Source organism: Streptomyces sp. NPDC045701 (assembly GCF_056432045.1).
Map to the genome: position 1 here is coordinate 1 of NZ_JBWKJV010000014.1, position 113,555 is coordinate 113,555.

Sequence of the window (113,555 nt, forward strand, 5' to 3'; positions counted from 1 at the left end):
CAGCCAGCAGCCCCATCAGCCCACGAAGACCCGCACCAGCCGCCTGTCCCGGCTCCTCTACCGACTCGCGGCTTGACAGCCAACCCACTCGAATTGGGCAACGGAGTCGCCTGTGTGGCCAAAGTCCGTGCCGCCTGCCGCCCCATGGCATCCAGCAGCACGGACGACGAGCACAGCACGTCCACCGCCTCTGACAACGCCCATGCCGCGTACGGCTCCTTCAGCCCCCGCACCGCCGCCGCGGCCAGGGCCTCACGTTCCGGTCCGGGCAGACCGGCCGCGTCCTGAGCCAAAGCCTGCAGCAGATATGGCAGCTGCGGCCCACAGGCAAGGGTGTCCGCTTCCCGCAGCACCGCAGTAGCGCCGCCGAGGTCGGCGAGAGTGGGGCCGGCGTCCAGCTGAGCCTCATCGGCCTGGGTCGCCCACCGCTGAAGGGCCTGATCGACGTCACTCACCGCCACACCCCTCCGTCTCCCCGTCATCAGCGCCTCTCACCCATCCGCAATGCTAGAACAAATGTTCCCCGCCGCTGGTGATGAGGTGCTCTTGGGGCACCAAACCCTCGACCAGATCCGGCTGTGCCGTCGTCAGGACCACTTGCAATCCAGGCAGCTCCTCCGAGAGAGCCTGCAGCTCGGCGATCAGTGTGCGCGCCGGCACCTCCGTTACCTCCTCGGCCGCCACCGAGTCGATCAACAGCAGACCAGGATGCGTGGCGACGCCCCGCGCGGCACCCACCCGCAGCAGTGCGATGACCGTCGCAATCCGCATCCGCAGCCGGTCACCCCGGCTCAGCCGCTTGAACGCCGTCGCCACACCCGCCTTGACGGCATTAACATGCCCTGCCCGGTTCAACCGGACACTGTCCAGGTTCTGTACACCGAACCGGGCAGCCAGTTCCACGATCTGCGCATCCATCGCCGGGAAAAGCCGCCTTGCCGCAGCCTCGACATACTGGCGCACCACATCGTGCGCCGTCTCCAGCACCGAATTCGGACCGGAACCGCCCGTCTTCCCTGCTCCCGGCCGCAGGCCGGTGGCGGCCAGCTGCCCCTGCAGCACCGCTGCCCGAAGCTCCAGCTCCCGCAGCTTGCGGTGCGACCCTGACACGGCAAGAACGTCCTGAAGACCGGCATGAGCCGTCTTCTGCGCGGCTTTCGCCTGCTCGACCTCCGCCTTGGCGGCGTCCCGCAGATCCCAGGCCTTGCCCTCGGCTGCCTCAGCCGCGGACACCTGCGCCTGCAGCTGCTCCAGCGCCGCCTCCGCCGTCTCCGCATCGACCTCCGGCAGCGTCCTGGTACACACCGCGCACGACGCGCTCTGACGTTCCTGGAGCCGCCGCTCGGCTTCCAGCGGCTCCTCGCACCGAGGGCAGCACACCGGATCCAGCCGCCCCAGCACCCGACGCGCCTGCCACGTCTCCTGCGTATCCATCAACGCCTGCTGCGCCCTGACCCGCCCGGCTGTCAGCTCCGCCAGAGCCTGCTCAAGCCCGTCCAGCTGCTCCACCCGCTCCCGCAGGCGCTCACCGGCCTGATCCGCGGCAGCCAGGAGAGGCGTCACATCGCGATTCTGTTCCGCCCGCAGCGCCGCGATCGCCGTCCCCAGTCCCTCCAGCTCCCGCTGCCAGGCATCCCGGTCCGACTTCCGCGCCGCAGCGTCGTCCTCGGCACGCCGCTCGCGTTGGCGCACGAGCTTCGTCTCCCGCTTGCCGGCCACCGCCAGCTGCGTGAGGGCCGTGCTGTAGGGGACGTCGACGAAAAGCTCCAGCAGCCGGCCAGGCAGCCCGACCGCGCTGACGTCGCCCAGGAGAATCTCCTCGCCGCCGGGATTGAGGTAGCACGCCCCGAAGTACGACGCCCAGCCGTGGACCTGCGCGGCCCCCTCGCCGTCGGCGCCGCCCTTGCCCTGCCACATGGCGATGTGGTCCATGCGCAGCGCGTCCATCAGGTGGCCGGAGATGACCCGGCTGGTGTCCTCCAGACCGGACGCCTCGGCGACCAGGCGCAGATCCTCATCGGCGGATTCCAGCAGCGCGCCCTCGGAATCAGCTGTCCAGATGCGGCACGTGGCTGCCGGACGGGCCGTGGGCGTGAACTCCATGGAGATCCGGGTGGGGCGGCCGGCGACCATCACATCGGCCGACAGCGTCCGCAGCCAGGACCGGACATCGGGCGGAAGATCACGGGGCGCCCCGCGGAGCGGCCACACCAGGCACTCCAGCAGGCTCGTCTTGCCCGCACTGTTGGCGGGGTGGGCGATGACCCACACTCCGGGGCCGAAGGACTGCTCGAAGCCAAACCTCTCGCCCGAGTGCTTCAGACCGCTCATCCGTAGCCGCAGGACAGTCAGACGCCGGTCCGCGGGCACGGGGCCCTTCAAGGCGATAGCCGCCTCGCGCAAGACCTCCTCGACCTGTTCAGGCTTCAGGCCCACCAGGCCGGCCACTTCTTCCAGGAGATGTCCTGGGCCCGGCGCCAGCGGGCCGGAATCGGAACCAGGCACGATCATGAGGTCTCCTCGTCCGGAGCGGGCAGGGCAGCAGGCGAGCCGGCACGCAGGCGGGCCAGCCGCTCCCGTGCCTGATCGGTGATGGGAGCGATGTGCTGGCCGATCACGGTGTCGGCGTAGTCCTTCAGCAGGTACTGCCGGTTCTTCAGCTGGGTTCCACCCAGCCCGTCGACCAACGAGACCAGTTGCTTGGTGCGGGTGACGTACCACTCCAAGGCCGGGGCCTCGCCGGTGAGATCGCCCGCCACGTCACGTCCGAGCTGCAGCAGGAAGTACACGTGCTCCGCGACACGGTTCGTGCCGAGGATCTGGGTCTTGCTGATGAGGCCCTTCTCCACGAGCGGGGCCAACGCCTCGTCCAGTTCCTCGAACGCCCCGAACCGGTGCCTGAGCATGGGGAATCTCCGAAGATCCGGCTCCTCGGACCCGAGGATCTCCTCGGCCAGATCCAGCAGACCGCTGTCGTCTCCATGCGCCTCGTACTCGTTCATGAGCTCGAAGGCGAGGTAGTCAGGATACCGCAGCCAGAAATCGAGCTTCTGCAGACGCACCTGCGTCCGTACCACCCCCACCGCGGTGTCAGGAGCCTGTAGGTCCGCAGGCACCGCCTTGGCCGAAGCATTGATCAGGAGCAGCAGCCGTACCGCATCCTGCCACCGGCTCGCCCGGCGTACACCGTCCGCCAAAGCCATCAGTCCCCTCCGTTACAGCTGTGCCCTTCATCATCCCCGCCCATCGGCAGGGACCGATCGCAAACGGCCACCTGCACGAACCCTGCACCTCCCCAAGTCCCTTCACAGTCGACACTTTTAGCCGCAGCCGTCTGGTAGCCCTCCCGACAATGCCAGCAGAAACCTTCGTCAGGTCCAGGCGGACAGCAGCCCAGAGCCCAGAGATCAGTCCCCGAGGTCGAGATCACGCCGAGGGCTTCGCCAGGAACCTCAGCCGGCTGCCGCCTACGCACCGGACCGCACAAGAGCCTTCGGCTGCAAACCCGCGACGCGGCTACGCTGCGCGACGCGAGCAGTGCTCGGAACCCGCCCTCTGACCAGCAACGATCTATCCCCCACCACCAACTGCCGCTGGGGAGAACCTGGGGAGAACGAAGCCCCGTTGGGGAGCGGCTGGGGAGAGTCGACCGCGTAAAACCGTGTCACTGTGAAAGCTCCCGAACGGAGCAAAGCCGCAGGTCAGGCCAGCTCATGGAGCTATCTGTGCAGGTCACCCCTTTATGGGCGAGGACTTCAAGAAGATCTCCTAACGCCCGGAACATCAGGAACCGGGCCGCCGCGGCTACCTATGGCCCCACCAACGCCCCTGACCCGACACGCTCGGCGAGCAACGCAGCGTCTATGGCCTGCGCGTAAGCCGCTCGATGACCGCCGACGTGCATCCGGGAGCCCTTGTGCCAGCCTCGCTCAGCGCCCCTGCACTCGCGCGGCGCGCTCTTTCCTCTCCGCCGTTCGCAGCAGCTCCTCTTGCTGAGCACGACCCGCTTCAGCGACGGCAGCGAGACGCGGTACGCGGATGGAGAGGTCGGCGAAGTAGTCGATGAGATGTTGGTGTCTGGCCGAATCCTCTCCCCACCATGAGTCGACCCAGGCGACGTCGGCCGCGATGTGTGCCGCAGGTACGCCGTGGTCGAGGAGAAGGGGTCCGAGGCTTTCCAGTGTTTCGTTCCGCTGGCCTACGAGGGCTTCGAGGAGCTTGTCGGGGGTGACCACGTTGTCGCTGATGAGCTGCTCTGCCAGGTCACGATCGGTGCCTATCAGCTGGACAAGTGGGCTGTGGCCGATGCGTGGAAGATCGACGCAGCGGACGGCAAGGCGGTAGCGGTGGCTCTGTGGGAGGCGGTCCAAGTGTAGGTCGCAACCGTAGGGCTCGGGCGCGGCGAAATAGCCCTGCTCAGCCATTTCGTCGAGGCGCTCGGCATACCACGCTTCCAGCAGATCGGGGTCGTGCTCAGCAAGGTGAGCAAGGAGCTGGCCGGCACGCCACTGGTCATGCTGGGACAGATCCTCAGGGCGGATGCGGCGTACGGCGTCACACCAGGTAGCTCGCCATGTGTCCGGAAGTGAGGGGCCATGGGGTTGCCCGATGGCGAAGATCACCGCCGTACTGCCGGCTACGACAGCGTCCGGGTGACGCAGCAAACGGTGTAGCACCTCGTGCGGCTCGTCACGGAGGAAGATCGAGTCGAGCAGCCAGGCGTCTTCGGCGCGCATCTTCGCGACCACGAGTTGGGCAGCCGTGTCGTCTGCACCTCGTCCGAGGACGGTGGAGATGACGCCGGTTCTGAAGCGGGGATCATCCAGCGCAGAGGTGAGGATCTCAGCAGACAACGTGTCGGGGGAAGTCGTGAGCCATCGGCTCAACGCGGCTCGATGAATCGGCTGGCTGCCAGCTGCCGTTGCTGCTGCGTGCCAGGCGGCGGGTTCGGTGAGGTGCGGCACCATGTGGTCGGCGACCCAGGTGCCGCCTCCGTGGTCTCCCGCGAGCTCGGATTGCTCGGCCAAGGCGACGAATCGAGCGACTCCGGCAGTCGGGCCGAGCGCAGCGATTCCTTGGGCGAGAGATTGCACTGTGCGGACGCCGCCTGGGACGTCGTTCTGGTGGCCCATGGCGTCCCGACGACTCCAGCCGATGAAGGACTCCACATCTGGATCGACTTCCCATGCCGGAAGGTTGCGTCCTTCGTCGCCGGCCCGCGCGTATGCGGCGTTGAGCATACGCCGAGCACGGAGAGCGAGACCGGGAAAGGCCTGGAGCAGATGATGCAGGGTAGCCAGCATGCGAGCCCCTCCCTTCGCTCCCTGGTTCTTCTGTTCCTCGCTCGGTTCGCTGTTGTGCGGAACGAACCCTTCACCGAGCCGTACCCATGAGCCGGCCAGGTCCAGCATAGGAACAACCGCGGCTGGGGCGCTGTTCAGGCCATCCTGGCGTTCGGTTTCCCCGATCACGGGCGCCACCTGGTCCCACAAGGAGATGAGACGAGCCAGGTTTTCGGCACTTTCGACACCCCGGGCGAGTGTGACCGTGTTGGGATTACCCGGGTCAGTCCAAGTCCCAGACGTTTCGGCAGAGAAGACGCTTGCGAGCACCTCAGTGGCCACACCCCATTCAGCTGGAGAGCGGTGAGTACGAAGCCACTCCAGGACCGGCTTCAACAGCAGCCCTCGAACCTCGAATACGGTTCCGAAGTCCGGATCGATCGATTTGGCCACGTCATCGAGCACCCGCAGTGGGTGCTGCGGGGTGGAGTGGCGCGGGCGCTCGTCGCCCACGGCAAGGTCGAGCAGAGCGGTTATCGCTTCAGGCAGCAGATACTGGGTCGCCGACTGCGCAAGTTGCCGAGCAGCTGCGTCAGCTTGCCGGTCCGTGATGGTGACGTTCATTCGCTTGTCACGCGGGACGGCGAGGACTGTACGAGCCTGGGCGACCGCGAACTGTGCAGTCTCACGGTCCAGACAGGCGTATTCGGACACCAACGAGAAGGTGCCGATGTCCCACTCGGTCGGTGCGGGCAAGGCTCGCACCCAGTTCTCCACTGCCGTCCGAGCGTCCGAGGAGACCGAGACGCCGGCTGCGGATATGGCGGCGGAGACGAGGTCACGGCTCCTGGCGGGGAAGGCGTCGAAGAGAGTGGACCACGGCCTGCCTGCCGGACGCGTGAAGAACCATCGGGCAATCAGTGGTGCGCGCAGCGCTGGTTGCAGCCGCCAGACGTCGTGAACCGTCTCCACGAGGCCGTGGCGTGCAAGGCGCTCCATCAGGCCGGACATCCTGGCCGGCGGCTCGCCGACGAGCGGCGCGAGCGCGTATAGCGTCTCACTTGAAGCCCCTCCCAGGGCCGCTACACAGGCCAGAACGTCGACGGCTGTCTCGGTCTCCGTGATACGGCGGAGATGACGCTCTACGTTGGCCAGGTGTGCTGCTCCGTTGGCTACCTGTCCTCCCTTCCCCGTCGTGAACAGCTGGCACAAGGTGACCGCCCAGCCCGGCCGTCCAGCCGCCTGGTCGAGAACTGCCGCCCGGGCCCGGTGCCCAGTGACGCCCAGAGAGGTCACCAGTGCGTTCATGTCGGATCGCTCCAACAGGTCGATGTCGAAGCGGACAGCACCAGGCAGGGCCGCTGCCACCTCGTCTGCTCTGTCGGGCCAGGTGGTCGCGACGATGGCGAAAGCATGCTCCGCACCGTGACGCGCCCGCCGCAGCACACGCATCTCGTCGATACGACTGTGGGCATCGTCCACGACAACGGCGGCAGGGCGAGAAGTCAGCAATTCGTCCAGGATGCGGTCTGCTGGCGCCTGCTCCAGGTAGGCGACCCTGCCTATGAGTTCGACGGTGAGCCGGGTTTTCCCCACACCGGGCACGCCGGCCAACACGACATCCCGGCCGCAGGCGACGGCCTCGTCGAGCTTTGCCAGATCAGTCTCTCGGCCAAGGAGATCGGTGTGCTCAGCGCCGTCTTCCGCCAGGTCCAGCGGCCGGTCATGCAGGGCCTCGAGCTCCCCTCTGATGCCGAGGAGATGGAACCTCCATATCGGCTCCTTGGACAAGCGCGCAGCGAACCAGTCCCGGGCATAAATGTGCGGCGCTGGGAGGCCACGATCTGCACATAGCCGATCCAAGGAGGCCCGCCTGGTAGCGTCAACAGGCTGTGAGCAGGCCATCACTATCAGATCGGCTTGCACGCCCTCTTCACGCATGCGACGCAGGCCCGTGCGCAAGTTCGCCACAGGATCACCCGTAGTGACGAGCAGACGCCCACGGGCGTCCGCGTCCTGAGGTCCCCACGGGAAGTAGATGTCGGCGTCGCGACCGAAGTCATGCCCACCCTCGACCGCGGACAGGCCCGGATACTGTGATTGCAGGAGCGAACAGGCGCAACGCTCGAACTCCGTTGGGTGGATGGCTTGTTCATCCATCGCCCGGCGCACGCGTGCAATGAGATCCATGATTATTCATGGTACGCGCACTGGCGTCCGTGCACCCCATCCGCTGATGGCCTCACGGCTGAAGAAAGACCACTCCAGGCATGCACGGACAGCCAGGCAAGAGGAAAGCTCGGCAGTGAGAGCGCTGCCTGACCATGACGGTGTCCACCGCGCGCCGAGGCGAGACCTTTCCACGCGGTTCCACGGCTGCAACGCCGCTTGGAAGCCGCACCTGATCTGCCACGCACGTAGGACGCCTCACGCCGACCCGCCATCGCCAGCTCCTAGACGGGTTCCAAGCGCCGTTTCCACGGACGATGCCGCTTCGGCCGGGCTCCGGAAAACCTGAGTGCTTCGCCCAAGCCGTTTCGCCCCCCCCGCCAGTGACTCACGTATCTGTCGCTCGCAGACGACGAAATCGGCGTAACCGGCCGCGCAGGAGAGATGGGCCATGTCGATCACGTCATTCGGCTTCCATGTGGTGCCTCGATTGAGGTGACGTTCATGGAGTATCTCCCGGAGGAGGCCCAGAGCCGGAAGAGAACTCCTCTTCTGGACGGACTGTGAGCCTGCGTGCCAGTCCTTCAGTTGCTCCGGCGTCATTCCTGCGGCGAAGGATTCCTTGGCCACCTTGTTCCGCAGGTCGCTGAGGAGCCATGCGTCGATCGCCTTGCGCTTCTGCTGAGCATCGCCGCTTTGGGTGTCCAGCCAGTCACTGAATTTCTGGTTTGCCTCCGTCAAGCCAAGCTCAGGACCGCACTCCCCACCTTCCGAGTCCAGCATTTTGTCGATCAAACTCATGGCAGAAACAAGCGCCTCATGCTGGAACGTGGAAAGTCCGCCGGCACCGAGGCAGGAACGAACCCTCTCGCGGCGGAATGAAGCGAATTCGGCTCCGACATTTACTCTGATCCAGATAGGCGACGAGCCGTCCGGCCAACGGATCGGCTCGGTCAAGCCGGGGGAGCTCGAACACGATGCTGTCGCCCTTGAGAGTCTCCACAACCAAGCCTTCGGACGTTCGAACGAGGAGCCAGGTAGCGGCAGGCGCGCCTCTTTGCCGTCGGGCCTGACCAACGCGAGGGCGTCCGAACCGCGATCGGCTGTGATCATCACGATGGGCAACCCGTCTGGGTTCTCCATCCGCTCATGATGCACAAGCAGCAACTCTGAGGACACGGCGGGACCGTGATCAGCACCGCCGCGGGGGGCAGACCGGGCACGCCAGGTCACCTGTACGGCTACCAAGCGACGAAGGCGCTGACCCCGGAGACACACCTGATGACTCGTCAGCGAAGTCAGCAAAAGGTCAGCATTCAGCTGACCAGACCTGCTCGCACACGAGCACACCGTAGAAGCACGCGGCACCGGCTGCGCCACCGGGAGAGGGTGCGAAACCCTCCCTCCCAGCGGCACGCCGAACGTCGGAGACACGGCCAAGCGGACCCGCTTCGGACATCGGCTGCGGGGAGGAAACCCCAGGTCAGCGCGCCCTCCCCCGCGCCTTGAGCGGGGTGTTGGGGAGTTCCGGGGCCGGCAGTGGAGCGCCGGCGTAGCCCTTGACCTCGCCGAAGCGGGTGCCGGTCATCCAGTCCTCGCGGGCCTGGCGGATCTCCTCGTCCGTGCGGGCGACGAAGTTCCACCACATGACGATCTCCTCCTCGAACGGCTCGCCGCCTAGGAGCATCAGGCCCGCGTCGGAGTCGGCGCGCAGGGGGAGGGACGTACGGCCGCAGCCGAGGTAGAGCATGGAGCCGGGCAGGACCGGGACGCCGTCGACGTGGGCCTCGCCGGACATGGACAGGACCGCGTACTCGAAGTCCGGGTCGAGCGGCAGAGTCGTTTCCGCACCGCCGGTCAGCGCCAGGTCGGCGCCCACCAGGGGGCTGTAGGTGGTGCCGGGCGAGAGCGCGCCGTCGAGCTCGCCGAGGATCACGGTGGCCGTCAGGCCGGGGGCCGTCACGTGCGGGAGGCCGGCGTGGTGCTGGAAGTGGGGTTCGACGTGGCGGTGGGCGTCGGGCAGGGCCACCCACAGCTGGGCACCGTGCAGGATGCGGGCGTGCGGGCGGGGGCTCTCCTCGGAGTGGGAGATGGCCCGGCCGGAGGTCATCAGGCCCAGCTCGCGGGGGCGTACCGTCTGCAGGCTGCCCGTGCTGTCGCGGTGCAGGACCTCACCCTCGTGGAGCCAGCTGACGGTCTGCAGGCCCATGTGCGGGTGCGGCGGCACCTGCATGCCGGGTTGGTCGGCGATGTCGTCGGGCCCGTAGTGGTCGACGAAGGCCCAGGCGCCGACCATCCGGCGGCCGAGGTTCGGCAACAGGCGGCGCACCTCGGTGGATTCACCGAGCGGGACGCGGCGGGGGCTGAGGAGCTCCCGCACCGGCTCCGCCACGACGAATCCCCGGCCACCGCACACGGTGGGCGCGGCCTGACGATCAAGGTTGCTCATGCCGCCCAACCTATCCGTGCCGGGGCACGGGGCGTGAAGGTTTGTCAGGGTCGGCCATCACTCCGACACACCACCCGTATGCCGGACCAACAACCACAGCAAAGCGGGCATATGACGTGCCATATGGAAACTCACCTGCCCGAGCTCCGTGCCGCCGCCCGGCGTATGGGACGCCGTCAGTTCCTCACCGTGGCCGGTGCCGCGGCCGCCCTGGCGTTCACCACGCACCTCCCGGCCGCCGGTGCGGCGAGCCCTGCCGCACTGGACGCGCGGAAGATCGCCGCGAACCCGTTCACCCTGGGCGTCGCCTCCGGCGACCCCCTGCCGGACTCCGTCCTGCTGTGGACGCGCCTGGCGCCCAGCCCGTACGAGCCGGACGGCGGGCTGCCCGCGCAGCGGGTGGAGGTGCAGTGGGAGGTGGCGTACGACGAGCGGTTCTTCGCCGTCGTCCGGAGCGGGACCGCCACCGCCCACCCGGAGTACGCCCACAGCGTCCATGTGGAGGTGCCCGGACTCGACCAGGACCGGTCCTACTACTACCGCTTCCGCGCGGGGACCTGGATCAGCCCGGTGGGCCGGGCCCGTACCGCCCCGGCGCGCGACGCCTTCTGGGTGTCCTCCCTCACCTTCGCCGCGGTCGCCTGTGCGGCCTACTTCGACGGCTACTACACGGCGTACCGGCACCTCGCGTCCGAGGACGTGGACATGGTGGTGCACCTGGGCGACTACATCTACGAGTACGGCGTCGACCCGGCCGGCGGCCACCGCGGCTACACCGACCGCCGGCTGCCGGCGCACTTCAACACCGAGACCGTCACGCTCCAGGACTACCGGCTGCGGTACGCGCTCTACAAGAACGACCCCGACCTCCAGGCCGCGCACGCCGCCCACCCGTTCGTCGTGACGTGGGACGACCACGAGACGGAGAACAACTACGCCGGGGCGATCCCGGAGAACGGCGTACCGCCCGAGGAGTTCCTGCTGCGCCGCGCCGCCGCCTACCGGGCGTACTGGGAGAACCTGCCGCTGCGCCCGCCGCAGCAGCCGGTGGGGGCCGACATGCGGCTGTACCGGCGGCTGCACTTCGGGCGGCTGGCGCAGTTCGACGTGCTCGACACCCGCCAGTACCGCTCCAACCAGGCCAACGGGGACGGTTGGCAGGCCCCGAGCCCCGAGTCCGAGGACCCGTCGCGCACCATGACCGGCGCCGCGCAGGAGCGCTGGCTGCTCGACGGCTGGAAGGTGTCGGACGCGGTGTGGAACGTCGTGCCGCAACAGGTCACCTTCGCCGAGCGGCGGAGCACCACCGGCGCGGACTACAAGCTGTCCATGGACGCCTGGGACGGCTACCCCGCCTCCCGCAAGCGCATCCTGGACGGTGCCATCGCCGCCGGGCTGGACAACCTGATGGTCCTCTCGGGCGACGCGCACGTCGGCTACGGGTTCGACCTCAAGGCCGACTTCGGCAACCCCGCCTCCCGGACCGTCGGCACCGAGATCGCCACGACGTCCCTCACCAGCGGCCGCGACGGCGCCCAGAAGCCCGGCAACTGGATCAGCCTCACCCAGGCCAACCCGCACCTGAAGTTCTACGACGGGCGCCGGGGCTACACCGTCGTCCGGCTCGACCAGACGAGCGCGGACATCGCCTTCAAGACCGTCTCCACCGTCCTCGAACCCGGCGGCACGCTGAGTACGGCCGCCTCCTTCACCACCGGTACGGGCGCGCCCGGCCTCCACGCCGTGTGACCGCGGCCGGGCGGCCGGCGGTTCACCCGTTCGGCACCATCCACGGGGCACTCCGGCCCCGCCCGGCATTGCATGGGGTCATGGGCGACCTCACCTCTCCGATACGCAGGCGGCGCCGTCCGCCGCGCGTGGCACTGGTCATCGTCGTGGCGGTGCTTCCGGTCTCCCTGGCCGGATGCGCCGCCGAGGCCCCGTCGCCCCGGGAACGGGCGAGGGCCGCGACGGACGCGCTGTGCGAGGACCTGGGGGCGCTGCGGATGGACACCGGGAAGCTGGCCGGCCTCGGTCCCCGTGCCCGGGGGCGGGACGAGCTGCGGGACCTGCGGGAGGACGTGGCCCACGACCTGGACCTCGTGACGCGCAGCGCGCGGGGCGTGCGCACGGCGCGGACGGGGGCGGTCGCGGACGCGTACGACCAGGTCGTCCGCGCGATCGACGACCTGCCGGGCGGTGCGACGGGCGCCCAGGCCGGCAAGCGGATCAGGCCGCAGCTGGAGGCACTGGACCGGGCCATCGCCGCCTCGCAGGCATCCGTGAAGTGCTGATCCGAGCGCCCCGTACGGAGGACCGGCAGGCAGGGCGGGCCCATCCTCCCCGCCGTGCCGGCCGTCGTGCGCTCGGGCGGGACGGCAGCGAGCGGGTGCCCCTCGTCGCCCCGCTCCGTCGTCGGCCACCTCACCGCCGCGGCGATCTCGCCGGCCCGCTACGTGCGCGACCGCGCCGGTGAGCGCCGCGGACGGCACAGGGACCTGACGGGCGGTCAGCCCCGGTAGCCCTCCAGCAGCCGGAGCCACACCTCGCTGATGGTGGGGTACGCGGGGACCGCGTGCCACAGGCGGGCGAGGGGCACCTCGGCGGTGACGGCGACGGTGGCCGAGTGGAGCAGTTCCCCGACCGCCGGGCCGACGAAGGTCACTCCGAGGAGGATCTCGCGTTCGAGGTCGACGACCATCCGGGCGCGGCCCCGGTAGCCGTCCGCGTACAGCCCGGCGCCGGCCACCGCGGCGAGGTCCTGGTCGACCGCCCGTACCCGGTGGCCGGCCGCCTCCGCCTCGGCGAGGGTGAGGCCGACGGACGCGGCCTCGGGGTCGCTGAAGACGACCTGGGGGACGGCGGCGTGGTCGGCGGTCGCGGCGTGCGCGCCCCAGGCGCCGGTGTCCGGCGGGGCGCCGCCGTCGGCGCGGACGCCGATGGCGGCGCCGGCGATCCGGGCCTGGTACTTGCCCTGGTGGGTGAGGAGGGCACGGTGGTTGACGTCGCCGACCGCGTACAGCCAGTCGCTGCCCTCGACCAGGCACGTGTCGTCGACGGACAGCCAGGAGCCCGGTCGAAGGCCCACGGTCTCCAGACCGAGGTCGTCCGTGCGGGGCGCGCGGCCGGTGGCGAAGAGGACCTCGTCGGCCTCGACGCGCTCGCCGTCGTCCAGGACCACGGTGACCGGCCCGGCGGGGTGCGGGCGCTCGACGGCGGTGACGGAGACGCCGGTGCGGACGTCGGCGCCCGCCTCGGTCAGCGCGTCCGCCACGTGCTCGCCGACGAACGGCTCCATGCGCGGCAGCAGCCCCCGGCCGCGTACGAGCACGGTGACGCGGGAGCCGAGCGCCTGCCAGGCCGTCGCCATCTCGGTGCCGACCACTCCCCCGCCCACCACGACGAGCCGGCCCGGCACCTCCTTGGCGCCGGTCGCCTCGCGGCTGGTCCAGGGCCGGGCGCCGGCCAGGCCCGGCAGGTCGGGCAGGACGGCACGGCTGCCGGTGCACAGGGCGACGGCGTGCCGGGCGGTGAGTACCCGCCGTGCGCCGTCGGGGCCCTCGACCGTGACGCGCCTGTCGCCGTCCAGCCTGCCATGGCCCCGGTGGAGGCGGGCGCCGATCGAGTCCAGCCAGTCGACCTGGCCGTCGTCCTTCCAGTGCGACACGTACGCGTCGCGGTGGGCGAGCACCGCTCCGGCGTCGAGCGGTCCCCGCACGGCCCCGCGCAGGCCGGGGACCTTGCGGGCGTCCGCGCGGGCGATCGCCGGGCGCAGCAGTGCCTTGCTGGGCATGCAGGCCCAGTAGGAGCACTCGCCGCCCACCAGTTCGCTCTCCACCACCGCCACGCTCAGCCCGGCCGCGGCGACCCGGTCGGCCACGTTCTCGCCCACGGGCCCCGCGCCCACCACCACGACGTCGTACTCCACCATCTGGGTCATGGGGTCAGTCTGGTGGTACGTGTGCCTCCTGGCCACACGGGCAGTCGGAATAGCGCGGCGCCGGGCACGGTTGTCCGGGGCGATCCCCCACACACCGGGAAGAGGTAGGCACCATGAGCACCGTAGAGCTCACCAAGGACAACTTCGATCAGGTGGTGACGGAGAACGACTTCGTCCTGATCGACTTCTGGGCTGCCTGGTGCGGACCGTGCCGCCAGTTCGCCCCGGTCTTTGAGGGCGCGTCCGAACGCCATCCCGACCTGGTGTTCGCCAAGGTCGACACGGAGGCGCAGACGGAGCTGGCGGCGGCGTTCGAGATCCGGTCGATCCCCACGCTGATGATCGTCCGGGACAACGTCGCGGTGTTCGCCCAGCCCGGGGCGCTGCCCGAGGCGGCGCTGGAGGACCTCATCGGGCAGGCCCGGAAGCTGGACATGGACGAGGTGCGCGCGTCCATCGAGAAGGGGAAGAAGACCCAGGCCTGACGGGCGCCGTCGCGGGCCCGCGAGGGTCCGTGCGGGTATGCGCGGGCCCGGGGGCGGCCGCCGCGCGGGGCCCGTGCGCGGACTCTCGGAGCCGGCGGGCTGGGCGGGCCCGTGGTCAGCGCTCCAGGACCAGGGCCAGTCCCTGGCCCACGCCGATGCAGAGCGCCGCGAGGCCGGAGCCCGAGCCCGCCGCGGCCAGCTGGTGGGCCACGGAACCGGCGAGGCGGGCGCCCGAGGCGCCCAGCGGGTGGCCGATGGCGATGGCGCCGCCGCGCGGGTTCACCACGGCCGGGTCGAGCTCGGGCCACTCGGCGAGGCAGCCCAGCGACTGCGCGGCGAACGCCTCGTTCAGCTCGAACGTGGTGACGTCGGCGAACGTGCGCCCCGCCTTCGCGAGGGCCCGCTGGACGGCCTCCACCGGCCCGAGGCCGAACAGCTGCGGCTCGATGCCGGTGACGGCCGACGCGCGGACACGGGCGAGGGGCTCACGTCCACAGGCCTTCAGGCCGTCCTCGTCGACCAGCAGCAGCGCGGCGGCGCCGTCGTTGAGCGGCGAGGCGTTGCCGGCCGTCACGGTGCCGGAGCCGTCGGTGCGGAAGGACGGCTTCAGCTTGGCCAGCGCCTCCATGGACGTGTTGTCGCGGACGCACTCGTCCCGGCCCAGTTCCACGCCCTCGTACGGGACGACCTCACCGTCGTAGAGCCCGCGCGCCCAGGCGGAAGCGGCTTTCTGATGGCTCGCCAGCGCGAAGGCGTCCTGCTGCTCACGGGTGAGGGCGTGCTTGTCGGCGATCAGCTCGGCCCCCTCGCCGAGCGGAACGGTCCACTCGGCGGGCATCCTCGGGTTGGTCATGCGCCAGCCGAGCGTGGTCGAGTGGAGCTGCTGGTGGCCGGCCGGGAACGCCCGTTCCGGCTTCTGCAACACCCAGGGCGCCCGCGACATCGACTCCACGCCGCCCGCCAGGACGACCGAGGCGTCCCCGAGGGCGATGGCGCGCGCCGCCTGGATGACGGCTTCGAGGCCGGACCCGCACAGGCGGTTGACGGTGACTCCGGGGACGGTCACGGGCAGGCCGGCGAGCAGGACGGCCATGCGGGCGACGTCGCGGTTGTCCTCGCCGGCTCCGTTGGCGTCGCCGAAGTAGACGTCGTCGAGCCGGGCCGGATCGAGCGCGGGCGTACGGTCCATGAGCGCCTTGACGACGTGGGCGGCCAGGTCGTCCGGCCGCACGGAGGAGAGGGCGCCGCCGAACTTGCCGATCGGCGTGCGGACGGCGTCGACGATGTAGACGTCGCGGATGCTCATCGGGTGCTCTCCCACGTGACCTCGACTGTTCGCCAGGTGAACTTCTGTTCATCCCTGGCCTCGCCCGAGTCTCCGTCCGTGGCCCGCCGCCTGTCAACGGCCGGCGGGTGCGGGGGCGCCGGACCGCGCGGCCCCGCCCGCGGGGCCGTCGGTCCGGGGCCGTGCGGGACGGTCAGCGGACGCGCGCCGAGAGTCCGTAGTCGAGCTCCGCGCCGTCCACGAGCAGGGCCTCCACGGTGCGGGTCTCCGGGTCGATGTCGGCCTCCACCCCCTCACCGGCGTAGCGGGGGTAGCCCGAGACACCCGTCTCACCCGTGGCCTCGACGACGGCCGAGCGGATGGCGTCCTCCGCCAGGTGCGCCGGGTCGCGCCCCTCCACGTGCTCGGGCACCAGCAGGATCTCGAAGCGCTGCGGATGTGTGCTCATGCAGGCGACGCTAGAGACGTTCCGCCCGCCCCGCACGTCAGGTGGACTCGCGGTGGATCGCCCGGGCGGCCATCAGCTCGCGGCTCCCCGGCGCGCGGTCCGGGTCGCCGACCACGCGGTCGACCAGATCGGCGAGGTGCTGACCGGTCTCCATGTCGACCCGCACCGTGCTCAGCCGGGGCCGCATCAGCCTGCCGAGCAGCAGGTCGTCGGCGCCCATCACGGCCGTGTCGCCCGGTACGGACACCCCGGCGTCCAGCAGGGCGCGGAGCAGGAGCACGGCGTACTCGTCGTCGTACGCGAAGACCGCGTCCAGGCCCAGACCGGGCCACCGGGCGGCGAGGGCACCCGCCGCCGCCTCCGTGCACGCCAGCGGCAGGGGCACGACGCCGGCGCCCGTGCCGCGCACCGCGTGGCGCGCGCCCTCCAGGCGGGGGTGGGAGAACAGCTCCAGGCCGGGCTCCCGGGGCATCACCACGCCGATGCGCCGGTAGCCGCGTTCCATCAGGTGGGCACCGGCGCAGCGGCCCACCCGGCGCTGGTCCACGGGCAGGCTGTGGGCCCCCTCGACGGGGTGCGGGCCCAGCGTGATCACGGCCCGGGCGCCGGACCTCTTGAGGACGTCGACGCCGTGCGGCGTGAGCTCCACCCCGCCGAAGGACACGACGGCCACGGGGCGCAGTTCCGCCCAGGCCCGGGCGGCCTCGTCCCCGTCGAGGCCCATGCTCGCGTACTGGACCACCGTGTAGTCGAGGCGGCGCAGCGCCCACTGGAGTTCGTTCAAAAAGTGCCCGTACAGCGGGCCGAGGGGGACGGGGGCGGTGGGCAGGAGCACGATCCGGGTCCGGCCGGCCCGCAGGCTGCGCGCGGCGGCGTGCGGTACGTAACCCAGCTCCTCGGCGGCCTCGCGCACCCGGCGGCGGGTCGGTTCGCTGATCCGCACGGCCGACGCGTTGTTGAGCACGTACGAGACGGTGGCCCGGGAGACGCCGGCCAGCCGCGCCACGTCCGCGCTGGTCGGGACCGGGCGGGGGGCCGGGGACCCGGCGGGGGGCCGGGGAGGTGTCTGGGTCATCGCCCTCGGCATCCTTCCAGACCGGCCTTCGCGGGGCGTGGCGGATGGCCCTGGAGGGGTGCCGCGCAGCCCTCCGGCCTCCGACCGGCACATGTCACCGCACCGCTCCAGGAGGGCGGCGGGGCCACGCGGCGGCCCCTCGGCACCCTCGCGGTACGCCCGCCCGGTCCGTAGGGTGTCCCGACCCGCCCGACATCCGCACAGGAAGGCGACGACGTGCGACTGCACACCACCACATGGGGCGACGGCGACCGGGTCGCCCTGCTCGTCCACGGCATCATGGCCGATCACCGCACCTGGCGGCGGGTCGGGCCGGCCCTCGCGGAGCTCGGCTACCGCGTCCTGGCAGTGGACCTGCGCGGTCACGGCGCCAGCGCGCGGGCGGAGACGTACGCGGCGCGGGACTTCGCCGACGACGTGGTCGAGACCCTGCCCGCGGGCGCCGACCTGGCGATCGGCCACTCGCTCGGCGGCCTGGCGCTGTCGCTCGCCGTCGAGCGCCTCGCGCCGCGCCGCGCGGTCTACTCGGACCCGGCGTGGCACCTGCCCGCGGGCGAGGGCGGCTTCCGTGGGGAGCTGTTCGCCGGTGCCAAGACCGCGACGAGGGAGCAGGTCGCGGCGATGAACCCGCGCTGGGACGAGGCGGACGTCGACATCGAGCTGGCGACGCTGAAGGTGTGGGACGAGGCGACGGCCTACGGGCTGGAGCCCGTCGCCGGTACGGACCTGCTGCCGCCCGCGCCCGTCGTACCGTCGCTGGTGACGCTCGCCGACCCGAGCGCGCTGATATCGCCGGAGCGGGCCGCGCTGCTGCGGGAGCGGGGGTTCGAGGTCCGTACGGTGGCGGGGGCCGGGCACACCATCCACCGGGACGACTTCGGGGCGTTCATGGCGGCGCTCGACGGGTGGGTCTGACCGCCCCGGACGCCGCCGTACCGCCCTGGTCACGGCAGCCGTACCGCCCCCGTCACACGGTCGTGACCGCCGCGAACGTGTCGCGGAACGCGCCCAGGGTCGTGGCCCCGCGGGTCCTGTCCAGGACGGCGAGGACGACCTCGTCGAAGTGCCCGGCGAACCGGCCCCCGCCGGTGAGCGGCGCCCGGAAGGCGCCCGCCACCTGCCGGGGGTCGTTGCGGAACACCCCGCACCCCCAGGCGCCCAGGACGAGCCGCCGGTAGCCGCACGCAGCGGCGGTCTCCAGCACGCGTTCGGCCCGGGAGGCGAGTGCCTCCGGAACGCGTCCGGCGTCCTCGGGCGTACGGCTGGTGATCACCCCGGCGTTGGGTGCGGGAGACGTGAGAAAGCCCACTGTGCGGGGGGAGTCGAGAAGTCCGCCGCGGTCGTCGCGGAAGACCGGTACGCCCGGGGAGTGGATGACGCGGTCGGTGTAGAAGGGGCTGCGACGGGCGCGGTGGTGGGCGTAGAACTCCGGCACGCGCAGCAGTGTCGCGTACAGCGCCGAGGCACGGCACAGGGCCTCCTCCTGCGCCTGGGCACCGTTGAGGTAGCCGCCGCCGGGGTTGCGGGCGGAGGCGAAGTTCAGGACGGCGACGGGGGCGGTCGCGGTGTCGATGAGCCGCCGCGCGGCCTCCAGGCTGGACTCCCCGGTGACCTCGAAGCGGGTGGTGCGGTCGGTGTCCGGGGTCACCGGGACGGGGTCGGGGCCGTACATCGCGGTCCCGGCCAGAGCGGCGGCGACCTCGGCGCCGATGATGACCGGGCGGCCGTCGGGGGCCTCGTACCGACCAGCCGCGACGATCGCCTCGGTCCGCTTCGCGATCTCGCGCAGCCGTGCACTCATACCCGTCATGGTCGATAATCATTCAAGCTCAAGGCAACCGGATTTCCGCCTCTGAGGGCGCTCTTGTGCGATCAGCGACCGGTGGCTTAGGTGGGACGGAAGAACGCCTTCGACAGGAGGAGCCCCATGCCACTGAGCGACATGCCGGACAGCGGCGGTCCGCTCGCCGAGGACGAGGCGGAGGATCTGCTGCGATGCATCTGTTTCAAGACCGGTCCCCCGCGCACGGTCGGGGTCGAACTCGAGTGGTTCGTCCATGACCTGAGCCTGCCGCGACTCGGCGTCACCCCCGACCGGCTCCGTACCGCCTTCGGCGTACTGCGGACCCTGCCGCTGAGGTCGACGCTCACCTTCGAACCCGGCGGGCAGCTGGAGCTCAGCTCGCCGCCCGCCGCGTCCCTCATGGAATGCGTCACCACCGTCTCGGCCGACCTGACGGCCGTACGGACCGCGCTGGGCGCCCGGGGCCTCACCCTCACCGGCGCCGGAACCGATCCCTGGCACCCCCCGCGCGACCGGCTGCTGCGCCAGCCGCGGTACGACGCGATGGAGACCTACCTGGACCGTACCGGACCGGCCGGACGCGCCATGATGCGCGACTCCGCCTCGGTGCAGGTCTGCCTCGACGCCGGTCACGAGGAGCCCGGCCCCCTGGGCTTCGAGCGGCGCTGGCACCTGGCCCACCTGCTGGGCCCGGTCCTGGTCGCCGCGTTCGCCAACTCCCCCACCCTGCACGGCAGGCCTTCCGGTCTGCGGTCCACCCGGCAGGGCCTGTGGGCCGACCTCGACCCGGTACGCGCCACTGCGCCGGACACCCGGCGGGAGCCGCGTGCCGCGTGGGCGGCGCACGTCCTGGACGCCCCGGTGATGTGTGTCCGGGGCGGGGACGGCGCCGGCCCCTGGGCGGTGCCCGAGGCGCTGACGTTACGGGAGTGGCTGCGGTCCGGGCGGCCGAGGCCCGCCACCCGCGGGGACCTCGACTACCACCTCACCACCCTGTTCCCGCCCGTCCGGCCGCGCGGCCACCTCGAACTGCGCATGATCGACGCCCAGCCGGGCGAAAACGGCTGGATCGTCCCGCTCGCGGTCACCGCCGCGCTGTTCGACGATCCGGTGGCGGCCGAGGCCGCGTACCACGCGGTGCGGCCCCTGGCGGGGACGGCGCCGGCCGGTGCCCCGCCGCCGCGGGACGCGCTGTGGCGCGGCGCCGCGCGCGACGGCCTGACGGCACCCGCGCTGCACGAGGCCGCCGTCGCCTGTTTCACGCTCGCACTGGAGGCCCTGCCCCGCAGGGGCGCCTCCCCCGCCGTCCTGGACGCCGTCGCCGCGTTCCACGAGCGCCATGTCCTGCGGGGCCGATGCCCCGCCGACGACCAGTTGACCCCCGTGACCACGGCCGGGGCACCCGGGAAGGACGTCCGCACATGACCGACCCCGAGAGGCTCAGGCGGCGGGCGCTGGACGCGCTGACCACCGCCCGGGCTCGCACCGCCCTGCTCACCGACTGTGTCGACGACGGTGAACTGACCGCCCAGCACTCGCCGTTGATGTCCCCGCTGGTGTGGGATCTGGCGCACATCTCCAACCAGGAGGAGCAGTGGCTCTGGCGCACCGTGGCGGGCCACGAGGCGCTGCGCCCCGAGATCGACTCCGTCTACGACGCGTTCGAGCACCCCAGGGCCACCCGGCCGACGCTGCCGCTGCTGGCACCCGCCGAGGCGCGCGCGTACGCCGCGGACGTACGGGGCCGGGTCCTCGACGTCCTGGAGCGGACCCCGCTGGAGGGTGACCGCCCGCTGGTCGACGCGGCGTTCGCGTTCGGGATGGTGGCCCAGCACGAGCAGCAGCACGACGAGACGATGCTGATCACCCATCAGCTCCGGCGGGGCCCGGCCGCACTGCACGCGCCGGATCCGCCGCCGGGCCCCGGCACGGCGGACCTGCCGGCCGAAGTGCTCGTGCCGGGCGGGCCGTTCACCATGGGCACCTCGGCCGAGCCGTGGGCGCTGGACAACGAACGGCCGGCGCACGCGCGCGTGGTGCCCGCCTTCTTCATCGACACGGTGCCCGTCACCAACGGCGCCTACATGGCGTTCATCGCGGACGGCGGTTACGGCGACGAACGCTGGTGGGCGCCGGAGGGCTGGGCGCAGATCCGCGCGCACGGCACAGTGGCTCCGTTGTTCTGGCGCCGCGAGGGCGGGCAGTGGCTGCGGCGCCGGTTCGGCGTCGTGGAGCCCGTGCCGGAGGACGAGCCGGTGCTGCACGTCAGCTGGTACGAGGCCGACGCGTACGCCCGCTGGGCGGGCCGGCGGCTGCCTACCGAGGAGGAGTGGGAGAAGGCCGCCCGCCACGACCCGGCCTCGGGGCGCTCCCTGCGCTACCCGTGGGGCGACGACGACCCGACGCCCGGGCACGCCAACCTGGGCCAGCGGCACCTGCGGCCCGCGCCGGCCGGGAGCTACCCGGCGGGGCGTTCCCCACTCGGGGTGCGGCAGCTGATCGGTGACGTGTGGGAGTGGACCTCCAGCGACTTCCTCCCGTACCCCGGGTTCGCCGCCTTCCCGTACCGGGAGTACTCGGAGGTGTTCTTCGGCCCGGGACACAAGGTGCTGCGCGGCGGTTCGTTCGCCGTGGACCCGGTGGCGTGCCGGGGCACGTTCCGCAACTGGGACCTGCCGGTGCGGCGCCAGATCTTCTCCGGGTTCCGCACGGCGAGGGACGCGGGGGCCGCCTGATGTGCCGTCACATCGCGTATTTGGGGCCCGGGGTGCCGCTGCGGGACGTGCTGGTGGAGCCGGCGCACGCCCTGTACCGCCAGTCGTGGGAGCCGCGCCGGCAGCGCCACGGGACGGTGAACGCCGACGGCTTCGGTGTCGGCTGGTACGCGGACGGCGACCCCGTGCCGGCCCGTTACCGGCGCGCCGGGCCGATCTGGGCCGACCTGTCGTTCGCCGACCTGGCGCGGGTGGTGCGCAGCGGGGCCCTGCTGGCCGCCGTGCGGGACGCCACGCTGTCCGGGGCGGACGCGGAGGCCGCGGCCGCGCCGTACGCCACCGGGCCGTGGCTGTTCAGCCACAACGGCGCCGTACAGGGGTGGCCCGGATCGCTCGGGCGGCTCGCCGCGCGGCTGCCGGCCGACGAGCTGCTGTCGCTGGAGGCCCGCAACGACTCCGCCCTGGTGTGGGCGCTGGTCCTGCGCCGGCTGCGGGACGGCGACGAGGCCGGGCAGGCGCTGGCCGACACCGTGCTGGACGTCGCCGCGGCGGCCCCCGGCTCCAGGCTGAACCTGCTGCTCACCGACGGCGAGACCGTCTGCGCCACCGCCTGGGGCGACACCCTGTGGTACCTGACCGACCCCGGCCGGCACCGCACGGTCGTCGCCTCCGAGCCGTACGACGACGATCCGGCCTGGCGGGAGGTCCCCGACCGCACCGTGCTCGCCGCGACCCGTACCGATGTTCTTCTGACCCCGCTCAAGGAGCCGTCCGCGTGAGCCCGTTCCTGCTGACCCGCACCCTGCCCGAGGACGCCACGGGCGCCGACCTGAGGGCCGACGTCCTGCACGGCCTGACCCGTACCCCGAAGGACCTGCCGCCCAAGTGGTTCTACGACGCCCGGGGCAGCGAACTGTTCGAGGAGATCACCCGGCTGCCCGAGTACTACCCGACCCGGGCGGAGCGGGAGATCCTGATCACCCGGGCGGCGGAGATCGCCGGGGCCACCCGGGCCCGCACCCTGGTGGAGCTCGGGTCCGGCTCGTCGGAGAAGACCCGCCACCTGATCGAGGCGCTGCTGCCGGGGCTGGAGAGCTACGTCCCCGTGGACGTGAGCGAGAGCGCGTTGCGGGGGGCGGCCGAGGCGCTGACGACCGAGCACCCCGCACTCCAGGTGCACGCGCTGATCGCCGACTTCACCCGCGGTCTGGCCCTGCCGGGCACGCCGGGCCCCCGGCTGGTCGCCTTCCTCGGCGGCACCATCGGCAACCTGCTGCCGGAGCAGCGGGCGCTGTTCCTGCGATCGGTGCGCACGCTGCTGGCGCCTGGCGACGCGCTGCTGGTCGGCACCGACCTGGTGAAGGACGAGCGGACGCTGGTGGCGGCGTACGACGACGCGGCGGGCGTGACGGCGGCGTTTAACAAGAACGTGCTGGCCGTCCTGGCGCGCGAGCTGGGCGCGGACGTCGACCCGGACGACTTCGACCACGTCGCGGTGTGGGACCGGGAGAGGGAGTGGATCGAGATGCGGCTGCGGGCGCGCGAGCACCTGACCGTCAAGATCCGCGATCTGGACCTGGCGGTCACCTTCGAGGCCGGTGAGGAGATGCGTACGGAGGTGTCGGCGAAGTTCCGTCAGGAGGGGGTGCGCGGCGAGCTGGCGGCGGCCGGGATGGAGCTGACGCACTGGTGGACGGACGAGGCGGACCGGTTCGCGCTGTCGCTGGCGACGGCCGTCTGAACGGCCCGCTGGGCCGCGGCGGCGAGTGAGCGGCGGTCGGTGTGGCGGCCGGCGGGGATCGGGGGCAGGACCCGGATCTCCGCGGTCAGCCCGCCGGCCACCGCCACGCGCCACAGCGAGGCGGTGAGCGGATCCTCGCCCACGAAGGCCGCCGGGCCGGCCGGCCGGTAGGTGAGGCGTACGGGGTGGACGGCGGCGCCCGCGTCCAGCGCGGCCTGGAACACGGCGGGCCGGAACCGGCCGTGCGCGCGTCCGCACCAGGTGGAGCCCTCGGGGAAGACGACCACGCGGGAGCCGGCGCGCAGGGCCTCCGCCAGGGCCCGGACCGCGCCGGGCAGGGCGCTCAGCCGGTCGCGTTCCACGAAGAGGGTGCCGCCGCGGGCGGCGACCGGGCCGAGCAGCGGCCAGTGCCGCACCTCGCTCTTGGCGAGCATCCGGCCGGGCAGGACGGCGGCGACGAGCGGTACGTCGAGCCAGGAGACGTGGTTGGCGACGACGAGTCCGCGCCCGCCGCCCGGGCGGCCCACGACCCGGAGCCGTACGCCGAAGGCGCGGAGCACCGCCCGGCACCAGAGCCGGGCGGCCCGCTCACGGCCGGCGCGGCCGAGCGGCGCGGTGAGCGGGGCGAGCAGCACCCCGGCGAGGACGGTGGCCCCGCCGGCCGCCAGCCGGGCGACGGCCCTGCCCCGTGAGGCCGGCGCCCGCCGGGACGCGGAGGCGCAGTGGCGGGGTGTGCAGGGCGCGGTGGGCAGCCACGGCGATCCGGGCACGGGCCGGCTCACCGGGCGGGCGCGAGGGAGAGGAAGTGGCGCAGGTAGCGGGGGTCGGTGTGGCGCAGCGACAGCAGGACGTACAGGTCCGCCACGCCGAAGTCCACGTCGTGCGCGGGCGCCCCGCAGACCCGGGCGCCGAGGCGCAGGTAGCCGCGCAGCAGCGGCGGCAGCTCGGTACGGCCGGCGGGCCGGGCGACGCCGTCGGCGGACCAGAGCCGGTGCGGGGTCACCCAGTACTCCTCGGGCGCCAGGTGCTTGGCCCTGACGGTGTCCCAGGTGGCGGCGGCGAGGGCGCCGCCGTCGGCGAGCGGCAGGGAGCAGCAGCCGGCCAGCCAGGTGCGGCCGGTCCGGATCATGTAGCGGGCTATGCCGGCCCAGATGAGGGAGATGACGGCGCCGTTGCGGTGCGCGGGGTGGACGCAGGAACGGCCGACCTCGACGAGGTCGTGGCGGAGCGGGTCGAGGCGGGTGAGGTCGAACTCGCCCTCCGAGTAGAGCCGGCCGGCGACGCGGGCGCGGTCGGGAGGGAGCAGGCGGTAGGTGCCGACGACCTCGCCGGTGGCCTCCTCCCGTACCAGGAGGTGGTCGCAGTACGCGTCGAACGCGTCGCCGTCCAGGCCCGGTTCCGGCCCGTCGAGGTGCGCCCCGAGCTCCCCGGCGAAGACCTGGTGCCGCAGCCGCTGGGCGGCCCGCACCTCCTCCTGCTCGCGGGCGAGGGTGACGACGTAGCGGGGCTGCGGCGCGGTCGGGCCGGCCGGGGTGTGGGCGAGCGCGGCGGGGGAAGCGGGCATGGTGGGCTCCAATGCCGGAGGAAAGGGCCCGGACCGTGGCTGCGCCGGCCCGGCCCCTTACTTCTTCCGTGACCGGCTGGATTCGACGTGACCGCACGGCGGAGCCCGGATGTGCGAAGGCTGAATGCCCGGTACGCCCGGCGCCCCGCGCCCCCCTACGCGCCCGGCGCCCACCCCGCGCGGCGGCCCGCCGGGTGCGGTACGGCACCGCACCTGGCGGCCGCCCGTACGCACCGCCCCGGGCCCGGCCGCTCGCGCCGCCGGGCCCCGCGCTGCGGTGGCGCGGGGGTCAGGGGCGGCCCCTGAGGAGGGCGGTGATCCGGGCCGAGGCCGCCTTCGCCGCGCGTTCCGGGGACTCGCCCTCCAGGACCGCGGTCATGTACGGCTTGATGGGGTTGGCCTCCTCCACGGCGGCCCACTCCGGCGAGTTGGGGGTCGCCCTGCCGCGCGCGGCGCCGACCGCCATCGCCGCAGTGGCTTCCTGGCCCTCGACGGCGGTGGCCAGCGCCGCCTTGTTGGGGACGTAGTTCATGGTGCGGGCGAGGTCGGTCTGCCACTTCTCGCCGGCCAGCGCCGCGACGACGTCCATGGCGGCGTCCCGGTCGTCGGACCTGCGCGGGATGATCAGGTCGGAGCCGCCGGTGAAGACCGGGCACGGCTTGCCGGCCGTCCGGCCGGGGATCGGGAAGAACCCGAGCTTGTCCCTGAGCGCGGGGTTCCGCTCCTGGATGGCTGCCGCGGCGCTCGGCGGCGCGATGATCTGGGCCACGTCGCCCCGGGCGAAGACCTGGGCCTGCGGCGGGTTCTCCTCGTCGGCGTTTGTGGGGCCGTCGCCGAGCGCCTGGAGCTCCTTGTAGACGGCCATGCCGCGCAGGGCGGCGGGGCTGTCCAGGGCGCCCGTCCACGTCCCGTCCTTCCGCACCGCGAGCTCACCGCCCTCGTCCCAGACGAAGCCGGCGAGGGTGTACCAGTCCTGCCCGGCGAGGTAGATGCCCTGCGTGTTGCCGGAACCCTCGTCGAGCTCGGCGGTGTCCTCCAGCCACTGTTCGCGGGTCGTGGGCGGGGACTCGATCCCGGCCCGGTCGAACAGGTCCTTGTGGTAGATGACGACGCGGTTCGCGGCGTACCAGGGGATGCCGTACTGCGAGCCGTCGACCTTGCCGGGCTCGGCGAGGCCGGGGAGCCAGTCCTCGTACCCGAGGTCCCGCACCGATTCGAGCGTCAGGTCGTGCAGCAGGTCGGTCTCGGCGTACTGGGCGACCTGGGTGTTGCCGACCTCGATGACGTCCGGGGCGTCCTCGCTCTCCAGCGCCGCCGTGACCTTCTTGCCGATGCCGGTCCACTCCTGGAAGGCGATCTCGAGGGCGACGCCGGGGTGGTCCTTCTCGTACGCGGTGGTGAACCGCTCCAGGAAGGCGTCGGACACGCTGCCCTTCATCAGCCACACCGACACCGTGCGGGTGCCCTCCGCCCCGTCACCGCCGGGCAGGACGCCGCAGCCGGTCAGACCGGGCACGGCCACGGAAACGAGCGCGCACGCCCAGACGGGCAAGCGCTTCTTCACGTACGTCACGGCGGTCACCTTTTGCGTGTGCAGAGACAGTGGACCCGGCGTGGGGGGAAGCGAAGCGGGTTCGCCGCGGGCGTGATGGCTGGATTTTGGTATGGACCAAGTGGCGGGTCAAGGGGCGGGCGCCACCACACCCCCGACCCCGCATGCCGCGCGGACCCCGGCGTCCTGGTGCACGGTGGAAGGACGCACCACCGGGCGATGACGACCGGGCGAACGAGGAGACCCCCATGTCGCACCACACCTACCGCGTCACCGAGATCGTCGGCACCTCGCACGAGGGCGTGGACGACGCGATGCGCAACGGCATCGCGCGCGCCTCCGAGACACTGCGCAACCTGGACTGGTTCGAGGTGACGCAGGTCAGGGGCCACATCGAGGACGGGCGGATCGCCCACTACCAGGTCGGGATGAAGGTCGGCTTCCGCCTGGACGAGTCCGCCGAGGGCACCGGCTGACCGGAGGGTCACCACCCGCTCAGGTACGGCCCTCCCGCTCCTGCGCCTCCAGCAGCGCGTCGGAGCCCTGCGCCCAACGGGCCCGCACGACCCGGAACCCCGCCCGCTCGGCGGCGTCGCAGACCAGTTCGTCGTCGTCGACGAGCATGCGGACCTCGCGGTCGGCGGACAGTCGGCGCAGGATCTCCAGCTTGGTGACCCGGGCCGGTCTGCGGTCCTGATTACGGCGCATGTGGAGCGGGCCGTCCGGCAGGCCGTGCTCGGCCAGCCACGCGACCGTGTCCCGGCGGCACCGCTCGGGGCGGCCGGTGAGGTACACCACGTCGCACTCCCCGGCCGCCTCCCGGCACAGTTCCACGCCGCGCGCGAGCGGCGGGTCCTGCGGGGCTGCGGCGAAGAAGGCGTCCCAGTCGCGCGGCCGGCGTTCCAGGAACGGCTGCCGGTGCCGGGCGTCGGACAGGGTGTTGTCCAGGTCGAAGACGGCCAGTGGCCTGCTGTTTCGCGTCACGGTCCCAGCGTAGGGAATCCCCGGGGGCCGCAGGCGTTGCACCAGGGTGTGAGCCCATCGATCGCTGCGACGCGTCTGTCGGTACTGGACCGGTCCCGCACCCGGGAGGGGGAGGACGGCGGGGCGGCCCTGCGTGCCACCGTGACCCTCGCCCGTGAGCTGGAGGGGCTCGGCTACCACCGCTTCTGGGTGTCGGAACACCACGGCGTGCCGGGCGTCGCGGGTTCGGCGCCGACCGTCCTGGCGGCGGCCGTCGCCGCCGCGACGAGCACCATCCGGGTGGGCACGGGCGGGGTGATGCTGCCGAACCATCAGCCGTTGGTGGTGGCCGAGCAGTTCGCGGTGCTGGAGTCGCTGTTCCCCGGCCGGATCGACATGGGGCTGGGCCGGTCGGTGGGCTTCACGGACGGGGTACGGCGGGCGCTGGGCCGTGACAAGCAGGACGCGGACGACTTCGCGGGGCAGCTGGACGAGCTGCTGGGCTGGTTCACGGGCACACAACGGGCGCATCCGGGGGTGCACGCGCGCCCCGCCGAGGGGTTGCGGGTGCCGCCGTACGTCCTGGCCACCGGGGAGGGCGCGGCGATCGCCGCGGCGGCGGGCCTGCCGCTGGTGATCGGCGACCTGAAGGACCGGCCGAGGGTGGTGGCGGCGATCGAGCGGTACCGCGCGGACTTCCGGCCCTCCGCGTGGTCGCGCGAGCCGTACGTCGTCGTGGCGGGCACCGTCGCGGTCGCCGCGACCGAGGAGGAGGCGGCGCGGCTGCTGACGCCCGAGGCGTGGGCGCTGGCGTACTCCCGTACGCGGGGCGAGTTCCCGCCGCTGGCGCCGCCCGGGCGGATCGACGAACCGGCCATGACCGCCAGGCAGCGGGAGTTCTACGCGGCGGCGCTTCGCGGGCACGTCCACGGCACGGAGGAGCAGGTGCGGGAGGCGCTGGAGGAGGCCGTGAAGGAGACGGCGGCCGACGAGCTGCTGGTGACGACGAGCACGTACGATCGCGCGGCGCTGCTGGACTCGTACACCAGGCTCGCCCGTGTCGCGGGGCTGACCGGCGCCGACACCTAGACTGGCGGTCATGCCGGGCCGCCCTCATGACCTCGATCCGTACGTCCGCGTCCGGGGCGCCCGGGAACACAATCTGCGCGCGGTGGACGTGGACGTCCCCCGGGACGCGCTCGTCGTGTTCACCGGGGTCTCCGGCTCGGGCAAGTCGTCGCTCGCCTTCGGGACGATCTACGCGGAGGCGCAGCGCCGCTACTTCGAGTCCGTCGCGCCGTACGCCCGGCGGCTGATCCACCAGGTGGGGGCGCCGAAGGTCGGGGAGGTCAGCGGGCTGCCGCCGGCGGTGTCGCTGGAGCAGCGCCGCTCGTCGCCGGGTTCGCGGTCCTCCGTCGGTACGGTCACCACGCTGTCGAACTCGCTGCGGATGCTGTTCTCACGGGCGGGCGAGTACCCCGAGGGGGCCGAGCGGCTGGACTCGGACGCCTTCTCGCCGAACACCGCCGCCGGGGCGTGCCCCGAGTGCCACGGCCTGGGCCGGGTGCACAGCACCCGCGAGGAACTGCTGGTGCCGGATCCGGACCTGTCGATCCGGGAGGGGGCGATCGCGGCCTGGCCGGGCGCCTGGCAGGGCAAGAACCTGCGGGACGTCCTGGACGCCCTCGGGTACGACGTCGGCCGACCGTGGCGGGAGCTGCCGCCCGAGGACCGGGACTGGATCCTGTTCACGGACGAGCAGCCGGTGGTCACGGTGCACCCGGTGCGCGAGGCGGACCGCGTGCAGCGGCCCTACCAGGGCACGTACACGAGCGCGCGGCGGTACGTCCTGCGCACCTTCTCCGACTCGAGGAGCCCGGCGCTGCGGGCGCGGGCGGAACGGTTCCTGGAGAGCGCCCCGTGCCCGGTGTGCGGCGGCAGCCGGCTGCGCCCGGAGGCGCTGGCGGTGACCTTCGCGGGGCGGACCGTCGCGGAGCTGGCGGCGCTGCCGCTCACCGGGCTGGCGGAGGTCCTGGAGGGGGCGGCCGGGGGCGGGGAGACCGCGCGGGTGCTCACCGCCGACCTGGCGGCCCGGATCGGCACCGTCACGGAGCTGGGCCTGGGTTACCTGAGCCTGGACCGGCCGGCGCCGACCCTCTCCCCCGGCGAGTTGCAGCGGTTGCGGCTGGCCACCCAGTTGCGGTCGGGCCTGTTCGGGGTGGTGTACGTGCTGGACGAGCCGTCCGCGGGGCTGCACCCGGCCGACACGGAGGCGCTGCTGGTCGTCCTGGACCGGCTGAAGGCGGCCGGCAACTCGGTGTTCGTGGTCGAGCACCACCTGGGCGTGGTGCGGAGCGCCGACTGGCTGGTGGACGTCGGGCCCCTGGCCGGCGAGCACGGCGGCCGGGTGCTGCACAGCGGCCCGCCGGAGGGGCTGCGCGAGGTCGGGGAGTCGGTGACGCGCCGGTTCCTGTTCGACCGGGGCCCGGCGCCGGCGCGGAGGGTGCGGGAGCCGTCGGGGTGGCTGAAGGTGGGCCCGGTGACGCGGCACAATCTGCGGGCCCTGGAGGCGGAGCTTCCGCTGGGCGTCCTGACGGCGGTGACGGGGGTGTCGGGTTCGGGCAAGTCGACGCTCGTGGGCGAGCTGTCCGGCGGGCTGCCGGGGGTGGGCCGCCTGGTGACGGTGGACCAGCGTCCGATCGGCCGGACACCGCGCTCGAACCTGGCGACGTACACGGGGCTGTTCGACGTCGTGCGCAAGCTGTTCACGGCGACGGAGGAGGCCAGGGCGCGCGGCTACCGGGCGGGGCGGTTCTCGTTCAACGTGGCGGGCGGGCGGTGCGAGACGTGCCAGGGCGAGGGGTTCGTCACGGTGGAGCTGCTCTTCCTGCCCCGTACGTACACCCCGTGCCCGGACTGCGGCGGCGCCCGCTACAACCCGGAGACGCTCGAAGTGCGGCACCGGGGGCGGAACATCGCCGAGGTGCTGGACCTGACGGTGGAGGCCGCCGCGGGGTTCTTCGCGGACACCCCCGCCGCCGCGCGCAGCCTCGGCGCCCTGCTCGACGTGGGCCTCGGGTACCTGCGGCTGGGGCAGCCGGCCACGGAGCTGTCAGGTGGCGAGGCGCAGCGGATCAAGCTGGCCGCCGAACTGCAGCGGGTGCGCCGCGGGCACACCCTGTACGTGCTGGACGAGCCAACGACGGGTCTCCACCCGGCCGATGTCGAGGTGCTGATGCGGCAGTTGCACGGGCTGGCCGACGCCGGGCACTCGGTGGTGGTCGTCGAGCACGACATGGACGTGGTGGCCGGCGCCGACTGGGTGGTCGACCTGGGACCGGGGGGCGGCGATGAGGGCGGCCGCGTCGTCGCCGCCGGGACACCGGCCGAGGTCGCTGAGGCGGCGGGCAGCCGCACCGCGCTGTACCTGGCGGCGGCCCTGCGGGGTTAGGGCCGCCGTCCTCCCCCGTGGCGGACTCCGGCCGGTACACGTACGCCGGCGTCCGGGAGGCCGGCGCGGGCGATCACGGGTTCCGTACGCGTACGACTCGACGACCCGGCCGGCCTGTTTCCGCTGGTGGCCGCCGCGCCGCTCGAGCCATCAGCGCGGCTCATCCACCATGGGGACCGACTACCCCCAGGGGTTGTTTCGTACCGGTTCGTACGGCTACCCGTGTGATCGGCAAGCGTTTCGGAAGACCCGCACGAAGGAGCGGTGACGATGTCGAACCCGCAACAGCCCGAGCTGCGGCGCAGCGACAAGGGGGCGGGCACCCCGCAGGACAGCCAGGCCCGCAAGGCGGCACAGCCTGGCGGCAAGGGTGGCGGTCGCGCCCATGGCACCGACCGCGGGGCCAAGGGCGGAGGGAAGGGGGGCGGCACTCCTCCCGAGCAGCAGCCCGACCACCCGGCCTGACCGGCCCTTCGCCGCCCACGGAGGCATCGCGCCCCGGGGAGCCACCGGGCGCACGGGCGCCGGGGCGATGGAGACAGCGGCCCGGGCGAGACCGTGGGGGCCGCCGACACGGCCGCTGCGGTTCCTCGGGCGGCTGGACCGGCCGGTCGTCGACGGGCTCCGTCCGGGCGGGCCCGGCGCCGGCACGCCGGGCCCGCCGCGTCATGCCTCGTCGCGCAGCTTGGCCGCCAGGGCGGTCAGCGGCTCGGCCTCCTCGGTGTGGCCCAGGGCGGACAGGCGGGCGATGGCGGCGTCCAGGCGGTTCAGCGCCGGGGCGGGGCGCTCCAGGTAGATGCCCTCCACGGCACCCGCCAGACGTACGCACTCGGCCCATTCGCCGGCGCGGTCCTCCTCCGGGCCCGGCTCGCCGAGCAGGGCGAGGGCCTTCTCCAGGGCGGCCAGCGCGTCCTCGTACGCGCCGGCGTAGGCGTTCACCCGCCCGTACTCGTACGCCAGGGCGGTGTCCAGGGAACGGCCGCGGGCCTCGAACCCGGCGGCTCGTGCCTCGTCGGCGACCTTCCCGGCGTCGGCGAGGAACGCGAGGGCGTCCGGCAGGCCGTCGGGGCCCTGCTGCTGGGACTGGAGGCGGGCCAGTTCGCGCAGGCAGTTGCTGAGCTGCTCGTGGCGCGGGTCCCGGGCGTGGGCGGCGAGCGCCTGGGCGGCGGCCTCGCGGGCGCGGGCGAACTCCCCCGCCTCGCCGAGGAGTACCGCCGTCTCGGCGGCGATCATGGCGTGGCTGCCCGGGTCGTCGTCCCAGCCGGCCGACTCGGCCGCGAGGGCGACGAACTCCGCCGTGGCGGCCTTGAGGTCCTCCCCCGCGTGCAGCGCGCGGGCGCGGGTCAGACGGAGCTGGGCCACGAGCCGGTCGTCCAGCTCACCGGCGGCGACGTCCGGCTCGGCCAGAAGGGAGTCGAGCAGGGCGATGCAGTCCTCGACCCGGCCCAGGTCCAGGCTGAGCTGCGCCGCGTTGCTGTACGCGCAGAACGCGTCGGTCCGGTCGCCGCGGCGGAGTCCCAGCTCGGCGGAGCGCGTCAGGTGCCGCAGCGCCTCGTCCGGGCGGCCCAGGTGCATGCATGCCTCGGCCAGGTCGCCGTGGAGGCGGACGGTGTCGACGGCGTCGGCCGGCCAGTCGGCGGCGAGGCGCAGGCCCTCGGCCAGGTCGGCGTGCGCGGCCGGGGCGTCACGCAGGCCGAGCCGGAGCCGGCCGCGCAGCCCGAGCGTGCGGGGCAGGTGCCAGGCGGGGCCGTGCGCCTTCAGCCGGTCGAGGAGGGCGTCGACCTCGGTGACCGCGGCGGGCAGGTCCCCGGACATGGCGTGGGTGCTGGCTCTCAGCAGCAGGGCGCCGGAGATCTGCCCGGCGATGTCGTGCCGGGTGGCGTGGGCGAGGAGCAGGTCCACCTCCGCGAAGACCGGCGCGATGTGCTCCTCGTTCCTCGACGTCTGGAGACGCAGGCCGAGGGCGGTCGCCCGCAGCCTCAGCAGACGGGCCTCCTGGTGCGGGGCGAGGCCGGGTGTCCCCTCGTGCAGGCGGACCATGGCTTCGTGGGCGGTGGTGAACCCGGCCGCCTTCGCTTCCGGTTCCTCGGCGTCCTCCGCGGCGAGCTCGGCGCCGGCGAGCAGGGCGCAGGCGTGGGCGACCGCCGCGTCGCCCCGCTCCCCGGCGTCCTCGTACAGGCCCGCGGCCTCCTCGTGGAGGGCGGCCGCGGCGGCGTACTCCGCGTCGCCCGTCCGGCTCGCCTCGTCGGCCAGCAGGTCGGCGCGCAGCCGTACGAGCGGGCCGACGGCCGGGTCGTCGGGGTGGACGTAGTCGCGGGCGGTGGCGAGGGTGCGCAGCCGCGCCCAGCAGGCCGGCGCGTCGGGGTGCCCCTGCTGGTCCAGTGCGCGGGCCCGGAGGATGAGGCCGGGCAGCGACTCCGGTGCGGCGTCGGCCGTCCGGGGCGCGGGGGCGGGGGCGGCGGCCGGTGCGGCGGAGGCCACGTCGTCGAGGTCACGGGTGCGCAGGGTCAGTTCCAGCGCGTCCAGGAGCGGGGCGCGGTCGAGGCGGGCCCTGCGGCGGTCCGTGTGGGCCGTGGTGCCGTTGCGGGCGTCGAAGCGGGCGGCGAGGTCGTCGGCGCGGCCCCGCACCTCGGCGCGCAGGCCGGCCACCGTCCAGGTGCGGCCGGCGAACCCGGCGGCCGGCAGGTCGCCGTGGCCGAGGTGCTCGACCCGCTGGAGGAGGACCTCGACGCCGGTGAGGAGGTCCAGCAGGGCCAGCGGCGAGTCGACCTCGTCGAACAGGCTGCGGTTCTCCGCGAGCAGTTCCAGACCGCGCGCCTCATTGCCGGTCAGCGCGCAGAACTCCAGGTGCCGGCCGACCTCACCGGCCATGGAGGGGTTGCGGCGGCAGCCTCGGTAGCCGGCCAGGTGCAGTTCGCGGGCCCGGTCGGGACGGCCGGTGCGCAGCAGGGGAAGCAGCGCGTACGAGACGGAGCGGGCCGGCTCCTCCTGGCAGGACTCCTGGCCGGCCAGGACGGGGTCCCAGGCGTGCAGCGCCCGCTCGTCGTCGCCCGCCGCGAGGTGGTACAGGGCGCGCTCGCAGATCTCGCAGGCCTCGCAGTCGCTGAGCCGGGTACGGCTGCGGCCCGCCCACAGCTCGTAGGCGAGGGTGGTGCCCTCGCCTACGTGGGCGGCGAGCTGGTAGGCCTGCCCGTAGTACGGCTGGAGGCCCAGGCCGGCCCGCTCGTACCGGTCGCGCATCTCCGTCAGCCACTGGCGGAGGCTTGCCAGCGGTACTTCGGGCAGCGCGCGCAGGGCGTTGGCGACCCACTTGAACCTCCAGAACAGCATGTGGCGCAGGCGCTCGTCGAAGACGTCGGGCTGTTCGTCGAAGAGGGTGAGCAGGCGGGCGAAGACGACGGGCGACTTCCGGGGTTCGGAGCCGTAGGTGTACGCCTCCTGGAGTTCGAACAGCGCGTGGACGAGGGGGACGGGCTCGGCGAACTGTTCGGCGGCGTCGACGAGTTCCTCGGCGGTGACGGTGCGGGTGCGGCCGTAGGGGCGCCGGTCGTTGTCCTGGAGCGCCCGGTACAGCTCGTCCGTGTTCCGGGGATGGGGTGCGGTGGGCATCGTCAGCTGTCCTTGCGGAGGGCGTGGGCGAGCAGGTCGAGGAAGGAGCGGTTGATGAGGCTCGACTCGGCGGGCCTGAGCGGCCGCCGCGACAGCAGCGCGGCCTGCCCGTAGAGGGCTTCGGCGCTGGTGCGGGCCAGTTCGGGCTCGTCGATGGCGATGGCGGTGCGGACCAGCGGGTTGAGCTGGTTGAGGATCAGCTGGGCGCGCGGTGCCTCCTGGCGCAGCGCGCCGAGGATGTCGCCCCACAGGCCGCCCTCCTGCTCGCGGGCGAGCTGGGAGCGGGTGCGCTCGTGCCGGGCCTCGCGGCTGTCGACGAGGAGGGCGGGGGCGGAGGCGGGCTGGAAGGTGCGCAGCGCGACGTCGCAGTCGAAGACGGCGAGGGCGTCGCGGGCCAGGGCGAGGTAGCGGGAGGCGGCCAGTTCCGTCTCCCGGTCGACGGGGTCGAGGTGGGCGGTGAGGGTCGCCGGGTCGAGGTCGGCGACGCTGTTCCCGGGCCTGACCTCGGGAAGCCGGTGGACCAGTTCACGGTCGTAGGTGTAGCCGCCGTTGACGACGCCGAGCCCGGCGGCCGAGGCGATCGCCGCGACCTGCCGGAACTCCTCCACGCTGGAGGTGACGAGCACGGTGCGGTGGGTGCGCGCGAACTCGTCGAGGGTGGTGTGTCCGTCGGTGGTCTCGAACGGCAGCCAGGGCAGCAGCATCCGCAGGATCTCGTCGTCGTGCACGGCGAGCGACTTCACGGCCAGGTGGTGGGCCTGGAGGAAGCGGGCGAGCAGGTCCGGGTCGCTGGCGGCGGCCCGGGCGATCCACGCGCGCAGCCGTTCGGCGAGGGCGTCGCGGACGGCGGCGAGGGTGTCGTCCTCGTACAGGGACTCGCGGGAAGCCGTGGGGCGCAGGCTCTCGGCGTCGATGACGCAGCGGACGAAGAACGCCCACTCGGGGAGGATCTCCTCGGCCTGCTCGGACAGCAGCATGCCTTTGACGTGCACGCGGTGGCCGTGGCGGCGTCCGGCGGGGACGGCCTCGGGCAGCACGCACGCGATGCCCTTCAGGCCCACGGCCGGCAGGTCCAGCTCGATGGTGTCCAGCGGCGTGAAGCCGAAGACCTCCTCGCCGTACGCGGCCAGCGCGCGGGACCGGGTCCCCGGCGTGGGGTACGTACGGGCCCAGGGCGCGGGCTCTGGGTTGACGGGCGCGCCGGGGCCGCCCGTGCCGTCGTCGAACGTCACCGGGTGGCGCAGCAGGGAGCCGAAGTGCCGGGCCAGCGCGTGCACCTGGGCGGGGCGGGTCCACTCGCCCGCGTCGCCGCGCGGTGTCAGCGTGACGGTGGTGCCCGGCCGGGGGCGGGCGGAGGCGGGCAGGGTGCGGACGGTGTAGCTGCCGTCGCCGCGTCCGCGCCACTCCACCGCGGGTGCGCCGGGGGTGCGGGCGGAGCGGCTCACGACGTGGATCTCGTCCGCGACCAGGAAGCAGGAGAGGAGGCCGATGCCGAACTGGCCGATGAAGTCGCCGCGTTCCTCGGCGATCCGCTCGGCGCGCTTGCTGCTGCGGCCGATGGTGGCGAGGAAGCGGTGCACGTCGGCCTCGGTGAGGCCGACGCCGTCGTCCTCCACGCGTACGACCGCACCGTCGGCGTACAGGCGGACGCCGAAGGTGTCGGCGGGGGCGGCCGGTTCGAGGGCGTGCCGGGCGGTCAGCGCGTCCACCGCGTTCTGCAGGAGTTCACGCAGGTAGACGCGGGGGCTGGAGTAGAGGTGATGGGAGAGGAGATCGACGAGGCCGCGCAGATCCACCTGGAAGGTGCGGTCGGCGCCGGCCGGGTTCGCGGCGGTGTCGGGCAGGGTCATCGGGCTTTCCGGGGTGGGAGGGTCACAGGGTGACGGGGTGACGGGGTGACGGGGTGACGGGCGGACGGGCGGGGCGGCTCGGCGGCCGCCGGCGGTGTTCGGGTGGCCGGGCGGATGTCCGGCCGGATGGCCGGGCGCGTCGGCGGAGGTCCGGCAGGCCGGGCCGAAGCCGAGGCACGGCGGAAGTCCGGCTGCGCGGATGTCCGGCGTCGGCGGAAGTCCGGCCCGGCGGCGGGCGTTCGGGCTCGGCGCCGGGCGGGTCCGGCGTGGCGGCGGGGGTTCAGGCTCGGCGCCGGGCGCGCGCGAACTCCTTCTCGGGGTCGGCGTAGTAGGTCCAGGGCCAGGTGGTGAAGGCGCCGTCCAGCGCCTGGAAGACGCGCCGGACCGTGTGGCGCTCACCGGCCAGCGACAGGGCCATGGCGAACGTGTTGAAGTCGCCCTGCCAGCCCGGGCGCCGCACATAGGCGGGGTGCAGGATGCTGTGGTCGGCCGCGTCCCGCAACTCGGCCTGGATCGCGGGGCTGACGAGGCAGTCGCCCCGGTCGGCCTCCACCCACTCCTCGATGTGCGCCATGGCGATCACGCAGCCGAGGCGGTGCCCCTGGGGGCTGCGGGCGAGTGCGTCGCGGGCGAACGCCAGGGCCTGGCCGGGCTCGCCGCCCCACCGGGGCTGCAACTGGGACAGCCACTCGAGGTGGGTCTCCACGTCCAGCGGGTCGCGGCGCAGGGCGGCGTCGCGCCGCGTCTCGTTGACGGCCGTGCCCAGAGACATGCCGCGGCCGGAGGTGAGGAGGCGGCGCCAGGGCGTGATCCACTCGGGCCGGGCCTCGGCGGCTTCGAGCAGCTGCTCCTCGGCGACCTGGAGCCGCTCGTGGAAGACGCGCCACTGCTCCCGCGTGACGTCCACGGCACGGGCGGCGGTGCGGGCCTCCCAGCCCCAGATGATGTGGCGCGCGCCGGATATCAACAGGGCGGCCGCCCGGTGCTCCTTGTCCTCCTCGACGGCCCGGCCGATCCAGTCCTCCACCCCGTCCAGGCCGGCCAGCTCGCCGAGGACCTGGTGGTCGCGGCCGAGGTCGAAGGGGGCCAGCGCCGCCTTGACCGCTTCCCAGTCGCCCGCGTCGGCCGCCTCCACCAGGGCGAGGACGCGCGTGTCCCCGAGGGCGCGCAGCTTGTACGTCCCGTTCTTCCCCCGGCGTGGCACGGGAAGGGCGTACGGATCCGCCACCGCTTCCTCCGCTCCCCTGCCGAACAGCTTGCCGAACATTGCCGCGCCCTCCCCTGGTCCCGCCTCTGCGTCCGGTGCAGCATAAGCGGCACCACCGACACCGCTTCCACAGGGTTTCCACCGGTGCTTCACGTGCCCGTCCCCTCACGGGCCGACTGTCAGTGGCTGGTGACAGGCTTGCGGGGACTCGCGGTCGCGGGTCGGGCGTTGTCACGGGGTGAGGGAGAGACATGGAAGACGTCATCGAGCGGATCCGGGCGGGCCACTACCCCGACTGGGACCTGCTGGACCGTCCTGACGAGGAGTTACTCGCGCGGCTGGAGAACGAGCACGGCATCACCCTGCCCGCCGGGCTCAGGGAGTTCCTGCTCCGGGTCAGCGACGTCGTCCGTGACGGCCCGGCACCGGTCACGGTCATGGACGAGTTCGCGGACACCCACCTGCCCGATCTGGCGGGGCTGGCGTGGGAACAGGGCGTCCCGCGCGACCTGGTCGTGCTCTGCCGGGACGGGAGCGACTTCTGGCTCGTCGCTCCGGACAGCACGGTCGTCCACTGGTCGTGCGACACGAAGGGCCTCACCGGGAACCGCTGGGAGTCGGTGTGGCACTGGGCCCGCGACGTCTGGCTGAAGTTCTGATTCCGGCGTCCGCCGGTGGGCCCCGTGAGCACGGCGGCTGACGTCCCGGCAGGTGCCGGACGGACCCCGGGCCCCCGGACGGACCCCGGGCCGGTGCGGACCGGGCCCGGTGGGCGGGCCCGTCCGGGCCGGTCCTAGGCGGCCGTGTCGTACGTGTAGTGGCGGGTGTGGTCGAGCATGTCGGCCGGGGTGACGTCGTTCCACGGACGCATGGTGTCGTTCAGGTCGACGACGTCCGGGGTGCCGGCGGCCGGGAGGTAGGGGGAACGGGGGTGGCGGGCCTGCCAGTCGGCCCACAGCTTGTCGATGAAGGCGTGGTGCAGCCAGAAGACCGGGTCGTTGGGGGACACGCCGGTCGCCATCTGGCCGCCGATCCATACGTGGACGCGGTTGTGGAGGTTGACGCCGCGCCAGCCCTCGAGGTGGTTGCGGAAGCCGTCGGAGGCGCTGTTCCAGGGCGGCATGTCGTAGGTGTCCATGGCGAGGACCGCGTCGGCCTCGGCACGGGTGGGGAGCTGGCGGCCGCCCGCGCCGAGGGCGCGGCGCAGGAAGTCGCGGCCGTCGACGCGTACGGACACGGTCCAGCGGTCCGCGGAGCGGGCGAACGGCCCGTCCATGACCCGGCCGTCACGGGCACGGCCGGTGCCGCCGAGGAAGTCGGGGGCCCACAGGGAGGCGCGGGGCGTGCGGTCCACGGTCCAGTCCCAGTAGGGCAGGGCGACGGACGGGTCGACGGCCTGGAGGGCCTGTTCGAACTCCAGGAGGAAGCGCCGGTGCCAGGGCAGGAAGGACGGCGAACGGTGGCCGACCCGGTCGCCGTTGTCGGTGTCGCTCATGACGAAGGCGTTGTGCGTGGTGACGAACGTGTCGTACCGGCCGGTGCGCTTGAGCTCCAGCACCGCGTCGACGAAGCCGCGCTTCTCGGCGGCGGTCAGCTGGGCCTGGTTCTTGCGTACGGTCATAGTGGTGCGGCTCCGGATCGTGATCAGTTGAGGGTGAGCGGAACGAGCGGGGCGCCCTGCAGTTCGCGGACGGCGGCCCGTGCCACGGCGCGGGGCGTGGCGAGCGGCTCGTAGTGGTTGATCACGCTGATCCAGGTGCCGTCGGCGTTCCGCATGACGTGGAGCTCCTGGCCGTCGACGCGTACGCCCCAGTCGGCGCCGTGCCCCCCGTGATGGCCGCCCCCGTGGTGGCCGCCGCCGGAAGGTCCTCCCTGTATGTGGCGGCCCTGGTAGATCTCGTCGAACGTCTCCGGTACTGCGCCCTGGTGGGCCGTCGCGGCGACGGCCAGGTCGGGCGCCGCGAGGGCGCGCCCGGCGGCGAGGCCGGCGGCGGCCGCCGCGGCGGCGCCGAGGGCGCGGCGGCGCGTGAGGCTGGTGGACATGGGTAACCCCCTGTGTGGTGCGGTGGTGTCGGTACCGCCGGGGGGTGGTCAATTGCCCCCGGCACGACCCATGCGTACCGGGGGCTGGTGGAGTGCGGAATTCCGCGGAGGCCGGTTGGCCCCTATACGGACAACTCGCCATCAAAAGTGCAGACTTGAACGAAGTTGATCTTGCCGTCCGGGCGCCCGGGGGCACCCCGGAGCGAAAGAATTGCGGCGGAATTGGCAATCTCGTGAAGATTCTTTCGCCCCGGGGTGGCGGAAGTGGCCGGGCTCACGCCCGCAGACTGTCCTGAATCAGGCGCGGCGCGCCCCCTTGCGGGTCGCCCTCAGCCACTCCTTGTTCATCGCCGCGATGGACGGCAGCGGGATGCCCTTCGGGCAGGCCGTGGCGCACTCACCGGCCAGCGTGCAGCCGCCGAAGCCCTCCTCGTCCATGACGCGGACCATGTCCAGGACACGGGTCTCCCGCTCCGGCGCGCCCTGCGGCAGCACGTTGAGGTGGTTGACCTTCGCCGAGGTGAAGAGCATCGCCGAACCGTTGGGGCAGGCCGCCACACAGGCACCGCAGCCGATGCACTCGGCGTGCTCGAAGGCGAAGTCCGCGTCCGCCTTGGGGACGGGCGTGGCGTGCGCCTCGGGCGCGGAGCCGGTGGGGGCGCTGACGTAGCCGCCGGCCTGGATGATCCGGTCGAAGGCCGATCGGTCGACCACCAGGTCCTTGACGACCGGGAAGGCGGCGGCGCGCCAAGGTTCGATGTCGATGGTGTCGCCGTCCCGGAACGCCCTCATGTGCAGCTGGCAGCTCGTGGTGCGCTCCGGGCCGTGGGCGTCGCCGTTGATGACCAGCGAGCAGGCCCCGCAGATGCCCTCGCGGCAGTCGTGGTCAAAGGCGACCGGGTCCTCGCCACGGAGGATCAGCTCCTCGTTGAGGGTGTCGAGCATCTCCAGGAAGGACATGTCCTCGGAGATGCCGTCCACGTCGTAGGTGGCCATGGTGCCGGGGGCGTCGGCGTTCTTCTGCCGCCAGACGCGCAGGGTGAGCCTCATGCGTAGCTCCGCTGAGTGGGGTGGACGTACTCGAAGACGAGGTCTTCCTTGTGCAGGACGGGAGCGCCGGCGGCGCCGGGGCCGTGCTCCCCCGAGGGGCGGTCCCCGGGCCCCCGGAACTCCCAGGCGGCGACGTACGCGAACTCCTCGTCCCTGCGGGCCGCCTCGCCGTCCGGGGTCTGGGACTCCTCACGGAAGTGGCCGCCGCAGGACTCGGCGCGGTGCAGGGCGTCGAGGCACATCAGTTCGGCCAGCTCCAGGTAGTCGACGACGCGGTTCGCCTTCTCCAGTGACTGGTTGAACTCCTCACCCGTCCCCGGCACCTTGATCCGGCGCCAGAACTCCTCGCGGATCCGCGGGATCCGGTCCAGCGCCTTGCGCAGCCCGTCCGCCGTGCGCGCCATGCCGCAGAACTCCCACATCAGCTCGCCGACCTCGCGGTGGAAGGAGTCGGGGGTGCGGTCGCCGTCGACCGCGAGGAGCCGGGCGAGCCGGTCCCGGGTCTCGCCGACCGCGTCCCGTACCGCCGGGTGGTCGTCGGTGACCGGCTCGGTGCGCGGGGCCCGGGCGAGGTAGTCGTTGATGGTGGACGGCAGGACGAAGTACCCGTCGGCCAGGCCCTGCATCAGCGCCGACGCGCCGAGCCGGTTGGCGCCGTGGTCGGAGAAGTTGGCCTCGCCGATCGCGAACAGGCCGGGCACGGTGGTCTGGAGGTCGTAGTCCACCCACAGACCGCCCATGGTGTAGTGCACGGCGGGGTAGATCCGCATCGGCACCTCGTACGGGTTCTCCGCGGTGATCCGCTCGTACATGTCGAAGAGGTTGCCGTACTTCTCCTCCACCGCTCCCCGGCCCATGCGCCGGATGGCGTCGGCGAAGTCCAGGTACACGCCCTGGCCGCCGGGGCCGACGCCGCGGCCCTCGTCGCAGACGTTCTTGGCGGCGCGGGAGGCGATGTCCCGGGGTACGAGGTTGCCGAAGGAGGGGTAGATCCGCTCCAGGTAGTAGTCGCGCTCGTCCTCGGGGATCTCGTTCGGCGGCCTGCGGTCGCCGCGCGCCCTGGGCACCCAGATGCGGCCGTCGTTGCGCAGCGACTCGCTCATCAGGGTGAGCTTGGACTGGTGGTCGCCGGTGCGCGGGATGCAGGTGGGGTGGATCTGGGTGAAGCAGGGGTTGGCGAAGTACGCGCCGCGCCGGTGGGCGCGCCAGATCGCGGTGGCGTTGGAGTTCATGGCGTTCGTCGACAGGTAGAAGACGTTGCCGTAGCCGCCGGACGCCAGGACGACCGCGTCCGCGAAGTGCGTGGAGATCTCGCCGGTGATCAGGTCGCGGGCCACGATGCCGCGCGCCCGCCCGTCGACGACGACCAGGTCGAGCATCTCGGTACGCGGGTGCAGCTCCACGTTCCCCGCCGCGATCTGGCGGGACAGCGCCTGGTAGGCGCCCAGCAGCAGTTGCTGGCCCGTCTGGCCGCGGGCGTAGAAGGTACGGGAGACCTGGACGCCGCCGAAGGAGCGGGTGTCGAGAAGGCCGCCGTACTCACGGGCGAAGGGCACGCCCTGCGCCACGCACTGGTCGATGATCTCGACGGAGATCTGCGCGAGCCGGTGGACGTTGGACTCGCGGGCGCGGAAGTCGCCGCCCTTGACGGTGTCGTAGAAGAGGCGGTGGACCGAGTCGCCGTCGTTGCGGTAGTTCTTGGCCGCGTTGATGCCGCCCTGCGCGGCGATGGAGTGGGCGCGGCGGGGTGAGTCCTGGTAGCAGAACTGGACGACGCGGTAGCCCTGTTCGGCCAGGGTCGCGCCGGCGGAACCGCCCGCCAGGCCGGTGCCGACGACGATGACCGTGTGCTTGCGGCGGTTGGCCGGGTTGACCAGCTTGGCCTCGAACCGGCGCCTGTCCCAACGCTCGGCGACGGGGCCGGCGGGCGCCTTGTCGTCCCTGATCGGCGCGCCGATCTCGTAATCCAGGTAGCTCATGTCAGCTCACCACTCCGGTCATGACGGCGACGGGTACGGAGACGAAGCCCGCGGTCAGCGCCAGCGCGAGGACGTCGGCGAGGGTCTTCAGCGCGCGGTCGCGGGTGGCGTTGCCCACGCCGAGGGTCTGGGCGGCGGACCAGAAGCCGTGCCGGATGTGCAGCCCGACGGCGAGCATCGCGACGATGTAGATGACGTTGCCGTACCAGGTGGAGAAGGTGGCGACGACGTTCTCGTAGGGGTGTCCGGGCCGGGCGCTCGGATTCACCGTCAGCGTCGTGAGGTCCAGGATGTGCCAGACGATGAACAGCGCCACGATCACGCCGCCCCAGCGCATGGTGCGCGTCGCGTAGCTCGCGCGGCGGCGCTTGTGGACGTACGCGATGGGGCGGGCCCTGATGTCGCGCCTGCTGAGCTGGTACGCGGAGACACCGTGGGCGATCACGGCGGTGAGCAGCACGACGCGGGCGATCCACAGTCCCCATTCGTGGTGCAGTACGGGTTCGCCCATGGTGCGCAGCCAGTGGCCGTAGGCGTTGAACTCGCCGGGGCCGAAGAAGACCTTGAGGTTGCCCATCACATGCGCGACGAGGTAGGCGATCATGACGAGGCCGCTGACGGCCATGACCGTCTTCTTGCCGACCGTCGAGCGCCAGAACGTGCGCGGGAAGGACGGTTTCCGATCCGTCCGCGTTGCCAGAGCCATGGCATCGACGCTAGGTGCGGCCCGGCCAGAGGTCCAAGACATGGTCCGGCTGATCTCCATAGGCGATGGCTATGCTTGGCGCCTAAGGTGGTGCCATGCAGTTCCAGCAGCTCCTGTACTTCGTGGCCGTGGCCGAGACCCGGCATTTCACCCGGGCCGCCGAGCGCGTGCACGTCTCGCAGCCCTCGCTGTCGCAGCAGATCAGAGCCCTGGAGAAGGAGCTGGGCGCCGAGCTGTTCAACCGGGCGCGCGGCAACATCGCGCTCACCGACGCGGGAGAGGCGCTGCTGCCGCTGGCCCGCCGCATCCTGGCGGACGCCGACACCGCGCGCCACGAGGTGCAGGAGCTGGCCCAGCTGCGGCGCGGGCGGGTGCGGCTGGGGGCGACGCCGAGCCTGTGCACGGGACTGCTGCCCGACGTGCTGCGGGCCTTCCACGACCTGCACCCCGGCATCCAGCTGCTGATCGAGGAGAGCGGCTCCCACGACCTCGTGCGCGAGCTGGCCCGCGGGGCGCTGGACCTCGCCCTGGTGGTGCTGCCCCTGCCGGCCGCGTCACCGGCGCTGACGACGGTCGAGCTGCTCCACGAGGACCTGGTGGTCGTCTCCTCCGCCGCGGCACGGGCCCCGGACCGGCCCGTCCGGATCGCGGATCTGGAGGGCCGGCCGCTGGTGATGTTCCGGCACGGCTACGACCTGCGCGAGCTGACGGTGGCGGCGTGCCGGGCGGAAGGCTTCGAACCGTCGTTCACGGTGGAGGGCGGCGAGATGGACGCGGTGCTGGGATTCGTACGGGCGGGGCTGGGCATGGCGGTGGTGCCCGCGATGGTCGCCGCCCGGTCGGGCCGTGACCTGCGGGTCACCGCCCTGGCCCCGCCCGGGCTGCGCCGGACGATCGGACTGGCGCACCGCAGCGACGTGGCGCCGCCGCGCGCGGCGCGGGAGTTGCAGCGGCTGCTGCTGGCGCGCCGCCCGGACGGCGCCCGGTCCTAGACCGCGTCCGGCCACCTCACCCATGTGCGGGGAACCCGCGCCGGCCGGCCGGCGCGGCGAGCTGTTGCGGCCACCCGCACCACCAAGGCCGGTCGGTGTGGTCACCCAGGCACCGCGGACCGCAGCGCTTGCGGTGAACTTCTCGTCGTCTCCGACGAACTCGCACGGGAACTCGTCGTCGGTCGCCTCGCGGTGGACACCGGACATGGTGGCCGAGAGACTCCGGCAGGGCAGGACCGCCCGAGTCCAGGGCCGGGTACACCCGGCGGCCCGGGCGGGGTGAACCGGGGCACTCATCCGTCCCGGGCGGGGTGACCCGCGATTCTCGTGGCGGTCAGGCCGTCACTCGTTCCTCGGCGATGAACTTCTCCACGAACTCAGCGGCACGCCGGTCGAAATCGGCGTACTGGGCCTCTCGCTCGGCGCCCGCGACCGCCGCGCCGATCGAGAGGTTGCCTTCGGCGTCGACGCGCTGCGGGCGCTCCTCCGCGTCGGTGAGCAGGCCGACGGTGGAGTGGGAGAAGCCGCAGTAGTAGGCGATGCCTTCGCTCAGATTGGTTTCGAGGACTGCTCGCATCCCCTCCACAATCGGATCGTCGCCGGTCGCGCCGGCCAGGCCCAGCCACAGCATCCGCTTGCCGGCGAGGCGGGGCTTGCTGCGGCCGTAGGCGAATCCGTAGTTCCACACCCGGTCGATCCAGCCCTTGAGGAGGGCGGGCACGCTCTGCCAGTACACCGGGAAGACGGCCACGACGACGTCGGCGTCGAGGACGCGCTGCATATGGGCTCGCACTTCGTCCGAGTACGGCTTGTCCCGGTTGCCCCAGTCCGGCTGGTCCGACACGTTCATCCGCGGGTCGAACCCCTCGGCGTGCAGGTCGAGCAGGTCGATGCGGAATCCGGCGGCTCCGAGCCGGGCGGCGGCACGGCGGGCCGTGTGCGCGGTGAGGGAATCGTCGCGGTGGTGTGCGACGACCACGAGTGCTGTCCTGGCCTTGGTGCCCTGTCGCGTCACGGTGTCTCCCGGCTGGTCTCGGTGGGTGCGATGTGTCCAGTACAACTGCCGGGGCGTGGATGATCCATGGGAAAAACGCTCCGGAGCATAGGAGTTCGTCTACGGTGCCTTCCGTGGATCCTTTGAGTTCGCTACTGAGTGGCATCCGGGCAGAGGGCTCGGTCGTCAGCCACGCCGTGCTGACGGCGCCCTGGACCATCCGCTTCGCCGACGACGCACCGCTCACCATGATCAGCGTGCTGCGCGGCGGGGGCACCCTGCTGCTGCCCGACGGCACCGAGCGAGCAATCGGCGCCGGCGACACGGCCATCGTGAACGGCCCCGCGCCGTTCCATCTCGCCGACCGTCCCAGCACCGTCCACGGCTCCCACGCCGCGTACGAGATCGCGTGCTTCACCGCGAACGCCGGGTGTGCCGCCCGGCAACTCGGCGGTATTCACTGGAGCACCGACGACTCGGAGCAGGCGACCGCGCTGATCGTGGGCGCCTACCGTGCCTCGGGCCACCGGCACGAGCGGCTCCTGCGTGCCCTGCCGCCGGTCTTGGTGATCACGGAGGACGTCGAGGTCTGCGGCTGGCTGGAGACCGCCGCCGCCGACGCCGCCCAGCTGTCGGCCGGTTCGCAGGCGCTGATGGACCGGCTCCTCGACTGGGCCCTGGTGTGCACGTTGCGCAGTTGGTTCGACCAGGTCGGCGCCGACGCGCCCAGCTGGTACCGGGGCCTGGCCGACCCCGTCCTCGCCCCTGCCCTGCAGGCCTTCCACGACCGGCCCGCCGAGTCCTGGACAGTGGAGTCGCTGGCCACTCGAGCCGGCGTCTCCCGGGCGCTGTTCGCCAAGCGCTTCACCCAGCTGATGGGTCGCCCGCCCCTCGCCTACGTCACCGAGTACCGCATGGACGAGGCCGAGGCGCTGCTGACCGACACCGATCTCAGCATCGCCCAGATCGGGAGGTCGGTCGGGTATGCCGACGCTTTCGGCTTCAGCGCGGCGTTCAAACGCCTCAAGGGTCGGAGCCCCAGCACATTGCGCGTCAACGGGGCCTGATCGGCGTCCCGTCCGCAGAAGAGAACCTGCCGACCGGCCGCACGGCCCTCCTCGCTCGGGTCGCGGACCGGCCGGGGCGCAGCAGCCGGTCCGCACGGCCATGCGCCGGGAGAGCGGGATGGCGCCGATGTCAGGTCCTCGGCGCCTGCCGGCATCGGTCTAGACCGCGTCGGCCAGTACCAGTGCGTGGATCCGGTCCGGGGCGCCGGGCCGGGCGTAGTACCAGCCCTGGGCGGTGTCGCAGCCCAGCTCGCGCAACTGCTCCGCCTGCGCGCCCGTCTCCACGCCCTCCACCGTCACGGCGAGCTCCAGGCTGTGCGCCAGTGAGACGATCCCTTCCACGATCTTGAGGTCGACCGGGTCGATCGGGTGCTGCTGCATGCTCTGGGTGAAGGAGCGGTCCAGCTTCAGCACGCTGACCGGCAACCGGCGCAGGTTGGCCAGGTTGGAGTAGCCGGTGCCGAAGTCGTCCAGGGCGATGTCCACGCCCATCTCCGCCAGCTGCCGCAGCGGCTTGAGCAGGTCCTCGTCGGCGCCGATCAGCGCGGACTCGGTCACCTCCAGGCACAGCGCGCCCGGGTCCAGCCCCGAGCGCTCCAGTACGTCGACGGTGTCGGCGACCAGGTTCGGGTGGTGCAGCTGCGTCGGCGACAGGTTGACGTTGATGCGCAGGGGGCCGCCGTCCGCGTGGCTCCGGTTCCAGAACCGGGCCTGGCGCACCGCCTCCTGGAGCACCCAGCGGCCGAGCGGCACGATCAGGCCGGTGTGCTCGGCGAGCGGGATGAACCGGTCGGGGCCGAGGACGCCGTGCTGCGGGTGGCACCAGCGCACCAGCGCCTCCGCGCCGTGCACGCTGCCGTCGCCCAGGTGCACCAGCGGCTGGTACTCGATGAAGAACTCGCCCCGGTCCAGCGCCGCGGGCAGCGCGGTGGTCAGGCCGTGCCGGGTGATGGCGCGGGCGTCCGCCTCGGGGTCCGCCCGCTCGAAGCGGTTGCCGCCCGCCGCCTTGGCCCGGTACATGGTGATGTCGGCGCTGCGCAGCACCTCCGCCGGTCCGCGTTCCCCGGCGGGCCCCTCGACGATTCCGACGCTGCCGCGCACGGTCAGCTCACGGCCGTCCAGCCGGACCGGCGTGGCCAGGGCGCCGAGGATGCGGTGGGCGAGCTCGTCGGCCTGCTGCTCGGTGTCCGTGCCGGTGGTGAGCGCCACGAACTCGTCGCCGCCGAGCCGGGCCACCATCTCGCCCGGCCGGGTCGCCACGCTCTGCAGCCGGTCGGCGACCTCGACCAGCAGGCGGTCGCCGGCCGCGTGGCCGAGGCTGTCGTTGATGGCCTTGAAACCGTCGAGGTCGAGGTAGCACAGGCCGAAGCGGGTGCCGTCGCCCGAGGACAGCACCTTGTCCAGCCGTTCGAAGAACAGGGTCCGGTTGGGCAGCCCGGTCAGCGCGTCGTGCGTCGCCTCGTACCGCAGCCGCAGGTTGAGCAGCCGGCGCTCGGTGGTGTCCTCCATCAGCGCCAGCTGGTACTGCGGGTCCCCGTCGGCGTCCCGCAGCAGGGAGACGGTCAGGTTGGTCCACAGGACGGTGCCGTCGCCCCGGTAGAAGGGCTTCTCGACCTGGAAGTGGTCGCGCTCGCCGCGCACCAGCTCCTCGTACAGCCTCCAGACGTGCGGCGCGTCCTCGGGGTGCACCCACTCGCTGACCCTGCGGCCGCGCACATGGTGCTCCAGGCCGCCGAACATACGGGTGAGGGCCCCGTTGACCTCCAGGACGTTGCCGTCGAGGTCGGCGATGCCGATGCCGATGGCGGCATCCTCGAAGACCGCCCGGAAACGGGCCTCGGTGGCGTGCAGGGCCTGCTCGGCGAAGCTGCGGGCCACGAGCGCCGAGCGGGCGATGGCCTCCTGCTCCACGAGGGTGCGTTCGCGCAGTGCCTGGGCGAAGCCGGCCGCCATCGCGTGCTGGAGCCGGGCGCAGCGGGCCCGGAGCTCCTCCGCGGCCGCGCTCTCCCCGTCGCCGCCGCAGTACAGCACCAGGTACGAGTCGACGACACCGAGGCTGCGGCTGAGCGCGTCCGGGTCGGTGCAGTGCGCCGCCACGAGTGCGGCGCCCACGCGGTGCGCGGGCGCCGGGTCGAACGGCCGCGCGTGCAGCGCGTCGCAGAGGTCGCGGGCCAGGGGCAGCAGGTGCCGCTCTATCTCGGGGCGGGTCAGCGACGTGGCCGTGACGGGGAAGACGGCCCGGCTCCAGATGGTCGCGAACCGCTGGAGTCTGTCTTCCAGGCCGTCCGGTTGTATGGCGGAACCGGGGGCCTGCGCCGGCATGTTCACGCCTTGCGCCCCACCCCTGCGAAGCCCGAGAAGGCGTATGGATCCTCCTGGTCGACGGCGTTCTCCGGCCGCCACTCCGGCATCTTGACCAGTCCGGGTTCCACCATCTCGAACCCGTCGAAGAAGCGCGCGATCTCCTCGCGCTTCCGCATCACCAGCGGGTTGCGGATGTCGCGGTAGACGCCCACCGCGCCGCCCACGCGTTCCTGGGGCAGCGGGATGCCCTCGTACGCGGCGTGGCTGATGATCAGCAGACTGCCGGGCGCCAGGGCGTCGCGCAGCTCGGCGACGGCGCGCCGCGGTTCGTCCGCGTCCTCCACGAAGTGCAGGACGGACACCAGCAGCAGGGCCAGCGGCCGGTCGGGGTCGAGGAGCCGGCCGGCCTCGGGGGCGTCCAGGATGTCCTGCGGCTTGCGCAGGTCGGCGGCGACGACGCCGGCGTTCTCGTTGCCCTCCAGCACCGCCCGGCTGTGGGCGACGGCGACCGGGTCGTGGTCGACGTACAGGACACGGGCGCCGGGGTCGGCGGCCTGGGCCACTTCGTGGACGTTGCCGAAGGTGGGGATGCCGGAGCCTATGTCGAGGAACTGGGTGACGCCCTCGCTCACCGCGTACCGCACCGCGCGGCGCATGAAGGCGCGGTTGGCCTGCATGACCTTGGGCAGGCCCGGCACGAATTCCATGGCCTTGCGCGCCGCTTCCCGGTCCACTTCGAAGTTGTGCGAGCCGCCCAGGTAGTAGTCGTAGATGCGGGACACGCTCGGCACCGAAATGTCGATGCCCGGCGGGGCCCAGGCGGGACGCTCCATCGATGTCTCCAACAAGTCGCCACGGGATGCGGCCATGTTCTTGGCCGGTGTTCGAGCCGAGGCTACTGATCGCCCGCCTGGAGAGCGAGGGGAAACGGAAATTAGCGATCCGTTCTTGGTCACACGTCCCGGTCACCGGCCCCCGGCACGTGCGGGTCTCCCGCCGCCGTACGACCGGCCCGCCGCGCACGCGGGGGGCGTGGGACGGCGGGCCGGTGGGGGGCCGGGCCGGCTGGGCCGGGACCCCGGGTCGGGACGTGCGCGGGGACTCTACTGGGACGCCCCGACCATCTTCCCGGCCGGCGAGATGGCGTACCAGGTGCCGCCCACGCCCTGACCGTTGGTGTCACCGGGCTTCTTGTCGCCCGCGAAGGTGTAGAGCGGCCAGCAGTCGATGGTCTGCTGCTTGACGCCGTCGGGCCGGTCGAAGGTGACGAAGCCCTTGAGGGAGACGCCCTCGGTGTCGTTCTTCTCGACGGGCGCGACGACCGGCCACTTCTCCAGGCACGCGCCGGTGCAGGCGGTCTTCATCGGCCACGCCGAGTCCTTCTCGAACCGGTAGACCGTCATGCCGTTCTTGTCCACCACGATCTCGCCGAGCTTGGGGTCCTTGCGGACGGACAGGCCCGCCGGGTCGGCCGGCGCGCCCCCGCCCTCGCCGCCCTGGTCCTCGGCCGCCCCCTCGTCGCCGGCGCCCTCGTCCTCGGCGGCCCCCTCGTCGCCGCCGGACAGGGCCGCCTTCTTGCCGTCTGGGGCGGCCGCGAACCAGGTGCCGCCCACGCCCTGGCCCTTGACGTCGCCCGGCTTGGCGTCCTTGGCGTACCGGTACATCGGCCAGCCGTCGATGGTGAGTTGCTTGGTGCCGTCGGCCCGGGTGACCTCGCCCATCAGGGAGGCGTCCACGCCGGCCGGGGGCTTGGCGCCGTCGGCGGCCACCACGGGCCAGGCCTTCGCGCAGTCGCCCTCGCAGGCGGACTTCGGCGGGTTCGGCGTGTCCTTGTCGAAGCGGTAGAGCGTGAGGCCCTCGCTGTCGGTGACGACCTTGCCGAGTTCCTTGCTGTCCCAGACGGCGAGCTGGCCGGCCGGCTCGGCGGCGGCCGCCTGCCCTCCGGAACCGGCACCGGAGCCGTATCCGGTGCCCGAGCCGTAGCCGGCGCCGTTCTCGGCGGGCGCGCCCGCCGGTGCGGCGGCGCCGACCGATCCGGCGGGGGCCTGGGCACCCGTCTCCTGACCGCACGCCGTCGTCAGCGCGAGCACGGCCGCCGCGGACAGCGCGAGCGAGGCGTTCCGCCAGGTCTTCATGTCAACTCCCGTTAAACCTAGGTAGCTTGGCGACGCCAGGTGCGCCGTTCATGGCCCTATGTACGGGTGGGAGGGCGGCGCGCGTTCAACGCGCCGGGAGAAATTTCCCCGCCGTTGGTAACGGCAGCAGCCCGAAAACCCCTCCTTTTGGGGAATCACACTGCTTCGGGACGTGTGCGGACCGTTGAACGATCAGGCTCATGCGCGTGTACGGAACCCCTACCGCCCGGCTCCTGGCGGCCGCCGCCCTCGGCCTGCTGCTGTCCGCCCCGCTGCCCGCGGCGGCCGACAGCTGCGCCGTCGCCCACGTCGGACCGGGTACCTCAGCGCCGGTGGTCGCCGTCGCGGGCGACGACACCTGCTCACCGAGCCCCGCGCCGCCCCAGCCACCACCCCCGGCGCCCACACCTCCTCCCCCGCCGGGGCCCAACCCGCCGCCCCCGGCCCCGCCGCCCCCGGAGCACGTCCCGCCGCCCGCGCCGCCACCACCGGATCAGGCCGCGCCGCAGCCGCCGCCACCGCCCTCGGCGCCGAGGCCGCCCGCCCCGGCCCCGCCGACCGCCGGACCTCGACCGGGGCCGCAGCCGGAGCCGGAGCCGAGCGTCCCGCCCCCGCCGGCCACCGCCCCGCCCCCGGCGCCCGGTCCGTCGCTGCGCCCCCGCCCGGCCCCGCCGACCCCCGTACCGCTGCCCGCCTACCGCCGGGCGCAGCGTGCCGAACGGGCGGGTGGCCCCACCACCGTGACCGTGATGCTCCTGATCATGGCCCCCGCGGTGTTCGGAGCCGCGGTCCTGCGCCCCCGCTCGTCCCGCTAGCCGTCCCGCCGGACCACCGGCCGACCCACCCGCCAACCGCCCGTCAACCGTCCGCCGGACACCCCGTCGGAACAGCCCGCCCGGAGCTCACCTTGTCGGAATGGCTTGTCCTGTCCATCGCGATGGCCGCCGCCTGCGCGGTCGTCCTGACCATCGTCGTCATCAACAACCGCAGGATCGGCGACGACGACGACCCCTCCGAGACCCCCGACGTCATCGAGTACATGACGATGATGATCGGCGTCGTGTACGCCATCGTGCTCGGCCTGGCGATCGCCGGCGTCTGGGAGGGCCGCAGCGCCGCCCAGGAGAGCGTGCGCCAGGAGGCCCAGGCGCTGCACGAGGTGTCCGCCAGGGCCGAGGTCTGGCCGGCGGACGTGCGCGCCCGTATCCGCGCCGACGTGGACGCGTACGTCTCGCACGTCGTCGACTCCGAATGGCGGGTCATGGCCGACCGGGGCGAGCTGACCGACGAGGGGACCGACCTGCTGGAGCGGGTGCGCCGCACCGTCTCCGACTACCGGCCCGCCGACGCCCACGAGGGCGACGCGTACCAGCCGATGGTGGACCAGGTGGCGATCGCCGACGACGCGCGCAGCGCCCGCGCCGAGAACGCGGGGGCCACCATGCCGGGGGTGGTGTGGTTCGGCCTGATCACCGGAGCCCTGATCACGGTGGGGCTGATCTTCACGCTCCAGATCCGGCGGACGTTCCGGGAACTGCTGCTGGCCGGCCTCTTCAGCGCCCTGATCGCCTTCCTGCTGTTCCTCATCTGGTCGTTCGACGCGCCGTTCGGCCGTGGGACCTCCGCGACCCCGGATCCCTTCCTCACCCTCTTCCCCCACATCAAGGGCCTGGGCGACTGACCGGCGGCGGCGCCCCCCTCCGCCGTCCGGGGGACCTCGGTGCCCCATTCGCCCGTCCGGGCTCGCGGTTGTGGTAGAGCGCTCCTAGCGTTTCCGGCATCGAGGTGCATATCAGACGCTTTGTGGATATCCCTTCCGCAGCTGCCCCTCGGGACCCGGAGGATTGACGATGCGCGCGATAGGTGCCGCCTCCGCCGCTCTCCTCGGAGCGGCCGCTCTCGCCCTGACCGCTCCCGCCCCGGCGGTGGCTTCCGGCAAGTTCGCCCCCGGCGACTTCGCCATCAGCCCCTCGACCGTCCAGCCGGGGGGCCGGGTGGTGCTCACCGCCCCCGGCTGCTCCGGCACCGCCATGGCCTCGTCGGGCGTCTTCGACACGGTCACCATCCCGGCCGGCCGGTCGGCGACGGCCACCGTGGACTGGGACGCCAAGCGGGGCGCGGTCTACACGGTGTCCTTCTCGTGCGCCGGCGGCACGCCGGGCACGGCCGGCCTCACGATCTCCGCCGCCACCAGCACCCCGACCACCAGCTCGACCGCCGTGCCGACGGTGACCACGACACGCACCGTGACGACCACGGCGCCGAGCCAGGGCGTCCGGGGTGGTGTGGGCGGCAGTGTCGGCGGCCTGAACGCCGGCCAGCTCGCGGCCGGAACCGGGCTGGTCGTGGCGGCGGCCACCGCCGTCATCTTCATGCTGCGCCGCCGCGCCGAGGGCCGGCGCCACTGAGAACGCCGTTTCCCGGGAGCGATCCGCCTCCGGGAGCACCCGCCTCCGGGCGGGCACTCCACCCCCCGGGGCGCCGCTCCCCCGCACGCCCGTCGCCCCGAGTCCTGACCGACCAGGACTCGGGGCGGCGGGCGTATTCGGCCGACCGGGAGGTTCGGCCGGTCAGACCTTTCCGCCGCTCAAACGGCGACGGCGGCTGATGAACAGCCCGCCACCGACGGCCGCCGTGGCGACCAGGGCACCGCCGATGGCCATCTCGGTGGAGCTCGGCGCCATCGAACCGCCGAGACCGCCCTGGGAGCCGTGACCGCGGACGACCGTGAAGGTCCTGGTGACCACCATCGAGTGGTCGGTGCACTTGACGGCCAGGTTGTACTGCCCCGGCGTGGCGTGGTCGTAGATCCGGGGCGTGGCGGCGGAGTGCCCGGAGGGGTTGACCGTGAGGGCGGTCTTGGGGAACGCGTTGGACGTGACCGTGCCGCCGTGGCCGCACCCCATGGCGCTGACCGCGAGCTGGCCTCCCTGGTGCACCCGGGTCGGGGAGACCGTGACGTTGGTGGGACCGTTGTTGGCGAGGGCCACGGGGGCGCAGAGCCCGATGGCCGCGCCGGCGGTGGCGGCCACCGCGAGAGCGCGTGAAGCACGCATCGTTGAACCTCCAGTGGAAGACGCCCCGAAGCGGCGCTCCGGGAGGATTCGACGAGTACGCCTTCCACGACGAACCTTCACAAGCCGGTGCGATTACCGCATTTCGGAGTTCGCCCACCCCGGTGAGCCGACAGGCCGGTGCCGGGGCCGCGTATCTGACGGAGTCGCAGGTCACGTACCGTCAGGACGGTCGACGGAGGATTCGCGCGACGATGACACGGATGGGTCATCCCCCCTGGCGCCCGCCACCCGTTCGCCCCTCTCCTGATCGCCGGTGCCGCACGGCGCACTTAGCGTGCTACTACGCCGCGAAGGGAGAACCATGGGCAGGGGCCTGGACCACAGTGGCTTCGAGACGAGGAGCCGCTCACCGTGGGGAGCGCTGGCTCTCGTCATGCTCACCGGCCTCGCGATGATGCGGAACGGCGTCGACACCCAGCCCGGCCCGCCCCAGCCGGCCCCCGCCGCCGTCGCGGAGAACCGCCGCGCGGGCGCGGTGCCGGTCGCGCCCGCGGGGCTCCGGCCGCTCGCGTACGCGCCCGCTTCCCGGATCCGTATCGAGTCGATCGACGTCGACGCACCGATCATGGACGTCGGGATGGACCGGGCCGGCTGGATCGAGGCGCCGCCCGCGCAGGACCCCAACATGGCCGGCTGGTACCAGAACGGCATCTCCCCCGGGCAGCGCGGTACGTCGGTGATCGTCGGCCACGTCGACAACAAGGCCGGCCCGGCGGTGTTCTACGGACTGGGCTCGCTCAAGAGGGGGGCCCGCGTGGAGGTGACGCGGTTCGACGGGCGGGTGGCCGTGTTCGAGGTGTACGGGATCGAGGTCTTCTCCAAGGAGGACTTTCCCGGGGTGCGCGTCTACGGCGACACCGGGCACCCGGAGCTCCGCGTGATCACCTGTGGCGGCGGCTACTCCAAGGCCCACGGCTACGACGGCAACGTGGTCGCCTTCGCACGACTGGTGGCGACCCGCTGAGCCGGCCGAGGGGCGGGCCGGTGGGCGGGCCGGGCGCCCCGAACCGGCTCGGCCCGCCCGGCGGGGGCCGCGCGGCGCCTCACCGGCGCGGCACGGTCAGGTGGTAGCCCGCCGCCAGCAGTTCCGGCAGGTAGGTACGGAGGGCGGCGACGCTCTGGGAGCGGTCGCCGCCCGCGTCGTGGGAGAGGACGACGACGCCCGGCCCGGCGCCGTCCAGGACGCGGCGCACGATCGGGCCGGTGCCGGGCTCCTGCCAGTCGAGGGTGTCCACCGTCCAGGCGAGCGGCTCCATGCCCAGTTCGGCGCCGATCTCGAAGGAGTGCCGGTTCCAGGCGCCGAAGGGGGCGCGGTACCACAGCGGAGGGGCGCCGAGGGTGCGCTCGACGAGATCGCTGGTGCTGCCCAGTTCGTCGCGGATGCGGGAGGGCCTGAGCTTGGGGATCAGCGGGTGCGACCAGGAGTGGTTGCCCACGACGTGCCCGTCGTCGGCCATCTCGCGCAGGAGGTCCTGGTTCGCGGCCGCCATCTCGCCGCAGACGAAGAACATGGCGCGCACGTCGTACCTGCGCAGGGTACGGAGGATGGCGGGCGTGTAGCGGGGGTCGGGCCCGTCGTCGAAGGAGAGGACCATCGACCGGCCGGCACCGGACACCCGCAGGAAGGGCCGCTGCCGTACGGGGGGCAGGGCGCGCCGGTGGCGGGGCGGCGCGTACGCGGTCATCGGCTGGAGCCGGTACGAGGACGGGGCCAGGCGGTGGCCCGCCTGCGGCCCGGCGGCGCCGGGCGGCACGGGGGCGGGGCCGGGGGGCCGGGACGGGCCTGGAGGGCTTCCCGTCCGTTCCAGGGCGAAGAGTCCGAACGTCGTGGTGGCCCCGAGTGCGGCGGCGATGCGCAGTACCATCCGCCGCCCCGTGGGCATTTGATCCGTTTTCATGATTGATAACTCGCATGGCGGATGCCCCGCGCCCCTGACCCACACCGTCCGGGCGGCCGATTGCACCCGATGGGACCAGTGGGACGCCGGACGGCGACCGGTGGCGTCCGGTGGTGTGTGTCGTCTTCCCCCGCGTCCCGGGGTGGGCCATCATGATCCGCCGTCAGCCGCTGCCGTTCGCAAAGAGGTGACGCTCATGGCCCGGATCCGCGCGGGGCAGGGAATTCTGCGCCGCAAACCCATCGCACTGATCGACGAGGGCGTCGAGGAGGAACGGCTGACCCGGACGCTGGGGCTGTGGCAGCTCACGGCCATCGGTGTCGGCGGCATCATCGGCGCGGGCATCTTCACCCTCGCCGGCACGGTCGCCAACGGCACCGCCGGTCCCGCCGTGCTCGTCTCGTTCCTGATCGCCGGCGTCGCCAGCGCCGCCGCCGCGTTCAGCTACGCCGAGTTCGCCGGGCTGATCCCCAAGGCCGGATCGGCCTACACGTACGGGTACGCGGTGCTCGGCGAGCTGGTGGGCTGGCTGATCGGCTGGGACCTGCTGCTGGAGTACACCGCGATCGTCGCGGTCGTCGCCATCGGCATCTCCGGCTACTTCAACTTCCTGCTCGGCGAGTTCGGCGCGGAACTGCCCGCCTGGATGCTGGGGGCGCCGGGGACCGGCGAGGGCCACCGGATCGACCTGTTCGCGGCGGTGCTGTGCCTGCTGATCGCCTACCTGCTCACGCTGGGCATCAAGAACGCCGCGCGCTTCGAGACGGTCGTCGTGGTCCTGAAGGTGCTGGTGGTGCTGCTGGTGATCGTGGTCGGCTTCTTCCACGTCACGTCCGACAACTACACCCCCTTCTTCCCGTACGGGGTGGGCGGCGCGTTCACCGGCGCGGCGACGGTGTTCTTCGCGGTGTTCGGGTACGACGCCATGTCGACGGCGGCCGAGGAGTCCAAGGACGCGCAGCGGCACATGCCGAAGGCGATCCTGTACTCCCTCGCCATCTCGATGGTCCTGTACGTCCTGGCCTGCCTCGTCCTGACCGGTATGCAGAACTACACGGAGGTCGACCCGGAGAGCGGGTTCTCCACCGCGTTCAAGTCGGTGGGCCTGGGCGGGCTCGCGGACGTGATCGCGGTGGGCGCGATCATCGGCATCCTCACGGTGATGTTCACGTTCATGCTGGGCGTCACCCGTGTGTGGTTCTCCATGTCCCGGGACGGGCTGCTGCCCCACTGGTTCGCCAAGACGCACCCGACGCGGCACGTCCCGACCCGGGTGACGTGGATCGTCGGCGTGGCGTCGGCGCTCATCGCGGGCTTCCTGCCGATCGGCGAGGCGGCCGAGCTGACCAACATCGGCATCCTGCTGGCGTTCGTGGTGGTGTGCGTCGCGGTGATCGTGCTGCGCTACCGGCGGCCGGAGCTGCCGCGCACGTTCCGCACGCCGGGGATGCCGTTCGTACCGGCGATCGGCGTGGTCTTCTCCATCTGGCTGATCACGTTCCTGCAGTGGCAGACGTGGTCCCGGTTCGCCGTGTGGTTCCTGCTGGGCCTGGTGGTCTACTTCGGCTACTCGTACCGCAGGTCGAACCTGGCCCGGGCCGAGGCCGCGGACCGCACACGGACGGACGGGCCGCCCGCCCCGTGAGCCGCTACGACGACGAGCGGCCCTTCCGCCCGGGGGACGCCGTGACGGCGCCCCCCGGGGAAGGTACCCGGCCCCCGCGGGTCGGAGTGCCGCCGACCGGCCCACGCGCTCCCGCGCCGCCGTCTGTGACCGCGCGTGGAGTAGCGCCCAAAGACACCCCCTAGCCGCCCATGACCAGGCCGTCCTTGGCGGCGCCGCGGCTGAGGGCGACCTGCTGGATGCGGTCGCGTACGTCGGTGAGGTTCTCGCCCGCCCTGATCGCGGCGTTCAGGTCGACCACCCGGCCCGTTCCGGTGTTGAACCACTGCGGCAGGAACTCCGCCTTCGCCACGTTCCAGCGGGCGCCGGGCGTGGTGGGAGGGGCGAAGGTGAAGCGGCCGATGGTGCCCTGGTTGCCGCGCGGGTCGAAGACGCCGCTGTAGTTGATCATGTCGCCGGCGATCTGGTCGCCCATGCCGTAGACGATCCAGGTGCCGTTGACCTTCTCGTACGCCTGCGGCACATGGGCGTGGGTGCCGATGATCAGGTCGATGTCGGGGCGGCCGCCGGTGGCGGCGGCGGTGAGGCCGCGGCCGAGGTCCAGCTGCCGCTCGTCGGGGGCGGTCTGCCATTCGGTGCCCCAGTGCAGGCTGACCACGACGACGTCGGCGCCGGCGGTGCGGGCCGCCCGCGCGTCCGTGAGGATCCTGTTCTCGTCGATGAGGTTGACCGCCCAGGGGCGGCCCTGGGGCAGCGGGATGTCGTTGGTCCCGTAGGTGTACGCCAGGTGGGCCACCGTGGCGCCGCCGGCCTCGAGCAGGGTGGGGCGGGCCGCCTCCGCGGCCGTGCGGGCGGAGCCGGCGTGACGGACGCCCACCTTGTCGAGGGCGTCCAGGGTGCGGCCGAGCCCGTCGGCGCCGTCGTCGAGGGTGTGGTTGGAGGCGGTGGAGCAGGAGTCGTAGCCGGTGGCCGCCAGCGCGGTGGCCACCTCGGGCGGCGACTTGAAGGACGGGTAGCCGGTGTAGGGCCCGCCCTTCTTGCCGTACACCGTCTCCATGTGGCAGATGGCCAGGTCGGCCCGGGAGATGACGGGCTTGACGCCCGCCAGCATGGGGCGGAAGTCGTAGCCGGTGCCGCCGGCGTCCACCTGGGACTGCCGGATGATCGAGGCGTGCGGCAGGACGTCACCGGTGGCCACGAGGGTGAAACCGCGGTCCGGCGCGGCGGCGGCGCCGCCCGCCGAGGAGGGCGCGGGCGGGGCGGCCCGGTGCGACCGGTCGGCCGGGGCGGGCGGCCCGGCAGGCGTACCGGCACAGCCTGCCGTGGCGGAGAGCAGAACGGCGGCCACCGCCACCGTGGTCCGTCGCATGGGCGTGGTGGTCATCAGCCGTACTCCGTGGGGCTCGGGGGTGCTGGTGAGAGGCGGGGTGCTCCCCTGGATCCCTACGGGAAATAAAGGTCAGACAATCCTTAAATACCTAAAATCATACAAATGCACCGATCGGGGACCTCCCCCTCCGGACGACCGTTCGCCGCACCATTCGCCGCTCGGTGTGACCGCTCGTCGCACACCCCGGTGCGGCGCCTGTCCCCGTGGGCCGGGATGCGTTCGGATACGCGTCGAGGTGCGAGTACGGCGCGGAAGGGTGTGACGATGACGACGGCGACCACCGACGAGCGGGCCCTGGAGGAGCTCCAGCGGGAGCACGGCCCCGCGCTGCTGAGCTTCCTGCTCGGCCTGACGTACGGCGACCGGCAGCGCGCCGAGGACCTGCTCCAGGAGACGCTGGTACGGGCGTGGCAGCACCCCGAGGCGTTCGAGGCCCCCTACGAGTCGATGCGTCCGTGGCTGTTCACCGTCGGCCGGCGGCTGGCGATCGACGCGCGCCGCTCCCGGATGGCCCGCCCCACCGAGATCGGTGACAGCGTGCTCGCCGGGACCCCCGACCCCTCGGACGTCACCGAGTCCGCCGTCGCCGCGCTGGACGTGCGGGCGGCGGTACGGGAGCTGAGCCCCGAGCACCGGGCGGTGCTGGTGCGGATCTACTTCGACGGCCTCTCCGTGAAGGAGGCCGCCGCGGACCTGGGCATACCGGCCGGAACGGTCAAGTCGCGGTCGCACTACGCGCTGCGGGCGCTCGGACGGTGCCTGCCGGGCTACAGCAGGACGCTCTCCGGCTCGCTCCGGGGCTGACCCCTCCCGCCACACCGCCCTCTCCGGGCACCTCGGCGTCCGTGCGTCACGGTCCCCGGCCGGAATGTAGGCGAAACCACAGCGCCGAGTTGAGCAAAGAGCGGCCACGGGCCGTGCCTGACGGTAGAGGCTCGTCGTCGAGGACCACACGCACGCGCAGAACGTCCGGGAGAAGGTGGGAACGTTGCGGCCCGAGAGCACGAACGGCACCGGCGGGGGCGGGCTGGCCGTACCGATGGCCTGGCTGTGTGCCGAGTACATCGCCGACGAATTGCTGAGAGCCGGCGGCCTGGTCGAGCCCGGCTCGCTGGAGTACCAGGCGGGCCGCCGGACGCTCGCGCTCACCGTCTACCTCGGTGACGGCACCGGCGACGCCACCGGCCCGGACGCCCGGGAACGGCTGGACGAGTGGCTGGCCCGCACCGAGTACGGCCACCCCTGGGAGGAGTGGGTGCGCGAGCGGCTGGCCGCCCGGCGCCGGCGCGACGGCGACGAGGACGAGGGTGTGGCCCTCGCCCGGGAGACCTGGCGGCGACTGGAGGACACCCACCTGCTCGCCACCGACCTGGGCGCCCTGTCGGCCGGCCCGGCCGCCGCGCCGGCGGTCGACGAGTCGGAGGCGGTGTGGCTCCCCTCCTGGCGCCTGGGCCTCCCGCTCGGCCATCTGGCGCTCCGGCTGCACTGAGCGCCGCGCCGCCGGGCGGGCGCTTGGGACGACCGGGTCGCGATGGCGGGCCCTGGGACGGGCGGCCCCCTCAGGGGCGGGGCCTCAGTGCGGCTGGACCGGGTGCGCCCGGACCCTGAGCGGCAGGTCCTGGTGACCGCTGCTGGCGAGCATCCGCACCTCGCCCCGGTCGCTTATCTCCGCCAGGACGATGCCGGTGTCGTCGGAGTAGACCGGATGCCCCCCGGCTCCGCTGCGCTCGGTGCGGTGCACCAGCACGACGTCCTCCTGCCCGAAGTCCAGCTCGTAGTGCTCGTGGATACGCATGGCTGCCTCCCGATGAGCGTTCGCCGCCACGCACCCGCGTCCCCATAGCTGGACATTTCATTCCTGAACGGACGCCGGGGGGTCGCGGTGGACACCCGCGCGGTACTTCGGGATACGCACCGTGACCTTCATCCCCGCGCCGACGCCTGTCTCGGCGACCAGGCCGTAGTCGTCCCCGTACACCTGGCGCAGCCGTTCGTCGACGTTGGACAGGCCGATGCCGGACGCCGGGGGCCGCTCCCCCGCGAGGACGGCGCGCAGGACGTCCGGCTCCATGCCGACCCCGTCGTCCTCGACGGTGACGACCGCTTCGGCGCCCGCGTCCTCGGCCGCGATGATCACCCGGCAGGTGGTGCGGGAGTCCTCCAGGCCGTGCTTGACGGCGTTCTCCACCAGTGGCTGGAGGCACAGGAACGGCAGCGTCACCGGCAGCACCTCGGGCGCGATCCGCAACGTCACCTGGAGCCGGTCGCCGAACCGCGCGCCCGCGAGCGCCAGGTACTGCTCGATGGAACGCAACTCGTCGGCGAGTTGCGTGAACTCCCCGTGCCGCCGGAACGAGTACCGGGTGAAGTCGGCGAACTCCAGCAGCAGTTCACGGGCCCGCTCCGGGTCGGTGCGGACGAAGGAGGCGATGGCCGCGAGCGAGTTGAAGATGAAGTGCGGGGAGATCTGGGCCCGCAGGGCCCGGATCTCGGCCTCGATCAGCCGCGTACGGGACCGGTCCAGCTCGGCCAGCTCCAGCTGCACGGACACCCAGCGGGCCACCTCCGTCGCGGCCCGCACCAGCACCGCCGACTCCCGGGAGCCGTACGCGACCAGGGCACCCAGTACGCCCTCCTCGCCGGTCAGCGGTGCGATGACCGCCCACCGCAGCGGGCAGTCCGGCTCGTCGCACGCGGCCCGCACGCTCTGGCCCCGCCCCGAGCCGAGCACCTGGGCGACCCGCTCCATCACCTGGCCCCGGTGGTGGTCGCCACCGGGACCGTCCCAGGCGAGCACGCCGTCGCGGTCGGTGAGGCACAGCGCCTCCGTGCCGAGCAGGGAGCGCAGCCGGCGGGCGGCCTTGCGCGCGGTGTCCCCGGTGAGCCCGGCCCGCAGCGGCGGGGCGGCGAGGGACGCGGTGTGCAGGGTGTGGAAGGTGGCGCGTTCCACGGGGGTGCCGAGGTCCAGGACGTCCTTGCCGGCCCGCCGCCCGGTCAGCCGCCCGAGCGCGAACCCGGCGGCGAGCAGGACGGCCCCGGCGGCGGCCAGGGCCGCGAGGACGACGCCGGCCGTGCCGCTCACCGGCCCGCTCCTTCCGGCTGCCCCGGCCGGGGGCGGCCGGCCAGGTCCTCGGGCAGGTGCAGCCGGGCCAGGATCGCCGGGGTGCCCGCCGGTACACGGCGGGGCGTGGCCAGCGAGACCGCCACCATGGTGAGGAACCCGAGCGGTACGGACCACAGGGCGGGCCACGCCATCAGGGTGTGCGGCCACCCCTCGGGGGCGAGCCCCGCGCGCGTGGCCATCACGGCGGTGAGCGCGGCCCCGCCGCCCGCCACCAGACCGGCCATCGCCCCGGGCGGGGTGAGCCGCCGCCACCATATGCCGAGCACCAGCAGCGGGCAGAACGAGGACGCCGACACGGCGAACGCCAGCCCCACGGCGTCCGCCACCGGAACGTTGCCGGCCACCAGGCTGACCGCCAGCGGCACCGCCACGGCGAGCACGGTCGCCAGCCGGAAGTGCCGCACCCCGCGCGAGGGGAGCACGTCCTGGCCGAGCACTCCCGCGACCGACATGGTCAGCCCCGAGGCCGTCGACAGGAACGCCGCGAACGCCCCGCCGGCCAGCAGCGCGCCCAGCAGCTCACCGGCCGTTCCGCCCACCACCCGGTCGGGCAGGACCAGTACGGCGGCGTCCGCCGCACCGGTCAGGGTCAGCTCGGGCGCGTAGATCCGGCCGAGCGCGCCGTACACCGGTGGCAGCAAATAGAAGGCGCCCACCAGGCCGAGGACGACGAGCGTGGTGCGGCGGGCGGTCCGCCCGTCGGGGCTGGTGTAGAAGCGGACGGCGACGTGCGGCAGCCCCATGGTGCCGAGGAACGTGGCGAGGATCAGCCCGTAGGTGGCGTAGAGCTGGTGGCCGTCGCTGCCGTCCGCCAGCGGCTGCGACCAGCCGAGGGGATCGGCGTCGCCGGCGGCCCGCTCGGGGACGTGCGCCCCCGCCGGGAAGCCGAGGGTGGTGCCGGCCTCGACGCGATGGCCGCCCTCGCCGAGCGTGACGCGTTCCCCCTCGTACCCGGTGGCGTCGACGCGCCCGGTGACGGTCAGGGTCAGCGGCGCGTCGACGTCGACGCGCACGGTGTCGTCCATCGTGACGGTGGTGTGCTCCCTGAAGACGGCCGGCGCGTCGAACCGGGCGCGCGGCGCGTCGTCGCCCCACCACGCGGTGACCAGGAACAGGGCGGGGACCAGCAGCGCGGTGAGCTTCAGCCAGTACTGGAAGGCCTGCACGAAGGTGATGCTCCGCATCCCGCCCGCGGCGACCGCGCCCGTCACGACCACCGCCACGACCAGCCCGCCGACCCACTCGGGGGCGCCGGTGAGGATCTCCAGCGTCAGCCCGGCGCCCTGGAGCTGCGGCAGCAGGTACAGCCAGCCGATGCCGACCACGAAGAGGCTGGCCAGCCTGCGCGCCTCGGGCGATTCGAGCCGGGCCTCGGCGAAGTCGGAGAGGGTGTAGGCACCCGAGCGGCGCAGCGGGGCGGCGACCAGGACCAGCAGGACCAGGTACCCGGCGGTGTAGCCGACCGGGTACCAGAGCATGTCGGGGCCCTGGAGGAGGACGAGGCCGGCGATACCGAGGAAGGAGGCGGCGGAGAGGTACTCGCCGCTGATGGCGGCGGCGTTGAGGCCGGGGCCCACGGTGCGGGAGGCGACCAGGAAGTCCGAGGTGGTGCGGGAGATGCGCAGCCCGAGCGCGCCGATGAGCACGGTCGCGAGGACGACGGCGGTGACGGCGGCGACCGCGTAGGTCTGGTTCACGTCCGGTCCATACGGGCTCAGCGGCCTTCCACCAGGCCGGTGAAATCACACTCGTTGCGCTCGGCCCGGCGGACGTACCAGCGGGCGACGAGCCAGATGAGGGGGTACGCGGCGACGCCGAGGGCGGCCCACACGAACGGCTGGGCGGTGCCGTGGCCGAGGGCCGCGGGGAGCGTGAAGAGCAGCGGCAGCGAACCGACGAGCAGCGCCAGGGTCGCGAGCGCGTAGAGCGCGGCACGCAGCTGGCTGCGCATCAGCGAACGCACGTAGGTGTGGCCGAGGGTGGTCTGCTCGCTGATCTCGGACCGGGCGGGCGCGGGGCCGGGGGGACGGCGGGCGGAGCGTGGCACACCGGTGACCGTCTCGCGGCGGGGGCGGCGCGCGGGCGTGGGCTCTGCGGGCATCGGCGTCCGTGGGGGCTCGCTGGGGCGGGGCGGCTGGTCCGGATGGTGGAGTCTACGCAGAAGCCATTACCGAAGGTAGACCCAGGTTTCCGGCGGCGCCGGACACCGGCCGCCGGGGCGGGGTGCCGGGGTCAGCCGGTCGACGCCCGGATCCCGGGTCGCGGAGGACGCCCCGGCCGGAGGGGCGTCCGGCGGTCGGCGGTCGGAGCGGGGCCGGTGGTGGAGCGGGCCTGCCGGCGCATGAGCCGCCCGGGCCGGCGCGTCACCCACTCCCCGTCGGTCGACGCCGTCCCATCACCCCGCCGCACGGCGACCGCGGTGGAGCGCCCGGCACGTCAGGGGCCCGGAGGGTGGCGGGTGGTGTCGCCGAGCGCGATCTCCAGCTCGACGTACGACTCCTCCGCCCGGCGGAACGCCACTTCCACGGCGGCGGCCGTACGCGGGTCGACGAGCCCGTGGGTGGACTCCTGGACCTCGTACAGCACGTCGGCCCAGCGTCCGGCGGCGCTCCGGACCGCGGCGAGCAGGGTCCGCGCCTCGTGCGGGCCGGCCGGGCGCAGGTCCGGCAGCGCGCGCAGCTCGGCCAGCAGCGCCTCGGTCTCCGCGCTCACGACCCGGCCCCCTCTCCGCTACCCGACCCGCGGTACTCCGGTACCCGTCCGGTGATCAAGGGTAGGCGCCGCGCGCGGGCATCCGCCGCCGGGTGGCGCACCCGTCGCCGAACGGCGGCTGCCGCGCGTCGAGCGGCGGTCAGCCGCGCGCCTGGCGCATCAGCAGGTCGCGCAACTGGCGGGCGTGACGGCGGCTGACGGCGAGTTCGGCGCTGCCGACCCGCACGGTGGTGGCCCCGGCGTCGAGGCGCAGCTCGTCGATACGGCGCAGCGCCACGAGGTGGCTGCGGTGGATGCGGACGAAGCCGCGCGCCGCCCACCGCTCCTCCAGCGTGGACAGCGGGATGCGGACCAGATGGCTGCCGGTGTCGGTGTGCAGCCTGGCGTAGTCGCCCTGCGCCTCGACGTACGCGATGTCGTCGACGGCCACGAACCGTGTCACGCCGCCCAGTTCGACCGGGATCTGCTCCGGCGCCGCCGCGGGGCCGATGGGGGGTTCGGCGAGCTCACGGACCCGGCGCACCGCCTCGGCGAGGCGCTCCCGGCGGACCGGTTTGAGGACGTAGTCCACGGCCTTGAGGTCGAACGCCTGGAGCGCGAACCCCTCGTGGGCGGTGACGAACACGATCAGCGGGGGTCTGGCGAACCCGGCTATCAGCCGCGCGATGTCCAGACCGGTGAGCCCGGCCATGTGGATGTCGAGGAAGACGACGTCGATGGCGCCCTCGCCGTCGGGTCCGGCCTCCAGCGCGTGGCCGATGCGGCGCAGCGCCTCGGTCGCGTCGGTGGCGCCCTCCGCGCTGCGCACCCGCGGGTCGGAGCGCAGGAGGTAGAGCAGCTCCTCGAGAGCGGGTTTCTCGTCGTCGACGGCCAGTACGCGCACCATGGTGCGGAGTGTAGGGGCGGGGCGATTGAGCGAGAAACGGCTCGGACGCGTACTGCTTGACGTAAGGCTTCAGGGAAGCACACGGCATCGGACGCGCACGCGGGAATGAGGCACCCCCATGAGTCTGCGGGAGCGGCATCACGATGTCGCCGCCTATGCGCTGGGCGTGCTGGAACCGGCGGACGCCCTCGCGTGCGAGGAGCACCTGGCGCGCTGCGCGGCCTGTGCGGGCGGGCTCGCGGACTTCGCCTTCGCCGCGTCGGCGCTCGCCCAGCTGGCGGGCCGCGAACCGCCGCGACCCACGGGGCCGGGGCGCGGGCAGCCGGCTGCGGCGGGGCGGCGCAGGGTGCGGCGGGCGCGGCGTCCGCCGGTGCGGCGGTGGCGGGCGGGCGTCGTCGGGGTGGCGGCGGCGCTGGCGGTCGCGGTGCCGGGCACCGTCCTGCTGACCGGTTCCGGCGCGGAGGCGGGTGATCCGGGGGTGCTGCGGGCCGCGGCGACGGACACGGCGACCGGGGCGTCGGCGTCGGTGTCGCTGCGCGAGCGGGAGTGGGGCACGGAGGTGGCGCTGCGGGTGGCCGGGGTACGGGGGCCGCATGTGTGCGAGCTGGTCGTCGTCGGGACGGACGGCAGGTCGTGGCCGGTGATGACGTGGGCGACGGACGCGGGCGACGAGCCGTTCATGGAGGGCGGCACCGCGCTGCGGATCGGGGAGATCGAGCGGCTGGAGGTGCGGGCCGTGGACGGCGAGCGGCTGGTGTCGGTGCGGCCCTGAGGCGGGCGCTACTTCAGCAGGCGGGACAGGCGCCGGTCGGCGAGCGGCTTGCCGCCGGTCTGGCAGGTGGGGCAGTACTGCAGCGACGAGTCGCTGAACGACACCTCCCGGATGGTGTCGCCGCAGACGGGGCACGGTTCCCCGGTCCGGGCGTGGACGCGCAGCCCGCTCTTCTTCTCGGCCTTGAGGCGGCCTGCCGCCAGTCCGTGCGAGCGCTCCACGGCCTCGCCGAGGGTGGTGCGCATCGCTTCGTACAGCGTGGTGATCTCGTCGTCGTCGAGGTTCCGCACGGGTTTGAAGGGCGACATCCGGGCGGCGTGCAGGATCTCGTCGCTGTACGCGTTGCCGATGCCCGCGATCAGGCTCTGGTCGCGCAGGGCGCCCTTGATCCGGCGTCGTTCCCCGGCGAGGAGGGCGGCGAAGGCGTCGCGGTCGAAACCGGGGCCGAGCGGGTCGGGGCCGAGGCGGGCGACGCCCGGGACGCCGGCGGGGTCGTGGACGAGATGCACGGCGAGGCGTTTGGTGGTGCCGGCCTCGGTGAGGTCGAAGCCGTCGCCGCCGGTGAGGGCCACGCGCAGGGCGAGTGGCCCCTTGCCGGGGCGGGGCGGGCCCGAGGGCAGGACGTCGCGCCACTGGAGCCAGCCGGCCCGGGCGAGGTGGATCAGCAGGTGGAGCCCGCCCGCCTCGACGTCGAGGTACTTGCCGTACCGGCCGACGGCGGTGACGGTGGTGCCGTCCAGGGCGGAGAGCGGGGGGTCGTACGTCTTGAGGACACTGATCGCGACGGGCAGGGCGCGGGCGATCTCCTTCCCCACGAGGTTCTCGTCGAGAAACTCACGCAGGGCTTCGACCTCGGGCAGTTCGGGGCATGGCTCCAGCCTGCCGCAGCCCCGCGCGGCGCGCCGCCCGGCCGGCCCTCGGGACCGCCTATCGGGGCTTCTCCGCGTGGCCGCGGGTCCGTCCTCGACCGGCCCGGCCGGTCCGCGCGCCTTCGGGACGCCCTCGGGACGGTGCGGCACGTCCGGCGACCGGTCGTACCGGACGGGGGACCCCCGACCGCGACCGGTCACGGTCGGGGAGCGTCCGCCGGCACCGTGTCGATGGCCGACGTCCAGGGGATCTCCGCCCGCCCGGACAGGGTGAACTCGCACCAGACGCACTTGCCGGTGCCGCGCGACTCCACGCCCCACACGTCGGTGAGCCGGTCCACCAGCAGCAGTCCCCGGCCGGAGACGCCCGACAGCCCGGCCTCCCGGCGGCGGGGCAGGGCGCTGGAGCGGTCCTCGACCTCGACCCTGAGCCGCCGCTCGTGCCCGGCCAGCATGCGCAGGGTGACGATCGCGCCGCCGTCGGTGTGGAGCAGCGCGTTGGTGATCAGCTCGTCGGCGACCAGTTCGATCTCGTCGGCCCGGTCCCCCGCGCCCCAGGCGCGTACCGCCGCCCGGATCATGTGCCGGGCCGAGATCAGTGCCTCCGGGTCGCTCTGGGCGACGTGCTGCTGGAGCCGCCCGCCGGCCTGCGGGGTGTAGCCGCCCTTGCGGCGCAGCAGCAGGATGGCGACGTCGTCGTCCCCGCCGCGCTCGTCGACCACGTCGCACATGTGGTCGGCGAGTTCCTGGAGGTCGTGCGGCCCGTTGTGCACCAGGGCCGTGAGCCACTGGACGCCCTCGTCCAGGTCGGTGCCCGGCTGCTCGACGAGTCCGTCGGTGTAGAGCAGCAGGGCCTGCCCGGGGTCCAGTTCCAGGATGCCGACGGGGTAGTCGAGCCGTCCGAACTCGGCCGACAGGCCGAGCGGCATCCCGCCCTGCACCGGCACCCGGCGGCAGCTTCCGTCGGTGTCCCGCAGCAGCAGGTCGACGTGGCCCGCCCGTACCGCCTGGACCACCCCCGTCGCCAGGTCGGCCTCCAGGTACGTACAGGTGGCGAACCGGTCGGTGTCCAGCTCGTGCAGGAAGGAGGAGGCCCGGGCCATCACGGTGGCGGGCGTGTGCCCCTCCGCCGCGTACGCCCTCAGCACGATGCGCAGCTGGCCCATGACCGCCGCGGCGTGCGTGTCGTGGCCCTGGACGTCTCCGATGACCGCCCCGACCCGTCCGCCGGGCAGCGGGATGATGTCGTACCAGTCGCCGCCGATGTCCCGGCCGAGGCGGGCCGAGCGGTAGCGGACCGCGATCTGGGCGCCGGGCACCTCGGGGATCCGGCGCGGCAGCATGGCCTGCTGGAGCCCCTCCGCGAGGTCGTGCTCCTGCTCGAAGAGCATGGCGCGCTGGAGGCTCTGCGCGATGCTGCTGCCGAGCGCGACGAGGACGTTGCGGTCCTCCGGGGTGAAGCCGTTCTTGTCGCTGTAGAGCAGGCCGAGGGCGCCGATGGGGCGGGCCTGGGCGATCAGCGGCAGATAGGCGGCGGAGGTGATGCCGAGCCCGCTGATGTGCGGCCAGAGGACGGGGTAGGAGCCCGCGAAGTCCTCGGGCGACTCGATGAAGCGGGGGGCGAGGGTACGGACGACCTCGCTCATCGGGTACTGCTCGTCCACCCGGGTGTACCGGGTGCCGGGGACGAAGGACCCCTCGGGCCCGTCGGCGACCAGGTGGATGCGGCCCGCCTCCAGCAGCCCCATCACCACGCTGGTGGCGCCGAGGTGTTCCAGGCCGTGCGAGTCCTTCAGTACGTCGATGACGTCCTGGACAGTCCGGGCGTGGGCGAGGGCCGCCGTGGTGGACTCCACCACGCTGGTCTGGCGCCGCCGCTCGTCGTCCACCTCGCGCCGGGTGGTGGACTCGGCGAGCTCCTGGGTGGCGTCCCGGACGATGCCGATGATGCGGCGCGGGCGGCCGGTCTCGTCCCGCCGGATGAACCCCTGGGTGTGCGTCCAGCGCAGGCTGCCGTCGCGGGCACGGATGCGGAAGTACGTGCCGTAGTGCGTGCCGCCGCTCTTGAGGGCCTGCGCCACCATTCCGTCGAGGCGGATGGATTCGCTGGGCGGCACCCGGGGGGCCAGGCTCTCCGGTCGCCCGTCGTACTCGGTGACGTCCGTCTGGAACACGTCGAGGGCGGCCTCGTCCATGTGCATGAGCCCTGTGTCGAGGTCCCAGTCGAAGCTGCCCATGCGGTTGAGGGCCAGACTCAGATCCGGGTGGGCGGGCCAGTCCTCGGGAAGCGACAGGGCATCCGCTGCCGGATCAACCATGGAGCCACTCTGCCATCATTTGTCGGGTTTTTCGACTGTTCGGGGTGCCATCAGCCCTCGTAGGGATCCGGCTCGAGGAGTGGCATACCCTCCGCTCTGCCTCCCGTATCCGGAACTTCGGAATCAGGCGGAGCACCGGGGCCGTCCGGTACGACGGGGCCCTCGGGTTCGACGGGGCCCTCGGGTTCGACGGGGCCCTCGGGTTCGACGGGGCCCTCGGGTTCCGCGGGTGCGCCCGGGACGTCCGGGGCGTCCGGGACGGTCGGAGCCTCGGGTGCGTCCGGGGCGTCGGGAACCTCCGGTGCGCGGCCCGGGCCGTCCGGGGCGGGGAGGACCGGGGGCGGTGGGGACGGGGGCGGGGTGGGGCAGCCGGGCGGGACCGTCCGGGCACCGCCGATGGAGGTGGGGCACTCGGACGGCGCCACCGGCACGGTGTCGGCGGGCGGCGCCGTGGCCGCCGCGGCCGCCAGGTCACGCTCACCTGGGGCGAAGGGGGGCGGCGCCTCGGGGCGCCTGTCCCGCGCACCGCCGGTACCGGTGAGACGCTCGAGCCAGGTGTTGTCCCGGAGGTTCACCAGGACGAGGCTGTGCACCACCTGCTCCGTGGGCGTGACGATCACGACCCGTCCGGGGTGGTAACCGGCCCAGGGGGCGACCCTGCCGGCAACCGTACCGGCGGCACCGACCGCCGCCCCGTCCGCGCCGTCGCCCGCGCTCCCGCCCCCACTCCCGGCGAGGACCGGCGACCGCAACGGGCCGCCGCAGGCGCACCGCACCCGCGGCGCGCCGTACTGGTCGACCAGGACGGCCGTACCGGCCTGGAGGACCGTCTGGTAGGGCGCGGCCGAGCCGTCGCGGTAGGCGTGGCCGGTGACCCGGGTGTCGGCCCGCAGCACCACGGGGGTGAGGTCGCGCAGCCAGGACGCGATGCCGGCCGGGCCGATCCCGGCGGCCCGTGCGAAGGCCTCCGCCTTGGCGCCGTCGGCGGTCAGCAGGCCGGCCTGCCGCTCGACGTCGCAACTCGGGGTGGAGGGCACGCCGCCGTACAGGCCGGGCGTCGAACCGGGGACGGTGACCGGGCCACGGCCCTCCGCCACCCGCTGTGGGGGCGTGCCGGGCCCGCCCGGAGCGGGGCGGACCGTCGATGCGGTGAACGGGTGAGGCGCGCGCGCACCGGCCGGCTGGAGGCGCACGCCGCGCGCGTCCACCACCGGCGTCCCGGCCGGCTCCGCGGCGGCACCCCGGCCGCCGTCGTCCGTGCCGCCGCAGCCCGTGGCCAGCAGCCCGGCGGCCAGCAGCAGCACGGCCGGCGCGGCGGGGCCGGCGTACCGGCGGCGACGTAGCGGTGAACGCACGCGAACCTCCTTCTGATGCCTCCTGTCTGCCGGACGCCGGGTCGGCCCGCAACCGGGGCGCGGCCGGAACAAGGACTTGAACATGTTCAAAGAGAGCCCTACGCTCGACCGTGGCCCCATCGGGTTGAACATGTTCAAGAAAGGGGGTGACGCGGCGTGTCCGTACTGGTCGGCCTGATCGTGACGCTCGGCATGCTGGTGATCGTCCCGGCGGGACTCCGCCTGATGGACGCCCCGGACCTCGCGCCGCTGCGCCGCCTGTGGCCGTTGTTCGCCGTGCCGGGGGTCCTGTGCCTGTGGCTGCCGCGCGGCGCCCCGGCCACCGCGCTCGCCGCCTGGTACGCGCTGGGCACGGTGCTCCTCGCCCTGCACGCCCCGCGCCGCCTGCTCCGTACGCGGTCGGCGGCGCCCGGCGAGGTCGCCGTGCTGACCGCGCTGGTCAGCCCGTCGGTCGCCGCGCTCGCGCTGGTCGCCGAACGGCTGGGGCACCGGCTGCTCGGCTTCGACCTGGACGTCCTGGCGCTCACCGTCCCGCACTTCCACTTCGCCGGCTTCGCGGCCGCCCTGGTGGCCGGGCTCGTCTGCCGCACGGTGGACCGCCCGGCGGCCCGGTTCGCCGCGCTCAGCGTGCCGCTCGGCACCCTGCTGGTGCTGCTGGGTTACTTCCTGGACGACTGGGCCGAACTGGCCGGGGCGCTCGTCCTCACCGCCGGGATGTGGACCGTCGCACTGCTGACCTGGCGGGACGTCGCCCACGACCGGCACGACCGGCCGACCCGCGCCCTGCTCGCCGTCTCGGCCGCCGTCCTGGTGGCGACCATGCTGCTCGCCCTGAGCTGGGCGCTCGGCGAGGCGACCGGCCTGCCCCACCCCGACCTGACCTGGATGGCCGCCACCCATGGCCTCGGCAACGCGCTCGGCTTCGCCCTCTGCGCGGTACTTGCCTGGCGACGGCTCCAGGAGACCGAGGAGAACCCGGCATGACCCGTCTGATCCGCAGCCTCTCCACCCCGGCCACCCGGTCGGCGCCCGTCCGGGGGTTCACCTACCCGGAGGTCGGCGCCACCCGGACGCTCCCCCTCCCCGCCGGCTACCACCACCTGCGCCACGAGACGCCGGTCGGCCACGGCCGGGACGCCTTCCGGGCCGCCGGCACGGCCGTCACCACCTGGGCCCTGCACCGCCGGTCCGGCGCCCGGGTGCGCGCCGGGTCGGCGCGGGCCGAGCCGGGCACGACGGTGGAGGTCGGGCTCGGCGCGGGGCCGCTGTGGATCGGCGTGCCCTGCGAGGTGGTGTGGACGGTGTACGACGAGGACCGCGTCGGGTTCGCGTACGGGACCCTGGCCGGACACCCGGAGAGCGGGGAGGAGTCGTTCGTGGTGGAGCTGCGGCCGGACGGCTCCGTCCGCTTCACGGTGACGGCCTTCAGCCGGCCCGGCCGGTGGTACACCCGGCTCGCCGGACCCGTCGTACCCGTGCTCCAGCACGCGTACGCGCGGCACCTCGGCCGGACCCTGCGAAAGATCGCCACGGGCTGACAGTCGGCCGATACTGGGACCGATGGAGTGGTTCTGGTTCACCTCGTCCGACTACTGGCTGAGCCGGCTGGTCTTCCAGCGGGCACTCGCCGGGGTCTATCTCGTCGCGTTCCTGTGCGCCGCGCTCCAGTTCCGGGCGCTGATCGGCGAGCGGGGCATGCTGCCGGTACCGGCGCACCTGCGCCGCGTTCCGTTCCGGGTGGCGCCCGGCGTCTTCCATCTGCACTACTCGGACCGGTTCTTCGCGAGCTGCGCGTGGACCGGGGCCGCGTTGTCGCTCGCGCTGGCCGCCGGCGCGGGCGACGCGGTGCCGCTGGCCGTCGCGATGGCGATGTGGGCGCTGCTGTGGGCGCAGTACCTGTCCATCGTCAACGTGGGGCAGACCTGGTACGGCTTCGGCTGGGAGTCGCTTCTGCTGGAGACGGGCTTCCTCGCGATCTTCCTCGGCAACGAGGACACGGCCCCGCCCGTCCTGATCCTGTTCCTGCTGCGCTGGCTGCTGTTCCGCGTCGAGTTCGGGGCGGGCTTGATCAAGCTGCGCGGTGACGCCTGCTGGCGGGACCTGACCTGCCTGTACTACCACCACGAGACTCAGCCGATGCCCGGACCGCTGAGCTGGTTCTTCCACCATCTGCCCAGGCCCCTGCACCGGGTGGAGGCGGCGGCCAACCACGTGACGCAACTCGTCGTGCCCGTGCTGCTCTTCACCCCGCAGCCCGTGGCGGGCGCGGCGGCCGGTGTCGTCGTGCTGACGCAGCTGTGGCTGGTGCTGTCGGGCAACTTCGCCTGGCTGAACTGGATCACCATCGTGCTCGCCCTGTCGGCCCTGGACGGCTCCCTCGTGGCCGACGCGCCCGCGATGCCGCACCCACCGCTGTGGTACGGCGTCCTGGTCCTCGCCGTCACCGCTCTGGTGCTGGTCCTCAGTCGGCGTCCGGCCCGCAACCTGCTCTCGCGGCGGCAGGCCATGAACCGCTCCTTCGACCCGCTGCACCTGGTCAACACCTACGGGGCCTTCGGGACGGTCGGCCGGATCCGGCACGAGATCGTGGTCGAGGGCACCGACGAGCCGACCGACCACCCCGGCACGGTGTGGCGGGAGTACGAGTTCAAGGGCAAGCCCGGCGGCGTGCGGCGGCTGCCGCGCCAGTTCGCCCCGTACCACCTGCGCCTCGACTGGATGATGTGGTTCGCGGCGCTCTCCCCCGCGTACGCGCACGGCTGGTTCGCGCCCTTCGTGGAACGGCTGCTCGAAGGGGACCGCGACACGCTGCGGCTGCTGCGGCACAACCCCTTCCCGGACGCCCCGCCGGTGCGGATCCGCGCCCGGCTGTACCGCTACCGCTTCACGACCCGGCGCGAGCGGCGGGAGACGGGCGACTGGTGGCACCGGACCCACGTCCGGGAGTTCCTGCCGGCCACCCGGCTGTCCTGACCGCCCGCCCCCATCCCTGTTCCCCTTCGCGAGCCGCCGTCCCGTGCGTACACGCGCGTGCCCCCCGCCTGGGCGGCGGGGGGCACGGGGCGCACGGTGCGGACCGGTCGGTGGGCGCGCGGCCCGGGCCGGTCAGTCGATGCCGGGCAGGATGTGCGGCTCGGCGAGGTCGTCCTCGTAACCGGCCAGCCGGATCGGGGCCGAACGGGCCCACACTTCGAGGCTGCCGAGGGTGTCGGGCCGGGCGGACCGTTCGCCGTGTTCCGCCGGCCCCTGATCCTGCTTCATGAGATCTGGTGTCACCGCGCACTCCTTCGTGTCGCGAACCTATGAGGACATGTACTGCCGTTCGGTCGCGGTGGCGCCGGTACCCGGGCGGAAACGCGGCCTTGGTGGCAGGCCTGTCCCCGGACCCGCCTGAGGGGGTTTCGTGGATCCCTGGCGGCGAGCCGTTCGCCTCAGGTTAACCAAATGAGCGTGCTTCCGCTCGATGGAACGCGTCACACAGTCAGGATCCGGACACGTTGCCCGCTTCCGGACAGGGGGCGGCGGTCACCCTGTGACGGGGCTCACCACTTGGAGGGCGCGTAGTCCTTCAGGAAGCAGCCGTACAGGTCCTCGCCCATCTCGCCGCGCACGATCGGGTCGTAGACCCGGGCCGCGCCGTCGACCAGGTCGAGGGGGGCGTGGAAGCCCGCCTCGGCGAGCCGCACCTTGTCGGGGTGCGGGCGCTCGTCGGTGATCCAGCCGGTGTCGACCGCCGTCATCAGGATGCGGTCCGACTCGAACATCTCCTGGGCGCTGGTGCGCGTGAGCATGTTGAGCGCGGCCTTGGCCATGTTGGTGTGCGGGTGCCCGGCGCCCTTGTAGCCGCGACTGAAGACGCCCTCCATGGCGGAGACGTTCACCACGTACGTCCGCCGCGCCGGGGAGGCGGCCATGGCGGCACGGAGCTTGCTGATGAGGATGAACGGCGCGGTGGAGTTGCACAGCTGGACTTCGAGAAGTTCGACCGGATCGACCTCGGAAACGGTCTGGATCCAGCTGTTGGTGTCGTGCAGGTCCGGCACCAGACCGCCCGCGTCGATCGCGGTGCCCGCGGCGATGCGCTCGAGTGACGCCGACCCGCTCACCAGGGCGAGTTCCGTGACGTCCTGCGCGGTCAGGGCGTCCCCGCCGCGCGGGCCCGGCAGCGCGGCCATCGTCTCGACGACACCGCTGCCGAAGGTGCCGATGACCTCGGCGGGCGGCAGCTCGCCCGCCGGCAGCGGGGCGGACTCCGCGGCGACCAGCTCGCTGTACGCCTGCGGGGAGCGGCGGACCGTCTGCGCGGCGTTGTTGATCAGGATGTCCAGCGGGCCCTGGGCGGCGACGGAGTCGGCGAGGGCGACGACCTGTGCCGGGTCGCGCAGGTCGATCCCGACGATCTTCAGGCGGTGGATCCACTCGTCGCTGTCCGGCATCGCCTTGAAGCGGCGGATCGCGTCGTTGGGGAAGCGGGTGGTGATGGTGGTGTGGGCACCGTCACGCAGCAGCCGCAGCGCGATGTACATGCCGATCTTGGCCCGGCCGCCGGTGAGCAGGGCGCGCCGGCCCGTCAGGTCGGTGCGGGCGTCGCGGCGGGCCCGGTTCTCGGCGGCGCACTTCTGGCACAGCTGGTGGTAGAAGGCGTCGACCTCGACGTACCGGGTCTTGCAGATGTAGCAGGAGCGGGGGCGCTGGAGGACGCCCGCGATCTCGCCGGCGACGGAGGACGACGGCAGCACGCCCTGGGTCTCGTCGTCGATCCGCTCGGCCGAGCCGGTCGCGGTGGCCTCGGTGACCGCCTTGTCATGGGCGGTCTTCGCGGCCCGGCGCTCCTGGCGGCGGCGCTGCTTCACGGTCCGGTAGACACCGGCGGTGGCGCGGCGCACGGCGATGGCGTCCGGGTGGTCGACGTCGATCGTGTCGAGCTCCTGGAGGACGCTCAGGCAGACAGCCAGGCGCTCGGGGTCGATTCCCGGGCCGTACGCCTGGTTCTCTTCAGTCACCGTCATGGCCGCTGCCGTTCCTCGATCACTCGTATGCCACGTTTACTTTTCAAAAGCCGCACTTTACGTCAGCGGAGGGCCCCGCCGCCAAACGGTCGCCCGCCCGCCGGCGCCCCGCGTCGGCGCGCTCCCGTTCGGCAGGGGCGGCGGTACGGGTCAAGGCGTGCCCGGGACGTCGGCGGGGCGGCCGGACCCGAGGACCGGGTCAGCGGCGCGGGCGCCGGCGCTGCCACGTGTGGGGCCGGCATACGGCCCGCTGGACCCGTGCGGCCGCTGGGCCCATCGGTGGGCGTCGTCGCCCTGTCCTGCTGATGGCGGGGCTGTGCGCCGGAGCCCGGGGCTGGGCCGTCGCACGGCGCGGCGCGGTGATGGCGGCGGCGGCCGGGCGGCGGGGCGGGCATGGCGGGGCGCTGCTGTCGCGGCGGCGTTCCGGGGCGGGCCGGCGGCGCCGCACACGGTGGTGCGCCTTTCGCGAACCCGGCGGTGGCCCGGCGGTGGCTGACGTCATCGGGGTGGCGCTGCTGGGCGAGACGTCCTGGGCGGCGGGCGCTGCGAGGCGGTGGCGGCGCGGGGCGGGCGTCGGCCGGGGTGCTGCCGTCGGAAGCGGCGGGGGTGGTCCGGGGTGACGGGGCGGTGGACACCACGACGGTGGCGGCGGACCTCTCGGTCGGCGCGCCGCCGGTCCGGTGGCCGGACCGGCTGGTCGTGGTGGTCGCGTTCGAGGCGGCCGGGCCGCTGCCGGCTGCCCCCACCGGGGCGCCGGGCCGGCGGCGACCCTCGTCGACCCGGTGGCGGCCGCCGCCGTGGGCATCACCCTGTTCGGCGGCGTGGTGGCGGCGGGCGGGCCGCTCCTCCTCACCGCCGTGCCGCCGCCGTCAGAGCCGGACGCCGCCCGCCCTCAGGTAGGCGAGGGGGTCGATGTCGGAGCCGTACCCCGGCCCCGTACGCACCTCGAAGTGGAGGTGCGGGCCGGTGCTGTTGCCGGTCGACCCCGAGCGGGCGATCCGCTGGCCGGCGGCGACCCGCTGCCCGTCGCGCACGGTCAGCGCGGAAAGGTGTGCGTACTGGCTGTACTTGCCGTCCTCGTGGCGGATGACGACCTGGTACCCGTACGCCCCGCCCCAGCCGGCGGAGACCACCCGGCCGGAGGCAACGGCCTTCACCGAGGTGCCGGTGGGGACCGGGAAGTCGACCCCGGTGTGGTAGCCGCTGGACCAGGAGGAACCGGCCTTGCGGTAGGCGGTGCTGGGACCGGCGTCGACGGGCGCGCTGAAGCCGGCGGTCCGCGGCTTGGCGGCCGCGGGCTTGGCGGCCGGTTTGACGGGCGCGGGCTTCGCGGTGGCGGGCTTCGCCGGGGCGGGCTTGGGGGCGGCCGGCGTGGCGGCGGGCCGCTTCGGGACCGCCGTGGGGGGTTTGGCGGGGACCGGGCCGGGCGCGGTCGTGCGCAGCGCGAGTCTCTGGCCCGGCATGATGAGGTCGGGGTCGCTGCCGATGATCGTGCGGTTGTCCTCGTACAGGCGCTGCCAGCCGCCTCTGACTCTCTCCGCCCGGGCGATGCCGGAGAGGGAGTCCCCCCGGGCCACCGTGTAGCTCTCGCGCTTGCCGGGGACGGTGGTGGGGGTCGCGGGCGGCGACTGGGTCCGGGACTCGCTCATGGGCCGTGCCTGTGCCTGCGGTCCCGGCCGGGTCTGCGATCTCCCCTGCGGGGAGATGTCGGGCGCGTCACCGCCCCGCGTGAGGCCGGCCTTGACCGAGCAGCTGGGCCAGGCACGCGGTCCCTGGCCCTTGAGCACCTTCTCGGCGATCGCGATCTGCTGGTCCCGGGAGGCGAGGTCGGCGCGCGGCGCGTAGCGCGCACCGCCGTACGCCTCCCAGGTCGACTGGGTGAACTGGAGTCCGCCGTAGTAGCCGTTACCGCTGTTGATCTTCCAGTTGTTGGTGGATTCGCAGGCCGCGACCTTCTCCCAGACGTCCACCGAGGCAGCGTGCGCCGATCCCGCTCCTATCAGCGGCAACGCCATCCCGGCGCCGCTCGCCGTGACGGTGAGCGATGCCCGGTTGATACGGCTGGGCTGATACCGGCGGTGTCGTCCGGCCATGGGTGGGTCCCCCCTTGCACACGTCAGCAGCGGCCCAAGCTAGAGGCACCCGCCGGGCCGTGGCAAGGGGGCGCGGGACGCGTCAATACGCCGCGTGGGGGCGCGCGTTGGGCGCACTCCGGTGAACGTCCTGCTCATGGCCGCGCATGGACGCGTACACGCGCTTGCCGCACGTACGGAACGCACCGCGGGCTTCGCGGCGGAGATCGGCGCGGCCCAGGACGACTGGCGCGCGGTGGTGGCGACCGCCGCCCGGTGGGGCGTACCAGACGCCGGGCTTCGGGGCGGCGCTCGCGTACCACGACGCACTGCGGGCGCCCCGGCTGCCCGCCGCGTTCACGCGGGGGCAGCGGGACTTCTTCGGGGCGCACACCTACCGGCGGACGGACCGGGACGGGGCCTTCCACACGTTCTGGGGCGGTGACCGCCCGGAGGTGGCCGGGCGCCCGTAGGCGGGCGGACGGGGCTCGGAAGCGGGCCGGCCGTTCGGGGCCGGCCCGCCGACGTCAGCTCGCCGGGCCGGGTTCCGGCTCCGGTCCGGGGACCGGTTCGGGGCCGGGCGGCTTGGGCACCGGGTCGGGGGCCGGCCCCGGCGGCGGACCCGGGTGGGGCGGCGCCGGGGTCGGTACGGGCCCGGGGGCGGGGCCCGGCTCGGGGCCGGGCGGGCCCGGCTGCGGCACGGGCGTCGGCGGCACCGGGTCCGGCGGGCCGGGCGTCGGCGTGGGCGTCGGCACAGGGGGCACCGGGTCGGGGGGAAACGGGTTCGGGCTGGTCATGGCGCGCTCCCTCGGCGGTTCGTCCGTCTGCCTTCCAGGTTCTCGCGCTGCGCGTTCCCCCGCGCGGCGGGATCACTCATCGGGGTCACGGCCGTGCGGCGCGTGCGGCGCGGGCTCCGGCCGGCCGCACGGCCACGCACGCGCCACCGCGCACGCCGAGGCCCTCGGCACTACCGCCGTGCGGGCCGGCGCGCCCCTCCGGCCGCCACCGGGCCCTGGGTCAGTTGCGCGCGGCCGGAACGGCCTGCGGGCTGCGCGCGGTGTCGCTGCCGGGCACCGGCGCCGACGCGTCGGAGCCGAGCTCCACGATCCGGTTGGCCGCGTCCACGTGGACCACCCGCGGCACGAGCGAACGGGCCTCGGCGTCGTCCACCTGGGCATAGCTGATCAGGATCACCAGGTCGCCGGGGTGCACCAGGTGCGCGGCCGCGCCGTTGATCCCGATGACGCCCGAGCCGCGCTCGCCCTCGATGACGTACGTCTCCAGCCGGGCGCCGTTGTCGATGTCGACGATGTGCACCAGCTCGCCGGGGAGCAGGTCGGCCGCCTCCATCAGGTCGGCGTCCACGGTGACCGATCCGACGTAGTGGAGATCCGCCTGGGTCACGGTGGCGCGGTGGATCTTGGACTTGAACATGGTGCGCATCATGTCGAACTCCTCGAAAGACAGCTCCCTGCCTGCTCGCTGCGGGTCAAGGGCGTCCTTCACTGTACAGCGGCACTCATCGGGGTCGAAGGTGACGAAGGAGTGGTATGAGTCGCCTCCCGGGAGCGTGGGCGGGCGAAGTCGGGCACCGTGGCAGTCGCGTCGAATCTCCCGCTTTCCCATCGCGACGAAGGCGCACTCGGCGCGACCGCGGTTCTTACGGCGGATGATCCGACCGCATGAGCGGCGGGGGGAATGACCAGGCCGACGCGCCGTCCGCGACTACAGCCGCTTTGCCGGCGGCGCCCATGGCATCGGAGGGCTCTCGCTGCCCGAGACCTGGGTTCCTGCCCCGGGAGCCGCCGCGGAGATGAACCGGACGAGTAGGTGATGGCGAGCGCCACGTCACCGCGGTGCCGACCCGGCACGGAGCGAAGCGTTGCCGATGCGCGTCGCCGGCCGTGGCACGGAGGTTACGACGCGCTACAGGTCCTGGTCGAATCCGTGGTCGAGGTACCAGGCGCTGTCGGCCAGGCCGTAGCGCAAAGCTGTGTCCCACGTGTTGAGTCCGTGGGTTCCGGCGTGCCGCTCGGCGTCCTCCTGGAGATGTGCGGCCAGGACACGGCGGCCGCCCTCGCGTCGGATCTTCCGGTGGAGCCACTGGTGAGCGGTCAGCACCGATATGGAGAATTCGGCGTAGCGCTGCGCCAGGTCGAACGTGCGGAAGTGGTGCTCGACGCGGACGCTCATCTCGGCGTCCCACTCGCGCAGGGGCTGGACGCGGAACCGCACGGGCCAGCTCGTGATGTCAGCGAAGAGATAGCGGCCGGCCAGGCCGGGGCGGTCGTAATAGGGGTGGAGCGATCGCCGGCCCGGGGTGGTGCCGATCCGGTCGCCCTTCATCTGGTTGCACTTGCCGCACGCCGGCACCAGGTTGACCGGGCAGATCGTGTAGAGAGGCAGCATCTCCTTGGGCAGGTGATGGTCGAGCGAGCCGATCTCACTGTTGCCGCACAGCAGACAGCGCCCGAACGGAGCGCGGGCCTTGAGCTCGTCGTACTTCCTTCGCCCGTCCTTGCGACCGACCAGCCCTGAGCTGTAGAGAGCTCTCAGGTGCTCCCCGTCGCGGTCGGGTGTCTGCTCCTCTGTGTGCCGGGCGGCAACGGCAAGAGCGTAGAGGTCGTTGTGCTCGGCGGCGTCGATGTAGGTCTTCTCGGCAGCGGACAGGTCCGCCTCGCGGGCCTCGAGCCGCAGTCTCAGGACGCGGTTGCGCACACCGTTGCAGGCGGCCTTCAGCGTGTCCTTGACCTTCATCGCAGGCGGATCGAGCGGAATCACGAGGCGTTCCCGTCCCGGTTGAAGGTCAGGACGCGCAGCAGACCGCGGGCTTCGCTGCCCAGGGATGCGAAGTCCTCCAGGATCTCCTGGTAGCTCCGCCCCTTTTCGACCTCCTTCGCGAGAGCCGCGTAGAAACCGGTGGCGGTGGTCTCCAGACCGAACGCTTCATGGGTGAGGTCGCTGACGTTCTCCCCGTAGGTCTCCGTCTGCGGCCGCTCGGCCGTCATGACCTCGCCGTAGCGACGCAGCTTGTAGACGCACGACTTCGGTACCTCCTGCAGGACGACCGGCGAGTGCGTGGCCACGACCGCCATGCCGTTGACCTCGGAGAGGAAGTCCGACAGTGCCCGGATGAACGCCGACAGCAGGGGCGGTTGCAGGTGGGCCTCGGGCTCGTCGATGAAGACGATGGTCCGTTCGGTCACTTCCTCCACCAGCCGTGTCAGCGTCAGCAGCGCGATCTTGTGGCCGGAGCTGAGTGGCGCGAACAGTTCCTCCGCGGCGGGAAGGAAGCGCCGGTCGGCGCCCTCGGACAGCAAATCGTCGAGATCCCCCTCGTAGTCGTCCAGAAACCCCGACTCCGTGTAGCGCAGTGTGGCCACCATCTGCTCCCACCGGGTGCGCCGGGCACCGATCCTGGCCGTGGCGAGGCTGTGGGCGAACTCCGCGGCCAATCTCTTCTGTGTCTTCAGGCGATACGGCCGGTCTCTGTCGAGGAGACCGATGTAGGCGAACTCTTCCGGCGCATCGGGGTGGTGGACCAGCTCGTCGAAGGGGCTGAACGACACGAGCACGACGTTCGGAACGACCTGGGCGGTCCGCGCCGCGAGTTGGGTGACCTCGATGTCCCCGGAGGCCACGCCCTGGGCCATCGCACGCATCATGCTGGTCTTCCCCACGCCGTTACGACCGATGAGCGCGTGCACATTGGTGGGCGGCCGGGAGGCGGGGACGGCACGGAAGTCAAGCCTGGGGGGCTCGTGCTCCGAGCCGGCGGGCGCGGAAGGCGAGTAGTCCCAGTAGAAGGTGACCACGCGGGCCCGGCCGCGGGCGATGAGGTGCAGGCGCTCCAGCTCGGCCCTGGGGTGACGGACGTCCCGCATCAGCGATTTCCTGAAGACGCGCAGACCCCAGAGGCGGTCCACGACCCCCGGTCGGTGGTCGAAAGCGACGTCGCGCAGCGCGGTGAGAACGGCGGCCTTTGTCTTCTCGCCCTGCTTGTTCAAGCGGTCGTAGTAGGTGTCCTGCACACCCAGGCTGAAGAAGTCCTCGCCGAGGGAGTCGAACTCCCGTGGCAGCAGATCCTCGGTCCGCCAGAACTCGTCCGTCCGCTGGGCGGCCATGCCCATGTGCCCGATCCGGACGCTGCCGACGGACTGCGGCCGACGTCCGCGGCGCTTGACGCCCAGCTCGTACAAGGTCAGGAAGCCGTAGTCGTTCCAGCCGTCCGGGATCAGATAGCAGCCCTCATAGCCGTCCGGAAGGTCCCCCGACTGCCCCACCACGACGAACCGCATGACGCCCCCCATGACCCCGTGAACCGGAGCCCTCTCCGGCCACGAGCACCACACTGTAGTCGTCGCTCCACGTTCGGCCCGCGGACGAACGGTGGGTGACGCGGTGACACCTGACCGACGGCCCGGTCGCCGACGTCCCGGGGCAAGGGGAGCATCGCCGCCCGGCTCGGTTCCGTGCCCGCGCGTCAGCTCGCGAAGGGCACCTGCGCCGGGTGGTCCGGCCGGAGGTCGTGCGGGTGGTGCCACAGGCCCTGCCGGGCGAGCCTCGGGGCTCCGGGTGGTCGACGCCGGAGATCGGGGTAGCCGTGGCCCATGAGTGTGCGAGGACAGGACGGCGCCGCCGACCGGCTGCTGCGGACCGCCGGGGACGGGTTCGGCTGGCGGGAGCTGCGGCCGGGGCAGCTGACGGCGATGGAGCAGGTCATGGCCGGGCGGGACACCCTGGTGGTGATGCCGACCGGGGCGGGCAAGTCCGCCGTCTACCAGTTGCCCGCCCTGTTGCTCGACGGCCCCACCGTGGTGGTGTCGCCCCTGCTGGCCCTCCAGCGCGACCAGATCGCCGGGCTGCCGGAGCGTCACGCCCCGCGGGCCGTCGCCGTCAATTCGGCGCAGACCGCGGGGGAGACGGACGCGGCGTGGGAGGCGCTGGACGCGGGGACCGCCACGTACGTGTTCCTCTCCCCCGAGCAGCTCGCCAAGGACGAGGTGCTGGAGCGCCTGGAGCGGGCGGCGCCGGCGTTGTTCGTCGTCGACGAGGCGCAGTGCGTCTCCGCCTGGGGCCATGACTTCCGGCCGGACTACCTGCGCCTGGCGCAGGCCGCGCGGCGGGTGGGCCGCCCGCCGGTGCTGGCGCTGACGGCGACGGCCGCCCCGCCGGTGCGGCAGGAGATCGTCGAGCGGCTCGGCATGGACGACCCCGCCCTGGTCGTCGCCGGGTTCGACCGGCCGAACATCGCGCTGCACGTGAGCCGGTTCCTGGACGACGACGACAAGCGGCGCGCCGTGGTGGAGCGGGCCGCCGGTGAACCGAAGCCGGGACTGGTGTACGCCGCGACCCGCAAGGACACAGAGCGGTACGCCGAGGAGCTGGCCGGCCTGGGGCTGGCGGCCGCCGCGTACCACGCCGGGCTGCGCGGCGAGGAGCGGTCGCGGGTCCACGACGCGTTCCTCGACGGGACGCTCGACGTGGTCGTGGCGACCTCGGCGTTCGGCATGGGCATCGACAAGGAGGACGTGCGTTTCGTCCTGCACGCCTCCATTCCCGGGTCCCTGGACGCCTACTACCAGGAGATCGGGCGCGCGGGCCGGGACGGGCGGCCCGCCCTCGCGGTGCTGCACTACCGGCCCGAGGACACCGGGATGCGCAACTTCTTCGCCGCCCGCACACCCGGTGACGACACCCTGGGCAAGGTCGCCGAACACCTGGACGACCAGGAGGGGCCCCTCCCCCTGGACGAACTGCGCGAGGCGACGGGGCTGTCCCGCAACCGCCTCACGGCCGCGGTGAACCTCCTGGAGGAGGCCGGGGCGGCCCGTACCGACGACGAGGGCGCCCTGCGGGCCGACCCCGGCATGTCCGCCGGCGAGGCGGTGGAGCGGGCCGGCGAGGCCGCCCGGGCGCGGCGGCGCCTGGAGCGCACGCGCGTGGAGATGGTCCGCGCCTACGCCGAGACCACCGGCTGCCGTCGCCGCTTCCTCCTGGGCTATTTCGGTCAGCCCTACGAGGCGCCGTGCGGGGGCTGCGACGTGTGCGGGGCGGCGGCGGACGGCACCCCCCTGACGGACGGCGCCTCCGTGGCGGACGGCGCCTCCGTGGCGGACGGCAACCCCTTGGCGGGCGACGCGGGCGACGCGGGCGACGGGAATGCGCCGGACGCGGGTGGCGAGGGCGAGGGGATTGACGCGGCCGGGTCGCCCTTCGGTTCCGGGGCCCGGGTGCGCCACCGGGCGTGGGGCGACGGGTCCGTGCTCAGCGAGGAGGGCGACCGCGTCACGGTCCTGTTCGACACCATGGGGTACCGCACCCTGTCGCTGCCGGCCGTGGCCGACGGGGACCTGCTGTCGGTGCTCGAACGGCCGGGAGGCTGAGGCCCCGGTTCAGCCCGGTGGCGGGCCGAGCGGGTGCTGCTCCAGGGCCCTGGCGACCCCGTGGAGGTTCGCCGCCATGGCCCGGCCGGTCCTGTCGGACCAGTCGTGGCCCCGCTCGTCGTCCAGGTAGTCCGGGCCGGCGCCCGGGCCGAGGTGCCAGTACGTCCGGGCCTGGCCGGGCACGGTGTAGCCGATGTCGCCGAGGGCGCCGGCGATCTCGCTGATCACATGGTGGGCGCCGTCCTCGTTGCCGGTCACGACGACACCGGCGACCCGGTTGTACGCCACCGGCCTGCCCGCGTCGTCCGTCTCGGAGATCATCGCGTCCATGCGCTCCAGCACCCGCTGGGCCACCGAGGAGGGACGTCCCAGCCAGGTCGGCGACGCCATGATGAGGATCTGCGCGTCCAGAAGCATGCGGTGCACCTCCGGCCATTGGCCACCGCCGCCCTCGTCGCCGGTCACGCCGGGTTCGATGTTCAGGTCGACGGCGCGCAGGAAGCGCACCTCGACGCCCTGGGCGACGAGTTGACGGGCCACGACGCGGGCCGGCGCGTCGGTGTTGGACGGCTCGGGTGATTTCTTGAGGGTGCAGTTGATCACCAGTGCTTTCATGCCGTCCCCAGTACCCAGGAGCCCCAGGTCGAGACGGGCCCGGGACCCCGATCGAGTGAGTATGAAAAGGCCCGTACGGGGCAACCGGTCTTCCTGAGACGTGGAGGGTGCCATGACCATGACGGAGCAGCCGACCGGGTCGCAGGAGCGGGACACCGGGGCCGGCGCCACCTGTGCGTGCGGGCACGGTGCCGGGCACGGCCCTGTCGCGGAGCAGCCGGAGACGGCGCGCGAGCGGGTCAACCGGCGGTGGAACGAGATCCTCCAGGAGACCAGGGTCGCCCAGACGGGCGTACAGATCCTCTTCGGATTTCTGCTCAGCGTGGCCTTCACCCCGCTGTTCCGGGATCTCGGCACCTTCGACCGGGTGGTCTACGTCCTGACCGTGGTCCTCGGAGCGGCGGCCACCGGTTCGCTGATAGCGCCCGTCTCCATCCACCGCTTCCTGTCCGGGCAGCGCATGAAGGACGAGGTGGTGGAGGCGGCCAGCCGGCTGATGATGTGCGGCATGGTGCTGCTGGCGCTGACCATCGGGTGCACGCTCCTGCTCATCCTCCACGTCGTGGTGCCGGGCCTGCTCGCCGAAGTGCTGGTCGGCTGCGTGATGTTGTGGTTCGGCCTGTGCTGGTACGCGCTGCCCCTGTGGCTGCGCCGGCGGGGCGCCGGGCGCCCGGACGGCCGGAACGGCTGACCCCGGACCGTACCCACGGCGCTGGCCGCACCCGTACCCCTCCCGGCGCCCTCAGTACAGAGCCATCGCGAACGTCACGGTGGTCCCGGCCGGCCCCGACGCGACGGTGAGGCGGTCGGTGATCAGCCGGGTGAGCCACAGGCCCCGGCCGCGGCAGGCGCCGTTGAGGCCGGGGGCGAGGTCGGGGATGACGTCCTCGGTGAAGCCCGGGCCCCGGTCCGTGACGCGGCACTCCAGTTCCTTCGCGGTCCTGGCCAGCTCCAGCAGACCGTGCCCGCCCGCGTGCTGGACGACATTGCCGGCCACGGCGTCCACGGCCACGACGAACTCACCGCGCCGGGGCTCCGGGAGCCCGCAGAGGGCCGCGCAGCCCTCCACCTGGACGCGCAGGCGGGGGATGTCCGCGCTGCCGAAGCGGCGGCGCAGCAGGAGTTCCTCGCCGGTGCCGGGTGGGCCCCCGGCCGGTTCCACGGTCATGGCCCTACCCCGTCACATCGAGGACGGCCGGGTCCGCGCCGAGGCGGCGCAGCAGTCGTGCGTGCCGCTCGCAGCAGCGGATCCTCACCGGCCGGTGGACCGGCGCCCGGTCGAGCAGGAGGACCAGTTCGGCCGCGGACTCGGCGCCGAGGAAACCCGTACGCAGCAGGTCGACCGTGAGGGACCCGGCCGGCGGCTCGGGGTTCCGGAGCAGGTCGGCGAGGGCGCGGGTGAACTGGTCGTGCGTCGCCGCGTCCGCCTCGCCGATGACGCGGAGGGTGCCGTCGCCGTGCCGGCACCGCAGGTGGCCGAGGCGGGGCAGCAGGTTCTCCGGGTGGGCCCGGCACATGGCCTCCAGGACCGGCTCGGGGAAACGCCGCCGGTCGTAGGCGCACACCTCGCTGTAGAAGCCGTCCGTGAAGAGGTGGCCGGCCCGCCACTCGCGGTCCATCATCGTGTCGAGGCCGGCGCCCAGGTCGGCGACCCAGCCCATGTCGATGTACGCCCGCAGCCCGGTGTACCCCTCGGCGCGGGCGGCCGCGGACTCCTCGACGATCCGCTGCCACTGCCGGTCGGCGGTGAACCGCCGGTCCGGCAGGATCAGTTCCCGCATGCTGCTCAGCTCCAGTTGCGCCCTCTCGTACCCGGACGCGGACAGCAGCCCGGGGGCTCCCTGCAGTCGCGACCGGACCTGCGCCTCGGTCAGACGCGGCGGTCCGAGGACGATGACCTTCTCGCCCCGGGCCAGGCCGGACCAGACGAACGCGGCCAGGACGTCCCAGCCGGGCGCACCGTCGTCGTAGCACAGGAACGCGTGGTGCCCGGGGCCCATGCGCTGCACGGGAAGCGTCCCGGGATGGTGCTCATCGCCGGCGAGCACGCCCACCTCACCACCCCCGCGTAACCACAGTGTGGCGCTACGTTACCAATGTTCGCGGGCGCTCATTGACGGTCCTCGGCGTCCGGGTGCCTCTCGCGCAGCGCGTCGCCTGGCACCGGCCCCTTGGGGGCGGCGGGGCCGGTCTCGCCCTCCGCCCTTTCGGCGGGGCCGTCCTCGTGCTCCCGCCGGGCCTTCCGCTTCTCGTCCTCGAGCCGCTTGCGGACCTCTTCCGGCTTGTCTCCGAGCTGGTTCACGTCCCACTCCGTCTCGTCGTCGCGGGGGTCGGACGACCGGGGCCGGGCGACCCGCTTCCGCCGTCAGCGTCACACAGACTCGCCCCGCCCGCACGCGGCGCCGGCCGCCGGCGCGGGACCGCGCACCCGAGCGGCTCGGGGGACTCGTGCGTGGGCCGCGCGGGGCCGTCCGTATTGGTCCGGACCTTTGTATTGCCGCGTGGTTCGACCGGGCGTCAAGCTGCCGGTATGGAACTGGAGTTGCGGCACCTCAGGACGATCAGGGCCATCGCGGACGCCGGCAGCCTCACCAAGGCCGCCACGGCCCTGGGCCTCGCGCAGCCGGCACTGAGCGCCCAGCTGAAGCGGATCGAGCGCTCACTGGGCGGCGAGCTCTTCGAACGGGGGCGCCAGGGGGTGCGCGCGACGGCTCTCGGGGCCCTGGTGCTCGACCGTGCCCGGGTCGTCCTGCCCGCGGTGCGCGAACTCCAGGAGGAGGCGGCGCGGTTCGCCCGGTCCGGGTCGCCGGCCGGCGCCGCGCGGCGCTCCCTGCGCATCGGCGGGACGCACGGGCCGCTGCTGGGCGGGCTCGTCGACCGGATCGCGTCCGCCGACCCGGGCGTCGCGGTGGTCACCCACACCTCGTGGTCCGAGGGCGAGATCGCCACCTCCACCGTGGAGGGCAGGCTCGACTACGCGTTGATCGGCACGTGCGGGGAGAGCCCTCCGCCCGAACCCGGCCGGCTGGTGTGGACCGAGGCGGCGCGCGACCCGGTGTTCGTGATGCTGGCCGCCGGCCATCCGCTCGCCTCGCGGCGCCAGGTCGAGCTCCGCGAACTGGCCGGCGAGTCGTGGACGGACGTACCGGGTGACGGGTGCTTCGCCGACTGCTTCACCGCCGCCTGCGTACGCGCCGGCTTCACACCGGCGTCCGTGTACGAGGCGGACATCGCGTCCTGCGTCCACCTGGTCCAGGTGGGCCGCGCCGTGGGGCTGTGCCGGGCGACGTTCCCCGACACACCGGGCATGGTGACCCGGCCGCTGGCGGGCACGCCCCTGGTGTGGCGGCACCTGCTCGGCCGGCACCCGCACGCGCCCGTCGCGGTGGACGCGCCCCGGATGGCCGGACACCTGCGCGCGGCGCACCGGGCGGCGGTCGCCCGCAGCGGGAGCTACACCCGCTGGCTGGCGTCCCGTCCGGGCGGGGACCGGGACCCCGGCGAGGCACGGGAAGGCCCGCAGGGCAGAGGCGGCCGGGCCGCCCGGTGACCCCATAACGCCGTGCAGGGGGCCGAGTGGGAGCTCCCTCGGCCGGCCCGCGCTCCCTACGGTTTCGGAACACCGCCCCACCCCCCCACTTCCGACACCGAGGAGACCCCTCCATGTTCCACCGACACGCCAGAGCCGCGTGCGTGGGCGCCGCGACCGTGGGCGCGCTGGTCCTGACGGCACTGCAGGGGGCCGCGGCCGCGCCGTCGGACGGCCGCTTCCCCGGCCCCGCGCCCGCGCCGACGGCCCGTACGGCGGCCGCCACGCTCGCCGTGTCCGCCGTACGGCCGGACGTGCTGCGGGCCATGCAGAGGGACTTGGGCCTCACCGAGTCCGAGGCGCGGCAGCGACTGGTCAACGAGGCGGCGGCGGGCGAGACCGCCGCCCGTCTCCAGCAGCGGCTGGCCGGTTCGTACGCGGGCGCCTGGGTCGAGGGGGCCGCGTCGTCCGTCCTCACCGTCGCCACCACGCGCGCGGCCGACGCGGCGGCGATCAGGGCGAGCGGCGCCGAGGCCGACGTCGTCCCGCACAGCCTGGCGGAACTCGACCGCACCAAGTCGGCCCTGGACCGTGCGGCACGCGCCGCCGCCGACGTCGGCGTACCCGTCTGGTACGTGGACGTCCGCACCAACTCCGTGGTGGTCCGCGCCGCGGACCGGGGGGCCGCGGCGTCGCTGACCGCCCGCGTCGGCGCCGCCGACCGGTCGCGGATACGGGTCGTCCCGACCCGGGAGCGACCGCGCCCGCTGTACGACATCAGGGGCGGCGACGCGTACTACATGGGCGGCTCCGGGCGGTGCTCGGTCGGCTTCCCGGTCACCCGCGGCACCCAGCAGGGTTTCGCGACGGCGGGGCACTGCGGCCGGGCCGGCACCACCACGACCGGGTACAACCAGGTGGCGCAGGGCTCGTTCCAGGCCTCGACCTTCCCCGGCCGGGACACCGCCTGGGTGGCGACGAACACCAACTGGACGGCGACCCCGTACGTCAAGGGCGCGGGCGGCGCGAACGTCCAGGTCACCGGCTCGGTCCAGCAGCCGGTCGGCGCCTCGATCTGCCGCTCGGGCTCCACCACGGGCTGGCACTGCGGCACCATCCAGCAGCACAACACCAGCGTGACGTACCCGGAGGGCACCATCAGCGGGGTGACCCGCACATCGGTGTGCGCCGAACCGGGTGACTCCGGTGGCTCGTACATCTCCGGCAGCCAGGCGCAGGGCGTCACCTCCGGGGGCTCGGGCGACTGCCGCAGCGGCGGTACGACGTACCACCAGCCGATCAACCCGCTGCTGGAGGCGTACGGGCTGACGCTGAGGACCACCACCGGTCCCGAGGACCCGCCGGACCCGGGGGAGCCGGGCGGCACATGGGCGGCCGGCACCGTCTACCGGGCCGGTGACCAGGTCACGTACGGCGGTGCGACGTACCGCTGTCTGCAGGGCCACCAGGCGCAGGCCGGGTGGGAACCACCGAACGTCCCGGCGCTCTGGCAGCGCGGCTGACGGTGCGCGCCGCGCCCGTCCGGGCGCCGGGCCGTGGGGGCGCGTGCCGTGACCGGCGACGGTCACGGCACGCGCGTGTCCGTGCGTACGTACGTGGAAGGTGGAGTGGAGCCGGCGGCGCCGACCCGTCAACGCCTTCCCGGCCCACCGCCGTCGCGGCGCCCGCGTACCGCCCTGACGTGGGCGACCGCGACCGACGCCTTGTCGAGGAGCCAGACCGCGCTCAGCGAGAAGAGGGCGAAGCACAGGAAGAAGGCCACGACCGCGGCGAGGAGGAGCAGCGGGACGAGGGTGGAGGCCGCGCCCCGGAACAGCGACCCCACCGCGCCCCCGGCCGCTCCCACGACGGGCACCAGCACCGCCACGAGAACCACCCGGCCCCGGTGGGGCGGGGCGTCGTCGTCCTCCGGGCACGCGTAGCCGTCCACGGGCCACGTGCCCCGGTCGCCCGGCGGGTCGCGATCCCGCTCCTGGTCGTCGTCCGGTCCTTCGCTCACAGTGATCCAGTGTGCGGGGCGGCCGTCCATTTCGAAACCGCGTTCCAAGCTCTGGATTCGCTCACAGCACCCTCATGGGGCTCGGCCGGCGGCGGGGGGCCGCGGCCGTCCGGCTCGGAGCGGGCACCGCGCGCACCTGGTGCGTGCCGAGCCCCGCAGGGCATCGGCCTCCCGCTGCGTCCCCGGCCCCGGCGAGGGGTGACGGGGGGTGCGTCGTGACGCGGGCGTCGCGTGTCACGGCGCACCCGGTGCGTCACAGCGGGCGCAGCACCTCCAGACCGATCGCGGGCGCGGCCTTGTCGAGGTCGGCCAGGCAGCCTTCGCGGGTGTCCCCGACGACGGTGACCAGGGCGTAGCGGCCGGCGACATGGCCGTGCGGCGGGAGCCGCAGTTCCTGGCCCGGGAGGGCGACGGCCAGCGCGGAGTCCACGCCGGCGGGGAGGGCCGCGTGGTCGATCACCACTTGGCGCGCGATGCAGTCCGCCTCCGGGTAGTGGAAGCGGACGGCCGCCACGCGGTGCCGGTCGGGGCGGATGTCGGGCTCCTCCCCGCAGGCCACGCGGGCGGCGACGAGCGCGGCGTCGACGCCGAGGGCGAGCCGCCCGATGTCGGGGATGCGGTCGCCGCCTATCCGGGCGTTGATCTCCACGACCTTGGGGCCCTCGGCGGTGAGCCGCAGCTCGGTGTGGGTCCAGCCGGTGGTGAAGCCGACGGCTCGGTGCGCGCCGGTCAGCACGTCCCGGACGCGGGGGTCGTCCATCAGCGGGTCGCGGCCGTCGACGAGGTGGCCGACCTCCTCGAAGTACGGCGGGTAGCCGCAGTCCTTGCGGGCGACGAAGGCGAGCGACATCCGGCCCCGGTACCAGGCCGCGTCCACGCTGATCTCGGGGCCGTCGAGGTACTCCTCGACCAGGACGTCCCCCGGCGCCACCTCCACGGCACCGGGCGCGGTCGCCGCGCGGGCCAGCCGGAACCGGCTCGCCAGCAGGTGGGCCGACTCCACCTTCACCACGCCCGTGCTGGCGTTCAGCGCCCGGGGTTTGAGCACCAGCGGGTAGCCCACGCGGGCGGCGGCGACGCGGGCCTGCGGGAGCGAGGTGACGGGCACCGACTCGGCCTGCGGTACCCCGGCGGCACGCAGCGCCTCGCGGGTGGCGCGCTTGTCGCGGCACCGCAGCACTGCCTCGGGCGGGCTGCCGGGCAGGCCGAGCAGCCGGGCCAGCTCGGCGGTCTGCACGACCCGGGTGTCGTCCCAGGTGATGACCCCCGCGCAGCCCAGTGCCCCGGCGGCGGCCGCCAGCGCGGCCGGGTCGGCGGTGTCCACGACGGTGTGCCCGGTGAGGTACGGCGCCTCCCAGGTGGGCGCGCGGTCGGCGAGCAGGTGGACGTCGTACGCGTCGGCCACCGGGCGCAGCAGGTACTCCCGGTAGGTCTGCGAGCCCGCGCCGACGAGCGCCAGCGGTTTCCTCATGCGCGTGCCTCCGTCGTGTCGAGGAAGGCCGCCAGGGCCCGTACGGTGCGGTGCAGGTAGAGCTGCGGCAGCGGGAAGACGGGCATGGCGGCGTCGCGGAGCGCGGCCAGCAGCCGTACGGCGAGCAGTGAGTTGCCGCCCAGGGCGAAGAAGTCGTCGTCCGGTCCCACGCGGAAGCCGAACACCTTCTCCCACACACCTCTCAGCCGGGTCTCCAGGTCCCCCGCCTCCCCGTCCCCGTCCGCCGGGCCCCGCGCGCCCGGTCCGCCGCCGGTGAGGGGTTCGGGCAGCCGGGCCGTGTCGATCTTGCCGTTGGGGGTGAGCGGGAGGGCGGGCAGGGCGGTGACCGTCGACGGCACCATGTGCTCCGGCAGGAACCGTGCCGCGTGCCGCCGCACCTCCTCGGTGCCGGCCGGGGGCGCGGTGCCGTCCGGGCCCCGGTCGCCGTCGCCGTCCGGCCCGGCGTCCTCGCCGCGGAGGACCACGTAGGCGTCCAGCCGGGCGCCGGCCGCGTCGCCGGGCTTCTGCCGCAGCACCACGGCGGCCGCCGCGACCCCCGGCGCGTCCAGCAGCCGGGCGCGGATCTCGTCGAGCTCGATGCGGAAGCCGCGCAGCTTCACCTGGTTGTCCAGGCGTCCCAGGTGCTCCAGTCTGCCGTCCGGCAGGAGCCGGCCCCGGTCGCCGCTGCGGTACATGGGACCGGGGGCGTGCGGGTCGGGTACGAACCGCTGGGCGGTCAGTTCCGGCCGGTTCAGGTACTGTCCGGCGACTCCGGCCCCGCCGACGTGGATCTCGCCGGCGACGCCCGGCGGCAGTTCGCGGCCCTCGGGGTCGAGCACCGAGACGTGCCAGCCGGGCAGCGGGTGCCCCACCGAGCGCGAACCGGTCAGCGCCTCGCGGCGGGTGACGGTCTGGGCGGTGACGTGCACGGTGGTCTCGGTGATGCCGAACATGTTGACGAGCCGGCACCTCGACGCCGGGTGGCGGTCCAGCCAGGACCGCAGCGGGCGGGTGTCCAGCGGCTCGCCGCCGAAGACGACGAGGCGTACCGAGTCCGTCACCGGCTCGGCGCGGTCGGCCTCCATCAGCTGGGCGAACGCGCTCGGGGTCTGGCTGAGGACGGTCACCCGCTCGTCGCCCAGCAGCCGCGCGAACCGGTGCGGGTCGCGGGAGGCCCAGTAGGGCACGACCACGAGCCGGCCGCCGGTCGTCAGGCAGCCCCAGATCTCCCAGACGGAGAAGTCGAAGGCGCTGGAGTGGAAGAGCGTCCACACGTCCCGGTCGCCCAGCCCGAAGTCCTCGCGGGTGGCGTCCATGAGGGCCGCGACGTTGCGGTGCGGGACGACGACGCCCTTGGGGCGGCCGGTGGAGCCGGAGGTGTAGATCACATAGGCGGCGCCGTCGGCGGACAGGGTGTGCGGCGCGGGGGCGCCGTCCGCGGCCCCGGACGTGAGGGAGCCGGGGCGTACGGTCCGTACCCCCTCCAGGGCGGGGAACGCCTCGGACTCCGTGACGACCAGGGACAGTCGCGCGTCCTCGGTCATGTACGCCAGCCGGTCCGCCGGGTAGGCGGGGTCCATCGGGACGTACGCGGCGCCGGTCTTGAGCACGCCGAGCAGCACCGCCACGAGGTCGGCCGTGCGGTCCAGGCAGACGCCCACGCGGTCGGCCGGTGCGACGCCGAGCGCCCGCAGCGAACCGGCGATCCGCTCGGCCCGCTCGTCGAGCTGACGATACGTCAGATCTTGGCCCTCGTACGTCAGGGCCGTGGCGTCCGGTGTCCGTTGGGCCCAGGACCGTACCGTCCGCTCGATGCGCTCGCCCCCCGTCGTGCCGGGTGCCGGGGGGGTGCGTCCCAGTCCGCCCAGGACGGCCAGGCGGTGCCGCTGCTCGTCGTCGAAGAGCGGTACGCCCGCCAGCGGCGTGTCCGGGCGGGCGGTGCCCAGCGCCCGGTGGGCGGTGACGAGCATGCCGGTGAGCCACTCCACGGCGGCGTCGCCGAGGACGGAGCGCCGGTGGTGGCACACACCGGACAGCGCGGTGGAGCCGTCGTCGGTCACGTGCACCGACAGGGGGTGGAGCGGGGCGAGGAACGGCCTGGTCGCGAGGGTTTCGGCCTTGAGGCCCTCGCCGGTGAGCACCTCGGCCGGCTCGGTGACGTACAGCCCCGCCACCGGGGCGCGGGAGGGTGCGGGCGTGGCGCGCCGGATCCGGTCCAGGTACTCCCCCACCGTGGCCGCCGGGTCGGCCGTGAACGTCAGGCTGTGCCCGGGGTCCACGCCCAGCTCGACCTCGCGGCCGCCGGTGCAGCGGGCCAGGACCAGCCCGAGCGCCGCGGCCGCGGTGACGGCCGCCGGTGCGTCGCCGTGGACGGTGAGGGTGAAGGGGCGGGCGCCCGCGGTGGGCGCGCCGGGCTCGCCGAGCCCCCAGTCGGGGGCCGGTACCCGGTCGAGCCGGGCCACCTGCTCGCGCAGCCGCGCCGCCGCGTCACCGGATGCGCCGTCCGCCTCCGGGGCCGGCGCGGTGACGAGTGTGGTGACGGGCGCGGTGGCCGGAGCTGCGGGCTCCTCCGGGGACGGTGCGGCGGGCTCCAGCAGCAGCGCCCGGGCCAGCTCGTACGGGTCCGCCGGCACCGACCGGTGGGCGACGACGACGAGGTCGGCGGCCCCGTCGGCGTACCGCAGCAGGACGGCCCGCAGGCCGGGTCCCGTCGCCGGGTCGGCGGGGCGCGTCAGCTCGCGTTCCCGCAGCAGGGCCGCCCCGGGGGACTCCGCGCCGTCGGGCACGTCCTCCACCCACAGCCGGGCTCCGCCGGCGCTGCCGGGCAGCGCGAGCCCGCGGCCCAGCCGCTCGGGGTCGGCGCCGGTGTGGACGCGCAGGGCGACGGCGCGGCACAGCCGTCCCGCGGCGGACGGATCGGTGAAGTGGTCGTCGGTCATCGGCTGGTGAACCCTCCGTCCACGGTGACCGTCGAGCCGGTCACCTGCCGGGACTCGTCGGACGCCAGCCAGAGCGCGGCGCCCGCCACGTCGTCCGGCTCGATGAGCCGGTTCATCGGCTGGGCGGCCACGAACGTCTGCTCGTGCTCCTCGACGGGCACGTCCAGGGAGCGGGCGATCTCGCTGAGCATCCGCCCCTCGGCCGCCTCGTCGTCGCGCACCGAGCCGGGGCACAGCGCGTTCACCCGTACCCCGAACGGCGCGAGGTCCAGGGCCGCGGCCTTCGTCAGGCCGACGAGCGCGTGCTTGGCGGTGACGTACCCCGCGAAGTGGCGGTAGCCCACCAGCCCCGCGGTCGAGGCGACGTTGACGATGCTGCCCGAACGCCGGCGGGTCATCGCGCCGCCGACGGCCCGGATCATCCGCCAGGCGCCGGAGACGTCCACGTCGAGCATCAGGTCCCACTCGTCGGGCGTGATGTCGTGCACGGTCTTGCCGGAGGGCGCGGCGATCCCGGCGTTGTTGAGCAGGACGTCGATCCTGCCGAACCGGTCGAGCGCCGCCTCCACGACCGCGCGGACGTCCTCGGTGTCCCGGACGTCGGCCGGCACGGTGACGACGACGGAGCCGGCGCCCTGCTCACGGCAGAGGAGCGCGGTGTGGGCGAGCTGGTCGGCCGTGCCCAGCGGGTAGGGCACCCCGGGCAGGTCGCGGCCGATGTCGGTGAGGAGCAGGTCGGCGCCGGCCCGGGCGTACGCCACCGCGCACGCCCGGCCGATGCCGCGCGCGGCACCGGTGATCACAGCGGCCTTCCCGGCGAGCCGGCCGGGTGGGCGCCCGGCCGGTGCGGGGGACGCGTGGGGTGCCGTCAGGGCGGGGGTCGTCACCGTCTCACCGCCAGTCCGGCCAGCTCCGCGTCGAGCAGCCGCATCAGGCCGTCGGGCGACTCGACCACGTACATGTGCCCCCCGGGGAGTTCGGCGTGGTGGTACCCGGCCGTGGTCGCCGCCTCCCACTCCCCCGCCTCCTCGCGCGAGACCAGCTCGTCGTGGTCGCCCCGTACGGAGACGACGGGGACGGGCAGGGGCTTGCCGGCCGGGGCGCGGTAGTTCTCGTGCATCTCCACGTCGGCGCGGAGCGGCGGCAGGAGCATCTCCCGCAGGTCGGGGTGTTCCAGCGCCGGGTGGGTGTACCCGGCGAACTCCCGCACCTGCGCCAGGAACGCCTCGTCCGTCAGGCCGGTGGCCCTGGTGCGGCGCTGCGTCCACGGTCCGGGCGAGCCGCTGACGATGAGCTTCACCACCTCGGGCCGGCCCAGGGCGCACAGCCGGTGGGCCATCTCGTAGGCGAGGACGGCGCCGAGGCTGTGGCCGAACAGGGCGACGGCCGGGCTGCCGGCGATCCGGTCGAGCACGGACGGCAGCAGGTCGTCGACGGCGGTGACGACGTCGGTGTGCAGCGGCTCGCCGAAGCGCTCCTCACGGCCGGGGAGCTGGACGGGTGTGACCAGCACGGTGTCGCTGCCGTACTCCTGGCAGCGGCGGTACACGGAGGCGCCGGCGCCGGCGAAGGGGAAGCACAGGACGGGTATCTGCTGCATGTCAGCCCTCCATCTCGGTCGTGGTGGCCCACGCCCGCTCGATCAGTTCGCCGGTACCGGCGGGGTTTCCTCGGACGAAGTAGTGGCCGCCGGACGCCAGCCGCTGGAAGCGCACGTCACCGGCGAGCAGTTCCCAGGAGCGGTAGGCGTCGGAGGCGTGGGCCAGGCCCTTGTCGTCGTCGGCGACGACGACCGTGAACGGTGCTTCGATCCGCGGCCCGGACGGCTGCTCGGTGCGACCGATGAAGTAGCGGTAGCCCCCGCAGACGTCGTGGCGGAACGAGTCGCCGAGGAAGGCCGTGTAGCGGTGGTCGAGGCCGTCGAGCTCGCCGTAGCCGGTCTCCTCGACCATGTACCGGATGATCTCCTCGTCGCTCCAGCCGTCGATCATGGCGATGGACTCGCGCATGTCGGAGACGGGCGGCAGGAGCTTGGACCCGATGAAGACGTGCCGGAGGTCGAAGCCGCGCTCCTCCAGTACGCGGGCCAGCTCGACGGTCACCGCGGCGCCGCCGCAGTGGCCCCAGAGGATCAGCGGCAGGTCGGCCCGCCGCTCGATCTCGTCGACGACCCGCAGCACGGTCTCGGTGACGTCGGTGAACTCGCCGGGGCGCTCGGGGCTGTGTCCCGGCTGTTCCACGCCGTACACCACGAGGTCCGGGGTCAGCTTCTCGACCGCCTCGGCGAGCGGTTTGAAGTTGACCGGGTGGCCACAGGGGTACGGGACGCAGATCACCGCTCCCCGGGCGGCGTCGGCGGGGGTGGTGGTGAGCCGCTGGAGCAGCGCGCCGTCCTCCTGGCCGGTTCCCTCCTGCCGCGCCGCGCGGTCCACCAGGGCGGCCAGCTCGTCGAGGCGTGAGGTGCGGGTGAGGTCGGAGAGGGTGACCAGGCCGTCGAGTTCCAGGACGACCCGCAGCGCGGAGAGGGAGTTGCCGCCGAGGTCGAAGAAGTCGCCGTCGCGCGGGACGGCGGAGGGGGTGGTGCCGAGGACGGACGCCCAGGCCGCGCGGATGCGGCTGACGGTGGCCTCGGACGCGTCGGTGGCGGTGGCGGTGGGTGCCGCCGCCCGGGCGGCGGGGCCGGGGGTGCGGCCCAGCAGGGCGAGGTCCTCCTCGGCGAGCAGGGCGTGGGCGTCGTGCGGCGCGTCGGGTTCGGCGGCCATCAGCTCCAGCACCCGGACGAAGTAGCCGCCGATGCGGTCGATCTGCGCCTCGTCGTAGAGGTGGGTGTGGAAGTGCAGGCAGAGCTGGAGCTCGTCGTCGAGGAAGTGCCGGGAGAACTCGGTGCGGAACGGGAACTCCGTCTCGGAGTCCACCCGCATGTCCAGCATCGAGAACTCCGGCAGCTTCTGGAGGTCCTGGAGCAGGTAGAAGTGGGTGAAGTTGAAGGTGGTGCTGAACAGGACCCGCTGGGTGGCCAGGTCCTGCTTCATCCGCGCCATGGGGTAGCGGCGGTGCGGCAGGAGGTCGAGTTCCGCGCGGTACACCCGGCGGATCAGGTCGGCCCAGCTTCCGCCGGCGAGGCCGACCTGGAACGGCACGGTGTTGAGGTGCAGGCCGAGGGTGGTTTCCGCGCCCGGCAGCTCGGGCCGGCCGCTGTGCTCGTAGCCGGTCATCACGGTGTCCTGGCCGGACACCAGGGCGAGGACCTTCATGTGGGCGGCGAGCAGTACGTCCTTGAAGGGGACGGACAGGGCGTCGGCGGTCGCCTCGACGCGCCGGGTGAGCCCGGCCGGCAGGGGCACGTCGCGCAGGACGACGCGGAAGTCGTCGGTGGGTTCGGCGCCGGGCCGGGGCGGGACGTCGGCCGGGTGCGGGTCCTGGAGCACCTTCAGCCAGAAGTCCCGTGACTGCGGGGAGCGCAGGGCCTCGGTCTCCAGGCCGACGAAGTTGCGCAGGTGGTTGTCGACGGGCGGGCGGGAGGTGTCCCGGCCCTCGCGCAGCTGGTGGTAGAGCTCGAACAGCTGGGTGTGCAGCAGCGAGATGGACCAGCCGTCCAGGGCCGAGTTGTGCTGGCTGACCGTGTAGCGGAACAGCTCGTCGCCGAGGACCTGGACGTGGAGGGTGACCAGACCGCCCTCCTCCCACACGAAGGGGCGGGCCTTCTCCTTCGCCAGCCAGTCCTGGTGCCAGGCCTCCTGTGCCGCCGCGTCGAGGTGGCGCAGGTCCGCGACGGTGAGCGGCGGATCCACCTCGCGGTGCACGATCTGGAGGAACTCGCTGTACCCGGTGAGGTGGTAGGTGGTCCGCAGGATCGGGTGGCGCGCGGTGAGCAGGCGTACGGCCTCGGTGAAGGCACCGGTGTCGAAGGTGCCGGTGATCGAGTAGCTCAGGACGTCGTGGTACTGGCCCAGACCACCGGTGATCTCGGTCTGGAAGATCAGCCCGGCCTGGAGCATGGAGAGCGGGTACGCGTCCTCGGCGTCGTCCGGGAGCAGGGCGCGGTCGGCGTCGCCGATCAGCTCGAAGGGCTGGAACGCCCCGCGGGCGGCGACGTCCGCCTCGGTCGTCGCGGTCTCGTCCGCGTCCTCGATGCAGCGGGCCAGCCGGGCGATGGTCTGGTGCCTGAAGAGCTGCTGGAAGGTGAACTCCAGTCCCGCCTCGCGCGCCTTGGCGAGGACCGGGACGAAGTGGATCGAGTTGCCGCCGAGGGCGAAGAAGTTGTCGTCGACGCCGATCCGGTCGCGTCCGAGGACCTCGCGCCAGATCTCCGCGAGGGCCTTCTCGTGTTCGGTGCGCGGGGCGACGTGGCCCGGAGCCTTGGGGCGCAGCGCGTCGGGGCCGCGGAGCGCGGCGCGGTCCAGCTTGCCGTTGGGTGTCAGGGGCAGCTCGTCGAGGGCGAGGATCCGGCCGGGCACCATGTAGGCGGGCAGCGCGTCGCGCAGGTGATCCTTGAGCGCGCTCTCGGCGGGCGGTTCGCCGCCCGGTACGACGAAGGCGCGCAGCGAGGAGGCCGGGCCGTCGTCGACGGCGACCACCGCGGCGTCCCGGACGCCCGGGTGGGCCCGCAGCCGTTCCTCGATCTCGCCCGGTTCGACGCGGAAGCCGCGGACCTTCACCTGGAGGTCGACGCGCCCCAGGTAGTCGAGGGTGCCGTCGGGCAGCCACCGGGCCAGGTCGCCGGTGCGGTAGAGGCGTTCCTCGCCCACCGCCGCGCCGTCGGTGAACTTCTCGGCGGTGAGCTCCGGTCGGCCGAGGTAGCCGCGGGCCAGGCCGACCCCCGCGACGTGGAGCTCCCCGGGCATGCCGACCGGGCAGGGGTGGCCCCGGCCGTCGAGGACGTGCATCCGGATGTTGTCGATCGGCCGGCCGATGGGCAGCCGGGCGCGGCGGGCCGCGTCGGCCAGGCCGGTGACGGTCTGGTGGGTGACGTCGACGGTCGCCTCGGTGGGGCCGTAGAGGTTGATCAGCCGGGCCTCGGGAAGCAGGTCGGCGAACTGCGCCGCCTGAGCGGGGGTGAGGGCCTCGCCACTGGCGAACACCCGGCGCAGGGTGCGGGTTTTCGCGGCGTCGCCGAAGCGGTCGAGGTGACCGAGGAACATGCTGAGCATCGACGGCACGAAGTGCAGGGTGGTCACGGAGTGCCGGTCGAGTGCGGTGAGCAGCTGGGCGGGATCCTTCTCGGCGCCGGGGGCGGGCAGGGCGAGGGCGGCTCCGGCGAGGGACCACCAGAACAGTTCCCAGACGGAGACGTCGAAGGAGATGGAGGTCTTCTGGAGGATGACGTCCCCGGCGTCCAGGGGGTGGGCGTGCTGCATCCAGGCCAGCCGGTTGACGGCGCTGCGGTGTTCCACCTGCACGCCCTTGGGCCGGCCCGTCGAGCCGGAGGTGTGGATGACGTACGCGACGTCTTCGGCGCTGCCCGCCGGTTCGACCGGCCCGTCGGTGTCCGCGTAGGCGGTGGCGTCCTCCAGGTCGAGGGCCGGGGTGTCGCCGAGGAGCGGGGCGAAGCGGGTCTGGGTGAGGGCGAGGCGGGCCCCGCTGTCGGCGAGGAGGAAGTCGATCCGGGCCTTCGGGTAGGACGGGTCGACGGGCAGGTAGGCGGCACCGGCCTTCAGCACGGCGAGCAGGGCCGTGATCATCTCGGGTGAGCGTTCCGCGACGACGGCGACGACGGAGCCGGGGCCGGCACCGCGCCCGCGCAGGGTGTGCGCGAGCCGGTCGGAGCGGGCGTCGAGCTCGCCGTACGTGACGGTGCCGGTGTCGGTGAGGAGCGCGGGAGCGCCGGGGGTGCGGGCGGCCTGCGCGGTGAACAGGCCGTGCAGGGTGGCGTCGCGGTCGAAGGGCCGGTCGGTGGCGTTGCTCGCCTCGATGATCGCCGCGTCCTCGTCGGTCCACAGCCACAGGTCGGTGACCTGGCGGTCGGGTTCCGACGTGGCGAGGTCCAGCAGGAGGGCGTAGTGGGTGGCGATGCGGCGGATCGAGTCCTCGGCGTGGCGGCCGGTGTCGTAGGTGACGGTGACGACGAGGCCGTCGTCCTCGCGGGAGACGGTGAACCGGGTGGCGGCGGGCGTGGCGTACCCGGGGTCGTGGAAGCCGGTGAGTTCGAGGGCGGTGCCGAAGGCGTCGGGGCGGCCGTGTTCCGCGGCGAGCGCGGCGACGTCGCAGTCCTGGTGGCGCTCGGCCTCCCGGACGGCGGAGGTGACCCGGGCGAGCAGCTCGCGGAGCGTGCCGGTGGGGTCGGTGCGCAGCAGCAGCGGGCCGGCGGCGTGGCCGGGGGCGGCGCCCCGCGTGGGCTGGGCGACGACGACGTCGTCCTGGCCGGTGTAGCGGCCGACGAGGGCGATCAGCACGGCCGCCAGCACGACGTGCAGTTTCTCCGGCCGTTCGCGGCTGACGCGGTCGAGCCGTGCGGTCAGTTCGGGACCGAGGCGTACGGCGTGGGTGGCGGTGGACACCTGTTCCCGGTCCGTCGGCGGGCGGAAGTCGGGCAGGAAGCCGGAGGTCTCCGTGAGCGAGGCCAGCTGGGATCGCCAGTGGGCGGCCTGCGCGGAGGGTGCTGCCTCGGGGTTGTGCGACGGCATAGGTGTCTCCTGGATCGAGCTGCGAGTGAATGCGTGACGGGCTGTGCGTGTGCGTCGGGCCGTGAGCAGTCAGAGATCGAAGTCGAGGTCGAGACCGGAGGGAGCGGGCAGGAGTGCGCCCAGGGGGGTGCGGGGATCGGTGGTCGTCGTGTCGAGGAGAGCGGTGAAGGTGTCGCGCCAGCTCTCGACCGTGTCGCGGCGCAGCAGGGCGGCGGCGTACTGCCAGGCGACCCGCAGGCCGCCGGGGGTCTCGTACACCTGCATGTTGAGGTCGAAGACGGCTTGGCCGGTCTGTTCCAGGCGCAGGGGTACGCGGGTGCCCTGGAAGTCGACGGAGAGGTAGCGCCCGCTGTGCAGGGCGAGCAGCGCGTCGAACAGCGGTGTGCGGCTGTAGTCCCGCTCCGGGGCCGTCCGGGCCACGAGGTCCGCGAAGGGGAAGTCCTGGTGCGCGGCTGCCTCCTGGGCGGTGGTGCCGGTACGCCGCAGGAAGGCGCCGTACGTCAGGGCGGGGTCGGCGTCGAAGCGCAGGACGACGGTGTTGGCGAACATGCCCACCGTGCGGTGCAGCCCCGGGATCGTGCGGCCGGACACCGGGGTGCCGACCGTGATGTCGGGCGTGCCCTTGAGCCCGGACAGCAGCAGGGCGTACGCCGACGCCAGCACGGCGAACGGTGTGACGTCGTGCGCGCGTGCCACCGTCCGGATACGGTCGGTCCGTTCCCGGCCCAGGTCGAAGGTGAGGACGTCGCCTTCGAGCCGGCGCAGGGCCGGCCGGGGGTGGTCGGTGGGCAGGTCCGCCGGGTCGACCGGTTCGGCGAACACCTCCTTCCAGTGGGGCGCCTGGGCCTCGCGGGCCGCGGCGGCGTCGCGTCCGGTGAGCCACACCGCGTAGTCCCGGTACCGGCGCGGGGGCACGGTGGGTTCGCCGCCCGCGTACAGCAGCCCCAGGTCCTCCAGGAGGGGCGCGAGGGAGAAGCCGTCCACGATGATGTGGTGCAGGTCCATCCGCAGCCGTACGCCCCCGCCCGCGCGGTGCACCTCGGCGCGCCACAGGGGTGCGTCCGCCAGGGTGAAGGGGCGGACGAACGCGCCGGGCGGGGTGGCGTCGCGGGGGTCGTCGACGAGCCGTACCGACGGCTCGGCGTGGTCCTCGACGCGCTGGCGGACCTCACCGCCCTCGACGGTGAACCGGGTGCGCAGCGCCTCGTGGTACGCCGGGAGGCGCCGCAGGGCGTCGGCGAGGCGTGCCGGGTCGGTGCCGGCGGGCAGGTCGAGGGTGACGGGCACGTTGTAGTGCACGGCCCGCTCGTCCTTGATCTGCTCCAGGTACACCTGCCGCTGCTGCGGGGTCACCGGGTACGTCCGGGCGTCGGGCGCGGCCGGGATGCGCGCCGCCGCGGTCGCGGTGGAGTCCCGCAGCAGGGCGGCGAGCCGGGCGGGCGTTCCGCTGCGCAGGACCGCTCCCGCCGGGCAGTGGCGGCCCAGGCGCTCCTGCGCCCCGGCGGCGATCAGTGTCGCGGTGAGCGAGTCCGCGCCCAGGTCGCGCAGGTCGTGGCCGGTGCCGATGCCCGTCATGCCGAGGGCCGCCTCGGCCAGTTCGACGAGCGTGCGCTCGATCTCGTCGGCCGGCGCGGTGTACGGCGTCCTGGCGAGCAGGGGCGAGCCGTCGGGATCGGGCAGCCGGGCGCGGTCGACCTTGCCGGTGTGGGTGAGCGGCAGCCGCTCCAGCGGCACCAGGTACGTGGGGACCATGTGGCCGGGGAGGATCCGGGCGAGGTGGTCGCGCAGTTCCCCGGGCCCGGGCGGCCGGGCGCCCGCGTAGTAGCCGCACAGCCGGGTGTCGCCGCGGCCGGGCCGGGGGCGTGCCGTGACGACGGCCTCGGCGACCCGGGGGTGGCCGAGCATCGCCTTCTCAACCTCGGCGGGCTCGATGCGGAACCCGCGGACCTTGACCTGGTGGTCCCGCCGGCCGAGGAAGTCGATCACGCCGTCGGGCCGCAGGCGCGCCAGGTCACCGCTGCGGTACATACGGCCGCCGGGGGCGAAGGGGTCCTCGGTGAACCGCTCGGCGGTGAGGTCCGGCCGGCCCAGGTAGCCGCGTGCCACGCCCGCCCCGCCGAGGCACAGCTCACCGGGCACGCCGACCGGGCACAGGCGTCCGGCGTCGTCGAGGACGTACGCCGTGGAGTGGGCGATCGGCCGGCCGATGGGGATGCGGCGGCCGTCCAGGTCGTCGCGGGTGACGCGGTGGGTGAGGGAGAACGTGGTGTTCTCCGTGGGCCCGTATCCATTGACCAGGGTCAGGTCCGGGCACGCCGCGAGGGCTTTCGCTATGTGCGGGGAGGAAAGGGCGTCGCCGCCGACGACGAGTTCCCGCAGGGGGCGGAAGGCTTTCGCGTCCTGTTCCACCAGCTGGTTGAAGAGCGGGGAGGTCAGCCACATGGTGGTGATCCGCCGGGTGCTCAGTTCCCGCCCCAATTCGGTGGCGTTGAGGACGACGTCACGGTCCACCATGTGGAGGCTCCCGCCGTTCAGCAGCGGTCCCCATATTTCGAAGGTGCTGGCGTCGAAGGCGACCGAACCGGTGGGCAGCGTCCTCATTTCCGCGCCGAACCGTACGTAATCCGTCCCCTTGACGAGCCGGACCACATTCCGGTGCGTCACCTGGACGCCTTTCGGCTTTCCGGTGGTGCCGGAGGTGTAGCAGATGTACGCCAGGTCGTCGGCCGTCGCGGGGCGGGCCGCCGGCGCGCCGGGGTCCGGCGCTCCGGGCTCCGGGGCGCCGGGCTCCTGGGCGTCCACGGTGAGGACCGTGCCCTCGAACGCCGGGGGCGGCGGGAGGCCGGGGCCGGTGACCAGTACCCGTACCGAGGAGTCGGCCAGCAGCCACCCGGTGCGCTCGGCCGGGTGGTCGGGCTCCAGGGGGAGGTAGGCGGCCCCGGCGCGGAGGATGCCCAGCGCCGCGACGACCAGTTCCGGTCCGTGCGCCGCGCAGAGCCCCACCCGGTCGCCGGTGCGGACGCCGCGGGTGCGCAGCGCGGCCGCCAGGCGCGCCGAGCGTCCGTCGAGTTCGCGGTAGTCCATCCGCCCGCTGTGCCAGGTGACGGCGGTCGCGTCCGGGGTCTGCCGGGCCTGCCCGGCGAAGAGCTCGTGGACCGTCGCGGTGCCGGGCCAGGGAGCGGCCGTGTCGTTGAGGGTGCCGAGGATCAGCTCCCGCTCGCCCTCGGCCAGGATGTCCGCCGCGCCGACGGCCGCGTCGGGCCGGCGGGCCAGGAACTCCCGGATGCGCAGCAGGTGCTCGCCGAAACGTTCCATCGTGGCCGCTTCGAACAGCGAGGAGCGGTACGCGAGACGGGCCCCGCCCCCCTCGCGGCTCAGAAGGACCTCGCACGCCTCGTCCGGAGCCGCCGCGGGGGCGGACGCCGCGCGGTCCGCGTACCGCACGGCGGTGCCGGCCGGGGGCCCGGCGGGCTCCTGCGCGGCACACCTGGCCAGCAGGGCGGCGACCGGTTCCGCCGGGTCCACGGTCAGCGCCAGGGCTCCGCGGCCGGTGTCGAGGAGGAGCCGGCGGCGGCCGGTGTACCGGTGCAGCAGCACGGCGTAGGCGGCGAGCAGCAGGGTGCCCTCCCCCGCCCCGGTGGCGGGGCGGGCCGGAAGGTCGAGGGTGAGGCTCCGGAACGGGGCCGCGCCGCTGCCGAGGGTGCGGGGGTGGTCGGTGACGAGCAGGACGGTGTCGTCTGCGTCAGGAACCGGAAGGGACGGTGTCGCTCTTGGGCTGCTGGTCATCGGCCGCTGTCACCCCCAATCTGAACGGGGTACGGCGGAAGAGGACGACCGTCAGGATGCCGGGCGCGGCGGCGAGCGCGGCCACGACGACGATCAGGCCCTGGTAGTGGCTGTCAATGAGCAGGAAGCCGCCGAGCGCCGAACCGGCGGGCAGGGCACCGGCCATCACCGTACGCATCAGCGTCATGGCGCGGCCGCGCATCTCGTTGGGCACCCGGGTCATCCGGACCACGCCGCCGAGCACGGTCATGGGCGCGGACAGGATGCCGTTGAGCGCCAGGCCGAGCAGGATCCACGGGAGGGCGGTCGGGATGAGGAAGAACAGCACTGCACCGGAGAGCAGTTGGAACACGCCGATGCGCAACATCTGCTTCTCGGAGGTCTGTACGGCGCCGGAGACGAGGGAGCCGATGAGTTCGCCCGCCGCCATCACGGCCAGCATGAGGCCGAGGACGCCGGGGCCGCTGCCGAACTCGAACTTGGCCAGCCACGGCAGGGCCACCACCAGGGCGCCCGCCGAGACGTTGAAGGCGCCGAACGAGAGCGTGAGCACCAGCAGGAAGCGGTCGCGGACGATGAGCCGGAAGACCGGTGCCCAGCCGGGCCGCTGCGGGGCGACACCGGTGGTGTCCGCCGGTTCGGGACGGCCCATCGGGGCCTTGATCCGGCTGATGAGGAAGGCGAAGAGGAGGTACGTCGCGGCGTCCAGCAGCAGGACGTTGGGGGCGCCGAAGAGGGTGATCAGACCGGCGCCGATGGCCGGGCCGAGGACGTTGGCCGCGCCCATCGCCGTGGCCTCCAGCCCCGAGGCCGCCTGGAGCTTGTCGGCGGGCACCAGTTCGGGCAGCACGGCGGGCGTGCCGGCCAGCGGAATGATCTTCAGGAAGCCGTACACCAGGGCCACGACGTACAGGTGCCAGACGTGCAGGGCGTCCGCGACGGCGAGGAGCGGGATCAGCGCGACGACCGCGCCCCGGAAGACCGAGTCGTAGATGAAGAGTTTACGCCGGGAGAACCGGTCGAGCAGCGGGCCGACGACGGCCCCTCCGGCGATCACCGGGAGGGTGAGGCAGACGCCCAGGATTCCCAGTCCGGCGGCGCCGGCCTCCTCCACCGTGATCCAGGCGAGGGCGGCGTAGGTGGCCCCGTCGCCGAGCAGGTTGAGCACCAGAGCCGACCAGAGCAAGCGGTAGTCACCGATGCGCAGGATGGCCAGATATGCTTTCACGTTCCACACCGTTCAGTAGGCCGAGATGGCAAGCGAAGTCAGCGGGTGGCATGAAATGCGCCAACACCGCCGTGGGTGTGCGAAGAGGAAGACGTCCGGGCGTGACCCGTCGGCATGCGCGCGGGCATGCGTCGGCTATACCGGCGTTTTCTGTGTATGACCTGTCAGGCGCGCTCGTTTCCGGCCCTGGAGTCCGGAATCCCCCGTGCGAGTGTCCTCAAGAAGTGCCCCCACCCCCGTAATGCGGGCTGCCGGAGCAGCGCGCAATTTCCGCCGTTCGTTCTAACAGTTCGCACGAAACGCGTCAACGATGCCGGAGACGGACGGAATGGCTTGTTCTGGAGCTTGAGTTCGTCCGGTCGGCCGCACCGCCGGGCGGGGGCCGGTAGGAGCCGTGGAGGGTGCCCCGGCTCCGGGCGACTGCCGCGACGGGCGGCGCGCTCGGGGCCGGGCGCCCGGGGGCCGCGCGGGCGCGGGGGGCTGATCACGGCGAATGGCACCGGCGGGCGCTTCCGCCCGGCCGCCGCGGCGCGGTTCCGCCGCGCGGACGGAGACCCGGCCGCGGCCCGCGGGGCCGGCCGCGTGGTCCGGCGGAGGGCTGCGGTGGGCGGCTCGGCCGGCCGGGTGATCGGGAAGTCGCCGGACGGCCGCGCTTTTCGGTCATGATCACGACACGATTTGCTCGTCCGGCGGCCGGTGAACCGGCGGTTTTCCCGCAGTTCGCCGCCGCGCTCACCGGCTCCCGAGGTCTAGCGACGGCCGTGCAGGGCCCTCGCGAGCGTCGGTCCGAGCCGGCGCTTGAGGGTGCGCAGCGCTTCGACGCGCCCGGCCGCCCGGTCGATCCGGTAGTACAGCTGCGGTGGGACGTGGGGGAGCAGGGGGGAGTGCCGCTGGCCGAGCAGGGCGAACATCTGCGGGGGCTCCAGGCTCATGTAGCGCGGCAGGTTCTCGTACCACCGGGCGCTGTAGCGGGCAGCGCTCTGGGCGGGGACGAGGGCGGCTTGGCGTTCCCGCTCGTAGCGGGCGAGGGCGGGGCGGAGCCGTGGGGTGTCGTGGAGGGCGCCGGCGAGTGCGACGGCGTCCTCCAGGGCGAGGGTGGTGCCGGCGCCGATGGAGTAGTGGGTGGTGTGCGCGGCGTCGCCGAGCAGGACGAGGTTGTCCCGGTACCAGGTCCGGTTGGTCACGGTGCGGAAGGTGAGCCAGCGCGCGCCGCCGTCGGGGCCCGGGTGGCCGATGAGCGGATGGCCGTCGAGCGGCTCGGCGAACAGGCGCCGCAGCGTGGCGAGGCTCTCGGCGTGGTTCGCGCGGTCGAGGCCGAGCCCCGCCCAGGTGGTGGGCGAGCACTCCACGACGCAGGTGCTGTGCCGCCCGTCGTACCGGTAGCCGTAGCACCAGATCCAGCCGTGCGCCGTCTCGACGAAGGCGAAGGTGAAGGCGTCGAAGACCTTGGTGGTGCCGAGCCAGATGTACCTGTTGCGCCCGGCCACGACATCGGTACCGAAGTGACCCGCGTGGCGGGTGCGCAGCCGGCTGCCGGCCCCGTCCCCGGCCACCACCAGGTCGGCGCGGAACGGTTCGGCGGCAGCCGGGGCGGTCACGTGGGCCGGTTCGCTGACCGGATGCCCGAACTCGACCCGCACGCCGAGGGATTGGGCCCGGCGCGCGAGGATGTCGAGCAGGGCGTGACGGCCGATTCCGAACCCCTGGTCCCCGTGGTGCACGGTCGAGCGGTCGCGGACGTACGCCACGCCGTCGCTCCACCGGACCGAGCGGTCGGCGACGGCCCGCGCGGATACCGGGTCGTGGCGGCGCAGCGTGTCGAGCAGGCCCGCCCAGTAGGTGACTCCCCAGCCGTACGTCGAGCCCACCGGGTCGCGCTCGTAGACCGTGATGTCGTGGGACGGGTCCCGCAGCTTCATCAGGATCGAGAAGTACAGGCCGGCGGGTCCACCACCGACGCAGGCGACCTTCACGCACACTCCCCTGGACGTCACACGAGGGCCGGTCGACCACGAAACGTAGCAGCCCTTCGCGCCATTAGGTGTGATTTGGGCGGTTTGGTTACGCTGCGACGGGGGACGTCTTGAGTAGTGGGACTTTCCTGATCGGAGGCGTCATGATCATCTTGGGCCTTGTCCTGCTCATCATCGGCCTGGTGGCCGGCATCAGCATTCTGTGGACCATCGGTGTCATCCTGCTCGTGATCGGCGCCGTGCTGTGGGTTCTGGGCGCCGTGGGGCACGCGGTCGGCGGACGGCGTCACTACTGGTGAGCCGCGGCTCCTCGCACTCGGGCCCGGTCCGTCGCCCCGCCGGGTGACCGGGGCGACGGGCCGGGCCCTTCCCCCTCGCGTCCGTTCCCGTTGCCCCGTACCGCTCAGGCGCCTCCGCCATCGCCATCGTCACTGGCCCCGGCCGCTTCGGCGAGCTGGTCCTTGGCCCGCTTGCCCACCACGGCCGCAGCGGCGAGGGCGCTCCCGAGGAACGCCACCGCTACGGTCCAGGGCTGGTCGAAGCGGTGCCGGGTGGCGTGGTCCAGGGAGTACCGGCCCGCTCCGGTGACGCCGATGGCCGCGGCCGTGAAGCCCAGGAAGGCCGGGTACTCGTAGCCACCGGACTGGTTGAAGAACCCGGCCGGGGCGTGCACCGCCACCGCGCCGGCCATCGCGCCGGCCGCGGCCGCCCCGGCGGCGGGGGTGGCGAACCCGAGCATCAGCAGCGCCCCGCCGCCCGCCTCGCCGAGCCCGGCCGCCATGGCACTCTGCCGGCCGGGCCGGAAGCCCATCGCCTCCATCCCCTTCGTCGTGCCCTCCAGGCCGCCGCCGCCGAACCAGCCCAGCAGCTTCTGCGACCCGTGCGCGGCGAGCACCGCCCCGGTGCCGACGCGCAGGACGAACAGGCCGAGGTCGCGTCGGTTGACGGCGTTCATGGGGGCTCCCGGGGAGGACGGTGTCGGACGGCTACCGTTCCACTGTGGTGCGGGGTTGCCCGCCGGGGGCGGTGGTGGTGCGCCGTACGGGTGAGCCGCCAGGGCGACCCGGTGTTCCGCCGCGTGCTCACCGGGGGCCTGGGGGCCCGTCACCCGGGGCATCCCTCACCGGCCGGCCGGCGCGCCGCCGGGCACCGGCTCCACCTCCAGGAACCGGCGCTTGCGCGGGCCCCGGTACAGCAGGGCCTCCCAGCCCAGACGGCCCAGCACCCGCACGCACTCCCCCAGGGCGCTCTCCTCCTCCCGAGCGGCCCCGCCACCCGGTGGTCCCAGCCACTCGACCCGTACCGTCCCCGGCCCCTCCCCCGGTGCCACCCGGTACCCGGTCGCCACCCGCCGGCCCTCCGCGTCGACGGCAGACGGCGCGATCCCGGCCGCCTCCAACGCCAGAGCCACCGCTCTGACCGGCCGGTTGCGCTCCCACACCGCGGGCACCGCCGCCGGGTCGCCGCCCGGCGTACCGGTCAGGCGCCGGATCTGCAGCAGCCCCTCGAACGCCACCCGAACCTCGGCGGCCCTGCGCGCCGCCGCCCCGGCCGCGACCGGCGGCGCGGGCCCGTCCCCCGTCGCGGCCTCGAACCCCTCGTCCGTCACAGCAGCCTCCTGATGTCACCCCGCACCCGGTAGAAGCCTCCCGAAGCGGGGTGCAGCGCGTCCACGACGTACCGCGCCCCCGGCTCCCGTATCGCCCGGGGGAACTGGACGTTCCACGAGCGCTCATAACCGTCCGACACCACGTGCACGCGCATCCGGCCGCCCTGCTGGACGCACTCCACCACCACCGCTCCGGCGGGCGCGGCCGTCACCGTCGTGACCGAGGCGACCGCGGTGGCCGGCGCGTACGTGGGCAGCGCGGCGGCGAGCTTCACGTCCCGGGCGACCGGCACGGTGCCCCGCTGGGCCGCCGTGATCGCCGCCTCGCTCGCGTCCACGCACACCAGCGAGCCGTCCGTGGTGACCAGGTAGAGCCGGTCCCCGTGGTACTGCATCGACAGTGCCGAGCCACCCCCCGTGCCCAGCTTCCACAGCCGTGTACCGTCCCGGTCGAAGCAGTACACCGACGACGCGGCGTCCCCCGCGAACACGAACCGGCCGCCGGGCGAGGTGGCGCAGGAGTACACCGCGCTGTCGCAGGCGTACGTCGCCTCCAGCGCGCCGTCCGCCTTGGCCAGCCGCTGCACCACCCGCTGCCCCGTGCCCGCGTACACCGCGTCGGCCTCCTGCCAGCCGAACAGCACCGCGCCCCTGGTGGGCGTGTGCCACAACTCGCCCCCGCCGTCCGGGGCGTACGCCGTCACGCCGCCGGAATGACCGTGGTAGACGGCCCGGTCGTCGGCGCGCACCATCCAGGCGTGCTCACCCCGGCCGCCGCGCGACCACTGGTGCTCGTCCTCGTGGTCGATCACCGTGAGGCGCCCGCCCCGGTCCGCGACGTTCAGCACGCCCTCGTGGATGTCCAGCCAGAAGATGTCCACGTCCGCGGCGATGTCGTACGCCGCGAACGGCAGCTTCGACGACAGGTCGTACACCCGGCCGTCGTCGCAGCCCGCGTAGATCCAGAAGTCGTCGGCGACCAGGCACTTGACCCCGTCGGGCAGGCTGAACCGGGCGAGGACCTCACCGGCGTGGTCCAGGGTGTACACGTCACCCGACTGGTTGCCGACCCAGCAGCGGTCCTCGTCGACGTGGATGCCGAACGCCGACGAGCCCGTACGGAACCGCCACAGCACCGGCGCCACCGCCCGCGCGGTGGACGGCGCGGACGAGACCTGGCGCCGGGTGACCGCCCGGGGCGCGCGCTGCCCCGGCACCGCCGGCGCGTACCCCTTGCGCACCTTCTCGCCGACCTTCCGCGCGGCGGCGGCCCGCGCCTTCTGCGGTGTCGGGAACGTCGACGTCTGGGTCTGCCCGGCGGCGCCTATCCGCCCGTACCGCACGGACACGACCAGGCCCTGGACGGTGACCTCGTAGAACTTGTGCGCCCCGCCGCCGTCCTGTGACAGCTCCAGATACGTCGTCGACGTCGTCGACATGGCAGACCCCTCCCCAGGACGGACCCCGCGGCCTGATCCGCGAGTCCCACTGCCTGAACCGTAGGAGGCACCACTGACAATCGCCGTGTGACGGCGCCCGGTTCACGGACGCCGCGCCGGGCCGGGGCGCCGGCCGGACCGTGCCGCTCGGCTTCCACCGCCGGTGCCGGCCGGACCGGCTCCGTCACCACTCGGAGCAGTCCGGCGGGCGCGGGGGCCGGGAGCTGGGGACGATGGCGGTGACGGCCCCGGTCGGCGGCGGGGCGCCGGACCGCCGCGGCCGCCCGCCGACGAGCGGAGGGTGGAGCATGCGGCTCACGCGCAGGCGCCGGTACCGGAGCGCCGCCGCGCTGGCGGTGCTCGTCCTCCTCGCCGCGACGTCGCTGTGGCTCCACCCCCCGGGGGCCCTGCCCGGCAGCGCCTCGTCGTCGCCGGAGCGCGTACGGGCGGCGCAGCAGGTCCGCCACCAGGGGCCGCGGCCCGCCATCGTGCCGCGCCGCGCTTGGCGCGCCGACAGCGTGGACACCGCACCGGGCGCCCGCTACGCCCCGTCCGTGAAGGCCGTCGTCATCCACCACACCAGCACCCCGAACGGCTACGACTGCGCGACCGTGCCGCGCACGCTGCGCGGCCTCTACGCGGGGCACGCCTACGGCCGGCACTGGGACGACCTCGGCTACAACTTCCTGGTCGACGCGTGCGGCACGATCTACGAGGGCAGGGCGGGCGGGGTCGACCGGCCGGTGGTCGGGGCGCACACCAAGGGGTTCAACGAGGGGACGGTCGGCATCGCGGCGATCGGGACGTTCTCCGAGGGCGAGACCGTGCCGGAGCCCATGCTCGACGCGATCGCGCGGCTGGTCGCCTGGAAGCTGGGGCCCCGGGGCCCCGACCCGCGCGGCAGGGTGACCCTGGTGTCCACACACGACGAGGCGCGCTTCCCGAAGGGCTCGAAGGCGGTCCTGCCCGTGGTCGGCGGCCACTCGGACGGCTACCCGACCCGCTGTCCCGGCGCCGCCCTGTACGGGAAGCTGCCGGACATCGGAGCGCGGGCGGCCCGGATCCAGCGCCGGTGAACCCCGGCCGGCCCGGCCGGTCAGCCCGGCGCCCCCGAGGTCCTGGACCCACCAGGGCCCGTTGGAGCGGGGGGTTCACGCCCACGGCGATGTCCTTGAACGCGCGGTTCACGACGTTCTTCCGGTGCGCGGGGCCGGCCATCCGGCCCCGCACGGCGCGGGCGCCCCGGCGACCCGGGCCGCGGCCTTACCGGCGACCGCGGGTCCCGCGGCGCGGTGGCGCCAGGTGTGGCGATCACGGTGGTCGTGATGCTCGCGGTCGTGGTGATCATGGTGGTCGTCACGGCGGCGGGAGGGTCGCGCGGGGCGACCGCCCACCGCGCCGGCCGGGGGCGCCCCCTCGCGGGGAGCGGCTCGCCCCGGCGGCGCCGGGCGCCCGCGAGAAAGGGTTCCGGGCCCCTGTCGAGAACAGGTCGATCACGAGATATCTTGATGTCGAGCAATGTTGCAGACGTGGAGCGGAGCACCCGGTGACTGACTCGACCATCATCTACACCCACACTGACGAGGCCCCGGCCCTGGCCACGCACTCGTTCCTGCCCGTGGTGCAGGCGTACGCCTCGACGGCCGGGGTCAGCGTGGAGACCCGCGACATCTCCCTGGCGGGCCGGATCATCTCCGGCTTCCCCGAGTACCTCGAGGAGGGGCAGCGCATCGACGACGCGCTCGCCGAGCTCGGTGAGCTGGCCAAGACGCCCGGGGCCAACATCATCAAGCTGCCGAACATCTCGGCCTCGATCCCGCAGCTGAAGGCGGCGGTCGCCGAGCTGCAGCAGCAGGGCTACGCGCTGCCGGACTACCCGGACGACCCGAAGACCGACGAGGAGCGGGACATCCGCGCCCGGTACGACAAGGTCAAGGGCAGCGCCGTGAACCCGGTCCTGCGCGAGGGCAACT

Annotated in this window: 95 protein-coding genes and 1 pseudogene (1 of these 96 running past the window's edge); 35 read left to right on the top strand and 61 right to left on the bottom strand. The window is 73.4% G+C overall.

The window, feature by feature from the left end; genetic code table 11:
* The 6 genes from AC07DW_RS17170 to AC07DW_RS17195 all read right to left on the bottom strand — a co-directional run.
* On the bottom strand, positions 1 to 455 hold a 455-nt coding region (locus AC07DW_RS17170; RefSeq protein WP_478858475.1), incomplete at its 3' end, for a hypothetical protein.
* Positions 456 to 507: 52 nt separating this feature from the next.
* A complete protein-coding gene (locus AC07DW_RS17175; protein ID WP_478858476.1) occupies positions 508 to 2,511 on the bottom strand; it encodes a coiled-coil domain-containing protein in 2,004 nt (667 codons plus the stop codon).
* A complete protein-coding gene (locus AC07DW_RS17180) occupies positions 2,508 to 3,203 on the bottom strand; it encodes a hypothetical protein (RefSeq protein ID WP_478858477.1) in 696 nt (231 codons plus the stop codon). The genes AC07DW_RS17175 and AC07DW_RS17180 overlap by 4 nt, the downstream gene beginning before the upstream one ends.
* A 726-nt stretch (positions 3,204 to 3,929) precedes the next feature.
* Positions 3,930 to 7,472, bottom strand: coding sequence for a hypothetical protein (locus tag AC07DW_RS17185; protein ID WP_478858478.1), 3,543 nt, complete (start codon positions 7,470 to 7,472; stop codon positions 3,930 to 3,932).
* A gap of 237 nt (positions 7,473 to 7,709) precedes the next feature.
* Complete coding sequence (locus tag AC07DW_RS17190; protein WP_478858479.1) at positions 7,710 to 8,594, bottom strand: hypothetical protein; 885 nt, start codon at positions 8,592 to 8,594, stop codon at positions 7,710 to 7,712.
* Between the two features lie 340 nt (positions 8,595 to 8,934).
* A complete protein-coding gene (locus tag AC07DW_RS17195; RefSeq protein WP_478858480.1) occupies positions 8,935 to 9,900 on the bottom strand; it encodes a pirin family protein in 966 nt (321 codons plus the stop codon).
* 123 nt (positions 9,901 to 10,023) lie between these two features.
* Between AC07DW_RS17195 and AC07DW_RS17200 the strand changes: the two genes are divergently transcribed.
* From AC07DW_RS17200 to AC07DW_RS17210, 3 genes are all read left to right on the top strand, one after another.
* Positions 10,024 to 11,649 (top strand): alkaline phosphatase D family protein, encoded by a 1,626-nt coding sequence (locus tag AC07DW_RS17200; protein ID WP_478858481.1) that lies wholly within the window; start codon positions 10,024 to 10,026, stop codon positions 11,647 to 11,649.
* 80 nt (positions 11,650 to 11,729) lie between these two features.
* On the top strand, positions 11,730 to 12,194 hold the full coding sequence (locus tag AC07DW_RS17205) for a hypothetical protein (protein WP_478858482.1): 465 nt from the start codon (positions 11,730 to 11,732) through the stop codon (positions 12,192 to 12,194).
* Between the two features lie 54 nt (positions 12,195 to 12,248).
* On the top strand, positions 12,249 to 12,422 hold the full coding sequence (locus tag AC07DW_RS17210; protein ID WP_478858483.1) for a hypothetical protein: 174 nt from the start codon (positions 12,249 to 12,251) through the stop codon (positions 12,420 to 12,422).
* On the opposite strand, the gene AC07DW_RS17215 is transcribed toward AC07DW_RS17210, so the two are convergent.
* On the bottom strand, positions 12,410 to 13,840 hold the full coding sequence (locus tag AC07DW_RS17215; protein WP_478858484.1) for a dihydrolipoyl dehydrogenase family protein: 1,431 nt from the start codon (positions 13,838 to 13,840) through the stop codon (positions 12,410 to 12,412). The genes AC07DW_RS17210 and AC07DW_RS17215 overlap by 13 nt on opposite strands.
* Before the next feature lie 113 nt (positions 13,841 to 13,953).
* On the opposite strand from AC07DW_RS17215, the gene trxA reads away from it, so the two are divergent.
* A complete protein-coding gene (gene trxA / locus AC07DW_RS17220) occupies positions 13,954 to 14,325 on the top strand; it encodes a thioredoxin (protein WP_478858485.1) in 372 nt (123 codons plus the stop codon).
* A 115-nt stretch (positions 14,326 to 14,440) separates the two neighbouring features.
* Here trxA and AC07DW_RS17225 read toward each other — a convergent pair whose 3' ends face one another.
* From AC07DW_RS17225 to AC07DW_RS17235, 3 genes are all read right to left on the bottom strand, one after another.
* The gene (locus tag AC07DW_RS17225; protein ID WP_478858486.1) at positions 14,441 to 15,631 is read right to left on the bottom strand and encodes a thiolase family protein; all 1,191 of its coding nucleotides are present in this window, start codon (positions 15,629 to 15,631) and stop codon (positions 14,441 to 14,443) included.
* Positions 15,632 to 15,803: 172 nt separating this feature from the next.
* A complete protein-coding gene (locus tag AC07DW_RS17230; protein ID WP_478858487.1) occupies positions 15,804 to 16,058 on the bottom strand; it encodes a hypothetical protein in 255 nt (84 codons plus the stop codon).
* 37 nt (positions 16,059 to 16,095) lie between these two features.
* Positions 16,096 to 17,133: a LacI family DNA-binding transcriptional regulator gene (locus tag AC07DW_RS17235; RefSeq protein WP_478858488.1), complete on the bottom strand. Its 1,038-nt coding sequence runs from the start codon at positions 17,131 to 17,133 to the stop codon at positions 16,096 to 16,098.
* A gap of 216 nt (positions 17,134 to 17,349) precedes the next feature.
* Here AC07DW_RS17235 and AC07DW_RS17240 point away from each other — a divergent pair, with 216 nt between their 5' ends.
* A complete protein-coding gene (locus AC07DW_RS17240) occupies positions 17,350 to 18,048 on the top strand; it encodes an alpha/beta fold hydrolase (RefSeq protein ID WP_478858489.1) in 699 nt (232 codons plus the stop codon).
* 52 nt (positions 18,049 to 18,100) lie between these two features.
* Here AC07DW_RS17240 and AC07DW_RS17245 read toward each other — a convergent pair whose 3' ends face one another.
* On the bottom strand, positions 18,101 to 18,934 hold the full coding sequence (locus AC07DW_RS17245) for a TIGR02452 family protein (RefSeq protein WP_478858490.1): 834 nt from the start codon (positions 18,932 to 18,934) through the stop codon (positions 18,101 to 18,103).
* Between the two features lie 126 nt (positions 18,935 to 19,060).
* On the opposite strand from AC07DW_RS17245, the gene egtA reads away from it, so the two are divergent.
* The 4 genes from egtA to egtD are packed head-to-tail and all read left to right on the top strand — an operon-like array spanning position 19,061 to position 23,392.
* Positions 19,061 to 20,362 carry an ergothioneine biosynthesis glutamate--cysteine ligase EgtA gene (gene egtA / locus AC07DW_RS17250; protein ID WP_478858491.1) on the top strand — a complete coding sequence of 434 codons (1,302 nt, stop codon included), beginning with the start codon at positions 19,061 to 19,063 and terminating at the stop codon, positions 20,360 to 20,362.
* Positions 20,359 to 21,672 carry an ergothioneine biosynthesis protein EgtB gene (gene egtB / locus AC07DW_RS17255; protein ID WP_478858492.1) on the top strand — a complete coding sequence of 438 codons (1,314 nt, stop codon included), beginning with the start codon at positions 20,359 to 20,361 and terminating at the stop codon, positions 21,670 to 21,672. The genes egtA and egtB overlap by 4 nt, the downstream gene beginning before the upstream one ends.
* Positions 21,672 to 22,430: an ergothioneine biosynthesis protein EgtC gene (egtC, locus tag AC07DW_RS17260; RefSeq protein WP_478858493.1), complete on the top strand. Its 759-nt coding sequence runs from the start codon at positions 21,672 to 21,674 to the stop codon at positions 22,428 to 22,430. Before egtB ends, egtC begins: the two co-directional genes overlap by 1 nt.
* Positions 22,427 to 23,392: an L-histidine N(alpha)-methyltransferase gene (gene egtD / locus AC07DW_RS17265; RefSeq protein ID WP_478858494.1), complete on the top strand. Its 966-nt coding sequence runs from the start codon at positions 22,427 to 22,429 to the stop codon at positions 23,390 to 23,392. The genes egtC and egtD overlap by 4 nt, the downstream gene beginning before the upstream one ends.
* Here egtD and AC07DW_RS17270 read toward each other — a convergent pair.
* The 3 genes from AC07DW_RS17270 to AC07DW_RS17280 form a co-directional block, all read right to left on the bottom strand.
* The gene (locus tag AC07DW_RS17270) at positions 23,287 to 24,162 is read right to left on the bottom strand and encodes a lysophospholipid acyltransferase family protein (RefSeq protein WP_478858495.1); all 876 of its coding nucleotides are present in this window, start codon (positions 24,160 to 24,162) and stop codon (positions 23,287 to 23,289) included. The two genes, egtD and AC07DW_RS17270, sit on opposite strands and share 106 nt — an antisense overlap.
* Positions 24,163 to 24,170: 8 nt before the next feature.
* Complete coding sequence (locus AC07DW_RS17275; protein ID WP_478858496.1) at positions 24,171 to 24,956, bottom strand: GNAT family N-acetyltransferase; 786 nt, start codon at positions 24,954 to 24,956, stop codon at positions 24,171 to 24,173.
* A 289-nt stretch (positions 24,957 to 25,245) separates the two neighbouring features.
* Entirely contained in the window at positions 25,246 to 26,520 is a 1,275-nt protein-coding gene (locus AC07DW_RS17280; protein WP_478858597.1) for an extracellular solute-binding protein, read from the bottom strand.
* Positions 26,521 to 26,756: 236 nt separating this feature from the next.
* Between AC07DW_RS17280 and AC07DW_RS17285 the strand changes: the two genes are divergently transcribed.
* Positions 26,757 to 26,984, top strand: coding sequence for a dodecin (locus AC07DW_RS17285; protein WP_478858497.1), 228 nt, complete (start codon positions 26,757 to 26,759; stop codon positions 26,982 to 26,984).
* A 19-nt stretch (positions 26,985 to 27,003) separates the two neighbouring features.
* Here AC07DW_RS17285 and AC07DW_RS17290 read toward each other — a convergent pair whose 3' ends face one another.
* Positions 27,004 to 27,492 carry a phosphatase domain-containing protein gene (locus tag AC07DW_RS17290; protein ID WP_478858498.1) on the bottom strand — a complete coding sequence of 163 codons (489 nt, stop codon included), beginning with the start codon at positions 27,490 to 27,492 and terminating at the stop codon, positions 27,004 to 27,006.
* Between the two features lie 48 nt (positions 27,493 to 27,540).
* Here AC07DW_RS17290 and AC07DW_RS17295 point away from each other — a divergent pair, with 48 nt between their 5' ends.
* The 3 genes from AC07DW_RS17295 (at position 27,541) to AC07DW_RS17305 (ending at position 31,387) form a co-directional block, all read left to right on the top strand.
* A complete protein-coding gene (locus AC07DW_RS17295) occupies positions 27,541 to 28,560 on the top strand; it encodes an MsnO8 family LLM class oxidoreductase (protein ID WP_478858499.1) in 1,020 nt (339 codons plus the stop codon).
* 10 nt (positions 28,561 to 28,570) lie between these two features.
* Positions 28,571 to 30,922, top strand: a complete 2,352-nt coding sequence (locus tag AC07DW_RS17300) for an ATP-binding cassette domain-containing protein (protein WP_478858500.1) — start codon at positions 28,571 to 28,573, stop codon at positions 30,920 to 30,922.
* Positions 30,923 to 31,192: 270 nt separating this feature from the next.
* Positions 31,193 to 31,387, top strand: coding sequence for a hypothetical protein (locus AC07DW_RS17305; RefSeq protein WP_478858501.1), 195 nt, complete (start codon positions 31,193 to 31,195; stop codon positions 31,385 to 31,387).
* A gap of 201 nt (positions 31,388 to 31,588) precedes the next feature.
* On the opposite strand, the gene AC07DW_RS17310 is transcribed toward AC07DW_RS17305, so the two are convergent.
* The 3 genes from AC07DW_RS17310 to AC07DW_RS17320 all read right to left on the bottom strand — a co-directional run bounded on the left by AC07DW_RS17310 (position 31,589) and on the right by AC07DW_RS17320 (position 37,648).
* Positions 31,589 to 34,531 carry a hypothetical protein gene (locus tag AC07DW_RS17310; RefSeq protein ID WP_478858502.1) on the bottom strand — a complete coding sequence of 981 codons (2,943 nt, stop codon included), beginning with the start codon at positions 34,529 to 34,531 and terminating at the stop codon, positions 31,589 to 31,591.
* A gap of 2 nt (positions 34,532 to 34,533) precedes the next feature.
* Positions 34,534 to 36,381, bottom strand: coding sequence for an HSP90 family protein (locus AC07DW_RS17315; RefSeq protein WP_478858503.1), 1,848 nt, complete (start codon positions 36,379 to 36,381; stop codon positions 34,534 to 34,536).
* Between the two features lie 280 nt (positions 36,382 to 36,661).
* Positions 36,662 to 37,648: a hypothetical protein gene (locus AC07DW_RS17320; RefSeq protein WP_478858504.1), complete on the bottom strand. Its 987-nt coding sequence runs from the start codon at positions 37,646 to 37,648 to the stop codon at positions 36,662 to 36,664.
* 191 nt (positions 37,649 to 37,839) lie between these two features.
* Here AC07DW_RS17320 and AC07DW_RS17325 point away from each other — a divergent pair, with 191 nt between their 5' ends.
* Complete coding sequence (locus AC07DW_RS17325; protein WP_478858505.1) at positions 37,840 to 38,247, top strand: SMI1/KNR4 family protein; 408 nt, start codon at positions 37,840 to 37,842, stop codon at positions 38,245 to 38,247.
* Positions 38,248 to 38,381: 134 nt separating this feature from the next.
* Here AC07DW_RS17325 and melC2 read toward each other — a convergent pair whose 3' ends face one another.
* The 5 genes from melC2 to AC07DW_RS17350 all read right to left on the bottom strand — a co-directional run bounded on the left by melC2 (position 38,382) and on the right by AC07DW_RS17350 (position 43,366).
* On the bottom strand, positions 38,382 to 39,209 hold the full coding sequence (gene melC2 / locus AC07DW_RS17330; RefSeq protein WP_478858506.1) for a tyrosinase MelC2: 828 nt from the start codon (positions 39,207 to 39,209) through the stop codon (positions 38,382 to 38,384).
* 23 nt (positions 39,210 to 39,232) lie between these two features.
* Entirely contained in the window at positions 39,233 to 39,631 is a 399-nt protein-coding gene (melC1, locus tag AC07DW_RS17335; protein WP_478858507.1) for an apotyrosinase chaperone MelC1, read from the bottom strand.
* 297 nt (positions 39,632 to 39,928) lie between these two features.
* The gene (locus AC07DW_RS17340; protein ID WP_478858508.1) at positions 39,929 to 40,681 is read right to left on the bottom strand and encodes a succinate dehydrogenase/fumarate reductase iron-sulfur subunit; all 753 of its coding nucleotides are present in this window, start codon (positions 40,679 to 40,681) and stop codon (positions 39,929 to 39,931) included.
* Positions 40,678 to 42,660, bottom strand: coding sequence for a fumarate reductase/succinate dehydrogenase flavoprotein subunit (locus AC07DW_RS17345; protein ID WP_478858509.1), 1,983 nt, complete (start codon positions 42,658 to 42,660; stop codon positions 40,678 to 40,680). Before AC07DW_RS17345 ends, AC07DW_RS17340 begins: the two co-directional genes overlap by 4 nt.
* A gap of 1 nt (position 42,661) precedes the next feature.
* On the bottom strand, positions 42,662 to 43,366 hold the full coding sequence (locus AC07DW_RS17350) for a succinate dehydrogenase cytochrome b subunit (protein WP_478858510.1): 705 nt from the start codon (positions 43,364 to 43,366) through the stop codon (positions 42,662 to 42,664).
* Between the two features lie 95 nt (positions 43,367 to 43,461).
* Between AC07DW_RS17350 and AC07DW_RS17355 the strand changes: the two genes are divergently transcribed.
* Entirely contained in the window at positions 43,462 to 44,358 is an 897-nt protein-coding gene (locus AC07DW_RS17355) for a LysR family transcriptional regulator (protein ID WP_478858511.1), read from the top strand.
* A gap of 334 nt (positions 44,359 to 44,692) precedes the next feature.
* Here the strand turns inward: AC07DW_RS17355 and AC07DW_RS17360 are convergent, their stop codons facing one another.
* A complete protein-coding gene (locus AC07DW_RS17360; RefSeq protein ID WP_478858512.1) occupies positions 44,693 to 45,373 on the bottom strand; it encodes an NAD(P)H oxidoreductase in 681 nt (226 codons plus the stop codon).
* 113 nt (positions 45,374 to 45,486) lie between these two features.
* On the opposite strand from AC07DW_RS17360, the gene AC07DW_RS17365 reads away from it, so the two are divergent.
* On the top strand, positions 45,487 to 46,419 hold the full coding sequence (locus AC07DW_RS17365) for an AraC family transcriptional regulator (RefSeq protein WP_478858513.1): 933 nt from the start codon (positions 45,487 to 45,489) through the stop codon (positions 46,417 to 46,419).
* Positions 46,420 to 46,578: 159 nt separating this feature from the next.
* On the opposite strand, the gene AC07DW_RS17370 is transcribed toward AC07DW_RS17365, so the two are convergent.
* From AC07DW_RS17370 to AC07DW_RS17380, 3 genes are all read right to left on the bottom strand, one after another.
* On the bottom strand, positions 46,579 to 48,747 hold the full coding sequence (locus AC07DW_RS17370; protein WP_478858514.1) for a putative bifunctional diguanylate cyclase/phosphodiesterase: 2,169 nt from the start codon (positions 48,745 to 48,747) through the stop codon (positions 46,579 to 46,581).
* Positions 48,744 to 49,556: an SAM-dependent methyltransferase gene (locus AC07DW_RS17375; RefSeq protein ID WP_478858515.1), complete on the bottom strand. Its 813-nt coding sequence runs from the start codon at positions 49,554 to 49,556 to the stop codon at positions 48,744 to 48,746. Before AC07DW_RS17375 ends, AC07DW_RS17370 begins: the two co-directional genes overlap by 4 nt.
* Before the next feature lie 270 nt (positions 49,557 to 49,826).
* On the bottom strand, positions 49,827 to 50,858 hold the full coding sequence (locus AC07DW_RS17380; protein WP_478858516.1) for an SCO0930 family lipoprotein: 1,032 nt from the start codon (positions 50,856 to 50,858) through the stop codon (positions 49,827 to 49,829).
* 200 nt (positions 50,859 to 51,058) lie between these two features.
* Between AC07DW_RS17380 and AC07DW_RS17385 the strand changes: the two genes are divergently transcribed.
* The 3 genes from AC07DW_RS17385 (at position 51,059) to AC07DW_RS17395 (ending at position 53,266) form a co-directional block, all read left to right on the top strand.
* A complete protein-coding gene (locus AC07DW_RS17385; RefSeq protein WP_478858517.1) occupies positions 51,059 to 51,673 on the top strand; it encodes a hypothetical protein in 615 nt (204 codons plus the stop codon).
* A 92-nt stretch (positions 51,674 to 51,765) separates the two neighbouring features.
* Entirely contained in the window at positions 51,766 to 52,539 is a 774-nt protein-coding gene (locus AC07DW_RS17390; RefSeq protein ID WP_478858518.1) for a bestrophin-like domain, read from the top strand.
* A 169-nt stretch (positions 52,540 to 52,708) separates the two neighbouring features.
* Entirely contained in the window at positions 52,709 to 53,266 is a 558-nt protein-coding gene (locus AC07DW_RS17395; protein ID WP_478858519.1) for a hypothetical protein, read from the top strand.
* A 162-nt stretch (positions 53,267 to 53,428) separates the two neighbouring features.
* Here AC07DW_RS17395 and AC07DW_RS17400 read toward each other — a convergent pair whose 3' ends face one another.
* A complete protein-coding gene (locus AC07DW_RS17400) occupies positions 53,429 to 53,914 on the bottom strand; it encodes a hypothetical protein (protein WP_478858520.1) in 486 nt (161 codons plus the stop codon).
* Positions 53,915 to 54,236: 322 nt separating this feature from the next.
* Between AC07DW_RS17400 and AC07DW_RS17405 the strand changes: the two genes are divergently transcribed.
* Complete coding sequence (locus AC07DW_RS17405; protein ID WP_478858521.1) at positions 54,237 to 54,899, top strand: class F sortase; 663 nt, start codon at positions 54,237 to 54,239, stop codon at positions 54,897 to 54,899.
* A 79-nt stretch (positions 54,900 to 54,978) separates the two neighbouring features.
* Here the strand turns inward: AC07DW_RS17405 and AC07DW_RS17410 are convergent, their stop codons facing one another.
* Positions 54,979 to 55,818, bottom strand: coding sequence for a polysaccharide deacetylase family protein (locus AC07DW_RS17410; RefSeq protein ID WP_478858598.1), 840 nt, complete (start codon positions 55,816 to 55,818; stop codon positions 54,979 to 54,981).
* A 211-nt stretch (positions 55,819 to 56,029) separates the two neighbouring features.
* On the opposite strand from AC07DW_RS17410, the gene AC07DW_RS17415 reads away from it, so the two are divergent.
* On the top strand, positions 56,030 to 57,478 hold the full coding sequence (locus AC07DW_RS17415) for an amino acid permease (protein ID WP_478858522.1): 1,449 nt from the start codon (positions 56,030 to 56,032) through the stop codon (positions 57,476 to 57,478).
* Positions 57,479 to 57,638: 160 nt separating this feature from the next.
* On the opposite strand, the gene AC07DW_RS17420 is transcribed toward AC07DW_RS17415, so the two are convergent.
* A complete protein-coding gene (locus AC07DW_RS17420; RefSeq protein WP_478858523.1) occupies positions 57,639 to 58,841 on the bottom strand; it encodes a CapA family protein in 1,203 nt (400 codons plus the stop codon).
* 270 nt (positions 58,842 to 59,111) lie between these two features.
* Between AC07DW_RS17420 and AC07DW_RS17425 the strand changes: the two genes are divergently transcribed.
* On the top strand, positions 59,112 to 59,651 hold the full coding sequence (locus AC07DW_RS17425; RefSeq protein ID WP_478858524.1) for a sigma-70 family RNA polymerase sigma factor: 540 nt from the start codon (positions 59,112 to 59,114) through the stop codon (positions 59,649 to 59,651).
* A 184-nt stretch (positions 59,652 to 59,835) separates the two neighbouring features.
* Complete coding sequence (locus AC07DW_RS17430) at positions 59,836 to 60,336, top strand: hypothetical protein (RefSeq protein ID WP_478858525.1); 501 nt, start codon at positions 59,836 to 59,838, stop codon at positions 60,334 to 60,336.
* A gap of 84 nt (positions 60,337 to 60,420) precedes the next feature.
* Here the strand turns inward: AC07DW_RS17430 and AC07DW_RS17435 are convergent, their stop codons facing one another.
* From AC07DW_RS17435 to AC07DW_RS17460, 6 genes are all read right to left on the bottom strand, one after another.
* Complete coding sequence (locus AC07DW_RS17435; RefSeq protein ID WP_478858526.1) at positions 60,421 to 60,642, bottom strand: DUF6296 family protein; 222 nt, start codon at positions 60,640 to 60,642, stop codon at positions 60,421 to 60,423.
* A 57-nt stretch (positions 60,643 to 60,699) separates the two neighbouring features.
* Positions 60,700 to 61,929, bottom strand: a complete 1,230-nt coding sequence (locus AC07DW_RS17440) for a histidine kinase (protein ID WP_478858527.1) — start codon at positions 61,927 to 61,929, stop codon at positions 60,700 to 60,702.
* The gene (locus tag AC07DW_RS17445; protein ID WP_478858528.1) at positions 61,926 to 63,668 is read right to left on the bottom strand and encodes a sodium/solute symporter; all 1,743 of its coding nucleotides are present in this window, start codon (positions 63,666 to 63,668) and stop codon (positions 61,926 to 61,928) included. Before AC07DW_RS17445 ends, AC07DW_RS17440 begins: the two co-directional genes overlap by 4 nt.
* 17 nt (positions 63,669 to 63,685) lie before the next feature.
* Positions 63,686 to 64,072, bottom strand: a complete 387-nt coding sequence (locus AC07DW_RS17450) for a hypothetical protein (RefSeq protein ID WP_478858529.1) — start codon at positions 64,070 to 64,072, stop codon at positions 63,686 to 63,688.
* 335 nt (positions 64,073 to 64,407) lie between these two features.
* The gene (locus AC07DW_RS17455; RefSeq protein ID WP_478858530.1) at positions 64,408 to 64,683 is read right to left on the bottom strand and encodes a hypothetical protein; all 276 of its coding nucleotides are present in this window, start codon (positions 64,681 to 64,683) and stop codon (positions 64,408 to 64,410) included.
* A gap of 139 nt (positions 64,684 to 64,822) precedes the next feature.
* On the bottom strand, positions 64,823 to 65,569 hold the full coding sequence (locus AC07DW_RS17460) for a LytR/AlgR family response regulator transcription factor (RefSeq protein WP_478858531.1): 747 nt from the start codon (positions 65,567 to 65,569) through the stop codon (positions 64,823 to 64,825).
* Between the two features lie 118 nt (positions 65,570 to 65,687).
* Between AC07DW_RS17460 and AC07DW_RS17465 the strand changes: the two genes are divergently transcribed.
* Positions 65,688 to 66,341 (top strand): anti-sigma factor family protein, encoded by a 654-nt coding sequence (locus AC07DW_RS17465; protein WP_478858532.1) that lies wholly within the window; start codon positions 65,688 to 65,690, stop codon positions 66,339 to 66,341.
* Between the two features lie 8 nt (positions 66,342 to 66,349).
* Here the strand turns inward: AC07DW_RS17465 and AC07DW_RS17470 are convergent, their stop codons facing one another.
* The 3 genes from AC07DW_RS17470 to AC07DW_RS17480 all read right to left on the bottom strand — a co-directional run bounded on the left by AC07DW_RS17470 (position 66,350) and on the right by AC07DW_RS17480 (position 70,883).
* Positions 66,350 to 67,219 carry an Fpg/Nei family DNA glycosylase gene (locus AC07DW_RS17470; RefSeq protein WP_478858599.1) on the bottom strand — a complete coding sequence of 290 codons (870 nt, stop codon included), beginning with the start codon at positions 67,217 to 67,219 and terminating at the stop codon, positions 66,350 to 66,352.
* Between the two features lie 188 nt (positions 67,220 to 67,407).
* The gene (locus AC07DW_RS17475; RefSeq protein ID WP_478858533.1) at positions 67,408 to 69,528 is read right to left on the bottom strand and encodes a SpoIIE family protein phosphatase; all 2,121 of its coding nucleotides are present in this window, start codon (positions 69,526 to 69,528) and stop codon (positions 67,408 to 67,410) included.
* 50 nt (positions 69,529 to 69,578) lie between these two features.
* Positions 69,579 to 70,883, bottom strand: coding sequence for a DUF6777 domain-containing protein (locus AC07DW_RS17480; RefSeq protein ID WP_478858534.1), 1,305 nt, complete (start codon positions 70,881 to 70,883; stop codon positions 69,579 to 69,581).
* 156 nt (positions 70,884 to 71,039) lie between these two features.
* Between AC07DW_RS17480 and AC07DW_RS17485 the strand changes: the two genes are divergently transcribed.
* Genes AC07DW_RS17485 through AC07DW_RS17495 form a run of 3 tightly spaced genes read left to right on the top strand, consistent with a single transcriptional unit; the run spans position 71,040 to position 73,856 of the window.
* Positions 71,040 to 71,867, top strand: coding sequence for a YndJ family protein (locus AC07DW_RS17485; RefSeq protein ID WP_478858535.1), 828 nt, complete (start codon positions 71,040 to 71,042; stop codon positions 71,865 to 71,867).
* On the top strand, positions 71,864 to 72,421 hold the full coding sequence (locus AC07DW_RS17490) for a DUF1990 family protein (protein ID WP_478858536.1): 558 nt from the start codon (positions 71,864 to 71,866) through the stop codon (positions 72,419 to 72,421). Before AC07DW_RS17485 ends, AC07DW_RS17490 begins: the two co-directional genes overlap by 4 nt.
* 22 nt (positions 72,422 to 72,443) lie before the next feature.
* Positions 72,444 to 73,856 (top strand): lipase maturation factor family protein, encoded by a 1,413-nt coding sequence (locus AC07DW_RS17495; RefSeq protein WP_478858537.1) that lies wholly within the window; start codon positions 72,444 to 72,446, stop codon positions 73,854 to 73,856.
* Between the two features lie 132 nt (positions 73,857 to 73,988).
* On the opposite strand, the gene AC07DW_RS17500 is transcribed toward AC07DW_RS17495, so the two are convergent.
* The 3 genes from AC07DW_RS17500 to AC07DW_RS17510 form a co-directional block, all read right to left on the bottom strand.
* Positions 73,989 to 74,159 carry a hypothetical protein gene (locus AC07DW_RS17500; RefSeq protein WP_478858538.1) on the bottom strand — a complete coding sequence of 57 codons (171 nt, stop codon included), beginning with the start codon at positions 74,157 to 74,159 and terminating at the stop codon, positions 73,989 to 73,991.
* Positions 74,160 to 74,425: 266 nt separating this feature from the next.
* Complete coding sequence (locus AC07DW_RS17505; RefSeq protein ID WP_478858539.1) at positions 74,426 to 75,892, bottom strand: SDR family NAD(P)-dependent oxidoreductase; 1,467 nt, start codon at positions 75,890 to 75,892, stop codon at positions 74,426 to 74,428.
* A gap of 869 nt (positions 75,893 to 76,761) precedes the next feature.
* Positions 76,762 to 77,985: a transglycosylase family protein gene (locus tag AC07DW_RS17510; RefSeq protein WP_478858540.1), complete on the bottom strand. Its 1,224-nt coding sequence runs from the start codon at positions 77,983 to 77,985 to the stop codon at positions 76,762 to 76,764.
* Positions 77,986 to 78,178: 193 nt separating this feature from the next.
* On the opposite strand from AC07DW_RS17510, the pseudogene AC07DW_RS17515 reads away from it, so the two are divergent.
* A pseudogene (locus AC07DW_RS17515) lies at positions 78,179 to 78,437 on the top strand (NADP-dependent phosphogluconate dehydrogenase); the annotation flags it as partial.
* A 544-nt stretch (positions 78,438 to 78,981) separates the two neighbouring features.
* Here the strand turns inward: AC07DW_RS17515 and panD are convergent.
* The 3 genes from panD to AC07DW_RS17530 form a co-directional block, all read right to left on the bottom strand.
* On the bottom strand, positions 78,982 to 79,410 hold the full coding sequence (gene panD, locus AC07DW_RS17520; RefSeq protein WP_478858541.1) for an aspartate 1-decarboxylase: 429 nt from the start codon (positions 79,408 to 79,410) through the stop codon (positions 78,982 to 78,984).
* A gap of 480 nt (positions 79,411 to 79,890) precedes the next feature.
* The gene (locus tag AC07DW_RS17525; RefSeq protein WP_478858542.1) at positions 79,891 to 80,721 is read right to left on the bottom strand and encodes a hypothetical protein; all 831 of its coding nucleotides are present in this window, start codon (positions 80,719 to 80,721) and stop codon (positions 79,891 to 79,893) included.
* A gap of 20 nt (positions 80,722 to 80,741) precedes the next feature.
* Complete coding sequence (locus AC07DW_RS17530) at positions 80,742 to 82,262, bottom strand: AAA family ATPase (RefSeq protein ID WP_478858543.1); 1,521 nt, start codon at positions 82,260 to 82,262, stop codon at positions 80,742 to 80,744.
* 312 nt (positions 82,263 to 82,574) lie between these two features.
* Here AC07DW_RS17530 and AC07DW_RS17535 point away from each other — a divergent pair, with 312 nt between their 5' ends.
* Positions 82,575 to 84,350, top strand: coding sequence for a RecQ family ATP-dependent DNA helicase (locus tag AC07DW_RS17535; RefSeq protein WP_478858544.1), 1,776 nt, complete (start codon positions 82,575 to 82,577; stop codon positions 84,348 to 84,350).
* 9 nt (positions 84,351 to 84,359) lie between these two features.
* On the opposite strand, the gene AC07DW_RS17540 is transcribed toward AC07DW_RS17535, so the two are convergent.
* A complete protein-coding gene (locus AC07DW_RS17540; RefSeq protein WP_478858545.1) occupies positions 84,360 to 84,965 on the bottom strand; it encodes a flavodoxin family protein in 606 nt (201 codons plus the stop codon).
* Positions 84,966 to 85,077: 112 nt separating this feature from the next.
* Between AC07DW_RS17540 and AC07DW_RS17545 the strand changes: the two genes are divergently transcribed.
* Positions 85,078 to 85,656 carry a DUF6328 family protein gene (locus AC07DW_RS17545; protein WP_478858546.1) on the top strand — a complete coding sequence of 193 codons (579 nt, stop codon included), beginning with the start codon at positions 85,078 to 85,080 and terminating at the stop codon, positions 85,654 to 85,656.
* Positions 85,657 to 85,707: 51 nt separating this feature from the next.
* On the opposite strand, the gene AC07DW_RS17550 is transcribed toward AC07DW_RS17545, so the two are convergent.
* From AC07DW_RS17550 to AC07DW_RS17560, 3 genes are all read right to left on the bottom strand, one after another.
* Positions 85,708 to 86,133, bottom strand: coding sequence for an ATP-binding protein (locus AC07DW_RS17550; protein WP_478858547.1), 426 nt, complete (start codon positions 86,131 to 86,133; stop codon positions 85,708 to 85,710).
* 4 nt (positions 86,134 to 86,137) lie between these two features.
* A complete protein-coding gene (locus AC07DW_RS17555) occupies positions 86,138 to 87,013 on the bottom strand; it encodes an MEDS domain-containing protein (protein WP_478858548.1) in 876 nt (291 codons plus the stop codon).
* Between the two features lie 62 nt (positions 87,014 to 87,075).
* Positions 87,076 to 87,267 (bottom strand): hypothetical protein, encoded by a 192-nt coding sequence (locus tag AC07DW_RS17560; protein ID WP_478858549.1) that lies wholly within the window; start codon positions 87,265 to 87,267, stop codon positions 87,076 to 87,078.
* 228 nt (positions 87,268 to 87,495) lie between these two features.
* Between AC07DW_RS17560 and AC07DW_RS17565 the strand changes: the two genes are divergently transcribed.
* Both AC07DW_RS17565 and AC07DW_RS17570 read left to right on the top strand, forming a co-directional pair.
* The gene (locus AC07DW_RS17565; protein WP_478858550.1) at positions 87,496 to 88,515 is read left to right on the top strand and encodes a LysR family transcriptional regulator; all 1,020 of its coding nucleotides are present in this window, start codon (positions 87,496 to 87,498) and stop codon (positions 88,513 to 88,515) included.
* Positions 88,516 to 88,628: 113 nt separating this feature from the next.
* Positions 88,629 to 90,017, top strand: a complete 1,389-nt coding sequence (locus AC07DW_RS17570; protein ID WP_478858551.1) for a carbohydrate-binding protein — start codon at positions 88,629 to 88,631, stop codon at positions 90,015 to 90,017.
* A gap of 128 nt (positions 90,018 to 90,145) precedes the next feature.
* Here the strand turns inward: AC07DW_RS17570 and AC07DW_RS17575 are convergent, their stop codons facing one another.
* The 9 genes from AC07DW_RS17575 to AC07DW_RS17615 form a co-directional block, all read right to left on the bottom strand.
* A complete protein-coding gene (locus AC07DW_RS17575) occupies positions 90,146 to 90,514 on the bottom strand; it encodes a hypothetical protein (RefSeq protein ID WP_478858552.1) in 369 nt (122 codons plus the stop codon).
* A gap of 253 nt (positions 90,515 to 90,767) precedes the next feature.
* A complete protein-coding gene (locus AC07DW_RS17580; protein ID WP_478858553.1) occupies positions 90,768 to 91,985 on the bottom strand; it encodes an ATP-grasp domain-containing protein in 1,218 nt (405 codons plus the stop codon).
* Entirely contained in the window at positions 91,982 to 94,924 is a 2,943-nt protein-coding gene (locus tag AC07DW_RS17585; RefSeq protein ID WP_478858554.1) for an amino acid adenylation domain-containing protein, read from the bottom strand. Before AC07DW_RS17585 ends, AC07DW_RS17580 begins: the two co-directional genes overlap by 4 nt.
* Positions 94,921 to 95,796, bottom strand: a complete 876-nt coding sequence (locus AC07DW_RS17590) for an SDR family oxidoreductase (RefSeq protein WP_478858600.1) — start codon at positions 95,794 to 95,796, stop codon at positions 94,921 to 94,923. Before AC07DW_RS17590 ends, AC07DW_RS17585 begins: the two co-directional genes overlap by 4 nt.
* Positions 95,797 to 95,807: 11 nt before the next feature.
* Positions 95,808 to 96,524, bottom strand: coding sequence for a thioesterase II family protein (locus AC07DW_RS17595; RefSeq protein WP_478858555.1), 717 nt, complete (start codon positions 96,522 to 96,524; stop codon positions 95,808 to 95,810).
* 1 nt (position 96,525) lies between these two features.
* Positions 96,526 to 101,547 (bottom strand): amino acid adenylation domain-containing protein, encoded by a 5,022-nt coding sequence (locus AC07DW_RS17600; RefSeq protein ID WP_478858556.1) that lies wholly within the window; start codon positions 101,545 to 101,547, stop codon positions 96,526 to 96,528.
* A gap of 69 nt (positions 101,548 to 101,616) precedes the next feature.
* Entirely contained in the window at positions 101,617 to 105,333 is a 3,717-nt protein-coding gene (locus tag AC07DW_RS17605; protein WP_478858557.1) for an amino acid adenylation domain-containing protein, read from the bottom strand.
* Positions 105,290 to 106,561, bottom strand: a complete 1,272-nt coding sequence (locus AC07DW_RS17610) for an MFS transporter (protein WP_478858558.1) — start codon at positions 106,559 to 106,561, stop codon at positions 105,290 to 105,292. Before AC07DW_RS17610 ends, AC07DW_RS17605 begins: the two co-directional genes overlap by 44 nt.
* Before the next feature lie 749 nt (positions 106,562 to 107,310).
* Positions 107,311 to 108,534: an FAD-dependent monooxygenase gene (locus AC07DW_RS17615; protein WP_478858559.1), complete on the bottom strand. Its 1,224-nt coding sequence runs from the start codon at positions 108,532 to 108,534 to the stop codon at positions 107,311 to 107,313.
* Positions 108,535 to 108,677: 143 nt separating this feature from the next.
* On the opposite strand from AC07DW_RS17615, the gene AC07DW_RS17620 reads away from it, so the two are divergent.
* Positions 108,678 to 108,833, top strand: coding sequence for a DUF6131 family protein (locus AC07DW_RS17620; RefSeq protein ID WP_478858560.1), 156 nt, complete (start codon positions 108,678 to 108,680; stop codon positions 108,831 to 108,833).
* A gap of 104 nt (positions 108,834 to 108,937) precedes the next feature.
* Here AC07DW_RS17620 and AC07DW_RS17625 read toward each other — a convergent pair whose 3' ends face one another.
* The 3 genes from AC07DW_RS17625 to AC07DW_RS17635 all read right to left on the bottom strand — a co-directional run bounded on the left by AC07DW_RS17625 (position 108,938) and on the right by AC07DW_RS17635 (position 111,582).
* Positions 108,938 to 109,489 carry a DoxX family protein gene (locus AC07DW_RS17625; RefSeq protein WP_478858561.1) on the bottom strand — a complete coding sequence of 184 codons (552 nt, stop codon included), beginning with the start codon at positions 109,487 to 109,489 and terminating at the stop codon, positions 108,938 to 108,940.
* Between the two features lie 165 nt (positions 109,490 to 109,654).
* Positions 109,655 to 110,143 (bottom strand): hypothetical protein, encoded by a 489-nt coding sequence (locus tag AC07DW_RS17630; protein WP_478858562.1) that lies wholly within the window; start codon positions 110,141 to 110,143, stop codon positions 109,655 to 109,657.
* The gene (locus AC07DW_RS17635) at positions 110,140 to 111,582 is read right to left on the bottom strand and encodes a WGR domain-containing protein (RefSeq protein ID WP_478858563.1); all 1,443 of its coding nucleotides are present in this window, start codon (positions 111,580 to 111,582) and stop codon (positions 110,140 to 110,142) included. Before AC07DW_RS17635 ends, AC07DW_RS17630 begins: the two co-directional genes overlap by 4 nt.
* A gap of 308 nt (positions 111,583 to 111,890) precedes the next feature.
* Between AC07DW_RS17635 and AC07DW_RS17640 the strand changes: the two genes are divergently transcribed.
* Both AC07DW_RS17640 and AC07DW_RS17645 read left to right on the top strand, forming a co-directional pair.
* Positions 111,891 to 112,658, top strand: a complete 768-nt coding sequence (locus AC07DW_RS17640) for a peptidoglycan recognition protein family protein (protein ID WP_478858564.1) — start codon at positions 111,891 to 111,893, stop codon at positions 112,656 to 112,658.
* Positions 112,659 to 113,128: 470 nt separating this feature from the next.
* A protein-coding gene (locus AC07DW_RS17645) for an NADP-dependent isocitrate dehydrogenase (protein WP_478858565.1) crosses the window boundary here: on the top strand, positions 113,129 to 113,555 show its start. 1,793 nt of this gene lie beyond the right edge of the window; 427 of the gene's 2,220 nt are visible here — the first part of the coding sequence; its start codon is at positions 113,129 to 113,131; the stop codon falls past the right edge of the window.

What these genes read in the sequence shown, in the direction of transcription:
- AC07DW_RS17620 (WP_478858560.1), top strand. Translation starts at nt 108,678, where the DNA reads ATGATCATCTTGGGCCTTGTCCTGCTCATCATCGGCCTGGTGGCCGGC.
- melC2 (WP_478858506.1), bottom strand. Translation starts at nt 39,209, where the DNA reads ATGACCGTACGCAAGAACCAGGCCCAGCTGACCGCCGCCGAGAAGCGC.
- AC07DW_RS17195 (WP_478858480.1), bottom strand. Translation starts at nt 9,900, where the DNA reads ATGAGCAACCTTGATCGTCAGGCCGCGCCCACCGTGTGCGGTGGCCGG.
- AC07DW_RS17605 (WP_478858557.1), bottom strand. Translation starts at nt 105,333, where the DNA reads ATGACCAGCAGCCCAAGAGCGACACCGTCCCTTCCGGTTCCTGACGCA.
- AC07DW_RS17425 (WP_478858524.1), top strand. Translation starts at nt 59,112, where the DNA reads ATGACGACGGCGACCACCGACGAGCGGGCCCTGGAGGAGCTCCAGCGG.
- AC07DW_RS17410 (WP_478858598.1), bottom strand. Translation starts at nt 55,818, where the DNA reads ATGCCCACGGGGCGGCGGATGGTACTGCGCATCGCCGCCGCACTCGGG.
- AC07DW_RS17310 (WP_478858502.1), bottom strand. Translation starts at nt 34,531, where the DNA reads ATGCCCACCGCACCCCATCCCCGGAACACGGACGAGCTGTACCGGGCG.
- AC07DW_RS17585 (WP_478858554.1), bottom strand. Translation starts at nt 94,924, where the DNA reads ATGACCGACGACCACTTCACCGATCCGTCCGCCGCGGGACGGCTGTGC.
- AC07DW_RS17545 (WP_478858546.1), top strand. Translation starts at nt 85,078, where the DNA reads ATGACCATGACGGAGCAGCCGACCGGGTCGCAGGAGCGGGACACCGGG.
- AC07DW_RS17490 (WP_478858536.1), top strand. Translation starts at nt 71,864, where the DNA reads ATGACCCGTCTGATCCGCAGCCTCTCCACCCCGGCCACCCGGTCGGCG.
- AC07DW_RS17185 (WP_478858478.1), bottom strand. Translation starts at nt 7,472, where the DNA reads ATGGATCTCATTGCACGCGTGCGCCGGGCGATGGATGAACAAGCCATC.
- AC07DW_RS17535 (WP_478858544.1), top strand. Translation starts at nt 82,575, where the DNA reads ATGAGTGTGCGAGGACAGGACGGCGCCGCCGACCGGCTGCTGCGGACC.
- melC1 (WP_478858507.1), bottom strand. Translation starts at nt 39,631, where the DNA reads ATGTCCACCAGCCTCACGCGCCGCCGCGCCCTCGGCGCCGCCGCGGCG.
- AC07DW_RS17550 (WP_478858547.1), bottom strand. Translation starts at nt 86,133, where the DNA reads ATGACCGTGGAACCGGCCGGGGGCCCACCCGGCACCGGCGAGGAACTC.
- AC07DW_RS17230 (WP_478858487.1), bottom strand. Translation starts at nt 16,058, where the DNA reads ATGAGCACACATCCGCAGCGCTTCGAGATCCTGCTGGTGCCCGAGCAC.
- AC07DW_RS17205 (WP_478858482.1), top strand. Translation starts at nt 11,730, where the DNA reads ATGGGCGACCTCACCTCTCCGATACGCAGGCGGCGCCGTCCGCCGCGC.
- AC07DW_RS17565 (WP_478858550.1), top strand. Translation starts at nt 87,496, where the DNA reads ATGGAACTGGAGTTGCGGCACCTCAGGACGATCAGGGCCATCGCGGAC.
- AC07DW_RS17395 (WP_478858519.1), top strand. Translation starts at nt 52,709, where the DNA reads ATGCGCGCGATAGGTGCCGCCTCCGCCGCTCTCCTCGGAGCGGCCGCT.
- AC07DW_RS17540 (WP_478858545.1), bottom strand. Translation starts at nt 84,965, where the DNA reads ATGAAAGCACTGGTGATCAACTGCACCCTCAAGAAATCACCCGAGCCG.
- AC07DW_RS17305 (WP_478858501.1), top strand. Translation starts at nt 31,193, where the DNA reads ATGTCGAACCCGCAACAGCCCGAGCTGCGGCGCAGCGACAAGGGGGCG.
- AC07DW_RS17245 (WP_478858490.1), bottom strand. Translation starts at nt 18,934, where the DNA reads ATGAGTGCACGGCTGCGCGAGATCGCGAAGCGGACCGAGGCGATCGTC.
- AC07DW_RS17340 (WP_478858508.1), bottom strand. Translation starts at nt 40,681, where the DNA reads ATGAGGCTCACCCTGCGCGTCTGGCGGCAGAAGAACGCCGACGCCCCC.
- AC07DW_RS17380 (WP_478858516.1), bottom strand. Translation starts at nt 50,858, where the DNA reads ATGAAGACCTGGCGGAACGCCTCGCTCGCGCTGTCCGCGGCGGCCGTG.
- AC07DW_RS17420 (WP_478858523.1), bottom strand. Translation starts at nt 58,841, where the DNA reads ATGACCACCACGCCCATGCGACGGACCACGGTGGCGGTGGCCGCCGTT.
- panD (WP_478858541.1), bottom strand. Translation starts at nt 79,410, where the DNA reads ATGATGCGCACCATGTTCAAGTCCAAGATCCACCGCGCCACCGTGACC.
- AC07DW_RS17385 (WP_478858517.1), top strand. Translation starts at nt 51,059, where the DNA reads ATGCGCGTGTACGGAACCCCTACCGCCCGGCTCCTGGCGGCCGCCGCC.
- AC07DW_RS17475 (WP_478858533.1), bottom strand. Translation starts at nt 69,528, where the DNA reads ATGGTTGATCCGGCAGCGGATGCCCTGTCGCTTCCCGAGGACTGGCCC.
- AC07DW_RS17405 (WP_478858521.1), top strand. Translation starts at nt 54,237, where the DNA reads ATGGGCAGGGGCCTGGACCACAGTGGCTTCGAGACGAGGAGCCGCTCA.
- AC07DW_RS17510 (WP_478858540.1), bottom strand. Translation starts at nt 77,985, where the DNA reads ATGGCCGGACGACACCGCCGGTATCAGCCCAGCCGTATCAACCGGGCA.
- AC07DW_RS17640 (WP_478858564.1), top strand. Translation starts at nt 111,891, where the DNA reads ATGCGGCTCACGCGCAGGCGCCGGTACCGGAGCGCCGCCGCGCTGGCG.
- AC07DW_RS17180 (WP_478858477.1), bottom strand. Translation starts at nt 3,203, where the DNA reads ATGGCTTTGGCGGACGGTGTACGCCGGGCGAGCCGGTGGCAGGATGCG.
- AC07DW_RS17350 (WP_478858510.1), bottom strand. Translation starts at nt 43,366, where the DNA reads ATGGCTCTGGCAACGCGGACGGATCGGAAACCGTCCTTCCCGCGCACG.
- AC07DW_RS17345 (WP_478858509.1), bottom strand. Translation starts at nt 42,660, where the DNA reads ATGAGCTACCTGGATTACGAGATCGGCGCGCCGATCAGGGACGACAAG.
- AC07DW_RS17460 (WP_478858531.1), bottom strand. Translation starts at nt 65,569, where the DNA reads ATGGTGCGCGTACTGGCCGTCGACGACGAGAAACCCGCTCTCGAGGAG.
- AC07DW_RS17450 (WP_478858529.1), bottom strand. Translation starts at nt 64,072, where the DNA reads ATGCCCGCAGAGCCCACGCCCGCGCGCCGCCCCCGCCGCGAGACGGTC.
- egtA (WP_478858491.1), top strand. Translation starts at nt 19,061, where the DNA reads ATGCCACTGAGCGACATGCCGGACAGCGGCGGTCCGCTCGCCGAGGAC.
- AC07DW_RS17355 (WP_478858511.1), top strand. Translation starts at nt 43,462, where the DNA reads ATGCAGTTCCAGCAGCTCCTGTACTTCGTGGCCGTGGCCGAGACCCGG.
- AC07DW_RS17625 (WP_478858561.1), bottom strand. Translation starts at nt 109,489, where the DNA reads ATGAACGCCGTCAACCGACGCGACCTCGGCCTGTTCGTCCTGCGCGTC.
- AC07DW_RS17375 (WP_478858515.1), bottom strand. Translation starts at nt 49,556, where the DNA reads ATGGAGCGTCCCGCCTGGGCCCCGCCGGGCATCGACATTTCGGTGCCG.
- AC07DW_RS17400 (WP_478858520.1), bottom strand. Translation starts at nt 53,914, where the DNA reads ATGCGTGCTTCACGCGCTCTCGCGGTGGCCGCCACCGCCGGCGCGGCC.
- AC07DW_RS17235 (WP_478858488.1), bottom strand. Translation starts at nt 17,133, where the DNA reads ATGACCCAGACACCTCCCCGGCCCCCCGCCGGGTCCCCGGCCCCCCGC.
- AC07DW_RS17300 (WP_478858500.1), top strand. Translation starts at nt 28,571, where the DNA reads ATGCCGGGCCGCCCTCATGACCTCGATCCGTACGTCCGCGTCCGGGGC.
- AC07DW_RS17215 (WP_478858484.1), bottom strand. Translation starts at nt 13,840, where the DNA reads ATGACCCAGATGGTGGAGTACGACGTCGTGGTGGTGGGCGCGGGGCCC.
- AC07DW_RS17175 (WP_478858476.1), bottom strand. Translation starts at nt 2,511, where the DNA reads ATGATCGTGCCTGGTTCCGATTCCGGCCCGCTGGCGCCGGGCCCAGGA.
- AC07DW_RS17595 (WP_478858555.1), bottom strand. Translation starts at nt 96,524, where the DNA reads ATGCAGCAGATACCCGTCCTGTGCTTCCCCTTCGCCGGCGCCGGCGCC.
- AC07DW_RS17635 (WP_478858563.1), bottom strand. Translation starts at nt 111,582, where the DNA reads ATGTCGACGACGTCGACGACGTATCTGGAGCTGTCACAGGACGGCGGC.
- AC07DW_RS17200 (WP_478858481.1), top strand. Translation starts at nt 10,024, where the DNA reads ATGGAAACTCACCTGCCCGAGCTCCGTGCCGCCGCCCGGCGTATGGGA.
- AC07DW_RS17320 (WP_478858504.1), bottom strand. Translation starts at nt 37,648, where the DNA reads ATGTTCGGCAAGCTGTTCGGCAGGGGAGCGGAGGAAGCGGTGGCGGAT.
- AC07DW_RS17275 (WP_478858496.1), bottom strand. Translation starts at nt 24,956, where the DNA reads ATGCCCGCTTCCCCCGCCGCGCTCGCCCACACCCCGGCCGGCCCGACC.
- AC07DW_RS17325 (WP_478858505.1), top strand. Translation starts at nt 37,840, where the DNA reads ATGGAAGACGTCATCGAGCGGATCCGGGCGGGCCACTACCCCGACTGG.
- trxA (WP_478858485.1), top strand. Translation starts at nt 13,954, where the DNA reads ATGAGCACCGTAGAGCTCACCAAGGACAACTTCGATCAGGTGGTGACG.
- AC07DW_RS17435 (WP_478858526.1), bottom strand. Translation starts at nt 60,642, where the DNA reads ATGCGTATCCACGAGCACTACGAGCTGGACTTCGGGCAGGAGGACGTC.
- AC07DW_RS17580 (WP_478858553.1), bottom strand. Translation starts at nt 91,985, where the DNA reads ATGAGGAAACCGCTGGCGCTCGTCGGCGCGGGCTCGCAGACCTACCGG.
- AC07DW_RS17525 (WP_478858542.1), bottom strand. Translation starts at nt 80,721, where the DNA reads ATGAAGGTCAAGGACACGCTGAAGGCCGCCTGCAACGGTGTGCGCAAC.
- AC07DW_RS17570 (WP_478858551.1), top strand. Translation starts at nt 88,629, where the DNA reads ATGTTCCACCGACACGCCAGAGCCGCGTGCGTGGGCGCCGCGACCGTG.
- egtC (WP_478858493.1), top strand. Translation starts at nt 21,672, where the DNA reads ATGTGCCGTCACATCGCGTATTTGGGGCCCGGGGTGCCGCTGCGGGAC.
- AC07DW_RS17600 (WP_478858556.1), bottom strand. Translation starts at nt 101,547, where the DNA reads ATGCCGTCGCACAACCCCGAGGCAGCACCCTCCGCGCAGGCCGCCCAC.
- AC07DW_RS17285 (WP_478858497.1), top strand. Translation starts at nt 26,757, where the DNA reads ATGTCGCACCACACCTACCGCGTCACCGAGATCGTCGGCACCTCGCAC.
- AC07DW_RS17465 (WP_478858532.1), top strand. Translation starts at nt 65,688, where the DNA reads ATGAGTCTGCGGGAGCGGCATCACGATGTCGCCGCCTATGCGCTGGGC.
- AC07DW_RS17530 (WP_478858543.1), bottom strand. Translation starts at nt 82,262, where the DNA reads ATGCGGTTCGTCGTGGTGGGGCAGTCGGGGGACCTTCCGGACGGCTAT.
- AC07DW_RS17495 (WP_478858537.1), top strand. Translation starts at nt 72,444, where the DNA reads ATGGAGTGGTTCTGGTTCACCTCGTCCGACTACTGGCTGAGCCGGCTG.
- AC07DW_RS17315 (WP_478858503.1), bottom strand. Translation starts at nt 36,381, where the DNA reads ATGACCCTGCCCGACACCGCCGCGAACCCGGCCGGCGCCGACCGCACC.
- AC07DW_RS17190 (WP_478858479.1), bottom strand. Translation starts at nt 8,594, where the DNA reads ATGGAGAACCCAGACGGGTTGCCCATCGTGATGATCACAGCCGATCGC.
- AC07DW_RS17225 (WP_478858486.1), bottom strand. Translation starts at nt 15,631, where the DNA reads ATGAGCATCCGCGACGTCTACATCGTCGACGCCGTCCGCACGCCGATC.
- AC07DW_RS17505 (WP_478858539.1), bottom strand. Translation starts at nt 75,892, where the DNA reads ATGACGGTGACTGAAGAGAACCAGGCGTACGGCCCGGGAATCGACCCC.
- AC07DW_RS17415 (WP_478858522.1), top strand. Translation starts at nt 56,030, where the DNA reads ATGGCCCGGATCCGCGCGGGGCAGGGAATTCTGCGCCGCAAACCCATC.
- egtB (WP_478858492.1), top strand. Translation starts at nt 20,359, where the DNA reads ATGACCGACCCCGAGAGGCTCAGGCGGCGGGCGCTGGACGCGCTGACC.